Raw genomic sequence first — 110893 nt, forward strand, 5'->3', positions numbered from 1 at the left:
GCGCGAAGCGGCGGAGCTCGAGCTCGCGCGCGCGCACAGCGAGGCCTCGCTCGCGGTCGCGATCGCGCGCGAGCGCCTCGCCGAGGCGGAGCACGGCCTCACGATCGTGCGCGAGCAGATCCTCCCCGCGGCGCGCGATCAGTTCGACGCCGCGAGCGCGGCGCTGGCCGCGGGCCGCGGCGAGTTCGGCGACGCGATCGAAGCCGAGCGCGCGTGGTACGAGGCAGAGCTCGAAGCCGCGGAAGCGCTCGTCGCGCTGAGCCGCAGCGCGGCAGAGCTGAATCGCGCGCTCGGGAAGAGCGGCGCGGAGGACGTGCAATGAGCAGGACCCTAATCACTCTCGCCTGCGCGGCCGCGCTTTGCGCCTGCGCACCGGAGGCTTCCGAGCCCGCGCGAGTGCGCAGCGGCGCGCTCGCGCTCGAGGCGCGCGTCACCCCTGCGGCGCTGCGCGTGGGCGAGAACCAGCTCGAAGTCACGCTGCGCGATGCGAGCGGTGCGCCGGTGAGCGGCGCGCACGTCGAGGCGGACGTGCGCATGCACGCGATGGGCGCGATGCCGGAGATGGGCGGCCCCGAGCGAGTGAGCGATCTCGGCGAGGGGCGCTACCGCGCCGACTTCGGCCTCGAGATGGGCGGGACCTGGCAGGTGGAGATCACCGCACACGCGCCCGGCGGCGAGACGCTGCAGGCGGAGGGCTCCCTCACGGTCGGCAGCCCCGGCCTCCGCCTCGCAGCCGCGGGCGCGAGCGCTGCCGCGTCCCCCACGACTCTTGCGTCCGGCGAATCGCCCGGTGCGTTCTCGTTCCCCGCGGAGCGTCTCCAGCAGATCGGTGTGCGCACGGTTCGCGCCGAAGTGAAGCCGCTCGCGCGCACGCTGCGCGCCACGGCGCGCGTCACGTTCGACGAGAGCGCGCTCGCGGACGTGTCGCCCAAGGTCTCGGGGTGGGCGGAGAGCGTCGCGGTCACGGCAGTGGGCGAGCCGGTCGCGCGCGGCGAGACGCTGCTCACGCTCTACAGCCCCGACCTCTACGCCGCGCAGCGCGAGTACCAGCAGGCGCTCGCGAGCCGCGCGCGGGCCGAGGGCGCGGTGCGCGCCGAGCGCTCGGACGCGCTCGTGCGCGCGGCCGAGCGGCGCCTCGCACAGCTTGGGATCGCGCGCGCGGACGTCGAAGCGATCGCGCAGCGCACGGAGCCGCTGCAGGCCCTGCCCATCCGCGCGCCGGCGAGCGGCTTCGTGCTCGAGAAGAACGTCGTGGCCGGCGGCGCCGTGAGCGCGGGCGAGCGCCTTTACCGCATCGCGCCGAGCGAGCGCGTCTGGCTCGAGGCCGCGATTCCGGAGAGCGATCTCGCGCTCGTGCGCGAAGGCACGCGTGTTCGCATCGCGCTCGCCGGCGACACCAGCGCCGAGCCACGCGCGGGGCGGGTCGCGCGCGTGCTCCCGCAGCTCACGGCGGAGTCGCGCACCGGCGCCGCGCGCATCGCGCTCGCTGCGCCCGCACCGCTGCGGCCCGACGCCTGGGCGAGCGTCGAGATCGACGTCGCGGCGAGCGACGGCCTCGCGGTGCCGAGCAGCGCGGTGCTGCGCGCGGGCGAGCGCAGCTTCGTGTTCGTCGCGAAGGGTGGCGGACGCTTCGAGCCGCGCGCGGTGACACTCGGCTTCGAGACTGCCGACGCGATCGAGATTCGCAGCGGCCTCGCAAGCGGCGAGGAAGTCGTGAGCGAGGGCACCTACCTCGTCGCGTCCGAGAGCCGGCTGCGCGCGGCGCTGGAGACGTGGTGAGCGCGCCGAACGACGGTCTCATCGCGCGCCTGATCGGCGCGTGTGCGCGGCAGCCCGCAGTGACGATCGTGCTCGCGGCAGTCGCTGCGCTGATCGGCGTCGTCAGCGTGGCGCGCACGCCGCTCGACGCGATTCCGGACCTCTCGGACGTGCAGGTGATCGTCACGACGGACTGGCCGGGCCGCAGCCCCGACCTCGTCGAGGATCAGCTCACGTACCCGATCTCGAGCGCGCTCCTCTCGGTTCCGCGCGCGCGCGCGGTGCGCGGGCAGAGCTTCTTCGGCGCGTCGTTCGTGTACGTCATCTTCGAGGACGGCACCGATCTCTACTGGGCGCGCACGCGCGTGCTCGAGCGGCTTTCGGGCATCGGCGCGGCACTGCCCGAAGGCGTGCGCCCGTTGTTGGGGCCGGACGCGACCGGCGTGGGCTGGGTCTACTCCTACGCGCTGATCGACCGCAGCGGCAGCCGAGATCTCGCCGAGTTGCGCGCGCTGCAGGACTTCCGCGTGCGCTACGCGCTCGCGAGCGTGCCGGGCGTGGCCGAGGTCGCCTCGCTCGGCGGCGTGGCGAAGCAGATCGAGGTTCAGCTCGATCCTGCGCGGCTGCGCGCGTTCGGGGTGATGGCCGAAGAGGTGCTCGCCGCGGTGCGCGCGGGCAGCGCCGATGCGGGCGCCGGCAGCATCGAGGCCGCGGGGCATGAAATCCTCGTGCGGACGCGGGGTTACGCGCGCACTCCTGAAGATTTCGGGCAGCTCGCGATTCGCGCGGGCGAGCGCGGCATCCCGGTGCGCGTCGCCGACGTGGCGCGCGTGGTGTGGACGCCTGCGGCGCGCCGCGGCATCGCGGAGCTCGACGGCATGGGCGAGGTGGCGGGCGGCATCGTCGTGATGCGCAGCGGCGAGAACGCGCGCGCGGTGATTCAGCGCGTGAAGGAGCGACTCGCCGCGCTGCGCACGAGCTTGCCCGCGGGCGTCGAGGTCGTGCCGACCTACGACCGCTCGGAGCTGATCGAAGGCGCGGTGGCGACGCTGCGGCGCACGCTGCTCGAGGAGATGGCGATCGTCTCGCTCGTCATCTTCGTCTTCCTCTGGCATGCGCGCAGCGCGCTCGTCCCGATCGTCACGATCCCGATCGGCGTCGCGCTCGCCTTCGTGCCCATGCTCGCGCAAGGCATCACCGCGAACTTGATGTCGCTCGGCGGCATCGCCGTCGCGATCGGCGCGATGGTCGACGCAGCGATCATCGGCGTGGAGAACGTGCACCGCCGGCTCAGCGCGTGGGAGCGTACGGGCGAGGTCGAGCCGCGCGCGACCGTAATCACTCGCGCGCTCCAGGAAGTCGGCCCGAGCCTGTTCTTCGCGCTGCTCGTGATCACCGTGTCGTTCCTGCCGATCTTCGCGCTCGAGGGCGAAGCCGGGCGCTTGTTCAAGCCGCTCGCGTTCACGAAGACCTACGCGATGGCGTGCGCGGCGATCCTCTCGGTGACGCTCGCGCCCGCGCTGGCGGTGCTCGCGATCCGCGGGCGCATCCCGCACGAGGAGGAGCTGCCCGCGCAGCAGCGCCCCGCGGGCGCGTATGCGCGCGTGGTGCGCTTCGTCGTGCGCCGGCGCGCCACGGTGATCGTGGGTGCGCTGCTGCTCATGCTCGCGACGCTGCCCGCATTCCTCGCGCTCGGCCGCGAGTTCATGCCGCCGCTCGACGAGGGCACCCTGCTCTACATGCCCACCGGCACGCCCGGCATGTCTGCGACCGACGCCGCGCGCGTGCTTCAGCAGATGGACCGCGAGCTGAAGGCGTTCCCGGAAGTCGCGAGCGTGTTCGGCAAGGCCGGTCGCGCTGAGACGGCGACCGATCCCGCGCCGCTCGAGATGTTCGAGACGGTCGTTCAGCTGAAGCCCCGGGCGCAGTGGCGCGAGGGCATGACGACGACGCAGCTGATGCGCGAGATGGAGGAGAAGCTCCGCTACCCGGGCATGCCGAACCTGTTCTGGCAGCCGATCCAGACGCGCACGGAGATGCTCGCGACCGGCCTGCGCAGCGAGGTAGGGCTCAAGGTGTTCGGACCCGATGCGGAGGCGATCGAGCGCGCGAGCGTCGCCATCGAGCGCGCACTCGCCGCAGTGCCCGGCACCCGCAGCGCCGTCGCGGAGCGCCTCACCGGCGGCCTCTACCTCGATCTCGCGTGGAAGCGCGAGGCGCTCGCGCGCCACGGGCTCAGCATCGCCGCCGCGAACGAGGCCGCGGAGCTCGCGATCGGCGGCATGCCCGCGGGCCAAGTGCTCGATGGCCGCGCGCGCTACGCGGTCTCGGTGCGCTATGCGCGCGACTTCCGCGAAGACCCCGCGGCCCTCGCGCGCGTGCTCGTGGCGACTCCGCGCGGCGCGCAGATTCCGCTCGGCGAGCTTGCCGACGTGCGCTTCGCGCGCGGCTCGGCGTTCGTGCGCAGCGAGGGCGGCGAGCTGCTCGGCACGATCACGCTCGGCGTCGCGGGGCAGGCGGTCGTCGACTATGTCGAGACCGCACAGCGGGCGATTGCCGGCGTGCAGCTGCCGCCCGGCGTGCGCATCGAGTGGGCGGGCAAGTACCAAGCGTGGGAAACGACGCGCGACCGGCTGCTGCTCGTCGTGCCGTTCACGCTGTTCCTCGTCGCGCTGCTGCTCTTTTGGAACACGGGCTCGGTCGTCGAGACCGGAATCGTTCTGCTCGCGGTGCCGTTCTCGCTGATCGGCGCCGTGTGGTTGTTATGGGCGCTCGACTACCACCTCTCGACGGCGGTCTGGGTCGGCGTGATCGCGCTGCTCGGCCTCGATGCGCAGACCGGCGTCGTGATGCTGCTCTATCTCACCCTCGCGCATGCCGAGCGCAGCGCGCGCGGCGAGATGCGCAGCGAGCACGACCTCGAGGAAGCGATCGTCGAAGGGGCCGCGCGGCGCCTGCGGCCGAAGCTGATGACCGTCGCGGCGATGACCGCGGGCCTGTTGCCGTTGCTCTGGAGCGACGGCGTCGGCGCGGACGTGATGAAGCGCGTCGCTGCGCCGATGGTGGGCGGTCTCGCGAGCTCGTTCGCGCTCGAGCTGCTCGTCTATCCCGCGCTGTTCGCGGCGTGGAAGCGGCGCGCGATCGATTAGGCTCGCGCGCGGAGGAACCGACATGCGCATCACGACACTCGCGCTCGCCCTCGCGGGCGCGCTGCTCGCAGCGTGCGTGGGCGGCGCAGCGAACGAAGGCGACGGCACGGGCGTCGTGCGCGCGATCGCCCCGGATGGAGCGAGGGTCACGCTCGAGCACGGGGACATCCCCGGGCTGATGCAGGCCATGACCATGGACTTCGCCGTGGCGCAGCCGGCGCAGCTCGCGGGCGTCGAAGTGGGCGAGACTGTCGAGTTTCACCTCGTGTACGATGGCGGCGCCTACACGATCACGGAGCTACGCGAAGTCGCGCCCTGACGGAGCCTTGGGCGGGGCGCTGCGTCCCAAATGCGAGCCCTTGCGCGTGCCACTTCCGCCCCCGAGCCCCCACTCCCTTCGTGGAGGGCTCCGCCCATGCGCCACCTCGCACTCGCCCTGCTCGCGACGCTCGGCCTCACTTCATCCGCCGGAGCCGCGACGGTCACGTACAACCTGACGTTCGGCCCCGAAGCGATGGGTGCCACCGGAACGGGCAGCGGCACGGCCGTCTACGACGACGTCGCGCGCACGCTCGCGATCAACGTGACGTGGAGTGGCCTCTCGGCCAACACGAGCGTGGCCCACCTGCACTGCTGCACGGCAGCCGCCGGCACCGGAACCGCGGGAATTGCGGGCGATCCGGGCTCCGCCTTCCCGGGAGGGGTCCAATCAGGGACGTTCTCGATCACCTTCGACCTTACGAACCCTGCGACCTATGGCGCGACGTTCCTCGCCAACAGCGGCGGCACCCCTGCCGGCGCTGAAGCGGCCCTCAAGGCCGGCATGGACGCGGGCAAGGCCTACTTCAACATCCACACCACCGCCTTCCCTGGTGGGGAGATCCGCGCCTTCACGGCGGTGCCCGAGCCCGTGCTCGCGGGCCTGCTCGGCGCCGCGGGACTCGCGCTCTTGGGATGTCGCCGGCGCGCCTAGCCGGCCTCAGCCCCGCGCAGTCGCCGCGTAGAACGAGACGCTCCCGAACGGGGTGAGCGCGCGTCCGCGTTCCTCCGCGTCCGCGAAGCCCGCCTCGCGCATCAGCTCCGGTCAGCGCCCGCCCCAGTTGTCGGCGAGGCGGTCCGCGCCGTCGAACCAGCCGACCACGCGCGAGATCGCTTTCATCGGGAGCGCGTCCTGGGGCCAGAAGTCGAGCACGTGCAGCTCGCCGCCGGGGCGAAGGCAGCGCCGCATCGCTGCGAGTGCGCTGCGCCGCTGGTCGTGCGTGAGGTGATGGAGCATCAGGCTCGTGAGGACGCGATCGAAGCTGGCCGGCTCGAACACCGGCGAATCGTTCGCGAGGCCGTGCACGAGCGTCACGTCGACACCCGCCCGCGCGAGCTTCCGCCGCGCGATCGCGAGCACCGCCGGGTCGCCGTCGAGCCCCGTGACGCGCGCGCCCGGCACGAGCTGCTTCGCGAGCAGCGCGAGCGTGCCGGTGCCGCAGCCGACATCGAGCACGTCGTGGCCCGCGGCGATGCGCGCCTGCTCGATCAGCCGCGTCTTGAGCTTGCGCTCGCGCAACGAGAGGGCGATGAGCGGATCGTAGAAACGGGTGAGCGCGTCGAAGCCGAGAGCGGGGACGTAGTGATCGGGGCGAGCCACAGGAGTTCTCCAGCGCGCAGCTGGAGGTGTACGCGAAGAGTGCTCAGGAAGCGACGCGATTGCGTCCCGCCGCCTTCGCCGCGTAGAGCGCGATGTCGGCGGCATTGAGGAACGCGGGTGGCGTCCCGATATCGGGCGACCAGAACGCCACCCCGATCGAGAGCGTCACCGGGACCGTCTTGCCGTCGAGCTCGAAGCGCATGTGCTAGACCTGGCCGCGCAGCCGCTCCGCGAAGATCTCCGCACCTGGTTTCGTGCTGTCGGTGAGCACCACGGCGAACTCGTCCCCGCCGAAGCGCGCGAGGCAGTCGGTGCGACGCGTCGAGCGCGCGATCAGCGCTGCGACCTCGCGCAGCACGTAGTCGCCGAACACGTGGCCGGCCTCGTCGTTGATGTGTTTGAACTCGTCCACGTCGACGAGCAGCAGGGCGAGCCCGCCCTCGCCACGGTTCTCGCGAGCCACCTCGCGCTCGAGCACGTCCATCAGGAAGCGCCGGTTCTTCACCTGCGTGAGCGCGTCCTCCGTGAGCATGCGGTAAACGGCCTCGTGGTACTCGGCCTCCGCGTCGCCGTGGGTGAGCAGCTTGAAGCTGGCGTCTCCGGTGTGCAGCACCGCGCCGTTCGCGAGCGCCGACGTGACGCCATGCGAGACACGCTCCCCGTGCACCCAAGTCCCATTCTTCGACCCGCAGTCGCGCACGCGCACCGTGCCGCGCTCGACGTGCAGCGTGCAGTGCTGGCGCGAGACGCCGTCCGTGGCCACGACGATGTCGCATTGCGAGCTGCGCCCGAGCGTTTGCGATCCCTCGCACAGCGCGATTCGCCGGCCGAGCTGGGGGCCCCGGATCATCACGAGACAAGGCGCGGGGTCGCTCGAGCGAGCTTCCACCACGAAAGTGCGCGTATGGTCGCCTCGGTCGTCCGCCATTCGCTCTTCATCGGCCTCGCGCACGCCAACTTCAATGCTTCGAGCCAAATAGCCGATACCCTGCGCGCTCTTCATTGGAATCGCCGCGCATGAATCCGAGCCCGGTGGGCGCATCGGCTGAACAGCTCGTGCTGCACCTCCTCCTGCAACTGATCGTGATTCTCGTGGCGACGCGCTTGGTCGCGATGGGCGCACGCCGACTCGGGCAAACCGACGTGTCGGGCGAAATCCTCGCCGGCCTCCTGCTCGGGCCGAGCCTGCTCGGCGACATCGCGCCGGACGCCCTGGCGTGGCTCTTCCCTCCGCTCACTGCGCCCGTCTTCACCGGCCTCTCGCAGCTCGGCCTCGTGCTGCTGATGTTCCAGATCGGGCTCGAGTTCGAGTTCGGTGACGTGCTGCGCACCCAGCGCAGACAGGTCGTCACGATCTCCGTGGTTGGAATCGCCGTGCCGTTCGCGCTCGGCTACGCGACGGCCGACTTCTTCTACGCGCGGATGCCCGAGATCGCGAAGCCCGACCCGTTCGGCTTCCGGCTGTTCTTCGCCGTCGCGATGTCGATCACCGCGATCCCGATCCTCGGCCGCATCTTCATGGAGCTCGGCCTCAGCCACACGCGCCTCGCCGCGCTCACGATCAGCGCAGCGGCCGTGGATGACGTGTGCGGCTGGCTGCTGCTCGGCGTGATCTCGCTGCTGGTCGTCGGGCAGTTCGACGCGAGCTGGATCGGGCTGCGTCTCGCCGGCCTCGTCGCGTACGTCGCGGCGGTGATGTTCTTGGCGCGCCCGCTGCTGAAACGCTTCATCGCGGGGAGCCTCGCCAAGCATGGCGGGCTCGGGCCGAACCTGATCACGGTCATCCTCGTCGCTCTGTTCATCTCCGCGGCGATCACGAGCTCACTGCACGTGTTCGCGATCATCGGCGGCTTCGTGGTCGGCGTGGCGCTGCACGACGACCGCCGCTTCGTGGCGGAGTGGAAGCGCCGCCTGTCGCCGCTCGTGAACGTGCTGCTGCTCCCGATGTTCTTCACGTACACCGGCCTGCGCACCGACGTGGGCTCGCTCGGGAACGCGCACGAGTGGCTCCTGTGCGCGGGGGTCATCGGCATCGCGTTCCTCGGCAAGCTCGGCGGCGTGTTCGTGGGCGCGCGCGCGATGGGGCTCGGGGCGCGGGATTCGCTCGCGATCGCGACGTGCATGAACACGCGCGCGCTGATGGAGTTGGTCGCCCTGAACATCGGGCTCGATCTCGGCGTGCTGCCGCCGTCGATGTTCACGAAGCTCGTGGTGATGGCGATCGTGAGCACGTTCATCGCGACGCCGCTGATCCGCCGGCTCACGCGCGGCGAGGCGCGGCCCGTGTCGGTGACTGGCGAGAGCGTCGCGGCCTGACGAGATGCTGGTGGACCCGCGAGCGCTCTTCTCGGGGACTTGGCGCGGCGCGGGCGAGCTGATCCCGCACGGGCTCGCGCGGCTGGTGCTGAAACGTGAGGCGGTCGCGATCACGGGTACGGGCGAGTGGCTGAGCGGCGCGATCTGGATCGTGCGCGAGCGCTTCGAGATGGGCAGCGGCTGGAGCTTCGAGCGGCGCATGTTCATGGAGCTCGTCGCTCCGGATCGCGTGCGCGCAACCGCCGACGACATCCCGCTCGGCGCGAACGTCACGCTGACGAGCGCTGGGTTCCGCTTCGAGCGCTTTCGGAGCTGGCTCGTCTACCGGGGCGTGCGATTCCGGATGAGTTGCGAGAGCGAGGCACGGCTCGACCCTTCTGGTGCACTCGTTGGGGAAGTGCGGCTGTTCTTCCTGTGGGTGCCTGCGGCGACGATGCGGCTGTCGATTCGAGTCGAGCCTTCATCTCGCTAGGTCGCTGGTGTTTGGGAGGCGCGCGCCGGTGTGGCGCGCCCGCCTGCGGCTCCTGGCGGCCCGCGGCTGCGGCCGCCATCTGTCCGTCCTCGCCGCGGGCCGCCACTCCGCCGCAGGCGGACAGGCTGGGTCCCCCGAGTTCAGGGCTTGGGAGGAGAGCGAAATTCTGGCGGCATCGAGCCGCCAGAATTTCGCTTTCGGAGTCGGACGCGCGTCGAGGACTCGCGCGGGGTCGTGCGTTGCTTGTTGCTTGTTAGGCCGGAGTTTGCTGGGCGAGTTGTTGGTAGCGGTCGGGTTTGAAGTGCTTGTTGCGTTTGCCCGTGAGGTTGGCGAGGCCGATCAGGGCGCGGGCGTAGGTGCGGACGAAGGCGTCGATCAGCTTGTGGAAGCCGCGCAGGGCGTAGAGCTCGGGGATGGTGCGCGGGCAGTAACGGGTGTGGAAGTGGTTGAGGTTGAAGTTGAAGAAGAGGATCGAGACGACGTTGATGAAGAGCGGGTAGTGATCGCGCAGCTTGTGGCCGTACCACAGCACGTCGATCAGCGAGTCGATCGTGTGGATGTGGGCGCTGACTTTGCCTTGGAAGATGCGGCGCCACTTCGGATCGAGCTCGGACGCGTTCGCCTTGAGGCTGCGTTCGAGAATGTCGGTGGCGAGGAAGCCGGTTCGCAGCGCGGTGGTGAAGCCGCTCGACAGAATGCCGTCGACGACGACGAAGGCTTCGCCGACCGCGATCCAGTTCGGGCCGCTCGAGCCCTGCCCCGTGCCGCACTGGAAGACGCACGTCCACATCGGCGTCTCGGGAGTGATCAAGGGAACGAGCCACGCGAGATCGTCGTGTTTGCGCACCTGGTGCAGCAGCACTTCCTGCAGCGTCTTGTAGTGGCGCCGCAGCTTCACGAAGTCGCTCTCGGCGACGACGATGCCGATGTCGGTCACGTCGTCGGAGACGTTGATGTCCCACATCCACGCCGCGGTGCCGAGCGTGTCGTCCGTTCGGATGCGCGTGCCCATGCCGTCGTAGCGGTGATTGAAGCGCGCCCGCACCACCACTTTGCGCGGGCCGATCGGGTCGAAGCCGATGCCGAACTTCTTGCGGAACATCGCGGCGGCGCCGGTCGCATCGACGTAGAACTTGCCGCGCAGCACGCGCCCGTCCTCGAGCCTCACGCCGGCGACGCGCTCGCCCTCGGCCGCCACTGCGCTGACTTTGCCGAGAATGATCTCAGCGCCCGCCTTCCGCGCGTTCTCCATCAAGTCGATGTCGATCAGCTCGCGGTTCGCGTGGAGCGTGGGCGCGCCGCGTCCCACGAGCGTCATCAGGGCCTTGAAGATGGGATGAAAGCCGAGCTCGGCCTCGACGCCCGGCTGCGCCGACGAGGTGCACACCGCGCCCGCCTTCGAGGTGGCCTTGCCTTGCGGCACCCACTGGTCGACGGGGAGCCCGAGGCGCTTCAAGTAGACGGGCGCTTCCCAATCGAGCGACTCGCCCAGGCGGAACTCCGGCGGCGGCTTCTTCTCCACGAGCACGCAGCGGTAGCCGCGCTCCGAGAGCCGCGCGGCGAGCGCCATGCCGCCCACGCCGCCGCCGGCGATCACCACGTCGTAGTCGTTGCGTTCGAGCTGCACGTCGAGCCTCCGCGAGAGGCTTGGCACTGTAGCTACGGCAGCGGCGGGTTCATCGCGAAGCCCCAGCCGTCGTCGATCACGAGAACGGCCGGTGGCTCGAGACCGGCGCGCCCCACGCCCGAGAAGATTTCGTGACGGGTCTTGGGTCAGGCGGCGGTCTTGTCTGCTTCGAGCTCGATTAGGGTCGCGCCCTCGGGCACGCGTTCACCGGCCTGATACTTCACGGTCTTCACCACGCCGTCGTGGGGCGCGCGGATCGCGTGCTCCATCTTCATCGCCTCGACCACCACGAGCGTGTCGCCCGCCTTCACGCGATCGCCCGGCTTCACCGCGACGCGAATCACGACGCCCGGCAGCGGCGTCGCGAGCGAGCCCGCGGCGTGCTGGCCGGCCGTGCTCACCTCGCGCGGATCGTCCACCACGAACGTCGCGCTCTCGGCGCCGCGCCACACCGTGATGCGCCCATGCGAGACGAGCGCGTCGACGGCATCGCGCGCATCGAACGGAGAGAGCCGCAGCAGCTCGCCGTCGCGCGCCGACACGGCAACGTCGACGCGCGCATCCGCGCAGCTCGCGGCGATCTCGCGCGGCGAGAGCGGCATCGCGCTCACGGCGAACGCGTCCTTGCCGCGCTTCAGGTGGAAGCTCACGCGCGCGGGCAGGTTCACGCGGAAGCCATCCGCCGCATCCCAGGGCGAGGCGCGCTCGCTGCGCGGCGCGTGCGAAGCGAGCAGCGCGGCGCCCGCGAAGGCGGCCTGCTCCGCTGCGCTCGGGCCGTCCGCAAGCGCGGCGCCGTGATCGGCAACGAACGCGGTCGTCACCTCGCCCGCGCGAAACGCGGCGTGCGCGACCGCGCGCGCGAGCCACGCGGCGTTCGTCGCGATGCCTGCGATGCGCACGCCCGCAAGGCCGCGGCCGAGCTGCGCGAGCGCCTCGGCGCGCGTCGCGCCAGAGCCAACGACCTTCCCCAACAACGAGTCGTAGTGCGTGGGCACGACGTCGCCGCTCTCGAAGCCCGCGTCCACGCGAATGCCCGCCTCGTTCGCGGGCCACTGCGCGAGGCGCAGCGCACCCGCGCTCGGCACGAAGCCCTTCGCGGGATCCTCGGCGCACACGCGCGCCTCGATCGCGTGGCCGCGCACGTGAATCTCACGCTGCGCGAGCGGCAGCGGCTCGCCAGCCGCGACGCGCAGCTGCCACTCCACGAGATCGAGGCCCGTGACGAGCTCGGTCACGGGGTGCTCCACTTGGAGCCGCGTGTTCATCTCCATGAAGAAGAACTCGCGCTCCGCGTACAGGAACTCGACCGTGCCGGCGCCGCGATAGCCGATCTCACTCGCCACGGTGCACGCCGCCGCGTGCAGCCGCGCCCGCACGTCCGCGGGAATGCCGGGCGCCTGCGCCTCCTCCAGCAGCTTCTGGTGGCGGCGCTGCACGGAGCAGTCGCGGTCGTGGAGATGGACCACGCGGCCATGCGCGTCCGCGAACACCTGCACCTCGACGTGCCGCGGCGCCGGCAGGTAGCGCTCCAACAACAAGTGCGCGTCGCCGAACGAGCGCGCCGCCATGCGCTGCGCGCTCTCGAGCGCGGCGCGCAGCTCGCTCGCTGCGCGCACGATCTGCATGCCCTTCCCGCCGCCACCGCCGCTCGGTTTCACGATCAGCGGGAAACCCATCTCCTCCGCTTCGCTCGCGAGGCGCTCCAGCGATTGATCGTCGCCGTGATACCCGGGCAGCACGGGCACGCCGGCTCTCGCCATGCGCGCCTTCGCCGCCGCCTTCGAGCCCATCGCCGCGATCGCGCTGGCCGGCGGCCCCACGAACGCGAGGCCCGCCTTCTCCACCGCGGCCGCGAACTCCGCGTTCTCCGAGAGAAAGCCGTAACCGGGGTGAATCGCGTCGCAGCCCGCGCGCTGCGCGATCGCCACGATCTTCGCGACGTCGAGATAGCTCTGCGCGGGCGGCGGCGGCCCTAACAGGTACGCCTCGTCCGCCGCGCGCACGTGCGCCGCGTTCGCATCCGCCTCCGAGTACACGGCAACGACCCGCACGCCGAGGCGCTTCGCCGTGCGGGCGATGCGGCACGCGATCTCTGCGCGATTGGCGATGAGGAGCTTCTGAATCACGGGCGGCCTCGAACTTGCGCGCCTGGAAGCGAAGCGACGTCGCAAAGTGGCGACAGGACCTTGGCGACGAAACGCGGGCTGGGTGCGTGCCGCAAGCCGCGAGCGCCCATGCAGGCGGGTGCTCGATGCGTAACGCGGCGCGCAGCGAGCCGTAGTCCGCGGAGGCGAGCGAAGCACAAGGAAGAAACGAAGTGTGAACGTCTCCGCTGCATCGCACTCACATCCGAAACACGCCGAAGCGAGTTTCCTGCGCAGGCGCATTGCGCGCGGTCGCCAGCGCCAGCCCTAGGACCCGCCTCGTCTCCAGCGGATCGATCACGCCATCGTCCCACAAACGTGCGCTCGCGTAGTACGGATGGCCCTGCGTCTCGTACTGATCGCGCAGCGGCGCTTTGAACTTCTCCTCGTCCTCGGTGCTCCAGGCTTTTCCTTGCGCGGCCAGCGCGTCGCGGCGGATCGTCGCGAGCACGCTCGCGGCCTGCTCGCCGCCCATGACGGAGGTGCGCGCGTTCGGCCACTGGAACAGGAAGCGCGGCGAGTAGGCGCGGCCGCACATCGCGTAGTTGCCGGCGCCGTAGCTGCCGCCGAGCGTGATCGTGAACTTCGGCACGTTCGCGCAGGCCACGGCCATCACCATCTTCGCGCCGTCGCTCGCGATGCCGCCCTCTTCCGCGCGGCGGCCCACCATGAAGCCGGTGATGTTCTGCAGGAACACGAGCGGCGTGCCCTCGCGCGCGCACAGCTCGATGAAGTGCGCGCCCTTCTTGGCGCTCTCGCTGAACAGGATCCCGTTGTTGGCGAGAATGCCGACGGGGTAGCCGCAGACGTGCGCCCAGCCGGTGATGAGGGTCGAGCCGTAGAGCGCCTTGAACTCGTCGAGGATCGATTCGTCGACGATGCGCGCGATCACTTCGCGAATGTCGAAGGGTTTCCGCAGGCTCGCGGGCACGACGCCGTACAGCTCCCGCGCGTCGTAGTGCGGATCGCGCGGCGCGCGCGGCGGTGCGCAGTCCGGCGCCGCGCGCAGGCGCGCCACGATCTGCCGCGCGATGCCGAGCGCGTGCGCATCGTTCTCGGCGTAGTGGTCGGTGACGCCCGACTCGCGGCAGTGCACGTCGGCGCCGCCGAGCGACTCCGCGTCGATCTCTTCGCCGGTCGCCGCCTTCACGAGCGGCGGGCCTCCGAGAAAGACGCGGCCCTGGCCTTTCACGATCACGTTCTCGTCGGCCATCGCGGGCACGTAGGCGCCGCCCGCCGTGGAGGAGCCGTGCACGACGGCGATCTGCGCGACGCCCGCCGCCGAGAGCGTGGCCTGGTTGAAGAAGATGCGGCCGAAGTGCTCGCGATCGGGAAACACCTCGTCCTGCGCTGGCAGAAACGCTCCGCCGCTCTCGACGAGGTAGACGCACGGCAGCCGGTTCTCGCGCGCGATCTCCTGTGCGCGCAGGTGCTTCTTCACCGTCATCGGGAAGTACGTGCCGCCCTTCACGGTGGGATCGTTCACCACGACCACGCACGCGCGGCCCGCGATGCGGCCGACGCCCGTGATGATCGAGGCCCCCGGCGCATCTCCCCCGTACATGCCGTGCGCCGCGAGCTGCGAGAGCTCGAGGAACGGCGCGCCCGCATCGAGTAACAAGTCGAGCCGCTCGCGCGCGCTCAGCTTGCCCGCCTTCGCGTGCTTCGCGACTGCGTCTGCCGGCCCGCCCGCCGCGACGCGCTCCACCTGTGCGCGCAGATCCGCCACGAGCGCGCGCATCGCTGCATCGTTGGCGCGGAAGTCCTCGCTGCGCGGGTCGATCTGCGTCTGGATCAGCGGCATCGCCGGACGGTTCAACTTCCACGCGAGGGCCGCAAGGTGGCTCGCATCAGTGCGTCATGGAGCGAGCTGATAGATCGATGGCGTGCCGCCGTAGTCGAGCACGTAGATCTCGCCGTCACGGCCTTGGCCGAAGCTCGAGGGGCTGAGGCCCGACGGCGCCGCGAGCTCGTCGACGCGCGTCGGGTTCGCCTGAAAGCGATAGACGAACACGCGCCCCGTCGCGAAGTCTCCGTACACGTAGCTGTTCGCCAGCGACGGGAGCGCGCTGCCGCGGTAGACGTATCCGCCCGTGATCGAGCGCGCTTCGCTGCGCGGATGCGCGACCTCCGGCTCTACGAATGGCGGCATGCAGTTCGGGTCCGGGTCGAACGACACGTCGCCCTCGCGGCAGTCCCACCCGTAGTTGCCGCCCTTCACGATGCGATCGATCTCCTCGCGCGCGTCCTGCCCGACGTCGCCGAGCCACAGCTCGCCGGTCTGCAGGTCGAAGCTCATCCGCCATGGGTTGCGCAGCCCGTACGCCCAGATCTCGCCCCGATTGGCGGTCCCCGCGAACGGGTTGTCGAGCGGGATCGCGTACGGCGCGGTGGACACGTCGATGCGCAGGACCTTCCCGAGCAGCGTGGAGAGGTTCTGCCCGTCCTCGGGGTCGGGGTCGCCCGCGCCCCCGCCGTCTCCCGTAGCGACGTAGAGGAAACCGTCCGGGCCGAACGCGAGATCGCCCGCGTTGTGGTTGCTCTGCTCCGAGTCGAAGCGGAGCACGCCTGTGTTGCCCGCAACTGGCGCGAACGTGAGCCCGCCGTCTGCGCTCGCGAAGCGCGCGACGACCGAGTCGCTCCCGCCGCCCGCGCGCTGGTCGGTGTAGGCGAAGAACACCTCGCCATTCGCCGCGAAGCTCGGGCTGAACGCCATCCCTAACAAGCCCTCTTCGCCGCCCGTCGAGAGGTCGAAAAGCGCCTCCACGTCGACCGCGAGCGCGCGCGTCCCGGCCGGGTTCGATGCGCGCAATGTGAACACGCGGCCGCGCTGCTCGACGACGTACCAGCGGTCCGCGTCGCTCGGGTGCTGCACGAGCTTCACCGGCGACGCGAACAGCTCGCCGCCGAATGCCGGCACGAAGCGAACGGTCGCTGGCGGGGGAGGAGGACCCGGGGCTCCTCCGCCGTCACTTCCGCCGCCGCAGGCGACGATCAATGCCGCAGCGCCCGTCAGCCCGAACCATCCGGCACCTCGCGCTCGCATTGGCTGGCTCCCGACTCTCGCGAGAGTCACGGCACTCACGCACTCGGCCAGTGACGAGCCTCACTCCGCAACGGAGTGCTGCGCGATCCGGTCGCTCACTCGCGCGTGATCTGCAGCCGCCCGATCGAGACGCCGAGATCCCAGCCGCGCCCAGTGCCGCCGAGCGCGAGCGACACCTCGCCCTTGGTCAGCACCTGCCCGCCCGCGGACTTGACTACGCCTGCCGCGGCCTCGGCGGCTGCGTATCCGCCGAGAATCTCGTCGACGCGCGCAACGCTCGAGAACGTGCCCCTACCGTCCTCGATCACGGACTTGCCCACCGTGAACCCGGCGCCGCGGATGCGGAGCTTCACCGGGAACGTCTCGCCGTTCGAGCACGTGACGGTGCCCGCGCCGTTCGCACTGCGGAAGCCGAACGACCAGCCGCGCAGCGTGAACTTCATCTCGCACTCGATCTTGGGCTCGGCAGTCGTGGGCGACGCGAGCGCGACCAGCAGCGTGAGGATCGCCAGGTTGCGCATGCCTGCTCCTACCCGCGCCGCATCTCCGCCACGCGCGGATCGTTCGGCCACATCCACTCGGGCCCGATCACCTGCGCGACGCGCAGCTCGGGCGGAATGTTCTCGACCCCGATCAGCTGGTCGACTGCCTGGTTCCAGTGATAGATGCGCGCTTCCTGATAACTCAGCGGCACGCCGCGGAAGCCGTTCGACTCGACCGACTTCTGGATCCACACGCCGAACTCGGTGTCTTCGCGCAGCACCTGGGCAAGCCGCTCGCCGCCGTTCTCCGTCCACTGATCGGGCTTCGGGAGGTCGCCCCACTCCGGCGCGAACGTGAACGTTTCGAACAAGCACTTGTTCATGCCGATCGGCCAGAACAGCAGCGGCGGCAGCACGTACTGACTCAGCGGCGAAACCCAATTCGGGAACACGTTGTACGAGTGCGTGCACGTGCGCGCGATTTCGCCGACCGTCTCGATCTCGCGATACGGGATGCGCGTGCTGCGCTGGAAGTAGGACTTCTCCTCGCCCTGCGGCCGCGGCGCGATCATGCGGCCGTGTCCGCCCGGGTAGAGCGTGTTGACGTTGCGCCGGTCGTCGAGGATCGGCGCGACGGTGGTCGGGTGGATGCTGCTGACGTGGTAGACCTCGGTGTTCGCCTCCATCGCGATCTTCCAGTTGCAGTCGAGCACCCATGCATGGCGCGCGGCGAGGCGGCACTGGTCGAACTGGAACTCGCTCCACTCGTCGGCGATGGGACCGAGCCACTCGCGCAGCGTCGGAGCGCACTCGTCGAAGTTCACCCATACGAGATTCCCGAATCGCTCGCAGCGAACCGGCTTCAGGCCGCGGCACGACAGATCGAGCCCGCGGAAATCCTCAGGGTTCTTCACCGCGAGCAGCTCGCCCTTCGTGCTGTACGTCCAGGCGTGGTAGCGGCAGACGAGGCGCGGGTGCTTGCCGGGCCGCTTGCCGCTTTGCTCGGTGACGATCGGCGCGCCGCGGTGAGAGCACGTGTTGTAGAAGGCGCGAATCTCTCCGTCTTCCCCGTGCACGAGCAGCACCGGCTGCCCCGCGTTCTCCCAGAGGCGGAAGCAACCGGGCTCCGGCAGCTCGTCGACGTGGGCCGCAAACAGCCACGACTTGCGCCAGATGTGCTCCTGCTCGAGCGCGAAGAAGCGCGGATCCGTGTACCGCCCCGCCGGCAGGTCCGGCAGCACGGGGAATCCCTCGGGCGGCGCCTTGCGCGCCGCCTCGTACTCCATCAGCTCGCGCAGCGTGCGGATCTCGTCGGGCGTCATGTGCATCTCGCTCGTTCGGAGCAGCGCGGCTCAGCGCGTGAGGATGTTCACCCCGCTGATGCCGGGCGCTCCGTAGACGTGCGTGTATCCCACGCGCGGATTGTTAGGTACCTGGCGCTTGCCAGCGTCGCCGCGCAGCTGCACCACGATGTCGTAGACCTGGCGCAGGCCCGAGGCGCCGATCGGCTCGCCGTTCGCGAGGCAGCCGCCATCGGTGTTCACGGGCAAGCGCCCGCCGATCTCGGTCTCGCCCTTCGCCAGCATGTGCTCCTGCTCGCCGTGCTCGCAGAAGCCGTTCTCCGCCATGTGCATGATCTCGGCGCCGGTCTCGGTGTCCTGCAGCTGCGCCACGTTCACGTCCTTGGGTCCGATGCCGGCGATCTCGAACGCGGCCTTCGAGGCGTCCACCGTCGGCCCCGCGCTCCAGTCGAGCGCGAGCGAAGGCGCGAGCACCTCGAAGCTGCCGAAGCGGCGCGAGCGCACGACCGCGGCCTTCAGGAACACGGGCTTCTTCGTGTGCTTGTGCGCCTGATCGCCGCGCGCGAGCAGCAGCGCCACGCCGCCTTCGCCGGGGTTGCAGAACATGAACTGCGTGAGCGGGTACGAGAGCATCGGCGAGGCCAGAATCTCCTCCTCGCTGAGGGGCTTCCTGCGCCACGCGTTCTCGTTCAGCGCGCCGTTGCGGAACGCCTTCGCGGCCACTTTCGCGAGGGCGTTCTGCGAGACGCCGTACTGCTCCATGTAGCGGTTGATCTTCATGCCGAAGAACTGGGTCGTCAGGGCCAGGCCGCTGCCGCCGTACCAATCGACGCCCTTGCCGCCGCTCTCGACCCGGAACGCACCGCGCTCGTGCTTGTCGAAGCCGATCGCGATGCCGAGATCGAAGGCGCCCGAGCGGATCGTGTTGTACGCGCTGAACAGCGCCGAGCCGCCCGTCGCGCAGCCGTTCGCGACGTTGATGAACTGCAGGCCCGTGAGCCCGAGCTGCGAAACCATCGTGTCCGCTGCGCCCGCCGCGGCGCTGCCGCCGAACGCGAACTGCACGTCCTTCCACTCGATGCCCGCGTCCTTGCAGGCGCTGCGCACCGCGTGCGCGCCCTGCTCCATGCCCGACACGCCCTCGTGCCGGCCGAAGGGGTGAATGCCGACTCCGACGATTGCGACGTCCGTCATCTGTTCTCCTTGTTAGGGGTGCTTCGGCTGCGCGCCGCGGCCCCTAAGAAACTGGCGCGAAGGCGTAAGTGACGATCTCGTTGCCGTCCTTGTCCTTGCGGAGCGGCACCGTGACGAGCTCCATCGGGAGCCCCGTTTGCAGCTTCCGCGGATCCGCTTCCGTGAGCCGCGCTTCGACCTTCACTTGGCCCGGCAGCTCGACGTAGCCCACGCCGTAGGGCCTGAACTTCGTCGGGTCGTCCTCTCCCAGATACGGAGGCGCCTTGGGTGGAAAGCCCTGAATCGTCCACGCCCACAGCTTCCCGCGCGTGCCCAGCACGACGCGCTCCATGTCGGTGCCAGTGCAGCGCGCGCAACCCTTCGTGAACGGGAACACGTGGTTGTCGCACGACTTGCAGCGACTGCCGATCAGCCGCGGGCCCTCGGGCGTGAGCGAGAGGATGTCGTCGCGGATCGAGACTTGCGCCATGGGACCTCCGGTCGCGAGGGCGCGAGCCTACCGCGAAGGAACGCGTTCAAGCGAGGGCGATCGGCGTACTCTCGCGGGCGAACCGCGGAGGCCCGATGCCCTACGAGCTCTTGCAGCAGCCGATCCGCATCAACGCCTGCACGATCCCGAACCGGATCGTGCGCACCGCGCACGCCACCGGCTTCTGCCGCGGCGAGATCTCGCCGCGCGTGATCGCCTACCACGAGGCTCGCGCACGCGGCGGCGTCGGCCTCAGCTTCCTCGAGATCGCCGCGGTTCACCCGAGCTCGCCGAGCGGCATCATCGCCTTCCACGACGGCGTGATCGCCGGCTACCGCAAAGTCGCGGACGCGGTTCACGCCCACGGCATGCGCGTGTTCCAGCAGCTCTGGCACGGCGGCTCGAACGGGAATCCGCTCGATGGCGGCGCGTCGTGGGGGCCGTCGTCAGTTCCCGAAGCGCTCGCGGGGAACACGCCGATCCCGATGACCCACGCGATGATCAACGAAGTCGTCGCGGGCTTCGCCGCGGCGGCGCGGCGCTGTCAGCAGGGCGGCATCGACGGCGTCGAGATTCACGGCGCGCACGGCTACCTGCCCTGCCAATTCCTCTCGCCGCTCACGAATCGCCGCACGGACGGCTACGGCGGCTCGCTCGAAAACCGCACGCGCTTTCTGCGCGAGGCGCTCGCCGCGATCCGCGCCGCGGTCGGCCCCGAGTATCCGGTGGGCGTGCGGTTGTCAGGAAGCGAAGGCATCGCCGGTGGGATTCAGCCCGACGAGGCACGCCAGACTGCGGAGATCCTCGAGGCCGCGGGGCTCGTCGACTTCGTGAACGTCTCGCTCGGAAGTTATTACGCCTTCCACAAGTTCATCGGCGCGATGCACGAGCCGCTCGGCTACGAGCTGCCCACGAGCGAGCCCGTCACGAAAGCGGTGCGCGTGCCCACGATCGTGACCGGGCGCGTGATGGACCTGCACGATGCGGAGCAGATCGTGCGCGCCGGCCAGGCCGATCTCGTCTCGATGGTGCGCGCCACGATCGCGGATCCGGAGATCGTCGCGAAGAGCTTCCGCGGCGAGGCGGCGCGCGTGCGGCCGTGCATCAGCTGCAACCAGGGCTGCGTGGGCGGCTTGTTGGGCGCCGCGGGCAGCGTGGGCTGCCTCGTGAACCCCGATGCCGGCCGCGAGGAGAACGCCGCACTCGCGCCCGCGCGGTCTCCGCGGCGCGTTCTCGTCGTCGGCGGCGGCGTGGCCGGCATGGAGGCCGCGCTCACCGCTGCGAGGCGTGGCCACCGCGTGACGCTGTGCGAGGCGGGCACGCAGCTGGGCGGCGTCGCGCAGCTCGCGCGCCGGGCGCCGCATCGCGAGGACATGGTCGTGATCGCGCGCTGGCTCGCGCAGGAGCTCGCGCTGCACGGCGTCGAGGTTCGCCTCGCGACGCCCGTGCACGCGCACGAGATCGCCCCGAGTGATTATGGAGCCGTGATCGTCGCGACCGGCGGCGAGCCGCGGCGCGACGGCCGTTCGCGCCATCTTCCCACCCTCTCGATTCCAGGCGTCGACCTCGCGCACGTCTGCGTGCCCGAAGACGTACTCGCCGGGCGCCGCGGCGAAGGCGCAAAGCGCGCGGTCGTGTACGACGACTACGGCCACGTCTCGGCCGCGTCGATCGCCGAGCACCTCCTCGCTCAGGGGGCGCACGTCACGTTCGTCACCGGGCAATGGTCGCTCGCTTCGGAGCTCGGGCCCTCGCTTCAGTCCGAGCCGTACAACGCGCGGCTGCGCTCGCACGCGGACTTCGCGCTGCACACGCGCACGATCGTGAGTGCGATCTCGCGGGAGGGCGTCGTGCTGCGCGATCTCGACAGCGCGGCCGAGTGCGAAGTCGCTGCGGACCTCGTCGTGTTCGAGACCGGCTCCGCGCCGCGCCGCTCCCTCTACGACGCGCTGGTTGCGCGCGGCATCGAGGTGCACCTCGCTGGGGACGCGCTCGCTGCGCGCGACATGCAGCACGCATTCGCGTCGGGGCGCCGCGCCGGCGCCGCGGTGTGAAGCGCGACAGTCATTCGTCAAATCGCCTCGCGCTGCGGCACGGCGCCCATCCATCTCGGCCCCAGCGTCAAGCTGCCGCCCCGCTGTCCTGGCACTCGGCTTGCGAGGGGAGGCGGCGGAAGGAGACGCCATGGCCCGCTCGATCGCCCTCGTTGTGGCTTCCGCCCTCGCCCTCGCCTCGTGCGCGAAGGAGGAGCCCGCCGCGCCCGAGCCTGCCGCGAGCTCGGCAGCACCGGTCTCGAACATCCCGCCGCTGGACGCGACGAACATCGTCAGCATCGCGTCGGGTTCGCCCGACCACACGACACTCGTGGCCGCGCTGCAGGCAGCGGACTACGTCACGTCCGTCGCGGCGTCCGGCCCGCTCACGGTGTTCGCGCCCACCAACGCCGCATTCGAGGCACTGCCGGCCGGCGCGCTCGACGACTTGCTGAAGCCCGAGAACGCCGACGCGCTGCGCAACGTGCTGAAGTACCACGTCACCACGTCCTCGCTGGGCGCCGCGAGTCTGCAGAACGGCCAGGTGTTAGGCATGGCGAACGGCGGCAAGACCACGATCGCGCGCGACGGCGACGCGCTCTCGATCAACGGCGCGAAAGTGGTCGCCTCGATCCCGGCGTCGAACGGCATGGTGCACGTGATCGACGCGGTCCTCCTGCCGCCCTCGAAGTGACGCTCAGCGCGCGCCGAACTCGAAGCGCACGCGCAGGCCGCCGAAGTAGTTGCGGTCGGGCGCGGGCTCGTAGTAGCGCGAGGTCGCGTCCTCGATGCGGATCTCCTGGAAGTACCGCTCGTCGAAGAGGTTGCTCACGCCTAAGCTCGGCGTGAGCGTCCACTCGCTCAGTGCGATGTCCCAGCCGAACACGAGGCTCGACAGGTCGTACGCCTTCACGCGCGTCGTGCTCAGGTTGTTGGCGTAGAGCGCACCGACGCGGCTCCAGTCCCACTTCGCGAAGAAGCCCGACTCGTGCTCGTAAGCGAGCTCGAGATAGGCCGCGTGCTTCGGCACGCCCGGGAGTCGGTTGCCCTCGGCGAGCGGCACGTTCGGGAACTTCTCGAACTCGAGATCGCTGTACGTGTACGTCCCCGAGAGCGTGAGCCCCGCGAGCAGCTCCGCCGCAACTCCGAGCTCGACACCCTGGCGATCCGTGTCCGCGTTGTTGAAGAACGCTCGGCCCCCGACGTTCGTGATGGTGGTGACCTCGTCTTCCACCTCGATTCGGTAGTAGGTGAGCTCGTACCGCACGCGGTCCGCGAGAACGCCCCGCGCACCCAGCTCGATGCCCTGCCCGGTCTGCGCTGCGACGTTCGCGAAGCCGCCCGCAGTGCCGTTGTCGGCGGGATTCGCGAACTCGGTGAAGGTCGGCGTCTCGAACGACGTGGAGTAGTTCGCAAACAGCGTGAGCGAATCGAGCGCGTCGAAGCTCGCCGCCACGAACGGGCTCACCTCGTCGAACTTCAGCTTCTCCGACTGATCGCCGTTCGCGCCGAAGTGGTCGTCGACTTCGTAGCGAATGCGGTCGTAGCGCAAGCCGCTCTGGACGCGCAGGCGCTCGCCGAGCGCGAGCTCGTGCTGCAGGTAGATGCCGACGTTGCGCGCGATCTCCTCCTGGTCGAAGGCGAGCGCGCCGGGCGATCCATTCACGTTGGGCCAACGCTGGCGATCGTCGGTCATCGCCTCCACGTCGATGCCGATCGTCACGCGACTCTCGAGTCCGAACAGCGGCGTCGAGTTGCTGTACTGCGCGCCGCCGCCCGCGAACACGCGATCGAAGTGCACGACACCGGTGCCGAGCGCAGGGGTGAGCGGAAGCTTCGCGTCGAAGTCGCGCCAGTTCGCGAAGCTGCGCAGGCGCAGCGCGTGCACGTCCCAGTCCTTCTGCCACGTCAGGCCGAGCTTCTGCTCCTTCACCGCCTCGCCCGCGTCGAGCTGCACGTTGCGCAAACGCGCTTGGCGCCGGTCTCTCTGGACTTCCGCCAACGTGAGCCCACCCGAGTCGTCGGCCGTGGGTGAGTCCGCTCCGCGCACGATCAGCTGGCCGATCGAGCCATCCGAGAACTCGTAGCGGAGCTTGGCGCCCCAGGTGCCGTGCTCGACCCGCGAGTGGCCGCGATAGCCCTGATAGTTGAGGTACGACCCGTTCACGAAGTAGTTGAGCTTGCCCGCCTGCCCGCCCGCCTTCAGCGTGTGCCGCTCGAAGCCGTAGTTGCCGAAGCTCACGCGGGCCTCGGCGAACGGAGTCTCCGCGCCGTCCTCCGTGAAGATGTTGATCACGCCGCCGGCCGAGGCGCCGTAGAGCGCGGACGCCGGACCGCGAATCACCTCGACCCGGGAGACGCTCGCGAGGTCGAGATCGTCGAGCGCGGTCTGACCATCCGCCGCAGTCGACGGGATCCCATCGACGCTCACCTCGATTCCGCGCACGCCGAAATTCGCGCGCGCGCCGAAGCCGCGGATCGCGATGCGCAGGTCGCGCGAGAAGTTGTACCGGTTCGAGAAGTAGAGGCCTGGCACGCGCAGCAGCGACTCGTCGAGCGAGAGCATCTGGCGGCGCTGAATCTGATCGAGCGACACGACCGAGACCGCGAGCGGCACCTCGGAGAGGTTCTGCTCGACACGCGAGGCCGTGACCACGATCTCCTCGACCCCCGCGGCGACCGCGCCGGCGGGAGCGAGCGCGCCCGCAACGAGTGCGGCGCATCCAAGACGAGCGGGTGAGAAGCGCAAGCGGGCCCCTTTGTGCTGTGGGGCGGCCACGTTCGCAGAGCTTCCTGCGTTCCGGCAGGCGGCTCACGCAAACCCTCGCCAGATCGCGCTCCACATGAGGCACACTCGCGGCATGGCCACGCGCCCGCTGGCAGGAATCACGGTCGTCGACCTCGGCGGCACAGTCGCCACAGCCGCCTGCGGGCGCCTCTTCGCCGACTTCGGCGCGCGCGTGATCGACCTCGAGCCGCCCGGCGGCTTCGAGACGCGCCGCCTCGCACCGCTCGCGGGCGGCGAGAGCGCCCTGCACGGGCTGCTCTCGCCGAGCAAGGAGAGCGCGATCGTCGCGAGCGAAGCCGACGCGCTGCGCTGGTGTGCCGGCACCGACATCGTGCTCGACTTCGGCCCGCCGCGCATCCGGCACGCGCGGATCCACGAGGCTTCACCTCGCGCGATCGTGGGCGCGCTCTCGTGGCACGGCCTCACGGGGCCGCTCGCGAGCACGGCCGGGAGCGACGCCACGATCGCCGCGCAGGTCGGCTGGATCAAAGGCTTCGGCAAACCCGGCGACACACCGCGCATACCGGCGGGCTTCCCGCTCTCGTTGCTGGGCGGGGTCACCGCATTCATCGCACTCAGCGCCGAGCTGACCGCACGCGAGCTCGGCCGCGCGCGCGCGAACGCCGTGGTCGACGTGTCCGTGCTCGAGTCCGCGATGTGCCTCACCGAGGTCGCGCCGATCGCGTTCTTCGGCTGGGCCGATCTGTTCCTGCGCCTCGGGCTGAACCGCTTCCCGCCGAACTACCCCGCCACGATCTACGCCACGCGCGAGGGCTGGCTCGGCGTGACGGCACTCACGCCGAAGCAGTGGCGCGACCTGTGCGCGCTCTTGGACCTGCCCGAGGCCGCGCGCGACCCGCGCTTCCGCACGTACAACCAGCGCCTCATCCACGGCGACGCCGTCGACGCCGCGCTCGCCCCGGTCTTCCTCACGCGCAGCGCCGACGAGTGGGTGGAGGCAGGCCAGGCGCGCCGCATTCCGCTCACGCGCGTGCACACGCCCGCGCAGCTGCTCGCGAGCCCGCAGCTCGAAGCGCGCGGCAGCCTGCGCGACGTCGCGCTCGCGAGTGGACGCACGCTCCGCGCACCGAGCCAGCCCTTCCGCCTCACGCGCACGCCCGCGCTCGGCGCCGCGCGCGTCGCGAAGCTCGGCGAGTGCGGCGCGCCGCCGTCGCCGCGCACGAGCCCCGTCGGCGCAGCCGAGCAGCGCGCTCCGCTGCGCGAGCCCACGCTGCGCCCCGACTTGTTACGGGGCGTGCGCATCCTCGATCTCACGATGGGCTGGGCGGGACCGCTCGCAGGGCGCCACCTCGCCGATCTCGGCGCGGAGGTGATCAAGATCGAGTCGCGCCAGCGCATCGACTGGTGGCGCGGACCCGAAGTGAGCGAGCGCTTCCTGCGCGAGCGGCTCTACGAGAAGTCCGTCTCGCACAACATGGTGAACCGCAACAAGCTCGGCATCACGCTCGACTTCACCGTGCCGCGCGGGCGCGCAGTGTTCGAGCGGCTGGTCGCCGAGGCCGACGCCGTGATCGAGAACTTCTCGGCGGGCGTGATGGACAAGCTCGGCCTCGGCGAGCGCGAGCTGCTGATGATCAACCCGCGCCTCGCGATCGTGACGATGCCGCCGTTCGGACGCGGCGGGCCGATGCACGAGTTTCGCGCGTACGGCTCCACGGTCGAGCAGGCCTCGGGGCTGCCGCACCAGAACGGCAACCCGGACGAGCCGCCGACCATGTCGCACATCGCACTCGGCGATCCGGTCGCCGGCGTGCACGGCGCCGCGGCCCTCGCGCTCGCGCTGCTGCACGTGAAGCGCACCGGCGAGGGCCAGCTCGTCGACCTCTCCCAGGCCGAGGCCCTGACCAGCCTCGGCGTTCAGGGCGTGGCGCATCAAGCGCTGCTCGGCGAAGCGCCGCCACGGCTCGGCAACCGGCACGCGAGCTACGCGCCGCAGGGGAACTATCGCTGCGCGGGCGAGGACCAGTGGCTGACGCTCACGGTGACGAGCGATGCGCAGTGGCTCGCGCTGCGCGATGCGGTCGGCGACAGCGCGCTGTTCGATCCCGCGCTCGAGGGCGCAGCCGCGCGCCGCGCGGAGCACGAGCGCATCGATGCGGCGATCTCTGCCTGGGCGCTCGCGCGCGAGCGCGACGACGTCGTCGAGATCCTGCGCGCGCGCGGCATCCCCGCCGCCGGGGTTCACGACGTGAACGAGGTGCTGCTGCATCCCCAGCTCGAAGCGCGCGGCTTCTGGCAGTGGATCGAGCGCGAGGTGGTGGGCACGCAGCCGAGCCCGAGCGCGCCGCACCGCACGAGCGATGCGCCGCACGCGATCGAGCTGCCCGCGCCGCTGCTCGGCGAGCACACGCGCGAAGTGCTCGGGACTCTGCTCGCGCTGAGCGGCGCGGAGATGGATGCGCTCGAAGCGGAAGGCGTGATCGGTACGGAGCCGTCGTTCGCGCTCGCCGACGGAGGCCTGTGATGCTGCGTGGACTGAACGCGCCGGTGTTCGAGGCCGACTACGGCGACGACGAGCCCGCGATGCAGAAGTACCGCGAGGCAGGGACGCAGCGCGCGCTCGCGCTCGGCAACCGCGGGCCGATTCGCTTCGCCGCGAACGGCGGCCTCGCGCCGGAGATTCGCGACGCGTACGCGCGCTGCGGCTTCTTCGTCTTCACCGGAGTGCTCGGCGAGGACGAGCTGACCGACCTCGAGCGCGACGTGAACGAGCTGCTCGAGCGCGCACCGGTCGCGAAGGGCGCGCCGCTCGACAAGCACGGCCGCCCCGCACTGAGCAGCGAGTGCAAGGCGCCGAACCTCAGCTGGGTGAAGCCGCTCTCCGACCCGCTCGGCGGAACCGCGGCCGCGCACGGGCGGCATCCCGTGAAGATGAGCGAGCCCGCGCGGCCGGCCGGCGCGCCGGAGCACGTGCTGCAGCTCGTGCTCGGCTCGCTCCAGTTCTCGGAGGCGTGCCTGCGCGTGTACGCGCACCCGGAGTTGTTAGGGGTTGCCGCCGCGATCAACGGCCCGGACTTCACGCCGTTCAACGAGGCGGTGTGGATCAAGCACGCCGGCCTCGGCGGCTCGGTCGCGTGGCACCAGGACGCGTGGACGCACTGGGAGAGCCCCGCGCTCGACGACGACACGCACGGCTTCAACTTCATGGCGCAGCTGTATGGCTGCGACGCCGCGAACGGCCTGTGGGTCGTGCCTGGCTCGCATCACGCGAGGGCCGACATCGTGGCGCTGGCGCGCGCGGCGGGCAGCGACCGCCTGCCCGCCGCGGTGCCCCTCGTGTGCGAGCCCGGCGACGTCGCGATCTGCAGTCGCCAGGTCATCCACGGCTCCTTCGCGAACGTCAGCCAGAAGCCGCGCGTCACGATCAACTTCGGCTTCCACCGCCGCAGCTCCGTGCTCGGCGTGCGCACCGGCGGCGTGCACAACCCCGTCGCCACCTACGACGAGGCCTACATCGCGAGCCGCTCGCGCGTGATCGGCTACGCGATCGACGCGCGCCGCCAGCGCTTCCCGCACGAGCGCGCGTTCGCGTACGCGCCGCACGCGGGGCGCGATAGCGAGTACCGCTGGACGCCCGAGGCGAGGGCGGGCCTGCGCGACTACAACCTGCAGGATCTGGGGATCTGAGGCGCCGGCCCGACGAGGCCTCGCATCAGGGACGTTCCGCAAGAAAGTAAAGAAAGTGTTGCTTTACTTGCTTGCGGAACGTCCCCCCTCTGGGGATCCCGCAGGTCAGTGCCAGACCGTCCCGCCGTCCACGTTGATCGCCTGGCCGGTGATCCAGGCGCCGCGCGGCGAGGCGAGGAAGAGCGTCATTTCGGCGATCTCCCAGCCGTCGCCCGGCGCCCCGAGCGGGATCATCTGCTTCACCATCTGCTGCCACGCCTCGCCGCGGCCCACGTCGTCCATGCGGTAGGTGTCGATCACGCCGGGGCACACCGCGTTCACGCGAATCCTGTGCGGCGCGAGCTCCATCGCGAGCGCGTGGCTGAGCGCGTTGATGCCCGCCTTCGAGGCGGCGTACGCAGCGGTGTTCGCGGGCGCGAGCTTCGAGGCGATCGAGGAGATGTTCACGATGCTGCCGCCCTGCCCCTGTTTGATGAGCTGCCGCGCGGCGGCGCGCGAGAGCAAGAACGTGCCGTCGAGGTTGGTCACGACGACCTGCTTCCACGCCGCGTACGGGAGATCGACGCACGCCACGCGGTCTTCGCCGCGCGCGGCGCCGGCGTTGTTCACCACGATGTCGAGCCGCCCGAGCTCGCGCGCGGTGCGCGCCACGAGCGCGTCGACCGCCGCCTCGTCGCGCACGTCCGACACGAGCGCGAGGCAGCGCGCGCCTTCCGCCCGCACCTCCTCCGCGACGCTCTCGATGTCGCGCCAGCCCGCCTTCTTCTCGTCCTCGGGGTAGCGCTCGGGCGAGCGGCCCGTGCCCGTCACCACGATGTCGGCGCCCGCGCGCGCAAGCAGCCGCGCGATCGGCCGCCCGATGCTGCGCATCCGCCCCGCCCCCGTGACGATCGCCACCTTGCCCGCGAGCTCTCTCTCCATCGCGACGCTCCCTTCATGAAGCGCGGCACGATACGCGAGCGGGTTAGCGTGTTGCGCCATGGCGAACGCGATCAAGTCCGCATGGAAGCAAGGCAACCCGACCCACGGCGCGTGGCTCTCGATCCCGAGCAGCGTCTCCGCCGAGGTCGTGGCGCGCGCGGGCTTCGACTACGTGTGCATCGACATGCAGCACGGCCTCGTCGACTACCGCGACGCCGTGGGGATGCTGCAAGCGATCAACCTCGGCGCGAGCTCGCCGGTGGTGCGCGTGCCGTGGAACGAGCCCGGCATCATCGGCAAGATGCTCGACGCCGGCGCGATGAGCGTGATCGTGCCGATGGTGAATTCGCCCGCCGAGGCGCGCGCGGCCGTCGCGGCCTGCCGCTACGCGCCGCAGGGCGCGCGCTCGTTCGGGCCGCTGCGCGCGTTCATGCAGGAAGGCGGGAGTTATTACGCCACCGCCAACGCGGAGGTCGCCTGCATCCCGATGATCGAGACGAAGCAGGCCGTCGAGAACATCGACGCGATCCTGGACGTGCCCGGAATCGATGCCGTGTACGTCGGCCCCGCGGACCTCTCGATCACGCTCGGCCTCCCGCCCGGCAACAACGACGACCGCCCCGAGTTCGTCGCGGCACTGACTCGCATCGTCGCCGCATGCACCGCGCGCGGCATCGTGCCGGGCATCCACGCGAGCGCGGCGCTCGCCGCGCGCCGGCGCGAGCTGGGCTTCCGCCTGATCACCGTGTCCGCCGACCAGCAGGCGCTCGGCGACGGCGTGCGCGCGGAGCTGAAGCAGGTGCGCGCGGGAGCAGCGAGCGGAGACACGAAGCGCGTCTACTGAGGCGCTGCGCAGCTAGCCGGGCGTCGCCGCCTTCGTGAAGCGCAGCTTCAACGCGAGCGTGCCGAGCATGATCCCCGGCTGATGCTTGATCTCGACGTCGGGCGCGTACTCGAGCGTGTCGATCCGCGCGAACAAGCGCCGCCACGCGATCACCTGCTCGAGGCGCGAGATGCCGGCGCCCGGGCACACGCGCGGGCCCGCGGAGAACGTGAGGTGCTTCGTCACCGCCTTGCGGTCGAGCTGAAGCTCGTTCGCGTTCTCCCATTCCTCGGGGTCGATGTTCGCCGCCGCCCAGCGCAGATGGAGCAGCGAGCCCTTCGGCACCGTCACGCCCTGGAACACCTCGTCCTGCGTCGTGATGCGCGTCGAGAGGCCCTGCGTCGGAGCGCGCAGCCGCATCGCTTCCTCGGTGAAGCCGCGAATCTTCTCGCGGTCGGCCTTCAGCGCACGCCACACGTTCGGCTGCTCGCAGAGCAGCTGCGCCTGCTCCTCGATCGCGTACTGCGTCGTCTCGAGCCCGCCCAGCACCATCGCGTAGACGATGCCGTTGATCTCGATGTCGCTGAGCTTCCGGCCGAGCGCCTGATAAGTCACCTGCGTGAGAAAGCTGATCATGTCGTTCTGCGGATTCGCGCGCTTCTGCTCGACCGCGCGCTGCACGTACTCCTTGAAGCCGTCGAGCCAGGTGAACTGCTCGCGCATCTGCTCGGGCGTGACCTGGTTGCGATGGCTCTTGCCCCAGACGAACGAGGCGACCTGCGCGGTGCCCCACTCGGCGAGCTTCGGGATGTCGGACTCGGGGAAGCCGAGCACGCGCGCCATCACCATCTGCGGCAGCGGGCGTGCGAACTCCGAGATGAACTCGACCTCGCCGCGATCGATGAACTTGTCGATCAGCCGATCCGCGCACTCCGTGACCATCGCCGTGTGCCGCGTCGCGCCCGGCCCGACCCACGGATCCGTGAGCTCCTGCCGGTGCGAGCGCCACAGCTCGATCGACGGCCGCAGCGTCGCCATCGATTCCATCATCGCGTTCGTCATGTCGGGCGTGCGACCGGCCGCGAGGATGCCTTCCACGGCGAACGTGAGCGTCGGCTTGTACCGCACCGGATCGCGCACGACGCGCGCGACATCGTCGTACTTCGTCAGCACGTAGCCGTCGGTGCCAGGTGTGAAGCCATCATCCGGGAGGCGCTGTACCGGCGCCTCCCGGTGAAGGATGTCGTACGCGGCGTACCAGTGTTCCTGCGCGCCGTAGGCGAACAGGTCGACCTCCGTGAGGCGCTCGGGGCGCTTCGCGGGGTGCGACATGTCTACCCAGTGATCGAACGCTCCCATCGCGCGCCTATTCGCCCCCGAACTCGACGCCGACTTCGAAGCCGTACGAGCGCGGGCGCCCGTACATCGTGAAGTTCCAGAGGCCGGCAACCGAGTTCGCCGCGAGCCGCGTGCGCTCGTCGGTGAGGTTCTTCCCCCAAATGGTGAAGAAGTACCGGTCGCCTTCGGGCCGGAACGTGACGTTGGCGTCGATCGTGTCCCACTGACTCATCTGCGTCTTCGGTGAGTTGAAGACCGACATCTGCGCCTTGTGTTGATGGCTGTAGATCAGGTTGTAAGCGAGCGAGCCCCACGGAATCTCGTGCTCGTACGTGCCGGTGATGCCCCACTTGAACTTGGGCGAGAACGGCACGTCGAGATCCGAGAGGTCGTTCCCGTTGAGAACGAACTTCTCGTACTCGTGGTGCAGGTACGCGAAGTTGCCCGAGAACGAGAGCCCGTCGGTCGCCAGCCACGTGCCTTCGAGCTCGATGCCGGTCGCCTGCGACACGCCGGCGTTCACGTTGATCGTCTCCTGGGTCGTCAGGCCGAACGGATCGGTGAAGGGCACCACCTGCGAGCGAATCAGATCCTTGTACTGCGTGAAGAAGACCGCGGCGTTGGTCTGAAGCGTGTTCTCGAGGAACTGCCCCTTGAAGCCGACCTCGACGTTCCAGTTCGTCTCGGAGTCGAACGGGTTGCACGTCGTGAGACTCGAGCACGTCTCCGTGAAGCCGCCGGGGATGAAGCCCGTGGCGAAGCTGACGTAAGCCATGCTCGCGTCCGTCAGGTCGTAATCGAGAACGAAGCGGTACGTCACCTCGCTCCACGAGTCGTCGAAGCGGCTGTTGATGCCGAACGCCGAGTTGGGCAGCGGGATGTCAAACGGCTTCAGGTCCTTGCTGCTGAACCCCACTCCGACGCGCGAGACCGCGTTCGAGCGCGCGTCGAGGCACACGGGCGGCGTGAGCGGGTTGGAATCCGTATCCACGTCCACCGCGTCTTTGGACTGCGTCAGCGCCGTGCACGGGCCGCCCGAGTTCGCGCGGCGGAAGAAGTCCTTCTTGTCCTTCGTCCAGCGCATGCCAGCCGTGATCGACCAGCGCTCGAGGAACTCGAACGTGCCGTCCGCGTAGAACGCGGTCGTCTTGCGATCTTGCGCGGCGCCGCCCATGCCCGGGTCCGTCTGGTAGCTCGTGTCCAGATTGAGGAAGCCATTCGAGTCCACGAGTGGCGCGGGGATGCCGTCGTTTCGGTCGTTGTCGACGAACGTCACGAGGCTCAGCAACCCGACCGTCGCGTACGCGAGCATGTCGGTCTGCTCCCGCGTCCACGAGAAGCCGCCCACCATCGTGAACGGGCCCTCGAAGTTCGTGCTCGCGCGAAGCTCGATCTGCGTGTTGCGCTTCGTGGTGTTGCGCGTCGCGTCGAAGAGCGAAGCGTAGGCCTCACCGGTGTACGTGCTGGCGAGGATCTCCTCCTGATTTCGCCACCCCGTGATCGCCAAGAGCGTGACTTTGTCGAGGTTCAGCGTCTGATGGAGCATGTAGCCCTCGACACTCGTCCGATGGCCGTCCTTGACGCACAGGGCGTCCGAGTTCCCCTCGAAGCACTGGTTGCTGATGCCGGTGCTGAGCACGTCCTTGTGGCCCGCGTCTTGAATCGAGGGGAAGCCGAGCAGCGGGAGCAGCATCGTCGGCTCGCTCTCGTTCACGCCCGGCGGTGAGCCCGAGTCGTCGTCGAGGAAGTCGGCGATGAAGTAGGCCTCGTACATCTCCGAGGGCTGCCAGAGCAGCTTCACCTTGCCGGCGAGGACGTCCGTGTTGTTGAGCTTTTCGCCCGAGCCCACGGTTCGTGTGCTGAAGCCGGGCGGGACCGGAGCAAAGCCGAGCAGCCAAGACGTCGGGAACGTCGAGGTGTCCTTGTCGTTCGTGTAGTAGCCCTCGTCCTTGTCGACGATGCCGGTGACGCGCAGTGCGAGCGTGTCCGTGATCGGGACGTTCACCGCCGCGCGGTACTTCTTGATCGTGGAGCTGCTCGGGCCATCCGAGCCGTTGAACGTGCCGTACTGCAGCTCGAAGTCGGCGCTGAACTCCTCGAGCACGGGGCGCTTCGTCACGATCGAGATCGCGCCGCCGGTCGCGCTCTTGCCGAACAGCGTGCCTTGCGGCCCGCGGTAGATCTCGACGCGCTCGACGTCGAAGAGCTCGACGAACTGCGCCTGCACGTTCGAGAGCGCGAACTCGTCGACGAGCAGCACGACGGAAGAGTCCTGCGTCACGAGGATCGAGTTCTGGCCGGTGCCGCGCACGCCGCCGGCGATCGCGCGGAAGCCGGCGACCTGACCGAGCGCCACGCCGGGGGTCATCTCGCCGAGCGCGAGCACGTCGGTGCGGAACTGGTTGTCGATCATCGCTTCGCTGATCGCGGTGATCGCGATCGGCACGTCCTGCGACACCTGCTGGCGCTTGGTGCCCGTGACGATGATCTCCTCGATCCCCTCGCGCGCGGGCTCAGCCGGCGCGGGCGCGGGAGGCGGAGTCGCCGCCGTGTCTTGCGCGCGTGCGCCCTGCGCGACTCCCGTCGCGAGCAGTGCAGCCAGAACGAGTCGTGATGTCCTCGAAGCCATCGGTCCCCTCGACCAGCTCGGAGCTGTTAGGTCGCTCGCGAGCCTCGATCTCGAGCCGCGTTCTGCACCCGTGCGAACCTCGCGAGGGTCGAGCGCGCGCTTCTTTGCATGCGTTCAAGCGCGTGTACTTTGCAAAAACCGGGAGTCATTTAGCAGGAAAAATCCACAGCAAGTCTAGAAAAGTTCGGATCCCCGGCGCCGCTTGGCAGACCGCGGGGATCGCGTTGACCGCGTGCATCGCGGTTCCGAGCAGGCCGTCCGAGCAGAAGTCGTGCTTCAGCTCGAGGTGCAGGCGGGGCTTGCCTTCGAGCGTGATGGTGTGGTTTCCGCGCGGCCACTCGGGGGCGACCGAGTCGTGCATGCGCCACACCGTCTCGCTGAGCAGCCGCTCCTCGCCGCCCGCGCGGCCGGTCCAGCGGTAGCGCTGCCCAGCGACCGTCCCGCGCTTCACGACGCCGGCCGCGGTCTTCAGATCCTCGCTCGCGAGCGCGGTCTCGAGCGTGCCCTCGACGCGCTCGACGCCGAGGCCGATGCCGTCCGAGACCATCCGCGCGGACTCGCCGAACAGGCCGTCGAGCCAGAACTTCCGCCGCCGGTTCGAGCCCTCGAACTTCTCCGGCGCGGAGCCGAAGCCCATCGCGTCGAACATGATCTCGGGCGAGGGGTAGTACTGGAAGTTCGAGACCTCGCGCAGCTCCACGCGCTCGACGCGCGCCGAGAGCGAGCTCATCAGCAAGGGCAGGAGGTCGCCCATGAAGCCGGGATTGAGCCCGGTCGAGTGGAACGTGCTCTTGCCCGCGCGGCACGCGGCTTCGAGGCGCTCCACGAGCTTCGGCCCGTGGTGCTTCGGGTAGAGGTACCCGACCGCGGTGATCACGTTCTTGCCGCCGGCGAGCAGGCGGCAGATGTCGTCCACGTCCTGCTCGGGGTTGTCGCCGTACACGAGCGACGCGAGCGGCGTGTGAATCACGACCTCCGCGTTCGAGGCGAGCACGGCATCGATGGAGCCGGTGACCTTCACGCCCGTGGGCGCGCGGCCGAGCAGCTCGCCCACGTCCTTGCCGATCTTCGCCGGCGAGTACGCGTGCAGGCCGACGAGCTCGAGCGAGCCGCGGTCGAGACAGGCGTTCGCGGCGTGCTTGCCCACGGTTCCGCTCGCCCATTGGAAGACTCGGTACGTCATGACTCTCTCCTCAATTGTCAGGGGAAGCCGCGCTCAGAACGGCTCGATCAGCGCGCGCATCGCGCTGACGGCTGCGGGATCCGCCTCGCCGCGGTAGCTCGCGTCGACGGCGCGATTGCGCTGGCCCACCAGCTCGCGGAACTCGGCGTGGCTCGAGACGAAGAAGCGGTTCGCGAGGACCGCATCCATCACCTGCGCCGCGAACTGCGCGGGCGTCATGAGCTGCGGCGCCGCCGCGCTCGCAGGCGCAGGCGCGGACGCGGCGCCGCCGCCCAGCGCCGCGGGGCGATTGCGCGCACTCGTCGGGAGTGCGGTCGCGATCACGCCGGGGCAGAGCACCGAGACGCCGACGCCGTGCGGCTTCATGTCCGCGCGCAGCGCTTCGCTGAGGCCGACCACTGCGAACTTCGAGGCGTTGTAGATGCCGAGGTTGCGCATGCCGACGAGCCCGCCGACCGACGCGGTGTTCGCGACGTGCGCCTCGCGGCCGTGGCGCTTCAGCTCGGGGAGGAACGTGGTCAGCCCGTTCACGACGCCGCCGAGATTCACGCCGAGCACCCAATCCCAGTCCTGGTAGGTCACGCGATCGAGCGGGCCGTCGGCGTTCACGCCCGCGTTGTTGAACAGGAGATGCACGGCGCCGAAGCGCGCGAGCGCGGCGTCGCTGGCAGCGGCGAAGGCGGCGCGATCCGTCACGTCGAGGCGCAGCGCCAGCACTTCGGCGCCGCCGCGCGCAACCTGCGCGCGTGCGCGATCGAGCGCAGCGGCCTCGATGTCCGCGATGACGACGCGCGCGCCGCGCTGCGCGAGCGCCTCGGCGAGGCCGAGCCCGATGCCGCTCGCGCCGCCCGTCACGAACGCGACCTTGCCGGCGATGCTCGTCATCGTGCCTCCGCTGCGAGACGCGCGAGGTTGCCGCACTCTCTCGCGCAGCGCGGGACGAATTCGATGAACGCAGAACCCAAAGCGGACTGGACGCACTCGCTCGGGGCGTGGATCGCGCGCGATGTGCTGCTGCTCGCGGCGTTCGTCGCGCTCTGGAGCTTGCTGCGGAGCTGGCACGCCGCGAGCGCGTCGTGGCCGAGCGCAATCGTGCTCGGCGTCGCGAGCTTCGTGTTCGCGTACGCAGCTTGTTACGTCGCGCACGAGTGGGGCCACGAGCTGGGCGCCCGCGCGCTCGGTGCGAGCCCGCCGCGCGGCTCGGCTCGCGGCGTCGTGATGCCACTGTTCGATCCGCGCACGCACACGCGCGCGCAGTTCTTCGGCCTCGCGTTCGGCGGCCAGCTCGGATACGTCGCGATGGCGCTGCTGCTCCTCGCGCTGCTCCAGCCCGAGCTCGGCCTGCGGGTCGCCGCGCTCGCCGGCGTCGCGTTCGTGGTGCAGTCGCTCTACGTCGACAGCGCCGCGCTCATCCCCGCACTGCGCGGCGTCGCGCCCGCCGAAGCGCTGAAGAACGTCACGCCCCAGCTGATCCTGCGGCGCACGGGGATCGCGTGGAGCCTGCTCGCTGCGGTACTCGTGGGCGTTCACTTCACGAGGGGCCTGCCATGAGCTTCGATCCGCTCGCGCGGGAGACCCTCGCCGACCCCGGCCCGCACTGGACGCCGCTGCTGCGCGACGAGCCGGTTCACCACTACGCCAAGTTCGACCCGCCCTTCTACACACTCTCGCGCCACGCCGACGTGAAGGCCGCGCTGCTCGACATCGAGACGTTCTCCAGCGAGTGGGGCCAGGGCCCGCGCTTCACGCCGCCCGGCGGCCTGCTCTCGAATCCGCCCGAGCACACGCGCTTCCGCCGCATCGTGCAGCGCGCGTTCAAGCCGGGACGCATCGAGGCGCTGCGCCCGCGCGCGCAGGAGATCGCGCGCGAGCTGTTAGGGAGCGTGCGCAGCGACGTGCTCGAGCTGCACGACGACTTCGCCTGCCCGCTGCCCGTGATCATGATCAGCGAGATGCTGGGCGTGCCGGCGAGCGAGCGCGAGCAGTTCAAGCGCTGGTCGGACTGCTCGGTCGAGGCGATGGGCATGCCGGACCCGACGCCCCTCGTGGCCGAGCTCGAGGCGCTGCGCCGGTACCTCTACGACGCGATCGTCGATCATCGCGCGCGGCCGCGCGGCGGCGACCTGATCGACACGCTCGTCGAGGCGGTCGAGAACGACGACGGCCTGAACGACGCGCAGATCACCGGCGTCGTCTCTCAGCTGCTCGTCGGCGGCAACGAGACCACGACCTCGCTGATCACGAACATGGTGTGGCGGCTGCTCGAGCGGCCCGCGCTGTGGCGAGCGGTCGTCGCGAATCCGGAGCTCGTGCCCATCGCGCTGGAGGAGAGCCTGCGCTTCGATCCGCCCGTGCTCGGGCTCTGGCGCTCGACCACGCGCGACATCGCGCTGCACGGCGTCACGATTCCGAAGGGCGCGAAGGTGCTGCTCTCCTACGCGGCTGCGAATCGCGACCCGCGCGTGTTCGCGGACCCCGACACGTTCCGCCTCGATCGCTCGCGCAGCGAGCTGGCGGAGCACCTCGCATTCGGCCTCGGCATCCACTTCTGCCTCGGCTCCGCGCTCGCGCGCCTCGAAGCCGAGACCGCGCTGCAGGCGCTCGTCGCGCACTTCCCGAAGCTGTCGCTGATCGACTCAGGCGAGCGCATCACGCCCTTCTTCCTGTGGGGCCGCCGCCACCTCCCCGTGCGGATCGAGCGCTAGCGCGATGTACAAGACCTTCTACTTCCTCGAAGCCGCGGGCGATCCGTTCCGCCCGGACGCTGCGCGCGTCGCAGACGCGAGCACGCCGCGCGCCGCAGGCGTGACGCTCACGCGCGCGCTCGCCGAGCAGATCGACCCGGCCGCGCGCGCGACGTTCGCGGGCGCGCTCGAGCTCTGGCACTTCCGCGCTGCGGACGCGCTCGCACACGCCGAGCGGGGCGCGCTCGAAACGCTGCTCACGCCCGGTGCGCGCCTCGCGGCGGTCGTGACGGGGCTCGCGCGCACCGTGATGCGCACGGCCGACCACTACGGCTCGCGAGGCGTGAAGTGCGTGTTCCCGTTTCAGCGCAAAGAGGGCATGAGCGTCGAGGCGTTCCAGCGCCGCTGGTGGCACGGCCACGGCCCGATCGCGGCGCGCACGGAGAACGCCCTCTTCTACCTGCAGACGCACCCGTTGCCGGAGACGTACGCGATCGCGGCCCCGCGTTTCGACGGCGTGACGGAGCTGCACTGGCACGATCTCGCGACGGCGCGCGCGGCGATGGCCTCCCGCCAGATGCGCGAGGACCAGGGAAATGACGCGCCTCACTTCGCACGGGCCGGGAGCGTTCTAATGTTCGCGGCCAGGGAAGAGACCGTTCGCGAGCCCTAACAGGTCGCGCAAGCACGAGGAGACGTGATGACGAAGAGACCGCGCCCGCTCGACCCGAACACGATGACGCGCTCGCCGGGCGTCACCTACCAGCAGCTGCTCGACGCCGACACGCACCCGGTTCCGCCGGTGCTGCGCCTCCAGTCGCCGATGGACTTCGGCGACGAGGACGTCTCGATCGAGCGCTTCATCTCGCGCGATTGGTTCGACAAAGAGGTGAAGTACCTCTGGAAGCGCGTGTGGCAGTACACCTGCCGCGAGGAAGAGATCCCGGTGCCGGGCGACTACTACAAGTACGACATCGCCGGCATGTCGTTCCTCGTGGTGCGCACGCAGTCCGGCGACGTGAAGGCGTTCCCGAACGCGTGCCTCCACCGCGGGCGCATGCTGAAGGAGTACGACGGCCGCGCCTCCGAGCTGCGCTGCGCGTTCCACGGCTTCTGCTGGGACCTCGATGGGAAGCTGAAGGACATCCCGGCGCGCTGGGACTTCAAGCACCTCGAAGACCGCGAGTTCGGGCTGCCTTCGCTGCCCGTCGGGCGCTGGGGCGGCTTCATCTTCATCAACCCCGACCGCGAGTGCGAGCCGTTCGACGAGTTCATCGCCGACATGCGCTCGCAGTTCGAGCGCTGGAAGCCCGAGACGCTCTACGTCGAGTCGCACACGGCGAAGATCGCGCCGGCGAACTGGAAGATCGCGCAGGAGGCGTTCTGCGAGGCGTACCACGTGAACGGCACGCACCCGCAGATCCTGATGAGCCTCGGCGACACGAATTCGCAGGTGGACGTGTGGCGCAACTGCGCGCGCGTGATCACGCCAGGCGGCACGTTCTCGCCGCTGCTGCTCGACAACCCGCCCACGCAGGAGCAGCAGCTCCGCTACGGCCTCGATCTGCGCGAGGGCGACGAGGTGCCGAAGATTCCGGAGGGCATGAGCGTGCGCGCGTTCCGCGCCGAGCGCGTGCGCGAGATGATTCGACCGCGCGCGGGCAAGCGCGCCGACGAGTACTGCGATGCGGAGCTCGTCGACAGCATCGACTACACGGTGTTCCCGAACTTCCATCCGTGGGGCGCGTTCAACGGCATCGTCTACCGCTTCCGCCCGAACGGCACCGACCACCGCACCTCGATCATGGAGTGCATCATGCTCGCCCCGTTCGAGGGCAAGCGGCCGCCGCCGGCGAAGATCTACTGGCTCGCGCCGGACGAGCCGTGGTCGTCGCGTCTCGGCTTCCTCGGCAAGGTGTTCGAGCAGGACTTCTTCAACATGCCGAAGGTGCAGCTCGGCCTCGAGAGCACGTACAAGCCGGGCGTGTCGCTCGCGAGCTATCAGGAATCGAAGGTGCGCTGGCTCCACCACCGCCTCGGCGAGTTCGTCGAGGAGGGCGAGAAGAAGGAGCGCGCGCGCAAGGAGCAGGCGCGATGAGCGGCGGACTGAAGCACCCGTTCAACGGGGCGCTGTACCTCGCGATGCCCGACGGCAGCGTGCGCGTCGAGCACGACGGGAAGTGGGGGCTGTTCCAGCACGACGGCCAGTGGATCGAAGGCGAGATCCGCGAGGCCGACCCGCAGTTCTGCGGCTGGGTCGCCGCACCGCAGGCGCAGCGGCGCGAGTGGGCCACGCTGAGCTCGGTGCCGCAGGCCGCGAGGCCGCGCTGAGCGAAGGCGCTCCGCCTAACGCACCAAGATCGACTCCTCGCCCCACGGCGCAATGCGCTGGCTGTGGTCTTGGAAGCGCTCGGGCAGCTCATCGACCATGTCGAGCGTCGCGGCGAGGCGACCGAAGCCGACGAAGAACGCGATCGTCATGCCGAGCTCGATGATCTGCGGCTCGCTGAAGTGCTTGCGCAGGCGATCGAACGTGGCGTCGTTCACCGCGAGGTGGTCAGTCGCGAACGCGTCGGCGTAGGCGAGCGCCGCCTTCTCGGCGTCCGTCAGGTCGGGCGCGTCGTACGGCTTCTCGAGCGAGCACACGAGATCTTCCGTGACGCCGTCGGCCACCGCGTCGCGGTAGCGGATCGCCATGCAGCTGCGGCACTGGTTGTGGAACGCGACGCGCAGCCGCACCAGCTCCACGAGCCGCTCGCCGAGCGTGCGATTCAGCTTCAGCGCGCCCGCGAACTGCATCATCCCCTTCGCGAGCGCGGGCCGGTGCGCGAACATGCGCATCAGCCCCTGCTCCAGCGGCGTCGCCGTCTCCGGCCGCGCCATCGCGCGGATCTCGGGATCCCAGTCCTTCGGGTCGAGCTTCGAGATGCGGGTCATCGGGTGCCTCCTCTCCGGCCTGGCCATCGGTGCCTGGCACCGATGGCCAGGCCCCGATTGGCTCAACGCGGTTAGCTAGCGCCGCACGATCGGGTTGTCCGTGGGCTTGTGCTTCAGGTGCGCGTCGCGCCAGCCCTTGAAGCTCTGCAGGATGTGCGGCGGGTCGCCGTGCAGCTCGGTGAAGCCGCCGTTCACGCTGCGCGTGTCGAAGTAGGCGGCGTTAACGTTGTCGGCCCACAGCTCGCACGCATTCACGAAGCCCATGTCGGTCATGCGCTTGCACTCGTCTTCCCAGTCGTGGACGAGGATGCCGCTGTGGTGGAAGCCTTCTTCGCCGCGCTTGTACATGTCGCGGTAGATCGACGGCGTCTCGTCGTGCTGCTGGATGAACTGGATCATGATGTCGCCCGAGTAGCCGAACGCGTACGAGACGTCGGCCTCCTGCTTCGTGCCGCGGTACTGGAAGCGGTCGGTCTTGTGGTGCGGCGCGATCACGAACGGGCCCGCGCAGTAGAGCTTGTGCCACTTCCAGATCGACTCTTCGATGTCGTTCACCAGATAGGCGACTTGGAACGTGGAGTATTTGCCGAACGTGGCCATGCGATCTCCTCGATTGTTAGGACTTCAGCGCGCCGTACACGAGCGCGGCGCTCATGATCGAGATCAGCAGGAACGTGCCTTGCGCTCCGACGAGGCGCGGATAGTTCGCGCCCTCGTAGCTGCCGAGGCCCCACGCGTGCAACACGCGGCACGCGACCAGGCCCACGCCGAACGCGTGCAGAGCGGCGACGCTCGCTCCCTGCAGCTCGAGCAGCAGCAGCAGCACGAGGGCGAGCGGCACGTTCTCGACGAAGTTCGCCTGCACGCGCAGCGCAGCGTCGGGCTTCCATTTCGGCTGCGTCGCCGCGCGCAGGCGCACGAACAGCACGTTGTTCGCGAGCAGCACGGCGAGCAGCCCCAACAAGCCCGCGTAGCACGCGCTGATCGCGCCGTTCATCGCAGCAGCCCCGCGATCGCGGCGAGTGCGCCGCCCACGGCGAGCGTGAGCCCGATGAAGCCGTACTGGTCGATCCAGAACAGACCGAACGCCTCGGGCGTTCCCTTCGGCGCCGTCGGCTGCACCACGCGCCTCAGCGCGCGCGGCGGGCGTCCCACCACGACGATCTGCACGCCGAGCCAGAGCGCGCCGAAGCCGCATGCGACGAGCCAGTCGTTCACTCCGAAGCCCGCCATCTCAGCGCCCCTTGAACTCGGGCTTGCGCTTCTCGACGAACGCGCGCATCGCCTCTTTCGAATCCTCGGTCTGCGCGAGCTGGCCCGTCATCGTCTGCTCGAAGCGGTAGCCGTCGCGCAGGCTCAGCTCTTCGATCGTGTTGAGCGCGTGCTTCGCGAGCTTGATCGCGACGGGACTCTTCGCCGCCACCTCGCGCGCGAGCGCGAGCGCGGTGGGCATCAGCTCCTCCGCCTTCACGTACGCCTCGACCACGCCGAGGCGATACAGCTCGGGCCCGAACACGCGGTGCCCGGTGAGCATCATGCGCCGCAGCCGCGAGTGCGCGAACAAGCGCTGCGCGTGGCGCCCGCCACCTAACAAGCCCACGTCGATCTCCGGCAGGCCGAGGCACGCCGACTCCGCGGCGACGAGCATGTCGCACGACGCCGCGATCGCGAGGCCGCCGCCGAGCGCGGCGCCGTTCAGCGCGCCGATCACCGGCTTCACGCACTCGCGCACGCTGTGATACGCCTCGCGCGCGGCGCGGCTCGTCTGCCAGTGATCGCCCGGCTGCGGCGCGCGCCCGCTGCGGGTCTTGATGTCGGCGCCGGCGCAGAACACCTTGCCCGCGCCCGTCAGCACCGCGACCCGCACGTCGTCGCGATCGGCGATCGCGTCGAACGTCTGCGCCATCTCGAGGAGCACCTGCGCGCTGTGCGCGTTCACGGGGGGATTGTCGATCGTGACGAGCGCGATGAACGGCTCGACGATCTCGCTGCGCACGACACTCGCCATGCTCCCGACTCCTCGCGGCGGACGAGTGTTGCGCAGCACCACCCCGTTTTGCGCGCCGCCTCGCGCGAATCGCATGGCGAGCGGTGTACGGTCGCGCGCGAAGGAGCCCGCGTGCCCGAGTCTTCGCCCGCATTCCGTCGCGGCGCAGCCCTGCGCAGCGCACTGATCGCCGCCGCCGCTGCGCTGGCCGCTTGCAGCACGAGCACCCCTGTCACGGAAGGCGCCGCTCAGCCCGCCGCCCGAGCCGCGGGCGCCGATGGGATGCAGGCGATCGTCGCAGTGCAACAAGCGCGCGAAACGCTCCCCGGCAAGGCGCTCTACGACCAGCACTGCGCGAGCTGCCACAACGGTGCGGTCGCGAAGGCGCCGCATCGCGACATGCTCGGCCTGATGACTCCGGGCAGCGTGCTGCACGCGCTCGACGCGGGCGTCATGAGCGCGCAGGCCTCGATGCTCTCGCCCGCGCAGCGCGCCGAGCTTGCGGAGTACGTGACGGGTCGCTCGCTCGCGGAGGCGGGCCCGAAGCCACTTCCGCGCTGCGGTCCAGAGCGCAGCGGCTTCGACCTCGCGCGGCCGCCCCTCGCTGCGGGCTGGGGCCAAGACCTCGCGAACACGCGCAACATCTCCGCCGCAGCGGGCGCGATCACGCGCGCGAACGCTCCCTCGCTTCGCTTGAAGTGGTCGCTCGCGATTCCGGGCGCGAATCGCATGCGCTCGCAGCCGACGTTCGCGGGCGGCGCGCTGCTCGTCGGCGGCCACGACGGGCGCGTGTATGCGCTCGACGCCGAGACGGGCTGCGTGCGCTGGGAGTTCGTCGCGAGCGGCGAGGTGCGCAGCGGCATCGCCGTCTCACCCTGGCGCGCCGGCGACGCTTCGGCCCAGCCGCGCGCCTACTTCGGCGACGTGCTCGGCAACGTCTACGCGATCGACGCGAAGAGCGGCGCACTCGTGTGGCGCCAGCGCACCGACGACCACCCCAACGCGACGATCACCGGCACGCCCGCGCTGCACGGGGACCGCGTCTACGTGCCGGTGTCTTCGCTCGAGGTCGCGCTCGCGGTGGACCCGAAGTACGAGTGCTGCAAGGCGACAGGCGCGGTGGTCGCCTACGACGCAGCGAGCGGCGCGTTCGCATGGCGCACGCCCACGATCGCCGAGCCCGCCGTCGTGCAGAGCCAGAACAGATCGGGCACGGACATGTACGGCCCCTCGGGCGCCACGATCTGGAACACGCCCACGATCGACGCCGCGCGCGGCCAGCTCACGATCGGCACCGGCGAGAACATGTCCTCGCCGGCGACGCTGACGAGCGACGCGATCATGGCGCTCGACCTCGCGAGCGGCGCGGTGCGCTGGAGTTATCAGGGCACCGCGAACGACGTGTGGAACACGGCCTGCGACACCGCGACGCCCGACAGCTGCCCCCCCGAGAAGGGACCGGACTTCGACTTCGGCGCGGGCTCGCTGCTCTTCACCGCGGCGAGCGGGAAACAGCTCGTCGTCGCCGGCCAGAAGTCCGGCGACGTCCACGCGCTCGACCCGGACACCGGCGCCCTCGTGTGGAAGACCAAAGTCGGCCGCGGCGGGATCCAAGGCGGCGTGCACTTTGGGCTCGCCGCGGATGGGAGCACGATCTACGTGCCGATCACGGACATGGCCGACGGCCGCGTCTACGACTCGCCCTCGCGCCCCGGCCTGCACGCGCTCGACGCGCTCACCGGCCAGCCGCGCTGGTACTCGCCGGCGCCGACCGACGTGTGCGGCGAGCGCAAGTTCTGCCACCCCGGCGTGTCGCAGGCGATCACGGTGCTCGGCGACGTCGTCGCCGCAGGCGCGATGGATGGCGTGATTCGCCTGCACGACGCGAACACCGGTGAAGTCGTGTGGAGCTACGACACCACGGCCGAGCACACCACGCTGAGCGGCGACAGCGCGCGCGGCGGCTCGCTCGGCGGCGGCGCCGCCCCGGTCGCGCAGGGCGGCGTGCTCGTCGTTTCGTCGGGCTACGGCATCTACAACCACATGCCCGGCAACCTGCTGCTCGCGTTCACGGTCGCCCCCTAACAACCGGCGAAGGAGTCGCGCGTGGGCATCCTCGACAACTTCCGCCTCGACGGAAAGGTCGCTGTCGTCACCGGCGCGGGAAAAGGCATCGGCCGCGGCATCGCGATCGCGCTGGCGGAGTGCGGCGCCGACGTGGCGCTCGCAGCGCGCCGCAAAGCCGATCTCGAGGAAGTCGCGAAGCAGATCGAACAGCGCGGCCGGCGCGCCGCCGTCATCCCGACCGACGTGCTCGACTTCCCGGCCATCGATCGACTGGCCGACGAGGCGGAGAAACGGCTCGGCGCGCTCTCGATCTGGGTGAACAACGCGGGCGGCAACCTCGATCGCCAGGTGCACGCGCTCGCCGAGACGACCGAAGCGAACTGGGACACGCTGATCGACCTCAACCTGAAGACGCTCTGGTGGGGCACGAAGGCGGCAGCGCGCAAGTTCGGCACGCGCGGCGGGCGCGTCATCAACATCGCGTCGGTCGCGGGCCTCGGGCCGTCGCCCGGCTTCGGGCCCTACGGCGCGGCGCGTGCGGGCGTGATGCAGATGACCCGTACGCTCGCGGTCGAGCTCGCGCCGCGCGGCATCCGCGTCAACGCGATCGCACCGGGCGTGGTCGTGACGGAGATGCTGCTCGAGACGATGCACGTCGACGCAGCGACCGCGCAGAAGATGGGCGCGCAGATTCCGGCGGGCCGCACCGGCGTGCCCGAAGACATCGCGGCGGCGGCGGTCTTTCTCGCCGCGCCGGCGAGCGAGTGGACGACGGGCCAAACCATCGTCGTGAGTGGAGGACAGTGATGGCATTCCTCGAAGGCAAGGTCGCACTGGTTACGGGCGCTGCGGTCGGGATCGGCAACGCGATCGCGCGCGCGCTGCACGCCGAGGGCGCGCGGCTCTCCTTGTGCGACGTGCGCGACGAAGTGATGGACCTCGCGAAGGAGCTCGGAGCGCTCGGCACGAAGGCGAACGTCTCGCAGCCCGCCGACGTGAAGCGCGTGGTCGACGCGACGCTGCGCAAGCTCGGCGGCATCGACGTGCTCGTGAACAACGCCGGCGTGTGGGCGGGCTCGCTGCCCACGGACGACCTCGAGAAGACGAAGCGCGACTACGACTACCTCGTGGGCGTGAACCTGAAGGGCTCGTTCCTGTTCGGCCGCGCGGTGATCCCGCACCTGATCGCGCGCGGCGGCGGCGACATCATCAACGTGTGCACGGACCACGTGCAGACCTGCGGCTCGCCGTTCGAGCTGACGCACGACGACGCGCCCGCCTGCCCGTTCAAGGACATCGCGCCGCGCCCGACCGGCGGCGGTCCGGGCATGGACCTCTACGACGCGAGCAAGTGGGGCCAGCTCGGGCTCACCTTCGCGTGGGCGCAAGCGCTGGCGCCGCACCACATCCGCGTCAACGCGCTCTGCATGGGCGCGACCGACTCGTACATGCTGCGCGGCTTCCACAACCACAACCCCGCGCCCGAAGAAGTCGCGCGCTGGATGAAGGCTTCGGACATCGCGCGGCTGATGCTCGACCTGATGCGCGACGGCCGAACCGGCGACTACATCGGCGCCGCGGTGGGGCACCCCATCGTGCTGCCCGCGCGCCGCGCCAACCCCTACGTGATCTCGGGAGCGCACTGATGTCGCTCAAAGGACGCAGCGCAATCGTTACGGGCGCCGCGCAAGGCCTCGGCCGCGCCTTCGCCGCGGCGCTGGCGCGCGCGGGCGCGAACGTGCTCGCGTGCGACGTGCAGCGCGAGGTGCTCGGGGTCGCGGCGGGGCTGAAGGGTGCGGGCAAGGCGGTGGGCCTCGTCGCGGACGTGTCGAAGGAAGCCGGCGTGCTGCGCATCGTCGATACGGCGCGCACGAGCTTCGGGCGCATCGACACGCTCGTGAACAACGCGGGCGTGTGGCGCCGCACGCCGGTCACCGACTCGCTCGAAAAAGCGCTCGACGACTGGGACTTCGTGATGGACACGAACCTGCGCGGCGTGCTGCTGCTCTCGCGCGCGTGCGTGCCGCACATCGTCGCCGCGGGAGGCGGCGACATCGTGCACATCAGCACGTACTACGTGCTGCCCGCGAAGGGACCCGGCACGAACTCGCCGGAGACCGACCTCTACAACGCTTCGAAGTGGGCGCTGAACGGCTTCACGCAGGCGTGGGCGCGCGTGCTCGAGCCGAAGAAGGTGCGCGTGAACGCGCTCTGCATGGGCGCGACCGACACGGCGATGCTGCGCGGCCTCTGGGACGGGAGCCCGCCCGCGGAGCTCGCGCGCACGTGGATGAAGCCCGCACAGATCGCGCAGCATCTGATCGATTTGCTCGAAGAAGGGCCGAGTGGGCGCACGGGCGAGAACATCGGCGCGTGGGTCGGGCACCCGGTCGAGCTCGGGCCGCGCAAGCCTGCGCATCGCAGCGTGACCGGGTGAGGCGACCCTAACAAGCCGAGGCTCCGATGACGCGTTACGTGATCGGCCCGGACGTCGCGCTGCTCCTCGCAGAACGCGAGGCGAAGCTCTCCGCGAGCCAGCGGCTGCTCGCGCCGACGCTGCTGCGCTCCGAGGTGCTGGCGCGACTCTACGAGTCGGTTCAGCGCGGAAAGCTGTCGCGCAAGGACGCCGAGCGCCGCCTCGATCACCTGCGCGGGCTCCGCATCCGCCTGCTCGGCGACCGCGTGCTGCAGCGCGTGGCGTGGGAGATCGCCGAGACGCTCCGGTGGAAGGACACGCTCGCGGCCGAGTACCTCGCGCTCACGCGGCTGCAAGCCGACGCGTTCGTCACGCTCGATGCGAAGCTCGCGAAGACTGCCGCGCGCGTGGTGAGGGTCGCGTCTGCCGAGGAGCTGTTGGGTCGCGTCAAGCGTCCGGAGTCAGCGTGACGTCGAGAGCCATCCTCACCGCCCGGAGCGACGATCCGTTAGATCTCGCTGCCGCTCAGCGCGCGCTCGTCACCGAGCGCACCGCCGCCGCGATCTTCTCCGGGTCGGGATAGAGCACGTGCTCGAGCGCGGGGCTGTACGGGATCTGCACGTCGGGCGTGCACACGCGCCGGATCGGCGCCTTCAGCGCGTCGAAGCACTCCTCGGCGACGAGCGCCGCGATCTCCGCGGCAAAGCTCCCGGTCTTGTGCCCGGGGTCCGCGATCACGAGGCGCCCGGTCTTCGCGACGGAGCGGAACACCGCGTCGCGATCGAACGGCACGAGCGTGCGCGGGTCGATCAGCTCCGCGCTGACGCCCTCGCCCGCCAGCTTCTCCGCCGCGCGCAGCGCATGCCCGACACACGCAGCGAGTGCCACGATCGTGACGTCGCGCCCCTCGCGCCGAATCGCCGCGCGGCCGAGTGGCACGGGGGCGTCGCCCCCGGGCACCGGCCCGCGCTCCGCGAACAAGTTGCGGTCTTCGAAGATCAGCACCGGATCGTCGTCGCGCACCGCGCTCAGCAACAAGCCCTTCGCATCTGCTGGCGTCGCAGGGAGCGCGACCTTGAGGCCCGGCGTGTTGGTGAACAGCGCGTAGGGCCGGTCCGAGTGGTGCGCCGCCATGTTTTGCGCGTACCACATGCCCGCGCGGAACACGACCGGCACGCGCCGCTGCCAGCCGAACATGCCGGCAGCCTTGCCTGCCTGATTGATGATCTGATCGAACGCGACGTAGGCGAAGCTCGAGATCACGAGGTCGACGATCGGTCTGAGCCCGGTGAGCGCGGCACCGACCGACATGCCCACGAAGCCGCTCTCGGAGATCGGCGTGCTCCAGATGCGGTTCTTCGCGTACGCCGCATACGGCGCGCCGGGCGTCGCCATCAGCCCGAGGTCTTCGCCGATCAGGATCACGCGCGGGTCGCTCGCGAGCGCGATCAGCTGCGCTTCGTGAATCGCCTCGACGTAGCCGACTTCGCGGGTGCTCATCGCGCCGCCTCGCTCGCGAACGCGGGCCGCGTCGCCTCGCCGATGTCGGGGAACGCGCTCGCCTCCGCGAAGCGCACCGCGTCCTCGACCTCGCGTTCCACCTCGGCTTCGAGCCTCGCGAGCGCGGCTTCGCTCGCCGCGCCATCCCGTAACAAGCGCGCGCGAGACAGCGCGACCGGATCGCGCTCGCGCCAGCGCGCGATCTCCTCTCGTGCGCGGTAGTGCCCGGGCATGCCCGCGCCCTCGGCGTGCTCGCAGTAGCGGTACGTCTTCGCCTCCACGAGCGACGGCCCATCGCCGCGCCGCGCGCGCGCTACCGCGTGCTGCACGACCTCGGCGACCGCGATCACGTCCTGCCCGTCCACGACGACGCCGGGGATGCCGTAGCCCGCCGCGCGCGCCGAGATGTCCGCCACCGAGGTCGTGGCCGCGGCGGACGTCGTGGCGGCGTAGCCGTTGTTCTCGCAGAAGAAGATCGCGGGCAGCTTCCAGATCGCGGCGAGGTTGAGCGACTCGTGGAACGTGCCGTGGTTGCTCGCGCCGTCGCCGAAGAACGTGAGCGCGACCTGATCCGTGCCGCGCACGCGCGACGAGAGCGCCGCGCCCACCGCGATCGGCAGGCCCGCGCCGACGATGCCGGATTCGCCGAGGCTGCCCACCGAGAAGTCGGCGAGATGCATCGAGCCGCCGCGCCCGCCGCACACACCCGTCTTCTTCCCGAGCAGCTCGGCGAACAGCGGCGCAAGCGCGGCGCCTTTCGCGATGGGATGCCCGTGCGAGCGGTGGTTGCCCGTCATCCAATCGTCGTCGCGCAGCGGAGCGCACGCGCCCACGCACGCCGCCTCGTGCCCGATGCTCGGGTGCAGCGGCCCGGGAATCGCGCCGGCTTTCTGCAACTCGAGCGCGCGCTCCTCGAAGCGCCGGATCCGCAGCACCCGGCGGTGCAACTCCATCACGTCGAAGCGCGCCATCACTCCTCCACCAGCGCGAGCGCCTGCGACGGGCACACCTCGATTGCTTGCTCCGCCTCGAGTTTCTGCTGCGGCGTCGCGATCTCGGTCGCCAGGACGCGCGGGAAGCCGTCATCCCCTGCAGCGAGGATGTCGGGGTGGTTGTAGTAACACTCGCCCGCCTTGTAACAGCGGCGCGTGTCGACTCTCAGACGCAAGGCCATGACGCGCTCCGCTGGTTAGGCGTCGTACTCGATCCACAGCTCGCGCGGCGAACGGAAGCCGCCCGAGTCGATCGAGGGCGCGACGATGCCTTCATGCTGCGCGTGCTTCGGACGCGGGCTCTTCAGCGCCTCGGCGAGCTTCGTGCACGCGATCACCGTCTCCTGCCGCGCCATCGCGTAGCCCATGCAGAAGTGTTGGCCGATGCCGAAGCCGAGGTGGCCGTTCTTGCCGTCGAGGTACTTGCCCGAGCGGTTCTCGCGGCCCATGTGCAGATCGTCGCGGTGGATGTCGAACGTGTCGGGCGCCTTGAACGCGCGCTCGTCGCGATTCCCGGCGCCGAGATAGAGCGTGATGCTCGCGCGTTCAGGAATGACCTTGCCGTGCAGCTCGATCTCGCGCGTCGTGCGGCGGAACTGCATGTGCACGACGGGGTCGTACCGCATCATCTCGCTGAACACGTTGCTCCAGAGCGACGGATCCTTCTTCACGTCCTCGAACTGGTCCGGCCGCGTGTAGAGCATGTGGAACCACATGTTCGCGATCGCCTTGTCCGTGGTGTCGCCGCCCGCGGCCAAGAGCAACGCGACGAACCCCTTGATCTCGGCGTCGCTCATGCGCACGCCGTTCTGGTCCGCGGCGATGATGCGCGAGAGCAGGTCCTCGCCGGGCCGCGCGCGGCGTTCCTCGATCAGCGGCGTCAGGTACTCCCACATCTCGTTGCGCGCCTGGATGCCGCGCGCGAGGTGAATGCCGCCGAAGCCGAGGCCGGCGATCAGCGCCTGATACCAGCCGACGAAGCGGTCCTCGTCTTGGCGCGGCAGGCCGAGCATGTTCGAGATCACGCGGATCGGGAACTGGTGCGTGAACTCCTCCACCAGCTCCACCTCGCCGCGACCCAACAGTTTGTCGATCAGCTCGCCGGCGATCTTCTCGATCACCGGGATGAACACGTCGAGCCGATTCCCGACGAACTGGCCCGCCACGACGTTGCGCAGGAAGCGGTGCTGTGGGCTGTTGCCGTACTCGAGGATGTTCGGCCCGAACACGTGCTCGGCGCCGAACTTGTAGGGGCCACCCGGCTTGTGGATCGCGCGGTCGTAGCCGTCGTTGTCCTGGAACGCGGCGACCACGTCGTGGTAGCGGCTGATGATCCAGCGGTTGTGGAAGCGGTCGTGATAGGCGGGATGGTCGTCGCGCAGCCGCTTGTAGATCGGGAACGGATCGCGCTGGAACGCCGCCGAGTCGAACTCGCGCGGGTCGATCGCCTTCGCGAGGAACTCTTCCATCGAGCCCATGGCTGCCTCCTTGTTAGGCGCGGAACGTCACCGGCAGATGCCAGCACGTGTGCATCTCGCCGAGACCGAGGGACTGCAGGCGCGGCGCGGCGCCCGGCGCGAGGCGCAGCTCGCGCAGCGCGTCGAGCAGCACGTTGCTCGCGGTGACCGCGGCGTCGCGCGTGAGCGCGTAGCGCGAGCGCGGGCGGTCTTCGGGGAGCGCGGGATGCTTCGAGGGCGGCCCGAGCGCGAACGCGATGCCCGACGCGAGGCCGTCGGCGCGGTACATGCCGCGCGGCTCGCGCTGGGTGAGGTCCTTGCGTCCCACGACGAACGAGTCGGGGTCGCTGAACACGCGCGGGTCGCGATTGCCTGCGGCTGCGACGCACACGATCAGCGCGCCCTCCGGAAACACCTGCCCGAAGCGCTCCACCTCGTGCTTCGCGAAGCGCTTCGCGCTGAGCACCGGCGCCGAGTGCCGCATCGCCTCCAGCACCGCGAGCTTCAGCAGGCGCGCCTCCGGGCGGCGATTGCCCTCGACGCGCGCGAGCTGCTCGGGATGCGTGAGCAAGAGGAACCACAGATTCGCGAGCGTGCCGTGGAGCGTCTCGTGATCGCACTCGAGCAGCGTGGCAGTGAGGTCCTCCGCGGTCGCCGGCCCCTCTGCGAGCTCGAGCTGCGCCGCGACCGAGATGAAGTCGTCGCCGGGATTGCTGCGGCGCTTCGCGAGCAGCGGAGCGAAGTACGCCGTCAGCTCCGCGAACGCCTGCTTGCCCGCGAGATCACTCACCGCGCTCGCGTGAACGCCGCGCTGCATGCGCACGCTGCGCTCCACGAACGCGCCGCGATCCGCCTCGTGGATGCCCCACGCGCGCACGAGCAGCTCGAGCGGAAGCCGCGCGGCGAGCTCGCGCGCGAGGTCGGCGCTGCCGCGCGCTGCGAACGCCGACACGAGCTCGCGCACGATGCGCGGCGTCTCCTCGTCGAGTACGCGCGCCTCGTGCTGCAGCCACGCGAGCTCGCCGCGCAGATCGCGCCCGACCTGATCGAGTCCGTAGAACCAGCGCTTCGGGCGCGTCTCGTAGTTCGCGTCGTCGACGAAGATCGAGGTCGCGTCGTCGTAGCGCGTGATCCAGTACGCGTTGCCGACCCAATCGCGATAGCACGGGTAGTTCTCGCGCAGCGTCGTGAACGGCGTGTACGGGTCGACGAGAAAGTCGGGCGAGATCAGCGCGCCCGGCCGCAGCTTCGCGGTCGACTCGCCAACGCGGCGGCGCTGGTGGATCTCGTACGTGCGAAACACCTGCGCACCCGGCTTTCGGCGCGTGATCGCGACGCCGTTGCGGCCGACCGTCGTGTCCGTTTGCTGCTCGCTCATCGCTCGCTCACGCGCGGTCGTAGTCGAGCCATAGCTCGCGGATCGCGCCGAGCCCGATCGGCGCGAGGCTCACGCCGTCGATGTCCTTGGGCATGCGCGCGGTGTTGATGCGCACGTTCTTCAGCGTCGGCAGCAGAATCTGCGAGCCCGTCACCGACTCTTGGTGCGAGATCCACGCGCCGGGGCAGAGATGCGGCCCCACGCCGAACGCCATGTGATTCGAGCGCCCGTCCTTGCGGTAGCCGCTGCGCAGGATCTTGCCCGTGTAGAGGTCGCGTCGCGCGATGTCGAAGCGCTCGGGGTCGGCGAACACGCGATCGTCGTGATTCGCGGAGACATCGACCATGTTCACGAGCGAGCCGGCCGGGATGCGCACGCCATGCATCTCGACGTCGAACGTGTTGTGCCGGGGCTGGCCGCCGATCGAGGTCGAGTGGCGCAGGGTCTCGTGGAAGGCGGCGTCCCAGAGCGACTCGTCCGCGCGCAGCCGCGCGAACTGATCGGGGTGCTGCAGCAGCAAGTACCACATGTTGAGGATCGCCCCGCGCGTGGTCTCGCCGCCGCCGCCCACGATCAGCGCGATGTTCGAGGTGATCTCCTCGGTCGAGAGGTAATCGCCATCGAGCTGCGACTCGCACAGCTTCGAGATGATGTCCTTGCCGAGCGGGTTGCCCGCCTCGTCGTACAGGTACGTCGGCTTCACGCGGCGCTGCTCGACGATGCCCTCGACGTAGTCCTCGAGGTGCTGACGCGCTTCGAGGCCCTTCTGCTGCGTCTCGGAGCCGCCGAGCCCGAGCATCATCGAGTTGTACCAGTAGAAGAACGCGTCGCTGGCTTCTTCCGGGAAACCGAGCACCTGGCACACCACGCGGATCGGGAACTCGTTCGCGAACGCGCGGCCGAGCTCCACCGTGCGGGTTCCGTCCGCGTGGTCGATCACGTGATCGGCCTTCGCAGCGTCCCAGGCCGCGATCATCTTCTGCGCGAGGCTGCGAATCGCCGGGATTCTGTTCTGCAGCGACTGGCCGACGAGGTGCTGGCCGTAGAGATTCCGCCGCCGGCGATGCTCGACGCCCGAGAGCTCGAGCTGGGTGTTCCCGAGCACGCCGCTCGAGCTGCCCTTCGGGATCGTGTTCCAGCCCTCGTCGTCGAAATAACAACTCGTGATGTCGTCGTAGCGCGTGACGTAATAACAGTTGTGCAGCTTGTCGTAGTAGACGGGGTAATGGTCGCGCAGGATCCGGTAGTACGGGTACGGGTTCCGCGCGAATTCGGGCGTGTCGAAGATGCGCGGGTCGACGAGCGGCGTGCCGTCCGGCGCGTGCCCCATGTCCACGGCTTGGCCGAGGGGCATCAGCGGAAAGCGGCGCGGCGCGGGCGGGCTCGCCGCGACCGCGCGCGACTGCTCGGCGAGGAACGAGTCGATCGAAGTGGCCATGCGCGACCTCCCACGCGTTGCGAACGAAGCGTACCGCGCGCGATGCTGCGTTAAACCGCGTGCAAACGCATGGGGAGAGACGCATGACCCTCGACCAACTGCTCGAGATCGAAGAAATCCGCCAGCTGCGCGTGCTCTACTCGCACTACTTCGACGGCAAGCAATTGGCGGGCCTCGTCGACCTGTTCACCGACGACGCCGTGTGCGAGTTCGGCCCCGACTACGGCGGCGACTGGGTCGGCAAGCCGCAGATTCGCGAGAACTACGCCAAGTACCTCGCGAGCGAAGGTCCCGAGCACGGCGTGATGCACGCCGTCACGAACCACAGCGTGCGTGTCGTGGACGCGACGACCGCGCTCGGGCGCTCGTACCTGCTCGACCTGCGCACGACGGAAGGCGTGGAGAACCCGCTGATTCTGTTCGGCGTGTACGACGACCTCTACAAGAAGGTCGGCGGCGCCTGGAAGATCCACCGCACGCGCATCGACTTCCTGTGGCCGAAGCGCAGCTACGTCGGGCCGCGCAAGATCTGAAACGAGGGCGAGCGGGGTTCGAAGAGTGGCCTCGGTGCAGCGGGACTCTGAGATGGAGCGCAGCAGATGACGTTCGTGATCGCCTCCGCGTGCGTGGACGTGAAGGACAAGTCCTGCATCGAGGTATGCCCGGTGAACTGCATCTACACGGACCCGGACGACCGCATGTGCTTCATCCACCCGACCGAGTGCATCGACTGCGGCGTGTGCGAGTCCGCTTGCCCGGTGCAGGCAATCTTCCCGGGGAACGCGGTGCCGAGCGAAAGCAGCGAGTACACCGCGCTGAACGCGCTCTGGTTCGAGGACAAGAGCGCCGCGCGCGCAACGGTGAACAAGCTGAAGCCCAGCACCTAACAGCTCGGAGAGAACCGTGGCCAGCCTCGAAGATCGCGTGCGCGTGCTCGAAGACGTCGAGGCGATCCGCAAGCTGAAGGCGCGCTACTGCGCCGCCTGCGACGACAACCACAACGCGGAAACGCTCGGCACGCTGTTCGCGGAAGACGCGACCTGGGAAGCGTCGAGCATGGGGCTCGCGTCCGGGCGCAAGGCGATTCAGGAAAAGCTCGGCGCGGTGGGCGCGAGCGGACGCATCCGCAACTCCGCGCACCATGCGATCAATCCCATCATCGAGGTCGATGGCGACCGAGCGACGGGCCACTGGCGTCTGATCATGCTCTACACCGCGAACGAGGCGAACGGCACAACGCAGTGGCTGCGCATCATCGGCTGGTATCGCGAGCGCTACGTGCGCGTGCGCGGTGAGTGGCAGTTCCAGAGCCTCTACTGCCAGGTCGAGGAGCACGCGCCCTACGCGCTCGCGCCCGACCAGAGCGGAATCGGGGGCTGAGCGTGCGCAAGCTCCACGGCCCGGCGACGTCGCCGTTCGTGCGCAAAGCCTGGATCTTTCTGCGCGAGAAGGGCCTCGACTTCGATCACCGCCAGCTCGATCCGCTCGCGAAGACGCCGCGCTTCCTCGCGATGAACCCGCTCGGGCGCGTGCCGATCCTCGAGGAGAGCGACGGCCACCTGATCTCCGACTCGAGCGTGATCTGCGACTACGTCGAGCGCATCCACCCGGCGCCCGCGCTCTATCCCGCGCAGCCTCGCGAGCGGGCGCGCGCGCTCTGGCTCGAGGAGTACGGCGACACGGCGCTGGTCGCGGTGTGCGCGCGCGTGTTCTGGATGCACGTGATCATTCCCGTGCGCACGGGCAAGCCCGTCGACCTCGCGGAGGTCGCGAAGTTCGTGCACGAGGCGTTCCCCGGTGCGCTCGACTACCTGGAGACGATCGCGCCCGAGCGCGGCTGGTTGTTAGGCGACGCGTTCGGCATCGCGGACATCGCCCTGCTCTCGCCCGTGCGTCTGCTCGACCTCGCCGGCGCGCCGCTCGACGCCGCGCGCTGGCCCAAGTTCGCAGCGTGGTACCGCCGCGCGATCGCGCGGCCGTCGGCGCTCAGCATCGTGGAAGCCGAGGTCGCGGCGACCGAAGTGTTCCGCACGACGGGGAACGCGCCTACCTGAGCACCGGCTAGCTCGCGTCGAACTCCGCGAGCAGCGCGTCGGGGCGCTCCGTGAACTCGAGCTGCGTGCCGAGCATGCGCCCCGCTCCCGCCGCCCGCTTCGGCTGCTGCGTGAAGCAGCGATTCGTCGGCTGGCCGTCGAGCGCGCCGGCGTTCGGCACCGAGTCGAGCACGAACAACCTGCAGCGCGCGATCATGCACGCGCGCCGTAACAACACGGCCGCCTCGAACAGCTCGGGTGAGAGGTTCGCCTCGGCCCAGCCGAGGAACTTCCCGACGAGCGGCACGCCTGAGAAAGGCGCCGGCCCGCGAATCGCGCCGTCGGCGATGTCCCAGGCGAGGAGCGGCACGCCGTCCTTCGCGAGCGTGACGCGCGTCGGGCCGCGGATCGGCTCCGGCACCGCGATGTCGTACCGAGCGCTTGCTTCGCCGCGCGCCGCGTAGGCCATCGCGATACCCGCGAGGTCGTAGAGATCGGTGCAGTGCTGGCGCGGGCCGCCGAGCGCGCCGACTGCGGTGATGCGCGGCTCGAGCTTCGCGCCGACCAGCGCGCTCAGCTCCGCGGGCGCATCGCTGCACGTGCTCCACGGGAACCGCACGCCGCGTCCCTCGATCGCGCTGACGCGCGCGCCGTCGTGGCGGATGCGCACCTCGAAGTGATGCGGGTCGCCCTCGAGCGCAGCGCGCGCGGAATCTCCGCGCGCCTCCACGCGAATGCGCCGCCGATAGACGCCTGCCATCAGCTCGCGTGGTGCTCGAGGATCTCGATCGGGTAGCCGTCGGGATCCTTCACGAACGCAGCGGTCACGGGCCAGCGATCGAGCCGCTGCGGTGCCGAGACGGGCTCGGCGCCGCCCGCGAGCGCGCGCTCGTAGAGGGCGCGGCAGTCGTCGGTCGCGAGATAGAGCTTCCAGAGCGCGTCGCCGTGTTGAATCGCGCCGCGCTGATCGTGCCGCCACGCGAGCTGGATGCGGTTGCCGCTCGCGCCCGCGAGCACGACCTCGCTCACGTTCGGGATCTCGATGCGATGCGTGACCGCGAGGCCGAGGCCGTTCTCTTAGAAACGCACCGAGCGCTCGAGGTCGCTCACGTGGATGCAGAACTGGTCGACGCTCGTCTTCACGCGCGCGCCCCTTCCCAGAAGCCGTGGAAGCCATACGGCTGGAGCGGCAGCGGAACCGCGGCGACCGGACCCTTCGCGAGCTGCTTCGGCTCGAACACGCACAGCTTCGACTCGCGCCGCTCGCCGTCGTAGACAAGTGCGACGACCCAGCCGTCTTCGAGGTCGGCTCCGCCCGGGCGCGGTGCGAACACCGGCTCGCCGACGAACTTGCCGGGACCTGGCGTCCACACGTCGGCCGGACGCTGCGCGTCCACCGCGTCTACGCGCGCCACCGAGTCGAACGGGTCCGAGAAGCGCACGTCGCTGCGCGCCGAAGCATAGATCGCGGGCGCGGAGCGGCCCTCGCGCTCGGGGTGCACGCGCGGGAAGTCCATGCCGAGCGGCGCGAGCTGCTCCCACTTCGCGTCGTCCGTGTCGTCGCGCACCGTGGCGCGATACAGGCGCTGAATCGAAGCTCGCCGATCCGGCGCTTCGGGATCGAGCGGCCGCTTCGCGCCCTGGAAGCCGAACTCCTCGCCGAACTCGAACGACTCGAAGGCGCACAGCTCGACGGCACAGGTGCGGTCGTCCAGGTCGTGCGCGTTCGCGAAGTGGATCACGAACGCGCGCTGCGGCAGGCGGATCGTGCGCACCGGCCCTGGCCGCCCGCGCGGCACGAGGTAGAGCGCGCCGGGCTTCGAGGGGTCGGTGGCGATCGCCTCGATCAGCGTGCCGAGGCCGAGCGCGGCCTTGGCGAACTTCGCGAGCTTCGCCTTCATCGGGTTCGAGGCGACCACGTACCAGCGCGGCGTCACGACGAAGTCGTGCGTGAACGGCATGCCGGGCACGCTGGCTTCGCGCGTCTCGACCTGCACGCCGCTCGAGTCGAACTCGCGGAACGTGAAGCGCGCGGGGACGCTGCGCTGCATGTTAAGCCCGACGAGGCGGCTCGCGCCGGTGTCGATGCGCACGTGCGCGAGGAACGTGCCGTCGGGCAGCGCGCCGCGATAGGTCTCTTCGCCGATGGTCTCGAGCGAGTCGGGGTCGAGCGCGTACGGCCGCCCGCCCTCCCAGCCTGATAACAAGCGGTCGGCCCACGGCTGAATCGTCGTGTTCGAGACGTTGCGCGGCCCCGGCGCGCGGAAGTTCGCGAGCGGCGAATCGCTCACGGGCGTGCCGAGGCCCTTGTACACGAGCTTCCCTGCCGCGCGCTCGGCGACGTAGGCGGGCGTGCGCACGAAGCGCGACTTGAAGCGCGCGCCGCCGCTCTTGGTGAGCTCGAGCGCGCGCACGAAGCCGTGGCCGTCGAACGGGTGAGCGAGGCGCCCGCCGATCTTCGTCCAGCCCGGCCCGTTCTGAAGATGTCTCCCGCCTGCGAGGTCTGCGGGGATGCGCCCCTCGATCGCCGACGCCGGAATCTCGAGATCGAGCTCGCCGGGCTCCGCCGTCATCACCGTGTTCCACGCAGCCGCTCGTCCGCTCATCGTGTCTGCACTCCATTGGGCCCGACGCGCACTGGCGCCGGCCGTTCTTCGCTTGGCGGACGCACCTTAGGCGTGTGCGTGCCCCGAGTCTTTGGCTGCGTGAAGGGCATGCGGCCCCCCGCGCTCAGACCGCGTTCGCCTTCCAATCCGCGACGAGCAGCTCGATCGTGGTGTTCACGATCAGCGCGCCCTGCTCGTCTCGAATCTCGTACAGCACGCCGTCGCTCGCGTGGTTGCCGAAGAACACGAGGCCGCCCTCCGGCCCGCCGCACTCGAGGTGCGCATGCGCGTCGCCGGTGCTGAGCGCGTAATCGCCTGCGCGGCGCACGCGATGCCCGCCGCGCGTCCCGTCGGGGAGCACGTCCCACAGGTGCTGCTCGCCGGCGAGCACGAGGATCGTCGTGGTCGCGACGTGGCGGTGGATCGGGCAGTGCCCGCCGTCGCCGCGCCAGCGCACGACCATGTCGAGCGTTCCCGCGGCCACGTCGTAACCGAGGATCGCGTAGTCGTGGCGCACCTTGATCGCGCCGTTGGGATCGCCTGTCACTTCGCGCCACTTGTGCTTGCGCTCGTCGAATCCGATCTGCGCCATCGCGCGCTCCTTCCGTTCGGTCAACTCAGCGTGAGGCCCGCAAGCGTTCCCTCGCGGCGCCACGCATCGAGCAGCTCTTCGAACTCGGTGGGCGCTCCCATGTAGAACCCATCCTGCCGACTCCGCTCCGAGGGCTGCCCCTCGTTGTTGTAGTACCCCGGCGTGCAGTTCTGCGCGAACTCGAGCGTGCTGCGCGCCTTCGCGAGCACTGCATCGACCCAGGCTTGCTCGGCCTCCGCGCTCGCTTCGAGCCGCTTCGCGCCGCGTCCGAGCGCAGCGCCCACGACGTAACCGATGTGCTTCGCTTGCAGGTCGATGATGTACGGGAAGTTCACCGTGAAAGCGGACTGCGCGATGCTCATCATGAAGCAGTTCGGGAAGCCGTGGATGTGGATGCCGTGGAGCGTGCGGATGCCATCGCGCCACTTCTCGCTGAGCGTGCGCCCGCCCTCCCCCACGACCGGGAAGCCGGAGCGGCGCGAGTAATCGGTCCCGACTTCGAAGCCGGTCGCGAAGATCAAGCAGTCGAGCGCGATCTCGCGTCCGTTCGCGACGACGCCGCGAGGCGTGACGCGCTCGACGCCGCGTCCGTCCGTGTCGACGAGCGTGACGTTCGGTCGGTTGAACGTCGGCAGGTACTCGTCGTGAAAGCACGGGCGCTTGCAGAACTGCCGGTACCACGGCTTCAGCTTCGCCGCGGTCGCCGGGTCGCGAACGCTCGCGTCCACGCGCGCGCGCACCTCTTCCATCTTCTCGAAGTCCGCGAGCTCGACCGTGCGCGCGATCGCCTCGGGGGAGAGCTCGGCCGGCGTGGTCGACAGCATCTTGCTGAGCAGCTTGCGCGTGATGTCGGTCCAGCCGTCCGCAACGAGATCCTCAGGCTGGAAGCCGCCCGCGGTGAGGATCTGGAAGTTGGCGACGCGCTGCTGGTGCCAGCCGGGCGCAAGGGCCGCTGCCCACGCGGGATCGGTCGGTCGGTTGGCGCGCACGTCCACCGAAGACGGCGTGCGTTGGAAGACGAAGAGGTGCTGCGCGCTCGCGCCGAGATGCGGGATGCACTGCACGGCGGTCGCGCCGGTGCCGACGATGCCGACGCGCTTGTCGCGCAGCCCTTCGAGATTCCCGCTCGCGTCGCCGCCGGTGTACGCGTAGTCCCAGCGGCTGGTGTGGAAGCAGTGGCCCGCAAACTCTTCGAGCCCCGGAATGCCGGGCAGCTTCGGCTTCTGCAGGTAGCCGTTCGAGAGCACCACGAAGCGCGCGCGCATCGCGTCGCCGCGGTTCGTGCGCACCACCCAGCGCGCGTCCGCGGCGTCCCAGCGCAGCTCGGTGACCTCCGTCTGCAGGCAGATGTCGCGATACAAGTCGAACTTGCGGGCGATCGCCTGGCAGTGCGCATAGATCTCTTCGCCGCGGCTGTACTTCTCCTTCGGGACGTAGCCGAGCTCTTCGAGGAGCGGGAGATATACGTAGGACTCGATGTCGCAGGCCACGCCGGGGTAGCGGTTCCAGTACCACGTGCCGCCGACATCGCCGCCCTTCTCGATGAGTCGCAGGCGCTGAACGCCGCGCTGCCGCAGCCGCACTCCGGCGAGGAGCCCGCCGAAGCCGCCGCCGATCAGCGCGACGTCGATCTCGTCCGTCAGCGGCGCGCGCGTGATCGGCGCGCTGAACGGATCCTCTTCGAAGCGCGCGAATCGCCCCTTCGCCTCGACGTACTGCGCGATGCCGTCCGCGCGCAGCCGCTTCTCGCGCTCGGCGCGGTACTTCGCGCGCAGCGCCTCGGCGTCGAAACCCAGCCGCGATCCCGAGTCGCTCACTTCTCCCTCCCCCGCCTAGCGACTCGCCGCGGGCGCTGCTTCGCCGTTCGCGCGCGCGTCGAGCTTCGCGCGGATCTCGCGGTGGAGCTGCTCGGTGATCGGGTAGTTCCACACGATCAGCGCGCCGGCGATGAAGAACAGCGACGGGAACGTGGAGAACAGGAAGCGCAACCCGGTCATCGCCGATTCGGAGTTGCGCGAGCCGAGCGTCGCGTCGAAGCCGAACAAACCGAGGCCGAACATCGCGAGCACACCGCCGAGCGATGCGGTGACCTTCGTCGCGAACGACCACGCGGAGAAGAAGAACGCGGCGCGATTCTCGCCGCTCTCGAGCGTGTCGAGGTCGATCACGTCGGCCTTCATCGCGTTCGGCAACAGCGCCGAGAAGCCGCCGCCCGCGAAGCCGGTAGCGAGGGTGATCGGGAGCATCCACCAGAAGTCGCCGGGGCCGAGCAGGAAATAGAACGGATGGGCGCACGCGATCAACAGGAACGCGGCGATGTAGGCGCGGTGCTTGCCGAGTCGCGCGGCGAGCGGAACCCACAGCGGAACGCTCGCGAGGCTGCTGAGGAAGAAGAACGTCAGCATGATCGGCGTTTGCGCGGTCGCGCCCAGCACGTCGGCAACGAAGAACGCGTAGAGCGGCGTCGTGATGTTCAGCCCGATCGAGCCGATCATGAACGCGATCACGAGGCGCAAGAAGGGCTTGTTCTGCCACATCAGCTTCAGCCCGGGAACGAGCGGGACGTAAGAGGGCGCGTCGTTCGGCGGATCGGGAGTCTTCCACACGGTGAGCGCAACGCAGACCGGGATCAGCACGAGCGCGGTGGTGCCGACTACGGCCAGCACGCTGCGGTCGCCCCCGATGCCGAGCAGGACGAGCGCGCCGATCGGAGCGAGCTGCGCCGACAAGCTGCCGAGAATGCCGGCCATCGCGCGAGCGCCCGCGACGCGCGAACGCTCGTTGTAGTCGGGTGAGAGCTCGGCGCCCCACGCGTAGTACGGGATGTGCATCATCGTCACGCTGAGCCCGAGCACGAGGCCCCAGCCGAACAGATGCGACGCGCCCGCGCCCTCGGGCGGGAAGAAGAGCTGGTAGATGCCCAGCAGCATCAGCGGCGTCGAAACGGCGACCCAGGGCTTGCGGCGCCCGAAGCGCGAGCGCGTGCGGTCGCTGACGAGACCCATCACCGGGTCGGCGACGAGATCGATGAGGCGCTGCGCAAGCATCACCGATCCCAGCACGGTGACCGGGATCGCGAGCTCGGTGCTGTAGAAGCGCGGCACGAAGACGAGCACCGGAAACAGCGCCATCGTGATGGGGAGCTCGGCGCAGGCGTAGAAGAAGAGCGCGGACTTCGAGAGCTTCTGCACGGCGCGCCCCTCTCGCGCCGGTTGTTAGGGCGCTCGCCCAGAGGGCAGCGCGGATCGCGGGCGGCGTCAACCCACGCGGGAAGCTCAGCTCACCGCGCGAATCACGGGCCGCACGTGGCGGCCCACGAGCAGCGCCTCGAACGCGAGCGCGGCTGCACTGGGCGTGCGGCCCGCGGCGTGGGCGACGCTCAGATGATGCGGGGGAAGCGCGAGCACGTCGCGCGCGAGGAAGAAGTCTGCAGCGAGCCCGCCGAAGCTCGGGCTGAGGTGCATGACCGGGAAGAACGCGTCGCTGCTGCGCACGAGCCGGCACGCGAGGTCGAAGTCGCTTGCGACGTAGCGGGGGCGCAGCGCAGGCATGCCGAGCTCGGCGTAGCGCTGCGCGAGGTCCGAGTACGACGCCTCGATCGACTCGGGAAGGATCACGGGCTGCTCGAGCACATCGCGCTCGCTGAGATGCTTGCGCTCGGCGAGCGGGTGGTCCTTGCGGAACATGCACGCGAAGTAGAGCGGCGCGAGCAGCGTGACCTCGAGCTCGCGCCAGCGACGCAAGTAGCTCGACGTGCCCACGATCAGATCGAGCTCGCCGTGCAGGAGCTGCGGGCAAAGCGCTTGCGGCGAGCCGTTCACCGCCTCGACCGCGACGGCCGAGTGAGCCCGCGCGAACGCGCCGAACGCCCACGCGGCAAGCGCGCCGGTCGAGATCACGCCGATGCGCAGCCGCCCCGCGACGTGGGCCGCGCCGCTGCGCACGCCGCTCACCAGCCCGTCGACCTCGGCGAACACGCGGCGCGCGCGCTCGACGAACTCGAGACCCGCTGCAGTCGGGTGCAACCCGCGCGGCGCGCGCTCGAACAGCCGGACCCCGAGCGCTTGCTCGATCTCGGCGATTTCACGCGAGACCGCGGACTGCGTGAGACCGAGCGTCTCGGCCGCGCCGGTGATGGACTGCGCGCGCGCAACTTCCACCACCGCGCGCATGCGCTTCAGGTCGATCGTCGCCGCGCTGTCGAGAGGCATTCGGATTCCTCATGCTCCAATCCCGAAAGCTCATTTGACTTCATGTCCGCATCCCGCGCAAGCTCCCCCGAATTGCGCGCTCTCTCGCGCCAGAGAAGGGAACTAGATGCGTCGAGTCTCGGGTTTCGTGTGTGTACCGTTCACCGTGCTGCTCGCGAGCGCCGCCCTCGCGCAGGCGCCGGCGGCAGCGCCGACTCCTCCTCCTGCGGAGGAACGCGGCGGCATCGAAGAGATCATCGTGACCGCGCAAAAGCGCGAGCAGTCCGCGCAAGAGGTGCCGATCGCGATCACGGCGATCTCGGCAGAGCTCGCGACGAGCGCGATCCGCGACTTGCGCGACCTGAACGGATTCTCGCCGAATGTGCGCATCGATCGAGATCCCGGCCGTGCCAACGGCGCCGCGATCACCATCCGCGGGATCAGCCCGACGCGCACGGACGACAACTCGTTCGACGCGCCGATCGCGGTGATGATCGACGACATCTATCTCGGGATCCTGTCCGGGCAGGTGCTCGAGAACTTCGACATCCAGCAGGTCGAGATTCTGCGCGGGCCGCAGGGCACGCTCTTCGGCAAGAACACCGTGGGCGGCGTGATCAACGTGAAGCGCACGGTGCCGACCGGTGATTGGGGTGCGCGGCTCAAGTTCACGGCTGGCAGCTTCGGCCAGCGCGAGTACCGAGCCGTGATCAACGCACCGGTCGTCGACGAGAAGCTCGCCGCGAAACTCTTCTTCACGAAGATCAGCGACGACGGCTGGATCAAGAACACCACGCTCGACCGCGGCATCGCGCGCAAGGACTACATGAACTACGGGGTCACGTTCCTGGCGACTCCGACGGATCGAATGCGCGCGCTGCTCACGATCGAGCGCTTCGACGACGACACGGAGGGCGGCGGCGCGCTCACCAACTACAACCTCGCCCCCGGTGTCGCGGCGCCGCCGACGGACCCGCGCGAGCCCAACCTTTCGGGGGGGTTCCTGTCCTGCACGTTGTTCAACAGCGGGCTGATCCCCGAGTGGACGAATGCAGGCGTTCCTTGCCGGACGAGCCTCGCGCGTCCCAAGAAGGTGTCTGCCGACCTCGCGAATCCGGCGTCCCTGACGACCGACGCGTACACCCTCGACTTCGGTTTCGAGCTGACCGAGAACTTCCGATTCGCCTCGGTCACCGGCTATCGCAAGGTCAACGAGGATCGGATCCTCGACTTCGACGGCAGCTCGGTCGACCACATCACGCTCGAGCGGCTGAACGACTACGACCAGTTCAGCCAAGAAGCGCGCGTTCACGCCGACTTTGATCGGATCAAGGGCGTCGTGGGCTTCTACTACTGGAACTCCGAGTTCACTCAGGACTGGGTGACCGGCGGCGACTTCTGGACGCTCGTCGGCACGCTCTCCGGCGCGAACTTCGCCAACAACACCTGGACACTCCCGGCCCGGGGCCTCGCGACGGCGTTCCCAAGCCTCGGCGCCAGCGTCGGGCCGCTGCAGGTCTGCCAGCACCCGGGCGTTCCTGGTTTCCCCTTCGGTGCGACGCGCTGCGACACCGGGGTGACCGCGTCCGGAAACGGCATCACGCCTGGCGTCGGACTCGGCCCGAAGCTGACGCAACGCCTCTTCGAGACACAGGAGACCACGTCGTTCGCGGTCTTCGGCCAAGCGGACATCGAGATCGTCGAGGACTTGACGCTCACGCTGGGTCTGCGCTGGACCAAGGAGACGAAGGACTTCAGCGCTGGTCAGGCGTACTTGTCGAGCGTGGCGCGCAACCGCGTCCGCAATTTCCCAGCGTTCGCGAACCTCGAGCGGACGTGGGACGACATCTCGCCGAAGGTTGCCCTGGCCTGGCAGCCCATCGAGGACGTCCTGCTCTTCGCGTCGTTCTCGGAGGGCTTCCACTCGGGCGGATTCTTCGGGGTGAATCAGAACATCGCCGACTTCGTGCGCGACCAATACGACCCGGAGTACGCGCGTTCGTATGAGCTCGGCGCGAAGACGCGTTGGTTCGACAACAGGGTCCAGCTGAACGGCTCGTACTTCTACAACCAGTTCCGGAACAAGCAGGAATCGGCGGTTCAGTTCGACCCGACCACGAACACGGTCGCGACAGTGTTCGCAAACGTCGCGGACGCGGTCTATCAGGGCATCGACCTCGAGTTGCAGGTCGCCCCGATCGAGCAGCTCGACCTGTTCCTCTCGTTCGGCTGGCTCGACGCCGAATACCGCGACTTCTTCACCGACATCAACCCGAACGACACTGGCAACCAGGCGAACTGTCCGGTGCCCCTGCAGTCCGGTCAGTGCATCCAGGACGCCTCGTTCCTGCGCCCGCGCAATGCACCGGAGTTCACGGTGGGCGCCGGCGGCACCGTGCGCCTCGAGATCGGAAGCGGCGTTGCGGAAACCTCGCTCAAGTACAACTGGCTCGGGCCGGTGGAGACGAGCCTGATCAACCTGCAGGTCGGGCGCCTCAAGGCGCGCGGCGACCTCCAGCTGACCACGGGCTATCGGTACAAGAACGTGGCGGTGAGCTTCTTCGCGAGGAACCTCACAAACGAGGGCTTCGAGATTCCGTTCCTGATCCAGCCGCTGTTCGCGTCAGGCAACATCGTGCCCGGCCGCACCTACGGCGTGGACGTCACGGTCGAGCTCGGAGGCGACTGAGTTCGCAGAGAACCAGCGCCGCCCGCGTCTCGCGACGCGGGCGGCGCTTCGTTTCAGCCCGCCTGCACGCGCGTTCCGCGCGACACGAGCTTGTGTCGCGCGATCTTCCACTCGCCGCCGATGCGCTTCATCTCCGTCTCGTACGTCGCCCACAGCGTGAGCGTCGTGTCGGGCTGAGCCTTCAGGTAGTGCAGCGCCTGCACGTCGGTGCGGCACTGCGCGACGTCGCCGTTCACCGTCGCGAGCTGCGGCCCGAGCATGTGCTGCGTCGCGCCGTAGCGCTCGAGCGCCTTCGTCACGAATTCAGTCCACGCCGCAGCGCCGCGCACCGTCTCGGGGCCGAAGCCCTCGACGAGCACGTCGTCGGCGAAGACCGAGCGGTACAAGGCGAGGTCGCGTTCATCGACGCCCTTCGCGTACTTGCACATCACGTCCATCAGGGCGATGCGGTCGGCGACGTACTGCGTGAGGTCAGCCATGAGCGGTCTCCTTCGAGTCGCGCGACGTTGGAGGCGCGCGGCGACCGAGTCAACCGCGCGCCACCGAGCCGCTGCGAGAGGCGCAGAAGCCACGCCGCGCAGTCTCTTGGGGACCCTGCGACTCGAGCCGCCCTCTGCTCGTCTGCGCGGTCGAAGGCAGGCGTCAACGGCGATACCGTCGGCCGGCATGAGCAAGCCCAACCTCTCCGGACAAGTCGCCATCGTCACGGGTGCCACCCAAGGGCTCGGCAAGGCGTTCGCCGCCGGCCTTCGCCAGGCGGGGGCCACCGTCGCCACGTGCGACGTGCAGGCCGGCTGCGACGTGGTCGCCGACGTCTCGAAGGCCGACCAGCTCAAGGCCTTCATCGACGGGGTGATCGCCAAGCACGGTCGGCTCGACATCGTCGTCGCCAACGCCGCAGTGTGTCGCTTCACCGACCCGCTGCGCGGCTGGCAAACCGCGGTCGACGACTTCGACTTCCATGTGAACACGAACCTGCGCGGCCTGTTCCTCACCGGTCGCGCCGCGATCCCCGCCTTGGTCGAGAGCGGCCGCGGGCATCTCGTGCTGATCGGCACCGACCACACCTGTCGGCCCTCGGACTGGCCCTACAACGGCGGCGCCCTCGACGCCTACGACGCATCGAAGTGGGGCGTGATCGGCTTGGCGGTCGCGTGGGCCTGTGCGCTCAAGCCGAAGGGCGTGCGCGTCAACGCCATCTCGATGGGCGCGACCGACACCGAGATGCTGCGCGGCTTCACGCGCGTGGCGACGGGCAAGGAACCGACCCCAGCGGACATCGCCAGCTGGATGCGGCCCGAGCAGTTGGCCGACCTGCTGCTCGACCTCATCGCCGAGGGCCCGTCCGGGCGCACCGGTCAGAACATTCCGGTGATCATGGGCCGCCCGGTCATGCTGCCCGGCAAACCGGTGCCGGTCACCACCAACGTCGTCTGAGTTGCACCGGGTCGCCGGTACCACCCAGAAGCGGTCAGCAGCGAACTCACCTGCGTAGGCGCAGATCTTTGCGCCGATTCGAACTGCTGGGCGCGGGATGGTTCTAGGCCTCATGGGCCTTCGCCCTGGTGAGGCGGTCGCCGCCGCACGTCGTTCGCGACGGGTGGCTAACGATCACGCGGGCGCGAAAGGGCAACACGCTCGACGCGCCGATTCGCGGAGCGAAGACCGGTCGCGCGAAGCGGCTGCCGATTCCCGCGGCACTCGAGGCTTGGATCGACGCTCATCCACTGCTCGCCCTTGGGGGCTCCGCTCTTCCCAAACCCGCGCACTCGCGCCGCTTGGACGCCGACATCGTTGCGTCGCGCATGGATCGACGCGTGCAGGTCTGTTGGCGCCTCCATCTCACTCCTACGAGGGACCGCAGCCCACCTGCGCGACGGATGCGGCGTTGCGCGGAGTGCCCGAGCGTTCGCTGCAGGCGTTCCTCGATCATGCTGAAACCCGATCGACGCGGAAGTACGCGCGGCTCGCCGATGGTGCGCTCATCGACGTGCTTCATCGCATCCGCTGACGAACCAACTCCGCATCGAGTTGTTGGGCACCGACGGACAAGCTCGACTCCGGGAAATGTTGGGCGGACGCCGAGCGGACGCTGCATTGGGCGGTCCGCAACGATCTGATCTTGATCGCGAGTTTGGTGGAGGCGCCGGGAATCGAACCCGGGTCCGCGTGACGTCCAGCGCCCGCGTCTACGCGCGTAGCGTCCGCTCGATCTCGGGGCGGCCAGTCGCGAACGCCGGAGCAGCCATCCCCTTGGCAGACATCGATCTCGCCATTCGGTAGCGGCCTGCCAGCGGCCGATGGCCAGCCTTCTGATGGCGCCCGCTCCCCCCTAGAAGGCGTCGAGGACGGGCGTCGCTATCTAGGGATTAGCTAGGCAGCGAGTGCGTAGTTGTCGTCGGCAGTTGTTACTACCAACTGCAGCAGGATTAACGAGGTCGCTACCCCCTCGGCGCGCAGCGTTCGCCTTCGACCACCCGTCGAAGCCGATCGCCCCCACGAAGCGCTGCAACGTACGCCGCAAACCCGCGCGCGCCAAGCGAGGCGCGCCATCGGACGCGCTGTCTTATGTTGCGCGACCGCTGGAGAACGCGATGACCTCTTTCCACGAGCTCGACCTGCTCTCGCCCGACATGTACGTCGCACACGGCTACCCGCACGAGAAGTGGACGCGCCTGCGCCGCGAAGCGCCGGTGCGCTTCATCGAGAACGCGGTGATGCCGTACTGGGCCGTCACCAAGCACGCCGACATCTCGTTCGTCGGGAAGCACCCCGAGCTTTTCCTGAACGCGCCGCTGCTCGTGCTTCCGACCGAGCCGCGCGATCTCGTGCGCGAGTTCGAGCCGCCGCCCACGCTGATCCAGATGGACGGCCACAAGCACACCGCCTATCGCAAGCTGATCTCGAAACGCTTCACACCCGGCGCGCTGAAGAAGATTCACGCCGACATCGAGGCGATCGCGAAGGAGATCGTCGAGAGCCTGCTCGCGAAGGGCGACGAAGGGCGCTGCGATTTCGTCGCGCAGGTCGCGGCGCCGCTGCCGATCGCGGTGATCGCGTGGCTGCTGGGCGTGCCGAAGTCCGACTGGAACCTGCTGTTCGACTGGACCAACCGCACCATCGGCGCGGGCGATCCCGAGTATCAGGTGCCCGGCCAGACGCCCGCGCAGACCGCGCAGAAGGCGATGACCGAGCTGTTCATGTACTTCGCCAAGATGGTGGAGGAGAAGCGCAAGAACCCCGGCGACGACCTGGTGAGCATGTTCGTGCACGCCGAGGTCGACGGCGCGCCGCTACCGCCGATGGACGTGCTCTCGTACTGCATGATCGTCGTGGTCGCGGGCAACGAGACGACGCGCAACGGCACGAGCGGCGGCATGCTCACGCTGATCGAGCACCCCGCCGAGCTCGCGAAGATCCAGCGCAACCCGGCGCTTCTGCGGGGCGCGATCGAAGAGATGCTGCGCTGGTCGAGCCCGATCATTCACTTCGCGCGAACTGCCGCGGAGGACACCGAGCTGCGCGGCCACAAGATCCGCAAGGGCGAGCGCCTCGGCCTCTTCTACCCATCCGCCAATCGCGACGAGGAGATCTTCGACGCGCCCTTCACCTTCGACGTCGAGCGCGAGCAGAATCGTCACCTCGCGTTCGGCATCGGCGAGCACTTCTGCGCGGGCGCGCACGTGGCGCGACTCGAGCTCGAGATGGCGTTCAAGTACCTGCTGCCTCGCATCGAGAGCATCGAGCTCGACGGCAAGGTGGAGCGTCTGCGCTCCTCGCTGGTCGGCGGCGTGAAGCACCTGCCGATCCACTACAAGCTGAAGAGCTCGTAGCCGCCGTCAGCGCTTGCGCTTCAGCGCGTTGCTCAGCGCGCGGTCGACCGCGCGCTCGTCCTCGCGCTGCTTGATCGTCTGGCGCTTGTCGTGCGTCTTCTTGCCGCGCGCGAGGGCGAGCTCGATCTTCGCGCGGCCAGCCTTCCAGTAGAGCGAGAGCGGCACGAGCGTGAAGCCGCGCTCGCCGATCTTCCCGGAGATGCGCGCGATCTCGCTCTTGTGCAGCAGCAGCCGGCGTTCGCGCAGCGGATCGGAGTTCTCGCGACTCGCCTGCGCGTAGTGCGCGATCTGACAGCCGACGAGCCACACCTCGCCGCGGCGCACCACCGCAAACGCGCCGTTCAGGTTGCCGCTGCCGCCGCGCAGCGACTTCACCTCTGGCCCGCGCAGCTCGAGCCCCGCCTCGAACACGTCGACGACTTCGTAGTCGAAGCGCGCGCGGCGATTCACGGCGATCTGCTTGATCTCCGCACCGCCGCTCTGCTCGCTGCCGCTCGGCTTCGCCATGGTCGAGCGAGCCTAACAGGTCCGTCAGTGCACCTGCCGGTTCGCGCGGTCCACGAACACGCGCCTCGCGTGCCAGTCGCGGCACTCGGCGTCGTCCGCCTGCACGTAGGTCGCGATGATCACGACGTCGTGCGGCTTCACGAGGTGGGCCGCGGCGCCGTTGATGCAGATCTCGCCGCTGCCGGGCTCGCCCGGAATCGCGTACGTGCGCAGGCGGCTCCCGTTCGTGCAGTCGTAAATCTCGACGCTCTCGTACGGCAGGATGTCCGCCGCTTCGAGCAAGAGGCTGTCGATCGTGACGCTGCCTTCGTACTCGAGGTTGGCCTCGGTCACGGTGGCGCGGTGGATCTTCGACTTCAGCATCGTTCGAGTCACGTCTCAGTTCTCCTTGGGTACGTGCAACACGGCGTTGTCGATCAGGCGCACGACGTCTCCCCCGGCCTTCGGGAAGAACACGGCGAGCGCGAGCAAGGTGTCAGTCGTCAGGCGCTCCGGCGCTAACGCGAGCGACTCCGGATCGCGCAGCTCGGCGTAGTCGATCTTCGCGAGCGGTGACCGCGCGATCTCGCTTGCGACGCGAGCCTCGAGCGCGGTGCGCGAACGCTCGCCGGCGTCGATCGCGCGCTGCGCGGCGCCGAGGGCGCGCGAGAGCGCGAGCGCCTGCACGCGCGTCTCGGACGTGAGGTGCACGTTGCGACTCGACATTGCGAGGCCATCGCGCTCGCGCACGGTCTCGTGGCCGACGATCTCGACGTCGAGGCCGAGATCGCGCGTGAGGCGCCGAATCAACGCGAGCTGCTGGAAGTCCTTCGCGCCGAATACCGCGAAGTGCGGCTTCGCGGCAACGAGCAGCTTCGCGACGACGGTCGCTACGCCGCGGAAGTGCCCCGGCCTCGATGCGCCGCAGAGCGGCTTCGCGAGCTCCGTCACCTCGACCCACGTCTGGTAGCCCGTGGGATAGAGCTCGTCCGCGGTCGGCAGGAACACCGCGTCGACGCCGCGCGCCACGCAGGCCGCGAGATCGGCTTCGAGCGGGCGCGGGTAGGCCGCGAGATCGGTAGTCGAGTTGAACTGCGCAGGGTTCACGAAGATCGACACGACCACGAACTGCGCGCGCCGGCGAGCCTCGTCCACGAGGGCGAGGTGACCCGCGTGCAGCGCGCCCATCGTGGGCACGAGCGCGATGCGCCGGCCCGCGAGCCGCTCCGCGTCCGCGCGCTGCTGAAGCGCGCGCACTGTCGTGATCCGCTCCACCCCGACGTCTCGATTCGGTCAGCGGTAGGAGTGCTCGGTGCCGGGGAACTTGCGGTGGCGCACGTCGTCCGCGAACGCACGCGCCGCCTGCGATGCGAGCTGGCCGAGGCTCGCGTACTGCTTCGCAAAGCTCGGCGTCCAGTCCGAGAGCCCGAGCAAGTCGTGCAGCACGAGCACCTGGCCGTCGCAAGCGACCCCCGCGCCGATGCCGATCGTCGGAATCGCGAGCAGGCCGGTGATCTCCGCCGCGAGCTCCGCGGGTACGCCCTCGAGCACGACGGCGAACGCGCCAGCTTCCTGCACCGCGAGCGCGTCAGCGATCACGGCCTCGCGCGCGCTGCCGCGCCCCTGCACGCGGTAGCCGCCCAGCTTGTGCACGCTCTGCGGCGTGAGGCCGACGTGCGCCATCACCGGAATCTCGGCGTCTACGATGCGCGCGATGGTGGCGCGCATGCGCTCGCCGCCTTCGAGCTTCACCGCCGCCGCGCCGCCGTCCTTGATGAATCGAATCGCGCTGCGCACCGCATCTTCCGGCGAGACCTGATAGCTCCCGAACGGCATGTCGCCGACGACGAGCGCGCGCCGCGCGGTCCGCGCCACGAGGCGCGTGTGGTAGATCATCTCGTCGAGCGTGACGGGCAGCGTGGTCTCGCCGCCCTGCACGGTGTTTCCCACCGAGTCGCCGACGAGCAGCACGTCGATCCCCGCTTCGTCGAAGATGCGCGCGAAGGTGGCGTCGTACGCCGTGAGCATCGAGAAGGGCTCGCCCTTCCCTTTGCGCAGTTGCAGCGAGCGCGCGGTGACGCGCTGCTCGCGGCGCGATGCAGCCGTGATCGTGGACATGGCTGTGTGCCTCGCCCGGAATGTCCGCGAGGACTTCACCTGCCCGAGGTGGAGCGTCTTGCCGCCGAGCTGCGCAGCGCAGAAGACACGTCGAGTTTGCGCTGCGTGACCCGCCAGCCTCCGCTCCCGTCTCGCTCCCGAAGGATGCGAGCGATCTCGAGCGTCTGTGGCGTCGTCCTGTTTGCGGGCCGTGCCCGGGTGCTGGGGAGCGTTCGATGGAGATCGCACCTTGCGATTCCCCTCGGCTCGCCCGTGTTTGTACTCGGAGTCAGACGAAAGTGTCAACGCGAATTATTCGCCTCGGCTCGGTCCAGCGCCTCTCGCACAGCGGGCGGCAGGAAGCGCGCATCCAGGTCCGCCCTCTTGAAGCGCACGAGCGCCGCAGCAAGCGCGCCGACCTGCGCTGCCGGCGGGTCGCTGGCCACCAGCACGACCCAGGCCGCGCCGCGCACGAGCGCCGGCCCGCTCGCGAGCCCCGGCGCATCGGTGGCGCCACGCAGCACCCGCACGGAGATGCCCAGCTCTCGCGCCAGCTCGATCAGGGCATCGCGCAGCGCGGTCGGCTCCATGACTCGTCAGCGCCGCCGGTTCGTGGGCTGATTCGCGAACTCCGACAGCGCCGCGCTCGCGGCAGGCTCGAGGTCGAGGAGATGCACGCCCGTCTCGAACAGTGCAGCGCCCAGGTCGCCGGCGTTGCTCGTCCAGACGACCTTGCCGTGCGCACGAATCTCCGGCCCGTTCGGCGGCAGCGTGAACGCGACCTCGACGCGCTCACCGATCTCGATCGCGCGGCGCAGATGCACGCACAGGCCGCGCGGCGAGAGGTTCACCGCGCGCGCGCGCTCGAGGCCGCCGTCCTCGCGCCGCAGCTCGACCTCGATCGTCGCGACGAAATCGCGGCGCGGATCGTCGCCCCTCACGCGAGCGCCTCGCGCGCGAGCGCGAGCCACTGCGCGGGTGCGAGCGCCTCGGCGCGCGTGCGCTCATCGAGCCCGCTGCGCGCGAGCCACGCGGCGACGGGCACAGGATCGATCCCGCTGCTCTGGCGGAGCGAGTTCACGAGGGTCTTTCTCCGGTGCGCGAAGGCGGCGCGTACGAGCCGTTCGACGCGTTCGAGCTCGCCCGGCCGGAGCGCATACTCTGCGTGCGGCGTGAGCAGCACGAAGCTCGAGGTGACGCCGGGCGCAGGGTAGAAGCACTGCGGATGCAGAGCGAGGCCGATGCGCACACGCGCCACGAGCTGATGCAGCACCGCGAACGAGCCGTAGTCGCGCGAGCCCGGCTGCGCGCCGATCCGGAGCGCCACTTCGCGCTGGATCATCACCGCCCAGCCCGCGAGGCGCGGCGCGAGATCGAGGAAGCGGCGCATCAGCGGAGTGGCGACCGAGTACGGCAGGTTCGCGACGACGCGTACGCGCGCGCCATCCGCAGCCAGCGCGGCAATCTCGGCGCCGAGGTCGACCGCAAGCGCGTCGGCGTGAAGCAGCCGCGCGTTCGCGGGCAGCACGCTCTCCGCCCTGAGCGCGCGCACCAGGCCGGCGTCGATCTCGATCGTGGTGACCGCGCGCGCCTGCTCCGCGAGCGCGCGCGTGAGAATGCCGAGGCCCGTGCCGATCTCGAGCACCGCGTCGCCGGCGCCCACTTCGGCGAGGCGAACGAGCTTGTCCGCCTGCGCCTCGTCGCACAGAAAGTTCTGCCCGAGCTCTTTGCTCGCGGCGAGGCCGTGGCGCTCCAAGAGCTCGCGCGCGGCTCTCGCACTCATCTCCGATCGCCTTCGGCTCGCGCGCGGCGACTCGCCGCTTGCCGGGCCCTCAAGCGCGCGCGTCCGCCCACGGGCGTGCGGCGAGCTCGACGCGCGAGAACGCGCTCAGTGCCAGCGAGTCGCGCGCGCCTCGCGCGAGCAGCTGCGCGCCGGCGGCGGCGATCATCGCCGCGTTGTCGGTGCACAGCGCGAGCGGCGGCAGGAACAGCGCGAAGCCGTCGCGCTGCGCAGCCACCGCGAGCTCTTGGCGCAGGCGCGAGTTCGCGGCGACACCGCCGACCACCGCCACGCGCGCGAGCCCTTCGTCGCGCGCCGCGCGCCGCGCTTTCGCGACGAGCACGTCGGTCGCGGCGGCCTCGAACGACGCAGCGAGATCCGCGGCGCGCTCGGGATGCTTCTCCGCTGCGAGCAGCACCGCCGTCTTGAGCCCGCTGTACGAGAAGTCGTAGCCGGACTCGTCCAGCATCGGCCGCGGAAACGCGAACGCCGTGGCGTCCCCCTGCTGCGCGAGCTTCGAGAGCGCGGGGCCGCCCGGATACGGGAGACCTAACAGCTTCGCGACTTTGTCGAAGGCCTCGCCGACCGCGTCGTCGCGCGTCTCGCCGAGCAGCACGGGCGCGGCGTTCTCCTCGATGCGGTAGAGCGCGGTGTGCCCGCCCGAGACGACGAGGCCGAGATACGGCGGCACGAGCGCGGCGTCCGCGATCTCCGCTGCAGCGAGATGACCCGCGAGGTGGTGCACGCCGACGCACGGCACGCCGAGGCGATACGCGTAGGCCTTCGCGAACGAAAGCCCCACGAGCAGCGAGCCGAGCAGGCCCGGGCCGGCCGTCACGGCGACACCCGTCAGGGCGCTCTCTGCGACGCCCGCCTCCGCAAGCGCCGCCCGCACGACCTGCGACACGACGCGCACGTGGTCGCGCGAGGCGAGCTCCGGCACGACGCCGCCGTACGGGGCGTGCACCGCGGTCTGGCTGCGCACCGTGCTCGCGAGTACCTCGCGCCCGCCGCGCACGATCGCAGCTGCCATCTCGTCGCAGCTGCTCTCGATGCCGAGTACCAGGCTCTCAGGGGATCGATCGTCCACGGGTTGCCTCGCCGAAGCGGCCGCAAGCGTTGCCGTTCCTCGGCAACGCGCGCAGCGAGGCGCCGCCGAGCGAAGCCCAGCAGGTCAGGCTTGATGTCGCTCCATGCGCTCTTGCTCCGACTTGCAGTCGATGCAGAGCTCCGCGACCGGGCGCGCCTCGAGACGCTTGACGCCGATCTCCTCGCCGCAGCTCTCGCACTCGCCGTAGACGCCCTGCTCGATCTTCTGCAGCGCCTCCTCGATCTTCGCGAGCAGCCCGCGCTCGCGTTCGCGCAAGCGGCCCTGGAACGCGAGGCTCATCTCGGACGACGCGGCGTCGATCTCGTCCGGAAAGTCGTCGGGGTCGAGATGGATCTCGCCAGCCACGGCTTTCTTCGCGTTCCCGACGAGCTGCGCACGCTGCTCGGTGAGGATCTTCTTGAACTTGTCGAGATCGCGCTTTCGCACCGATCGTTCCTTTCAGGCTCCCGCTGCCGCTACCGCGCGGCCAGCGCATGACTTTGTTCGTTCGCTCGACTTCGAGGCCACTGTTCGAACCTCGCTCGCGTTCGGCTCGCTGCTCAGCCAGCGATGATCTTGAGTCGCTCGCGCGCGTCGTTCGCTCGCTTGTGGCTCGGGTAACTATCGATCACGCGCTGGAAGGCCTTTTGCGCCGCCTTCGAGTACTGCGGACCGAGCTGGAGAAGCGCCTCGCCCTGACGGAACAGCGCCTCGGGCGCCTTGTCGCTCTCCGGGTAGCGCTGCGCGACCTCGTCGAAGCGCAGCACCGAAGTCTTGAGATCTCCCTGCCGGTAGTGGCAATCCGCGAGCCAGAACGCTGCGTCGTCCGCGTATTTCGAGGACTGGAAAGATTGCAGGAAGCGTCCGAAGCGGTCAACGCAGCTCGCGTGATCATTCGTCCGCCACGCGTCGTACGCCTCTCGGTAGAGCGCGAGCTCCTCTGACGCGGGCCCTTCCGGCGGCGCTTCCTCGGGCGAAGGCTGCACGGCCTGCTTCGCGCTCGCCTCGCGCGCAGCGCGCGCGTCCGTGCCCGCCTGCTCGGCGGCGCGCTCCGCCAGCTCGACGCGCCCGCGCAGCTCGGCGACTTCGGCGCACAACGCTTCGAGCTCGGTCGTGAGGTCCGCGATGCGCTTGCCGTGGTCGGCCGGCTGCGTCCCCGAGCGCATCTTGTTCACTTCGTACTCGAGCTTGCGCTGCTCCGCGACGGTCGCGCAGCCCGTGAGTGCGAGCGCGCCGGCGAGCGCAGCGACCGCGAGCAGCGGCGTGCGTTGAATCGTCTTCATCGTGCCCCCCTAATCACTCGTTCACTTTCCGCGACGCGGGCCCCAGGCCGGATGCGTCGAGTTGCCTTGCTTGGTGATGCGGCGCGCGGGCAGCTCGCGCACGTCGCCCACCTCGCCGCTCGCCACGAAGATCTCCGGCCGCCCAAAGCGCGTCGAGCTGAACGCAATCAGCCGGCCGTCTGGAGACCAGTGCGGATGCTCGTCGCTGCGCGGGTTCGACACGACGGGGATCGGCTGCCCGCCTTCGGGGCGGATCTTCCAGATGTCGAACTGGCTGTTGATGCGCGTCTCGAACGCGATCCACTCGCCGTCGGGCGACCAGTTCGGCGAGGTGTTGTACGCGCCGTCGTAAGTGAGTCGCCGCACGTTCGAGCCGTCTGCGTCCATCACGTAGATCTGCGGTGCGCCAGTACGGTCCGAGACGAACGCGATCTGGCGGCCGTCCGGCGACCAGGCGGGGCCGACGTCGATGTAGCGGTCCTTGGTGAGCCGCTTGAGCCCGCCGCCCGCCGTGCTCGCGACGAAGATCTCACTCACGCCGTCGACGCTGCCGACGATCGCGAGGCGCGTGCCGCTCGGGTCGTAGACGCCGCGGTAGAGGCGCGTCGAATCCGGCAGCGACTGGAACAGGCGCCCCGACGGCTGCGGCGCGCGACGCATCACGTAGAGCCACGGGCGGCTGCGGTAGCGATAGCTCGTCATCACGAGCCCGGTCGCGTCGGGGTCCCAGCTCGGGAACGTGCTGATCGTCCCGAAGCGCGTGACGGCGCGCTGGTTGTCGCCGTTCGCGTCCATCACCGAGATCTCTTTCGCGCCGGGGCGGCTCGACACGAACGCGACCTCCGTGTCCGCGACGCCGGGCACGCCCGTCAGCGCGCCGACGATCTCGTCCGCGATCGACTTGCCGAGCCGGCGCGCGGATTCCGGGCGCCCCGTGCGCTGTTTCGAGGCGACCTTCGCGGTGCAGCGCACGACATCGTGCACGCGGTACGTGACGCGCATCGCCTCGGGCGTGACGACGACCATGCCCTGCACGAGGTAGTCCGCGCCGATCTGCTTCCAGTTGTTGCAGCGCGGCGCCGGCGCGGAGTCGACCGCGGGACTCGTCACGGGGTCGAGGAAGGCGCTCTCGGGGACGAGCGCGTAGCGCATCGAGAACTCGAGGCCGCCGCCGAGCGCCGCGCTGAGCTCGCTCGCGAGCGCGCTCGCTTCCGGCGTGCGCGCGTAGAAGCGCTGCACCGCGACGCGGTCGAGCGCGAACTTTCCGCCGCCGACGACCGTGTCGGGGCGCTCCTCCGCGGAAACCCCCGACGCGAGCACGACACAAACGAGCCAACACAACTTGCGCATCGCTCAGAGGTCTCCGTCGATGATGAGGGGCCAATCGCCGTTGTTCGGAGGAGGCGGCAGCGAGGATTCCTTCGCGAGGTACTGCTCGACTTGCTCGTCGAACCACGGATTGCCCGACTCGCGGTCGACCTCGTAGCCGAGCAGATCTCCGCTCGAGGTGAGCGTCACGACGACGCGCATCTTGAGGCCCTTGCCGCGGAACCCCGGCGGCAGGCCCATCTTGCGCCGCACGTGCGCGCGCACGCGGTTCTGCCAAGCCGCGATCTCTGGGCTGACGGGATCACCCGTGCCGCCGGCTCCGGGGCGCGCAGTCGCCTGTCGCGTCGGGCCCGTCGGCATGCTGCCCTGCTCGATGCGCGTCTCGGCGAGCAAGTCGTCCAGATCGACCTGCGCTTGCGAATCGTTCCGCGGCTTCGGAGGCGTTTCGGTGCGCTCGGTCTCGACCTCGGGCTTCTTCCTCACCGGCTTTCGCGCCGCATCCTCGGGAATGATCACTTCCTCGGTCTTCGGCGTGGGCGGCTCGGGTTCGGGCTGGACTGCGGGCTCGGGCTTCGGCTGCGCGGGCTTGGGCGCGGCGGCCGGACGTTCGGGCGACATCATCGCGGCGAGCTCTTGCGGTGTGACGAGCACGAACGGGTCGCCCGCCGGTGGCTCGCGGTCGTGCGGAAAGAACTCGAACGCGACCGTCGAGCCCAATAACAACGCGACGTGCAGCGCCGCCGAGATCGCGACCCAGCGGCGCCACTCGCGCTCGCGGTTCGCAAGGATCGTCAGCACCTCGCTCATGCGCCGCTACTCGCGCTCCGTGACGAGGCCGAGCTTCTCGACGCCTGCGGCGCGCGCCTTCGCCATCACTTTCGCGACGATGCCGTACTCCACCTTGGCATCGCCGCGCACGAACACTTCCTGGCTCGCGTTGCCGTCGAGAATCGCCGCGAGCTTCGCCTCGAGCTCTTCGAGCGGGAACTTCTGATCCGCGAGGTGAATCGTGCCGTCCTTCTGAATCGTGATGACGAGCGGGGGCTCCTTCAGCCGGATGTTCTCGGTGTTGGTCTTCGGGAGATCGACATCGATGCCGCCCTGCATCATCGGCGCAGTGACCATGAAGATGATCAGCAGCACGAGCATCACGTCCACGAAGGGCGTGACGTTGATCTCGCTCATCGCGCGGTGCGTCTTGCCTTGTTGCCCGGCGGCCACGGTTCAGCGCTCCACTGCGCGCGGGCCCGCGGCGGCGCGGCCGGCGCTGGCGGAGAGATGGGCGATGTCGTCCTGTAGTTCCACCGTGAACAGATCGATCGCGGCGGTGAGGTCCCGCAGGCGGGCGACGAAGGCGTTGTAGGCCACGGTCGCGGGGATCGCGGCGAAGAGGCCGATCGCGGTGGCGACCAGCGCCTCCGCGATGCCGGGGCCCACGGTCTCGAGCCCTGCATTGCCTGTGATGCCGATCTCCGCGAATGCGTTGATGATTCCGATCACCGTGCCGAACAAGCCGACGAACGGCGTGGCGCTGCCGACCGTGGCCAGGAACGAGAGCCGATTCTCGAGGCGCAGCGCCTCCTGCGAGCCGGCCCAGTTGATCGCCTTGTTCACCGCGCGCAGCTGGCTCGCGTCGAAGCCCTCTTCGCCCTTGCCGCGGTAGCGCGCGATCCGCTTCAGCTCGTTCACGCCCGCCGCCATCACGGCCGAGAGCGGGCTCTGCGGGTGGTCCTTCGCCGCCTTCTCCCAGTCCTCGAACGCGCCTTGGTGATAGGACGCGAGGAAACCCGCCGTGTCGTTCTCGGCGGCGCTGAACTCGCGCCACTTGGAGAAGATCGCGCCCCACGAGAAGACGGAGGCCGCGACCATCAGCGCGATCACGGCCTTCACGGGCCACGACGCCTGAAAGATGAGCGCGAATACGTCGAGATCCATGCGAGACGTCCCCCCAAAGACCGTCCCAGCACTGCGAAGCAGAAGGCCAGGAAAAAAGCCGCGCGAGTCTAGGTAGTGACCTTTGACCGTCAACCAATTCGTGGGCGACAACCGGCGGTTCTTGGGCATCTTGCGTGCCCGGCCGAAGTAGCTCGGCGCACTCCAAGGAGACTCTTGCGATGCAGATCACCGTTCAGTCCGCGGCGCTCGAAACGCTCAGCGCCGATGTGCTCGCCGTGCCGCTCGCGGAGCTCGATCCGGCGAAGGCGAAGCTGCCGGCGCAGCTTGCCGCGCTCGACCACGCGCTCGGCGGGCGCATCGCAGACGCAGTGCGCAGCGGAGACTTCACCGGCAAGAAGGGCGAGTCGCTCACGCTGCACGCGCCCGAGCGCGCGAAGGCGAAGCGCGTGCTGCTCGTGGGCGTCGGCGCTGAATCGAAGCTCGGGCTCGCCGCGCTGCGCGACCTCGCGGCGAGCGCGGTGCGCGAATGCGCAGCGCGCAAGGGCACGACGGTGGCGGTGCTCGCGCCGAATACGCGCCGCCACAAGCCGCCGGCGGCGTTTCAGGCGCTTGCGGAAGGCGCGCTGCTCGGGAGCTACCGCTTCGATCGCTACCTCGCAGCGAAGAAAGACAAGAAGGCCGTCGACAGCGTCGTGCTCGTGGTGCAGCGCGCCGCCGACAAGCGCGCCGCCGCAGCGGGCGCTGCGACGGGCGTGATTCTCGGTGAGAGCCAGAACCTCGCGCGCGCGCTCTCGAACGAGCCGCCGAACAAGCTGCCGCCGGCGGAGCTCGCGAAGGAAGCGGAGCGCGTCGCCAAGGAAGTCGGCCTCGAGTGCAAGGTGTTAGGGCGCGCGGAGCTCGAGAAGCGCGGCTTCGGCGCGATGCTCGCGGTGGCGCAGGGCAGCGCGAACGAGCCGCGCCTGATCGTGCTCGAGCACGGCGCGCCGCCGAAGAACGCGAAGAAAGGCGCGCGCAAGAAGCCGACGCTGTGCGTGATCGGCAAAGGCGTGTGCTTCGACTCCGGCGGGCTCTCGCTGAAGCCCGCCGCGAGCATGGAGAAGATGAAGCACGACATGTCGGGCGGCGCGGCCGTGATCGGCGCACTGCGCGCCGCGGCGCTGCTGAAGCTGCCGCTCCACGTCGTGGGCCTGATCGGCGCGGTGGAGAACATGCCGAGCGGCACGGCCTACCGGCCCGACGACATCGTCACGACGCTGTCCGGCCAGACGATCGCGATCGCCAACACCGACGCCGAGGGCCGCCTCGTGCTCGCCGACGTACTGCACCACGCGCGCACGACCTACGAGCCTGCCGCGATGATCGACCTCGCGACGCTCACCGGCGCGTGCGGCGTCGCAGTCGGCACGTGGTGCGCCGCGGTGCTCGGCAACGACCAGCGCCTGGTCGGGAAGATCCTCGCCGCGGGCGAGACCACGGGGGAGCGCTACTGGCAGCTGCCGCTCTGGGACGTGCACAAGGAGCACATGCGCGGCCAGATCGCCGACGTGAAGCAGACCGGCGGCCCGCACGGCGGCACGATCACCGCCGCCGCGATGCTGTGGCACTTCGTCGGGGAGACGCCGTGGGCGCACCTCGACATCGCGCCGGTCAGCGACACCGACAAGACCACGTCGCTGCAGCCGCTCGGCGCCACGGGCTTCGGCGTGCGCTCGGTGGTGGAGGTGCTGCGCGGCTGGAAGTGAGAGTCGTTCCGCTCGGGGTCTCACCCCGGGAGGCGAATTCCGGCGCGGCGCATCGCCTCGCCCAGAACCGGCAGCTCTCGCGCAAGTCGTACACCGCATCTCGGGTCGACTTGGTCGAATAACTCCTTATCGTGCGCGTCCGATCTCGCGCCGGGCCATGGGGGGCCGGCGTCGCGCGGGATGGCCCGCGAGCAGGAACTCCCTCCACTTCCACATGCGCCACCCGACTCGCAGCGCGAGCGGGAACTGGCAGGAGAAATCGAAGCGATGCGTTTCTGGATGACTGGCCTGGCACTCGTTCTCAGCGGCGGCTTCGCCGCCTCGGCGATCGCGGGCGACGCCGCCGCTGGCAAGCTCGTGTACACGGGCAAGGGCACGTGCTGGACGTGTCACGGCCAGACGGGCAAGGGCGACGGCCCGGCCGGCAAGGCGCTGAACCCGCCGCCGCGCGACTTCTCGGTCGGCGCGTTCCGATTTGACGCCGACAAGAACGGCAAGCCCGGCGAGGACGCCGACCTGCGGCTCGTGGTCCAGAAGGGTGCGGCCCCGTTCGGCGGCAACCCGGCGATGGCGCCGTGGGGCCACCTCTCGGCGAAGGAAATCGACGACGTGGTCGCCTTCGTCCGCTCGCTGCACAAGTAAGCGGACCGCGCCGCCTGCACCGCGGGCGAGCGCAACGCTGACGCGGGGCCGGGTCGCGAGACCCGGCCCCGTTTGTTTTGGTTTCTTGCGAGCGCGCGATTAGGTTGCGAAAGCGATGGCGGACGACGAGCTCGAACGCGAAGTGACGATGCTGCCGGTGCCGGCCGCGCCCGCTCTGCCGGCGCCGGTCGACGAGGCCGGGCTCGGCCGCGTCGACTCGCTCACGCGCTACATGGCGCAGCTGCGCGCCTACCCGCCGATCTCGCGCGAGGAAGAGCAAGAGCTCGCGCTGCGCTGGGTCTCGACGCACGACCCCGAGGCGGGCCGCCGCCTCGTGCTCGCGAACCTGCGCCTCGTGGTGAAGATCGCGATGGAGTACCGGCGCGCGTGGACGAACACGCTCGACCTCATTCAAGAGGGCAACCTCGGCCTGCTTCAGGCGGTGCAGCGCTTCGACCCTTATCAGGAGGTGAAGCTCGCCACCTACGCCGCGTACTGGATCCGCGCGTTCATCCTCAAGTACCTGATCGACAACATTCGCCTCGTGCGGCTCGGCTCGACGCGCGCGGAGCGCAAGCTCTTCTTCCGCCTCAACAAGGAGAAGCGCGAGCTACAGCGGCTCGGCTTCGAGCCGACGTCGAAGCTGATCGCCGAGCGCCTCGACGTGACCGAGGGCGACGTCGAGTCGATGGAGCAGCGCCTCGGCGGGAGCGACCTCTCGATGGAGGCGCCGATCGGCGACGACGAGGGCGGCGCGCGCTTCGGCGACCTCGTCGCTTCTCCCGAGCCGAGCGTCGAGGCGCAGGTCGCGGACGAGGACTTGCGCGAGACGTTCCGGGGCCACGTGAAGGCGTTCGCGGACAACTTGAAGCCGCGCGAGCAGCGCGTCATGCAGGCGCGCATCCTCGCCGAGGAGCCGCTCACGCTGCAGGCGCTCGGCGACGAGATGGGCCTCACGCGCGAGCGCATCCGGCAGATCGAGAAGAGCCTCGTCGACGACCTGCGCGACTACCTGAAGGAGAAGGTCGTCGACTTCGACTACTACGCGCCGAGCGACGACTGATGCCCAGCGTCCGCAAGCGCGTGGTTGTTACGGGCCGCGTCCAGGGCGTCGCGTTCCGCGCCTCGACGCACGCCCAGGCGACGCGCCTCGGCGTCGCGGGCTGGGTGAAGAACCGCGCGGACGGCGCCGTCGAAGCCGCGCTCGAGGGAGACGCCGCCGCCGTGGAAGCGCTGATCGCATTCTGCCGCCGCGGCCCGCGCTTCGCGGAGGTGCGCAGCGTGGACGTGGTGGACGAGCCCGCGGAAGGCCTCACGGAGTTCGCGATTCGATGACCGCACTCGTGCGCCGTGCGCTCGCCGCCCTGCTCGCGCTCCACCTCGGCGCCGCCGCAGTCGCGGCCGAAAAACGCCCCGAGGTCGTGCTCGACGAGCGCATCCGTGTCGCGGTCGACGTGGTCGAAACGCCCGCGCTGCGCGAACGCGGGCTGTCGGGCCGCGCCGACCTCGGCGAGCACGAGGGCATGCTCTTCCTCTTCCCGACGCAGAAGATCCAATCCTTCTGGATGAAGGAGATGAACTTCGCGATCGACATCCTCTGGGTCCGCGATGGCCAGATCGTGGGCATGTCCGAGAACCTTCCGCCGCCGCCGCGCATGTTGATGGTGCTGCCGCGCTACGCCTCGCCGGTGCCGTGCGACATCGTGCTCGAAGTGCGCGCGGGGCAGGCCAAGCGCTGGGGCCTCGCGATCGGGGATTCGGTGCGCATCGAGCGGTAAGCCGCTCTCAACCCGCGCCGCGCGCGCGCCGAAAACCGAGGCATGGCCGCCGACGCCCCGATGCTCTTCGTCCCCCCGCAGCTTCCGCTGCGGCTCGAGCCCGGTCGTGAAGTCGTGATCGGCCGCAGCGTCGAGTGCGAGCTGCGGGTTCCCGCCGTCGCCGCCTCGCGGCGGCACGCCGCCGTGATCTGGCGCGATGGCGCGGTGCTGGTGCGCGATCTCGGCAGCACGAACGGCACGCTGGTGAACGGCGCCAAGATCGAGGGCGAGCGCTCGCTCGATCCCGGCGATCGCATCGAGGTCGGCGGCATCAGCGTCACGTTCTGCCGCATCGACGCGAGCTACGCGCAGACCAGCGCGCCCGCGGACCGCACGGTCGTCTCCTTCGATCCTGCGCCCGCACCGCAGGCGTCCGCGCTGCGCGGCGATCTCGCGAAGATTCCGCTCTTTGCCGTGCTGCAAATGCTGGAGATGGGTGGCCAGAGCGGCTGTCTTGCAGTGGAGAGCGCGGCCGGCGAGTGCGCGATGTGGCTGGTGAGCGGCCGGGTCGTGCACGCCGAGGCCTCGAAGCAGCGCGGCATCGAGGCCGCCTTCGAGCTCGCCCAGATCGAAGCGGGCCGTTTCGAGTTCACGCCGGGCAGCCCGCCGCCGGAGCAGAGCTTCGAGATGTCCGTCACCGAGATCATTCTCGAAGCGTCGCGCCTGCTCGACGAGGCGAACGCGGCTCAGTGAGCCTTCGCGGCTGCGACGCGGCCGGCCGTCAGCTCGCGGCGCACCGCCGCGTCCACGCCGTCCGTGTCGTGACCGCACGCTTCGCGCAGCGCTGCGTCGATGCCCACGCCGCGGCCGAGGCTCCGTAACAACTCGGCGCGCGCCGGCGCGCTGGTGTGGCGCACGAGCCAGTCCGCCGTCGCGGTCGAGATCGCGTAGGCGAGCCGCGCCTCGCGGTCGCTGAGCCCGCTGAAGCTCGGCGCGATGCGGCGCAGCGAGAGCCACGCGTCGTCTGCGATCGCGCTGCGCAGCTGTGTCTCTTCCGCGCGCGAGAGCGCGGGGCGCTTCAGCGCAGTGCGCTCGAGCCACTCCGCGAGCCCCTCGTTGAGCCAGTACGGCCCGTCGCCGCCGGTTTGAAGCTTGAACAGCGCGTGCGTGTACTCGTGCACGAGCAGTCCGCGAAGCTCTCCGCCGGGGTGCGCCGCCGAGACGACGTGAATCCGGCCATCGAAGAAGCCCACGGTCTGGAACGAGAAGCGATGCGCGTGCGCGCGCGCGTAGTTCGCACGGCCGTAGAGCACGACGCCGAGCGGATCCGCTGGAGCGAGCCCGAGCGCGGCGCCGACGTGCGCGCGCGTGTCGTCGAGGATGCGCGCGACGGTGGCGCCGTACGCGGCGCCGCCCGCCTCGAGCAGCGACGTGTCGGCGTCGATCGCGAAGTCGGGATGCCTCAGCGCGACGAAGCGCGGCTCGCGCTCGCCCTGCAGCGCCTGTAGGCGGCGCTCGTCGTCGAGCTGCGCCAAGCGCCGGCGCGCAGACGCGCGCCACGCGTCGTAGTCCTCGCCCGCGACGGAGAGGAACGCGCGCAGATGCGCCTCGGCGGCGTCGAGATGCCCGCGGCGGCTCTGGATCAGGGCGAGGTAAAAGTGCGCCTCGGGGCGACCCGCGTCGCGCCGTAACACCTCGTGCAGGCGCGCCACCGCAAGCTGCGTGTCGCCCCGCCGGAGATCGACGAGCGCCTCGCGCACTGCTCGGTAGGCGCGGTCGTCCTCGGAGCTGCTCGCGCCGCGCTCGGGCGGAAGCGGCGGCGCAGCGCGCGTCCCCGCCCACAGCTCGCGGGCTTCGCTGACCGCGCGTGCACTCGCGGGCGCGTTGTCGTTCGTGGCGTGCATGACGCCCCGCTCGTCCACCCACACGCGAATCTCCGCAGGCGTGAGGCACACGAGTGCCGCAAGCGCGCAGACGCCGTGGGCGGTAGAGCGCAGCGCAGACGAGAAGCGACGCCGCGAGACAGTCACGCGTGTAGGTGCCGCTGCGTGCCGCGGAAGCGACGTGTAGCCGGCGCGCAGCGGGGCAGCAGATCGACGGCACTCGTCGCGGAAGTCGCGCAGCGTCCGTGCAGAATTCGCCGCGTGCGGCGCGCCGTGGATTCAGTGCTTGTGCGCGTGTTGCCCCATGCGCTTCGTCGCCTCGCCGACCAGATGACCGAGCTCCGGCAGTGCGAGGCGCTCCATGGCGAGTCGAATCGCCGCGGGCGACCCCGGGAGCCCGAACACGACCTTGCCGCTGCGCGAGCCCGCAAACGCGCGCGACAGCATCGCCGCGGGGCCGATCTCCTGGAACGAGAGCATGCGGAACAGCTCGCCGAAGCCCGGCAGCTCGCGCTCGAGCAGCGGGCGCACGGCCTCGGGCGTGACGTCGCGCGGCGAAGTCCCGGTGCCGCCGGTGAGCATCACGGCGCGGCACGCCTCGGTCGCGAGCGCGCGCTGGAGCGCGCCGCGAATCGCCTCGACGTCGTCGCGCACGATCTCGCGCGACACGACGGCGTGCCCCGCGCCGGCGATCAGCTGCGCGAGCAGATCGCCCCCGCTGTCGGTCTCCGGCGTGCGCGTATCGCTCACCGTAATCACTGCGCAGCCGACGCTCTTCGGCGCGCTCGCGTGATGCTGCGCCGCGGCGGGCGAGTGCTTGGGAGCCGTGCTCAGGCGTGATCCTCGACCCAGTACTCACCGCTCTCCGCGAACTCTTTCTTCCAGATCGGCACGCGCTGCTTCAGCACGTCGATCGTGTAGCGGCATGCGGCGAACGCCTCGGCGCGGTGTTTCGCCGCGGCGGCGACCACCACCGCGATTTCTCCGATCGGCAAGTGGCCGACGCGGTGCGCGACCGCGACGCGCGCGCCCCACTGCTGCGCGGCCTCGTCGCAGATCTTCTCCATCTCGCGCTCGGCCATCTCGGGGTAGGCCTCGTACTCGAGGTGACGGATCGAGTGGCCGCGCGAGGCGTCGCGCACGGTGCCGACGAACGTGACGATGCCGCCGGTGTCGGGGCCGAGCACACGGTTCACGACCGCGCCGGTATCGAGCGGCTGGTCGGAGATCCAGCAGCGCTTGGGCTCGCTCCCGCCCGAAACCGGGGGCAAGAACGCGACCTCGTCCCCGTCCGCGAGCGCGTGCTCGAAGCCTACCACGTTCTGGTTCACCGCAACGCGCAGCTTCGCACCGAGCTTCTCGAACGCCGCGTGGTCGGCGGCGAGCAGCGCAAACAGCTCGGCCACGCGCGCGCCGGCGTCGAGCGAGACCGCGAGCTCCTTCGCGCCCGTGGCTTCTCGCAGCGACCCGAAGAGGCGAACCATGACCTGCATGGCGCGGCAACGTACCCAGGCCGCGAGTCGGCGGCGAGCGCGCTCAAGCCCCCGCGCGCGGCGGCCGAAGCGCGGTCATGACCTCCGAGTTCGTGCGACCCCTGCGCAGCAAGATCGAGCTTGCGCTCGACCGCCTGCGGCCGGCGCTGATCGCCGATGGCGGCAACGTCGAGCTGCTCGAAGTCTCGGAGGAAGGCACCGCGCGCATCGAGTTTCAGGGCGCCTGCGCGACCTGCCCCGCGCAGGCCGCGACGCTGCGGCTGGCGCTCGAGCCGTACGTGAAGGCCGAGGTCCCGGAGGTCGCCGCGCTCGTACCGGTGACGACCATCGCGCGACCCGAGGCGTGACCTCGTAGACTGCGCCCCGTTTCGGGGGGAGCGATGGCGGCGCGCAAGAAGACTCGGCGCAAGCCTGCGCGGCGCGCGAAGGCGAAGTCGGCCGCGCGCCCTAACAAACGCGCGCGCAAGGGATCTTCGAAGCGCCGCGCCAAGAAGAAGCCCGCGAAGCCGACGCGGGCGCAATCTCCGCAAAAGCGCACCACGCTCGCCGCGCCCACTCCGAGGGCGCAGACGCATGCCGCGAAGCCGTCACTCGCGACCGCGCCCGCCGCGCCCTCCCCGTCACGCGGCTTCGCGCAGTCGCTCGCGCTGCTCGCGAGCGAGGCCGTGCGCGTCGGCGTCGTCGCGCACTGGTTCTCGCGCGGTGGAGTGGCGCAGCTCACGCTCGAAGCGCCGCTCGAGGCTGGCGAACGCCTGCACGTGCGCGGCGCGACGAGCGACTTCCTCGCGATCGCTACCTCGCTGCGCGTGAACCGCGCGGGAGTCGCCCGCGCTGAGCCCGGCGCCGCGAGCCTCGCGCTGCCACAACGCGCGCGCCCGGGCGACGTCGTCTACGCCCTGCGAGCGCCCGCGTGACCTCGCTGCCGTGCCCGCACTGCGGCGGCGCGAGCCCGCTCGCGAGCTGGCTCGATCGCGCCGACGCGAAGCTCGCACCCGCGAACAGCGTGCGCGCGGAGTGCCCGCGCTGCGACGCCGAGGCGTACCTCGCGCTGCGCGCCGGCGAAGCCGCGATCGGCTCGCTCTCCCCCGCGCCCGCGCTGTTCCGCCCCGAGCGCCGCGCACAGATCGCGGGCCTCGACGTGCGCGAGCGCTTCGACCACGTCGCGGTCGCGCTCGAAGCGCGCAGCTGGCGGTTCGAGCCCTAGCGAGCGCGACATTCCGGCCGGGCCGAAATGTCTCACGCGTGATGCAATTCGGCCCGGCCGGATCGCATCACGACGGCCACTGGCGCTCGCGTCAGCCGATCGGCGGCTTCGGCGGCTGCGGGCTCGCGGCGGACGTGAGGCTCGCCTTCTTGTCCGACATCTTCAGCTGCCCGTTCAGCACGGCGCCGTCTTCCATCACCAGACTCGGCGTCGACACGTTGCCGTCCACCCGGCCGGTCTTGTGCATCACGATCTTCTTGCCCGCGACAATGTCGCCCGCCACGGTGCCGCTGATGATCACGATCTGAGAGCGCACGTTCGCCTCGATGATCCCGGTCTCGCCGACCACGAGCGTGTTCTCGCTCGAGATCTCCCCCGCGAAGTGGCCGTCGATCCGCACCGTGTCCTTGAACGAGAGCTTGCCCTCGAACGAAGAGCCCTGATCGATGAACGCGGTGAGCGCGCCGAGATCAGCGCCCGTGGACGTTTGCGGTTGCGAGTCAGTCGTACGGCGGCCAAAGGCCATGGGTGCCTCCGAGATTCGGCACGAATCGGCCTCGCCGTCGGCGGACTTGAGGCAGGTGGGCCGCCTGCGCGCGTGGAATTCGAGAGATCGCTCCGTAGACTGCCGCGCCACCATGGATGCCCGCGAAAAACTGCTATCCGCGCTACGCGCGGGCCGCGTGCACGGGGCCTACCTGTTCGCGGGCCCCGGCGAGGCGCCGCGCCGCGCGGCCGAGTGGTTCGTCCGCGCGCTCGCGTGCGCGGGCGACGCCGCCGGTGAGCTGCCGTGCGAAGCCTGCCCCGCGTGCCGGCGTTCGCGCGGCAGCGAGCCGCCGGTCGCGCTCGACGGCGACGGCAAGAGCGGCCCGCTCTATCGCCACGTCGGCGACCACCCCGACTTGTTATGGGTCGAGCGCGGGGAAGAGAAGACGCGCGTCACGATCAAACAGGTGCGCGAGCTCCAGCATGTGTTTCGCCTGAAGGGCACGAGCGGCGGGCGGCGCGCCGCCGTGATCGCAGACGCGGAGTGGCTGAACCAAGAAGCGCAGAACGGCCTGCTGCGCACGATCGAGGAGCCGCCGCCGCGCACGACCTTCGTGCTGGTGTGCGCGAGCCCGGCCGGGCTGCTCGCGACCGTGCGCTCGCGCTGCCTGCGCGTCGACTTTCCCTTCGAGCGCGCGCCCAGCCCCGCGAGCCCGGAGGCGCCCGAGGAAGTGCGCGAGCTCGCGGCGCGGCTCGCGGACGCGGGCCGCATGCCGCTGCCCGCGCTGCTCGACTGGGCGGAGGAGTTCCGCGGCCCGCGCGCGATCGCGGCCGCGAAGGTGGGCGAGCTGTTGGGCGTGGGCGCGGCGTGGCTGCACGAGGAGATCGCGCGCGGCGCCGGCGAAGGCCGCGACGTGCGCGGCGCGCTCGGCGCGTTCGGCGAGCTGTCGGAGTGCCGCAAGGCGCTGGCGCAGCGCAACGCGAACCCGCAGATGGTCGCCGAGCGCGCGCTGCTCTCGCTGCGGGAGGCCCTCTCGTGAGCGGCCACTACTTCGTCACCGCGCCGATCTATTACGCCAACGGCGCGCCGCACATCGGCCACACCTACACGACGATCCTCGCCGACACGCTCGTGCGCTGGCACCGCCTGCACGGCCGCACCGCGTTCTCCGTGTCGGGCACGGACGAGCACGGCGAGAAGATGGTCGAGGTCGCCGCCAAGAACGGCGAGACGCCGCGCCAACTCGTCGATCGCATCTCGCCGCTGTTCGTCGCGGCCTGGAACGATCTCGGCATCCACCCCAGCGCGTTCGTGCGCACCACCAGCGAGCGCCACGTGCGCAACGTGCAGGCGCTCCTCCAGCGCGTCCACGATGCGGGCTGGATCGAGCTGCGCACGTACGCGGGCGACTACTGCGTCGGCTGCGAGCGCTTCGTGACCGAGCGCGACCTCGTGAATGGCGTTTGCCCCGATCACGAGCGCAAGCCCGAGCGCCGCAACGAGACGAACTACTTCTTCCTGATGAGCCGCGCCTTCGACTGGCTGCGCGCGCACATCGACGCACACCCGGACTTCATTCGCCCCGAGCGCTACCGCAACGAAGTGCTCGGCATGCTGCGCGACGCGAGCGGCCTCGGCGATCTCTCGATCTCGCGCCCGAAGACGCGGCTCGACTGGGGCATCGAGCTGCCCTTCGATCGCGACCACGTGTGTTACGTGTGGTTCGACGCCCTGATCACCTACTTGACCGGCGCGGGCTTCGACGGCGAGAAGGCGATCGACGCGCAATCCGGCGAGTTCGACGCGCGCTGGGCCGCGGCCGAGCACTTGATCGCGAAGGACATCTTGAAGCCGCACGCGATCTTCTGGCCGATCATGCTGCGAGCCATCGGCCTCGCGCCGCCGAAGCACCTGAACGTGCACGGCTATTGGAACGTCGATGCGCGCAAGGTCTCGAAGAGCCTCGGCAACATGATCGCGCCTAAGCTGTTACGGGACCGCTACGGCTTCGAGCAGGCGCGTTACTTCCTCTTGCGCGAGATGAGCTTCGGCAACGACGCGAACTTCACGGAAGAAGCGCTGGTCGAGCGCGTGAACGCAGACCTCGCGAACAACCTCGGCAACCTGCTGAGCCGCACGCTGAATCTGGTGGAGAAGAACTGCGCAGCGAAAGTGCCAGAGCCCGACTCGCGGGTCGAACCGGCCGCTCTCGACTCCGCATGGCGGAAAGCGCTCGGCGTGCTCGCCGCGTGGGACGGCGATGTCCGATTCCACCTCGCCCTCGAAGCGATCGTGGAGCTCTCGACGGCAGCAAACCGATACATCGACGAATGCGCTCCCTGGAAGGCGGCAAGGGTGCCGGGCTCGGAGGGTGCGGTACGGACCTGTCTCTACTGGTCGTGCCAGGCGCTGCATCGACTCGGGCGGCTGCTTGCTCCATTCCTGCCGAATGCGTCGCGGGAGATCCTCTCGCGCCTCGGGGCTTCGGAGCCCACGGATTACCCAAGCCTGAGCGAGCTCCTCCCCGAGCACGTGCGCGCAGTCGCGCCCGGCACGCCCATCGCCAAGGGCGCCCCGCTCTTCCCGCGCCTTGCGCCGCCCGCGCCCGCGGCCTGACAAGAAGTTGGCGCGGCGATGTGGATCGACTCGCACTGTCACGTGACCGCCGACGAGTTCGGCGGCGACCAGGCCGGCGTGATCGCGCGCGCGGCAGCGGGCAGCGTCGACACCCTCATCGCGATCGGCGCGGGCTACGGCGTCGCGCACAATGCGCGCGCGGTCGAGCTTGCGGCGCGCGACGCGCGCGTGTTCGCGACGGTGGGCGTGCACCCGCACGATGCGCGGCAGCTCGACGACGCGGGCAAACAGCAGCTGCGCGCGTGGCTCACCGCGCCGCGCGTCGTCGCGGTCGGCGAGTGCGGGCTCGACTACTGGTACGAGCACTCGCCGCGCGCCGAGCAGCGCGAGGTGTTCGCATGGCACGTCGCGCTCGCGCGCGAGCTGCGGCTCCCGGTCTCGATCCACGTGCGCGACCGCACGAGTGACGCCTATGAGGAGCTGCTCGACATCTGGCGGGCCGAAGGTCGCGGCGAAGTGCGCGGTGTCCTGCACTGCTACACGCACGATCTCGCTTTCGCGCGCCGCGCGATCGACGCGAACCTGCTGATCTCGTTCTCCGGGATTCTCACGTTCAAGAAAGACCGCGGGCTGCGCGACGTCGCGGCGGCGTTGCCGCTCGACCACGTGCTGGTCGAGACCGACGCGCCGCTGCTCGCGCCCGAGGGCCTGCGCGGGCGCCGCAACGAGCCGGCGAACGTGGCGCGCGTGGGCGCCGCGCTCGCGCTCGCACAGCAGCGGCCGCTCGAGGAGATCGCGCACGCGACCGCGGCGAATGCGCGCGCGCTGTTCGGGCTCCCGTCGTGAGCGCGGCGAGCGAGCTCGAGCGCTTGTTGGGGCTCGCGACGCGCCTCGCGCGCGAGGCGGGCGCGATTCAGCGCGCGAGCTACGAGGCCGTTCGCACGATCGACTCCAAGAGCCAGCCGAACGATCTCGTCACCGAGGTCGACCGCGCCTGCGAGGCGCATCTCGTCGCCGCGCTCGCCGAGGAGCGCCCCCACGACTCGGTGCTCGCGGAGGAAGGCGGCGGCACGGAGAAGCCGGGCGCGACGTATCGCTGGGTGATCGATCCGCTCGACGGCACCACGAACTACGCGCACGGCTACCCGCGCTTCGCCGTCTCGATCGGCGTCGAGCGCGAGGGTGCGCAGGCGTGTGGGGTCGTCTACGACCCGCTGCTCGACGAGCTCTATCACGCCGTTCGCAGCGGCGGCGCCTTCCGCAACGGGCGACGCATTTCGGTGTCGCGCGAGGCCGACCTGCGGCGCGCGCTCGTCTCCACGGGCTTCGCCTACGACAAGGCCATCACCGAGGACGACAACACGCGCGAGTTCCGCGCGCTCCTGAAGAACGCGCGCGAGGTGCGGCGCGACGGCAGCGCCGCGCTCGACCTCTGCTACGTCGCCGGGGGACGCTTCGACGCCTACTGGGAGTTCAAGCTGAAACCTTGGGACGTGGCGGCGGGGACGCTGATCGTCACCGAGGCGGGCGGGCGGGTCACAGATACGGTGGGCGGAGGCGAGTTCCGCAGCGGAGCGAGTGTGCTGGCGTCGAACGGCGCGCTGCACGCCGCAATGCTGGCGGGGCTCGCGGCGGCCAAGACCTGACAACGAGGACTCGGCGATGCGCGGCCTGATCACTTCGCTCTGCGGGCTCGGCATCGCGGCGGCAGCGGCGGCGCAATCCCCCGGCGCCGCACCGGGCAGCGCGACGCCTCAGCCGCCGCTGCAGATCCTCGTCTACACGCCCCAGGGCCAGCCGATGGCGCTGACGCCCTACCCGGCGCCGCCCACGGTGCAGATGCACCCGCTGCGCCAGATGATCGAGCACACGCCCGACCGCGTCGTCGTGGTGCGCCACGCGGCGCAGCCCCCGATCCCGTTCGTGGGCGGCGGCGCGCTCGAGATCGAGTCGCTCGGCGTGTTCGAGCCGGGCTTCGAGGAGAAGCGCCTGTTCGGCATTCGCCTCACCGTGAATCGGCCGGAGATCCCGGAGAAGGAGCGCAGGTTCTATCTCGAGCCGCGCGACGTCGACGGACTCACGCGCACGATCAGCGTGATCGAGGAAGTGATCGCCTCGGGCGCGCGCAACGCCACCGACGTCGAGTACTTCACGCCCGACGGCTTCGGCTTCGGCTACCGCACGCGCGCGGGCAAAGGCGAGCGCTACCTGCGTGCGAGCCGCGGCGAGATCTTCCGCGCGCCGCTCGGCGCAGACGGGCTCACGCGACTGCGCGACGCCCTCGAAGCCGCGCGCGCCGGCATCTTCGGCGGCTGAGCCGCGCGAGCGACTCGTTCCGCGCGCTCATTCGGGAGGCGCCGGCTCCACCTTTTCCGCGAAGCTCGCGCGGAATTGCGCGGCGCTCTGCGGCAGCGCGCTCGCGCGCGATTCGGCGACCCAGTAGACGACGCTGCGATCTGCGCGCATCGCCGCCAGCCCGGAGCCGGCGCGCAGCACGCCGAGGCGCACGTCGGCGAGCACGGGCGCCACATCGCCCTCCCCTTCGCCGCGCACGACGAGCTGCGCGCGCGCGGGCGCGAGGCCGAACGCGGCGAGCTCCGCTTCGCCTAACGACTCGGCAGCGATGCTCTCCCCGCTGAGCGACGCGATCTCCGCGACGAGCGCGCTCGCGGCGCCCGGAGCCATCGGCGGCGTGGCCTTCCAACCGTCCGCGCCGTTCGTGCCTGTCACGACGAGCGACTCCTCGCCGCTGAACTTCAGCGTGAAAGCCTTCGCGTCGCCCGTCGCGAAGAAGCCGAGCGTCTTGTCGCGCAGCGCGGTCACGCTCTTCGGGAGCCGCTCGAGAACGGAGCCTTCGACTTCCACCGCGCCGCTCGCACCGCTGCGCGCGGCGACGCGCGAGCCCTCGCGCGCGGCGCCGAGCGTGAGCGCATAGCTCGCGCCGCCTTCGAGGGTCAGCTCGGCGCGGTACTGCGGCGCCGCGAAGCCGAGCTCGGCGTCGGGCGGCGGCGCGTCGAGGAACTCCTCCGCGCGGAGACCCTGGAGGTCGCTGATCAGCGACTGCACCGCGATGTCGTCCGCGGCGTCCTCGAGCGGCGCCGCGAGGCGCCAGTCGTCGCCCTTCTTCTCGAGCGTCGCGGCGCCGCCCGCCCACGTGAGCGCGATCTTCGTCACCTTCTCGCGCTCGAAGTCGAAGAGCCGCGTCTCGCGCAGCTCCTGCAGCGTCTTGGTGAGCGAATTCGTCTGCCACTGCGGCACCACGAACACGCGCGCGTCGCCCTCCGCAGCGACGTAGGTGTTGCCCGCGACGGGGGTTGGGTCGCCGAGGCGCAGCGCGTAAGTCTTCCCGCCCGCGGCGAAGCGCACGCGCGGCTCGCGCGTGAGGCCGTAGCTGCCCAGCGGCTCGGGGTGCAGCGCGGCGTCCTCGGCCGCGGGATCGAACACGGTGCTGCTCGCGAGATCGGCGAGAGCGGAGGCGATGCCGCCCGCGGCGAACTCGTCGGCCGCGAAGTCGATCGGCTTCGCGATGCGCCACTTCTCGCCGCGCTTCTCGAGCCGCACGACGCCGCCGTCCGGCTGCGCGAGCTCGACCCACTCGATCGCGTCCTGCTCGACGCCGGGGAACACCTCGGTCTGCGCGGCATCGCCCTCGGGCTTCGCGTCTTCCCGCAGCTCGAACCACCAGAGCGCGCTGCCCGCCAGCGCGACGAGCAGAGCCAGTAACAACGTGCGGGAAGGCTTCATGGCGGAACCTACGACGTCAGCGTCCCGGCGCGCGGCGCCGGCGCCACCACGCGATCACGCCGAGCACGGCGATCCCTTCGGGCACCACGAACAGCGCCGCGGTGCGGATGCTGCGCAGTGTGTCGTCGGTGACCGCGAGCTGGCTCGCCCCGGGCCGGCGCGGGCGAATCGTGATGCCCTCGGGCTCGCCGAGCAGCCAGTTCACGCTGTTGAGGAAGATGTCGCGGTTGCGGAACTGCCCGATCCACTGATTCGTCGCGAAGTCCGAGTCGCCGAACACGACGAGCTTGCCGCGCTGTTTGCCTTCCGCGGGAGTTACGACGGCTTCTCCGGCGACTGCGATCGGAACCGTGCCGACGATCTCCTTCTCCGGATCCGGCCGTGGGTCCTGGCTCTGCAGGCTCGCGAAGTCGGTCTCGGCCCAGCTCTGCTCGCCCGTCGTCACGATCGTCTCGAGCCCGTTGCCTTCGCTCGCGGGCTTCACGCTGCTGACGGCGGCGTAGAGCGTGAAGTCGCCGAGCACGCGCGTGATCGGGTGGTCGCCGTACTGCGCCGCGAACGGCGTGTACGGGCTGCCCGAGAGCGCCTGCACGATGTCGACCACCACGTCGTCGCCGACCGTGACGCCCCACTTCGCGAGATCGCCGCGCAGGTCGGTCTGCGCGCGCGGGTCCATCAGCACGAGCAGCGAGCCGCCGCGCTCGAGGTAGCGCTGCAGCGTGGCGTGCTCCGCCTCGATGTACGGACGCGTCGGGCCCGCGAGCACGAGCACATGCGCGTCCTCGGGCACCTCGGCGCCCGACGCGAGCAAGAGCGGCTTCACCTCGAACGCCTCGTTCGTGAGCGCCTCCACGGCTTGGCTCATGCCCGCGCCGTCCTTCGCAGCGTCGCCCTCGATCGCGCGCTCGTTGTGCCCGACCGAGAAGTAGACCTTCTTCGCGCTGCGGCGCGTGAGCTTCACGATCGCGTTGGTGAGCGCCTCTTCCGTCGGCTCCGTGACCTCGGTCGTCTCCGTGCCGAGCTTCACGTGGATCAGCCCGCTCGCGAGCCGCTCGTTCGAGATGCCGAGCTCGCGCAGCCGGCCCGGCTTGTTGTTGGGATCGAACACCTCGATCGAGACGCGATCCGGCGCCAGTTCCTGGTACTTCGCGAGGAGCTCGTTCAGCCGCGCGTGCTCGAACGAGTTGTAGAGCGCGGTGAGCGCGAGCGGCTGCTTCAGCCCGGTGATCGTGGTGACGGTCTGCTCCGAGAGCGAGTGCAGCTTCGCCTCGGTGAAGTCCCACTTCGTCTCGTTCTGCGTGACGAAGTATGCGCCGATGCCGAGCAGCGCGATCGTGAACAGCATCCCGAGGATCGCGCTGGTGCCGTACTTGCTCGCGCGCCGCGCCTCGCCCGAGCGCAGCCGCGCGCGCACGCCGTCGAGATTCGCGCCGATCGAGACGAGCACGAGCACGAGGCCGACGACGAAGTTGCCGATGCTCCACGCAAACTGCTCGAGCACCGCGTCGAGCACGATCACGCCACTGGAAAGCGTCTCGACCAGCGCCGACACGAAGGCGAACACGATCAGGACCGCGCCGATCCATCCGAACAGGCTCGCGAAGCGCTTCATGGCTAGCGCCACCTCACGGATTCGATCGCGGTCTTGGTGACGACGAGGAACGCGCCGATCACGAACGCGAAGTACGCGAGCGCGCGCGTGTTCACGAGCCCGCCGAGCAGCTCCTCGAAGTGCTGCGCCGAGGAGAGCCACTTCACCGCGGCCATGCCGTGCTCGACGAAGGCGTTGCTCCCGGCGGCGGCGGCGGAGGCTTGGCCCGCGATGTCGCCCACCAGGAACAGGATCAACAGCACGACGAAGGTGAGGATGAAGGCGATCACCTGGCTGCGCGTGAGCGAGGAGAAGAACGCGCCGACCGCGGCGTAGCTGAGTCCGACCGCCCAGAAGCCGCCGATCGCGACGGCGGTCTGGGCGCGCTCGGGGCCGGGGTTCCCGTAGTAGAAGAGCAGCCCCACGTAGCCGCAGAGCACCGCGATCAAGAGCGTCACCATCGCGGCGGTCGCGAGGTACTTCCCTAACACCAGCTCCCAGATCGTGATCGGGCTGGTGAGGTAGAGCTCCTGCGTGCCGTTGGTCTTCTCGTTGGCGAACAGGCCCATCGTGAGCGCCGGCACCACGAACAGCATCACGATCCACATCGTCTGGAGCAGCGGCGCGAGGATCTGCTCGTGCAGGTTGAGGCGCTCCAGCACCTGCGGGTCGGGGTAGCTCTGCGCCTGCGCGTAGAACGCGATCAGCGCGACGAAGAAGAAGCCCGCGATCACCGCCCACAGCGAGAGCACCGCGTACGCGACGGGCGACACGAAGTACGAGCGCAGCTCGCGGCCGGCGATGGCGAGGGTGTGTCTCACGGCGTCGCCTCGGCCTGCGGCGGTTCGCTCGGCGGCGCGGCCGGCGCGGGCTCCTCGCGCTGCGTGGCGCGCGTGAACGCCTCCATGAGGCTCGCGCCGCCTGCGGTGATTTCTGCGATCGGCTGATCGAGTGCGACGCGCCCGTTGTTGATGAGAATCACGCGCCGACAGATCGCCTCGACCTCCGCGAGGATGTGCGTCGAGAGCACGATCGTGTGCTTGCCCTCGGCGTCGGTCGCGAGCGAGGCGAGCAGAGCGCGAATCTCTTGGATCTGGATCGGATCGAGGCCGACGGTGGGCTCGTCGAGGATCAGCACCTTCGGCTCGTGCACGATGGCCTGCGCGATGCCGACGCGCTGGCGGTAGCCCTTCGAGAGCGCGCCGATCACGCGGCGCCGCACGTCCGCTAGCCCGCAGCGCTCCATCGCGCGCTCGACCGCCAGCTTGCGCCCCGCGCGCGGCACGTCCTTCAGCTTCGCGACGAACGTGAGGTAGCCCTGCACGTCCATCTCGGGATAGAGCGGCGGCGTCTCGGGCAAGTATCCGATCGCGCGGCGCGCAGCGAGCGGCTCGTGGAAGATGTCGTGGCCGTCGATCAGCGCGGTGCCGTCGCTCGCCGGGAGGAAGCCCGTGAGGATGCGCATCGTCGTGGTCTTGCCCGCGCCGTTCGGGCCGAGGAAGCCGACCACTTCGCCCGCGCCGATCTCGAAAGAGACGCCGCCCACCGCGACGAAATCCCCGTACCGCTTGACGATGCCCTTCGCCTGGATCACGCGAGCCTCATTCCACGATTGCGCCGCGACCGAAACCGAGCCCGCGCGTGCAGTTCCGCCGCGCGCGAGAATATCTCACTTGAGCCTGCGCAGCTTGACCCACTGGTAGTAAGAGGAAGAGCCCGGCACCGAGCCGCCCTGCCCCATTCCGTACTGGAGCTGGAAGCCCGACTCCGCGCTGTCCACGATCTTCTTGAAGGCCTCGATCTTGCGGCCGGGGTCGTCGGGGTTCAGGCCGTGGAAGACGAGGTCGACCTGCGCGCGCGACGACAGCACGTTCAGCACCGTGACCGCGAGCGTGAAGACTTTGCCGATGCCCTCGACCGCCTCCACCGAGAAGCGCGGCACCTCGACCTGATCGAGCGCGAACGAGTATTCGAGCCGCATCGCGAGCCCCCCGGACTTGTTGGGCGCGCAAGTTGCCCAGCGCTCGCGCGCGCTGCAAGGCAAATCGCTTCAGCGCGCCTCGGGTGTGTCCGTGTCGCTCCCGCCGCGGGAGAGCTCCACGCGTGCCCGGCGCGCGAGCCCGACGTAGGCCGCGCGAATCTGTTCCAGCTCGTGCTCCTCGAGCTCCTCCAGGTCGAGCAGCGCGTTGTGCGCGCCGCGCGTCGCGCGCAGCAGCTCGTCGAGCTTGATCTGGATCGCCTCGGAGTCGCGGTTCTGCGTCGCCTGAATCAAGAACACCATCAGGAACGTGACGATCGTGGTGCCCGTGTTGATCGCGAGCTGCCAGGTGTCGCTGTACGCGAACAGCGGGCCGGTCACGAGCCAGAGCGCGATCACGCTGACCGCGAGGCTGAACGCGAGCGGACGCCCCGTCGCGCGCGAAGTCGCTTTCGCGATGCGGGTGAAGAGCGAAGTGGACTTGGTGGGACGCATGAAAACCTCCGACGACGAGAGCTTGCCTGAGGCCCGCGTTGACTCATGCGGGATTCGCGCCTTCACTTCCGCCCGTGACCGAGCCCGCCGAGCGCCGCCTCGCCGCGATTCTCTCCGCCGACGTCGCAGAAGCGCGCGGTTCGCGAGAGAAGAGATCACTCCGAGCAAGCCTCCTGCAATCCGCCTCCTGCGATTGCGCCGCAGCGCCGCTCGCCTCCTAGCAACCAACACGCGCGCAGCGTTGCGGATCGGTCGGCTCAACGCCGACCGATCCGCACTCTCCCCGTAAGGGGCACGAGCGAACGCAGAAGCAAGAGCAGGCGCGGCGGTGCCCCGAACGAGCGACGCGACCCCCCCCCAACAACTCAGGTCCGCGCCAGCCGCTCCGCCTCGAGCTGCTTCACTCGATCCCGTATCTCCGCCGCCCGCTCGTACTCGAGCTTCCCAGCCGCTTCCTTCATCTCCCGCTTCAGCGCCGCGATCACCAGCGGCAACTCGTGCCACGGCACATCCGCTTCGCGCTTCTTCTTCTCCGCGCGCGTCGGCACCGTCACGTAGTCCTGCTCCCAGATCGAGTCGCGCAGGCTCGCGATCTTCTTCACCACGCTCTTCGGCGTGATGCCGTGCTCCGCGTTGTAGGCGAGCTGCGCGTCGCGCCGGCGATTCGTCTCCGCGAGGGTCTCACGGATCGAGTCGGTCTCCTTGTCGGCGTACAGGATCACGGTGCCGTTCACGTTGCGCGCGGCGCGGCCGATCGTCTGGATCAGGGAGCGCGTCGAGCGCAGGAAGCCCTCTTTGTCCGCGTCGAGGATCGCCACGAGCGACACCTCGGGGATGTCGAGGCCTTCCCGTAACAAGTTGATCCCCACCAGCACGTCGAACACGCCCTCGCGCAGCTCGCGGATGATCTCGGTGCGCTCGATCGTCTGGATGTCGCTATGCAGGTAGCGGACCTTCACGCCGTGCTCGGCGTAGTACTCGGTCAGCTGCTCGGCCATGCGCTTGGTCAGCGTCGTCACGAGCACGCGGTCGCCGCGCGCCACGCGCGCGCGAATCTCGCCCAACAAGTCGTCGACCTGCCCGGTCGCTTTGCGGATCTCCACCTGCGGATCGACGAGGCCCGTGGGGCGGATGATCTGCTCGACCACCACGCCGTGGCACTTCGTGAGCTCGTATTCGGCGGGCGTCGCACTCACGTAGATGCGCGTCTTCGCGCGCGCCTCCCACTCGTCGAAGCGCAAGGGGCGATTGTCGAGCGCGCTGGGCAGGCGGAAGCCGTACTCCACGAGCGTCTCCTTGCGCGCGCGGTCGCCGCGGAACATCGCGCCGATCTGCGGCACCGAGACGTGGCACTCGTCGAGGAACACGAGCCCTTCGCTGGAGAAGTAGTCGTAGAGCGTGTACGGCGTCTCGCCGGCGCTGCGGCCGTCGAGCCAGCGCGAGTAGTTCTCGACGCCGGGGCAGAAGCCCATCTCCTCGAGCGACTCGAGGTCGAACATCGTGCGCTGCTCGAGGCGCTGCGCTTCGAGGAGCTTGCCCTGCTCGCGGAATTGGCGGAGCCGCTCAGCGAGCTCGTCGCGGATCCCCGCGACCGCCTTCTTGATGCGCTCTTGCGTCGAGACGTAGTGGCTCGCGGGGTAGATCACGGTGCGCTTCGGTCGGCCTAACACCTTGCCGCGCAGCGGGTCGATCTCGGCGATCGACTCCACCTCGTTGCCGAACAGCTCGATGCGCACGCCGCGCTCGCTCTCGTACTGCGGGATGACCTCGATCACGTCGCCGCGCACGCGGAAGCTGCCGCGCTGGAAGTCGTGGTCGTTGCGCGTGTAGAGCATGTCGACCAGGCGGCGCAGCAGGTCGTCGCGCTCGATGCGCTGCCCCACTTCCACGAATGCCAGCATCGAGCCGTAGGTCTCGGGCGAGCCGAGGCCGTAGATGCACGAGACGCTCGCCACCACGAGCACGTCTTTGCGCGTCAGCAACGAGTGCGTCGCGCTGTGGCGCAGCTTGTCGATCTCGTCGTTGATCGACGAGTCCTTCTCGATGTAGGTGTCGCTCGAGGGGATGTACGCCTCGGGCTGGTAGTAGTCGTAATACGAGACGAAGTACTCGACGGCGTTGTTGGGGAAGAGCTCCTTGAACTCGGCGTAGAGCTGCGCCGCGAGTGTCTTGTTGGGCGCCATCACGAGCGCGGGGCGGTTCAGCGCCTCGACCACGCACGCCATCGTGAAGGACTTCCCGCTGCCCGTGACGCCGAGCAGCGTTTGGTGCTGCGCGCCGCGCTGCACGCCTTCGACGAGCTCCGCGATCGCGCGCGGCTGATCGCCCTGCGGCTTGAACTCGCTCACGATCTGGAAGCGCTCGGAGGACATCGGCGCACCTTAACTCCGCGCGCGACTTCGCGGCGGCGCGTGGCACAGTCCCGCGCGGAGGGACTCCGCATGCAGCGACTCGCTCTCGCGTCGTCGGCTGCGCTCGTCCTTGCGTGCGGCGTCCCCGATCCTGGGAAGCAGCCGTGGGTGCCGGACTCGCAGCCTGCGCAGAAGCGCGCAGCGGCGCCGCGCGAGGCGTGCGCGCAGCGCGATCCGCTGCGGCGCGCGCTGTTCGGCGACCTGCACGTGCACACAGGGGTCTCGATGGACGCCTGGGCCGAGGGCACGATCGCGACGCCGGACGACGCCTACCGCTTCGCGCGCGGCCACGCGCTCGGAATCCCGCCGTTCGACGCCGAGGGAAGGCCCGCGGCCGTGGCGCAGCTCGAGCGGCCGCTCGACTTCGCGGCCGTCACCGATCATGCGGAGTGGATGGGAGAGACCTCGCTCTGCAGCGACCCGAGCTCGGACGTGTACGACACCGATTCGTGCAGGATCGGCCGCGGCGAGGAGCGCTCGTGGGTCGCACGCGTGCTGCGCCTCAAGGGCTTCCGCGCGCGCATCGCGGGGCTCGTCGCGTTCGTCGGCCGCAACGAGGAGATCTGCGGCGAAGGCGCCGCGCGCTGCCGCGCGCGCACGCGCACCGTGTGGGAGGAGAATCAAGCCGCGACCGAGCGCTGGACCGACCGCAGCGCCGCGTGCGAGTTCACCACGCTGCACGGCTTCGAGTACAGCCGCTCGCCCGCGTCCACGAAGATTCACCGCAACGTGATCTTCCGAAACGAGATCGTGCCCGAGCTGCCGATCTCATGGATCGACACGCCAGAGGAGCCGGAGTTCTGGCGCAAGCTGCGCGCGCAGTGCGTCGACACCGATTCGGGCTGCGACGCGATCGCGATTCCGCACAACCCGAATCTATCGAACGGGCAGCTGTTCGCGATCTGGTACCGCGACCTGCCGCTCGAGGAGCAGCGCGAGCAGGCGAAGCTACGCGCCGGGCTCGAGCCGCTCGTCGAGATGGTGCAGAACAAGGGCGAATCGGAGTGCCGTAACAACTTCGCGGGGGTCGTCGGCGGGCCCGACGAGCTGTGCGGCTTCGAGAAGACGCGCGACATGGCAGCCGATCTCGAGGACTGCGGCGAGGGCACCGGCGAAGGCGCGCAGGCCGGGCGCGGCTGCACCTCGCGCCTCGACTACGCGCGCTACGCGCTGATCGAGGGTCTCAGAGAGCGCGAACGAATCGGCGTGAATCCGTACGAGGTGGGCTTCATCGGCTCCACCGACACGCACCTCGGCAACCCCGGCGACGTCGCCGAGCGCAGCCACGTCGGCAGCTTCGGCGAGACGCCGGAGGAGGCGCTCACGGTGGGGAAGAACCTGCGCGCGACCGCGTACACGAGCGCGGGCGGGCTCGCGGGCGTGTGGGCGGAGGAGAACTCGCGCGACGCGATCTTCGACGCGCTCGCGCGGCGCGAAGCGTTCGCGACGAGCGGCACGCGCATCCAGCCGCGCCTGTTCGCGGGCTGGGACCTGCCCGCCGGTGTGTGCGGGAGCGGCGAGCTCGTCGCGACGGGCTACGCGCGCGGCGTGCCGATGGGCGGCAGCGTGCCCGCGCGCCCGTCGGCGGACGCCAAGCTCACGTTCTACGTCGCCGCGCAAGGCGACCCGCTGAGCGCGCCGCTGCAGCGTCTGCAAATTGTGAAGGCGTGGCACGGGGAAGACGGCGCGTTCCACGAAGCCATCTACGACGTGGCGGCCGCGCAGGGCGATGCGGCGCTCGACGAGAACACCTGCGAGGTGCGCGGCACGGGGCCCGCCGCGCTGTGCGCGACGTGGAGCGACCCCGAGCTCGATGCCACGCGCGCTGCGGTCTACTACGCGCGCGTGGTCGAGGCGCCGACCTGCCGCTGGACCACGTGGAAGTGCAACGCGCTGCCCGAGGGCCAGCGCCCCGACGGCTGCTCGCACCCGCGCATCCAGCGCACGATCCAGGAGCGCGCGTGGACCTCGCCGGTGTGGTTCACGCCGTAGCGGCGCGGTCATTTCGGCCGGGCCGAAATGACCGGTCAAATCGGCCCGGCCGAAACGTCCGCCTGCCGCGCCGGGGCCGCGCGCGCTCGCCTAGCGAAACGCGTTCGTGTGCACGTGCTGCGGGATCTCGGCGGGGCCGAGCGGCACCGAGATTTGCTCGGGCGTGGGGCCGCAGCGCGCGACGATCGGCGCGAGCTTCGCGAGGTCGAACTTGTAGAGCTTGGCGGCGTTCTCGCCGAGGATCATGCGGCGCTCGGCGTCGGGCAGGTCGTGCATCGTGTGCCGCAGCGACTTCAAGTTGTTGGGGTACGTGCCCTCGTAGTGCGGATAGTCGTTGCCCCAGCACAGGTGATCGAGCCCGATCTCGTGTCGGCCCGCGAGCTCGCCACGCGAAGGCGCGGAGGCGCCGTAATAACAATTCCGCTTCGCGTAGTAGCTCGGCGGATTCGGTGGCATCGCGCCGTCGGCGAACTGGAACTCACCGACCGCGCCGCTGCGCACGCGCTCCCAGATCCCGTCGAGGTTCTTCAGCGTCGCCGGCACCCACGCGCAGCCGCTCTCGGTCACGATGTACTTCAGCTTCGGGAAGCGCTCGAAGATGCCGCTCAGCAGCATGTGCGCGTAGCTGCGCGTCGAGAACCACGGCGTCTCGAGCAGGCGGATCGGCAGCGAGATCTTCCACGGGCCGTAGTCGGGCGAGCCGGTGCCGCCGTGGTGGTTGAGCACGACGTCGTGGTCCTGGCACACGGCCCAGAAGCGATCCATGTCGGGCGAGTACAGCGGCGCGATGTGCGTGCAGTCGGGTGGCACGTGGGGCAGCAGAATGCCGCCGCGCAGACCGGCCTTCGCGGCCCACTTCACTTCCTCGATCGCGGCATCGATGTCGTTCAGGTAGATCACCGCGATGCCCGCGCGCTGATCCGGGAACTCCGCGCACCAATCCAGCAGCCACCGGTTGTGGGCCTTCACGCCTTCCCAGCGCAGCGGGTAGTCCTCGCGCGAGGGATTGCCGCAGATCAGCACGCTCGTCTTGAAGAAAGGCGGCACGGTGTTCGGAAAGATGATCTCGCCCGCGACGCCCTCGGCCTCGAGGTCGCGCATGCGCTCCGTGTCGTCCCAGTTCTTGTGCTTCTTGGAGCCGATGTGCTGCTTCTGCGGATTGCGATACGTGCCGCGCCATTCGTCGAAGAGCGCCTGATGCTTCGCGTCGAGGTAGGGCTTGTACCCCTCGACGCTCGCGCCGGCGTGCGTGTCCGACGAGATCAGCGTGTACGGCGTGTTGTTCGCGGTCATGGCGACTCCTTGGGGCGCGTTCCGACCCGTAGGGTTCGGACGCAGCGTCCGAACGTACGCCGCCTCGTCAGACTGCGCAGGGGGGAAAGTCAGACGGCCGGCAGCCAGGAAGCCGAGCGGGCGCGGATCGACCGGGGACGTTCCGCAAGAAAGTAAAGAAAAGGGGGGAGTTTCTTTACTTACTTGCGGAACGTCCCCGAAAACCGCGCATCACGGGTTACTTCGGCCCCCGCCTCCACTTCGCGCCCTGAGGCGTGTCCACGATCGTGACGCCCTCGGCGGCGAGCGCGTCGCGGATGCGGTCGCTCGTCGCGAAGTCGCGCCGCTTGCGGGCGGCCTCGCGCTCGGCGACGAGTGCGTCGATGCGCGGGTCGCTCTCTTCCGCGGGCGCGGGCGGCAGCTCGGCGGTGAGCAGATCGAGGCCGAGCCAGGCGTCGAACTCGGCGAGCAGCGCGCGCTGGTCGGCAGGTGTTAGGTCGGGCGCGCGCAGCATGAGGGTCGTCTCGGCGAGCGCGCGCGGCGCGTTCAGGTCGTCGCGCACCGCGTCGTGGAAGCGAGCGCGCCACGGGGCGATGCGCGCGGCGTCGGCGGCGCCGGTCGCCGCGCGCGCGGCGGCGGTGCTGGCGAGCAGACGCCGGTAGCCGCGGTCGGCGCTCGTCATCGCGTCGTCGCTGAAGGACTGCTGCTTGCGGTAGTGCGCCTGCAAGAAGAAGAAGCGGAACGACAGCGCGAGGTGGCCCTGATCGATCAGGTCCTGCAGGACGTAAACGTTGCCCTTCGACTTCGACATCTTCTCGCCCTGCAGGTCGAGAAAGTCGTTGTGCATCCAGACCGAAACCCAAGGATGCAAGCCGAGCGCCACTTCGCTCTGCGCCACTTCATTCGTGTGATGCACGGTGAAGTGATCGACCCCGCCGGTGTGAATGTCGAAGTTCGCGCCGAGATACTTCGTGCTCATCGCGGAGCACTCGATGTGCCAGCCGGGGAAACCGCGGCCCCACGGCGCGTCCCACTCCTGCTGCCGCTTCACTCCCGCCGATGCGAACTTCCAGAGCGCGAAGTCGGCGGGATTCCGCTTGCCGGGCACGTCCGCGATGCGGCTCGCGCCGTGCTGACCCGCGAGATCGAGCTGCGCGAACTCGGCGTAACGCGGGAACTTCGCGACGTCGAAGTAGATCCCGTCGTCGATCCGGTAGGTGACGCCGCGCGCCTCGAGCTTGCGGATCATCTCGATCTGCTCGGCGACGTGCTCGCTCGCCTTGCACAGCACATCCGGGTCCGCGCAGTTGAGGCGCCGCCTGTCCTTCAGCCACTGCGCAGTGTACTCCGCCGCGATGTCGAGAGCGCGACGCCCGGTCTTGCGCGCCGCCGCCTCCATCTTGTCCTCACCGGCGTCGGCGTCGTCCGTGAGGTGGCCCACATCGGTGATGTTGATGACGTGCGTCACGCGCAGCCCCTCGGCCAGGAGCGCGCGCCGCAACAAGTCGGCGAACAGATACGCCCGCATGTTCCCGATGTGCTGCGGCGAGTACACCGTCGGGCCGCACGAGTAGACGCGCGCGTGGCCGGGCTCGATCGGGACGAACGGCTCCTTGCGCCGCGTGCGCGAGTTGAACAGCTGAAGGCGCGCCTCGCTCACGTCGCCTCCGCAGGCACGAGCAACACCACGGCCTGCGCGGCGATGCCTTCGCCGCGCCCGATCGCGCCGAGCGCGTCGGTGCTCGTCACCTTCACGTTCACGTCGGCCTCGCTCGCGCCCAACAACTCGGCCACGTGCCTGCGCATCGCGGGCTGATGCGGCGCGAGGCGCGGGCGTTCGGCGATCACGGTCGCGTCGAGATTGCCGAGCGCGTAGCCGCGCTCGCGCGCGAGGCGGAGCGCGTGGCGCACGAACTCGGCGCTCGCGGCGCCCTTCCAGCGCGGGTCGCTGCTCGGGAAGTGCGCGCCGAGGTCGCCGAGGCCGAGCGCGCCGAGCAGCGCGCTCGCGATGGCGTGCAGCAGCACGTCGCCATCGCTGTGCCCGGCGAGCCCGCGCGCGTACGGGATCTGCACGCCGCCGAGCACGAGCTCGTAGCCTTCCGCGAGCTGATGTGCGTCGAAGCCGTGGCCGATGCGCGCATGCTTCACGGGCGCACCGCGAGCAGCCGCTCGGCAATCGCGAGGTCCGCGGCGGTGGTGATCTTCAGGTTGTCCGCACTGCTCATCACCACTCGCACTGCAACTCCGAGCCGCGCAACGAGTGCCGCGTCGTCGGTCGCGACGATGCCGTCGCGTTCGGCTTTGTCGAGCGCCTCGCGCAGCAAGCTCACGCGAAACACTTGCGGCGTCTGCGCGGCGACGTGCTCCTCGCGCGCCGGCGTCGCGGCGATCGCACCGTTCGCGATGCGGTGGATCGTGTCGCGCAGCGGCGCCGCGAGGAGTGCCGCGCCGTGCTCGCGCGCAGTCGCGATCACGCGCGCAACGTCCGCGGGCGCGACCAGCGGGCGCGCGGCGTCGTGCACCGCCACGAGCAGGACGTGGGCTGGCAGCGCCGCGAGCCCCGCGCGCGCGGAAGCCTGGCGCGTCGCGCCGCCTACGACTGGCGCGGCGACCCGCGCTGCATCTGCGAGCTCGCGTGCAATCTCGGGCCAACGCGCGAGATCGTCTGCCGGGAGCACGGGCTGCACGAGGTCGACCGCGCCCGAAGCGAGCAGCGCGTCGATCGAGCGTGCGAGCAGCGTCTGGCCGCCGAGCCGAACGAACGCCTTCGGGGGCAGAAGCGCGCCCGCGCTCTCGCGCAGCCGCGCGCCACTGCCAGCTCCGAGCACGAGCGCCGCCGTCGTCATGGGCGCATCGTAGGAATGAGGCCCTCGCCTTTCACCCGCGCTGTCCCGTTTCGCGCCTCGCTGCGCTCCCGCGATGCCGGTACCGTGCCCCGCTCGCGCCTGAGAGCTCGATCTGGGGGAACTGCCGATGCGTTCTGCACTTGTGTTGGCGTGCGCCATGAGCGCGGCGTTGGGGCTGTCGTCCGCGGGGGTTGCGCAGGAGGAAGCCGCGCCCGCGGCCGATGCTTCCGGCGCAGACCCGAGCGCTGCGACCGATCTGTCTCTCCCGCCGCCGCCTACGGGCCAGCTGCCGCTCACGCTGCGCGACGCGATCGCGCGCGCGCTCGAGCGCAACACCGACGTCGAGCTGTTCCGCTACGACCCCGCGATCGCGGACTATCAGCGCCGCGCAGCGTGGGGCGTGCACGAGCCGACCTTCTACGGAAGCGCCGATCACCGCGACAGCAGCCTGCCGATCGCTTCGATCTTCCAGGGCTTCGGCTTCCTGCTCGAGGAAGACACGCGCGGCTCGACCGGCGTGAGCGGCGTCCTGCCGATGATCGGCTGGCAGTACGACTTCGGATACAGCGGGTCGCGGCTCGAAACGAGCTCGGGCATCGCGAGCCTCAACCCCGAGTACCGCGCGAACGTGACCTTCGCGCTGAGCGCCCCGCTCTTGCGCGGCTTCCTCTTCGGCCAGCCCTGGGTGGGCGTGCGCCTCGCCGCGAAGGGCAGCGAGATCGCGCACGAGAGCTTCCGCAAGAACCTGATGGACGTGGTGCGCGGGACGGAAGACGCGTACTGGACCCTGTCCGCGGCCTCGCGAAATCTCGAGGTCGCCAAGAAGAGCCTCGAGACCTCGCGTGCGCTCTTGAAGCAGACGCAGGCGCAGTTCCAGGTGGGCGTCGTTTCGAAGGTCGAGGTGACCGAGGCCGAGGCGGGCGTCGCGCAGCGCGAGTTCCAGCTGATCGCCGCGGAGAATCTCTACCGGTCCTCGCAAGACCGCGTGATCGACATCGTGTTCGGGCCCGCGCTCTCGCCCACCTCGAGCCTCGAGATCGTCGTCGCCGACTCGCCCGAGAACTATCAGAAGCTCGACGTGGACCCGACCGTCGCCACCGAGAAGGCGCTCCGGAACCGCCCCGAGCTGCTCGTGGCCGAGCGTCAAGTCGAAGTGCAGCGGATCCGCACCAAGTTCGCGAAAAATCAGCGCTTGCCGCAGGTCGATCTGGTGGGCAGCTACGGCACCCACGGCCTCTCGGGCGTGGGGCAAACGGTGAACCTCGGCACGATCGTGTTCCCCCCGATCGCGGGCCCGGATCAGTACGGCGACACGCACGACGACTTCTTCCAGGGCGATGACAGCCGCACCTGGACCGCGGGCGCGCGCGTGTCGGTGCCGATCGGCAACACGACCGCGCGCTCGAACGTGCGCATCGCCGAGATCGAGCTGCACAAGGCGGAGACGTTCGTCGACCGCACGCGGCAGGCGATCGTGGCCGAAGTGCGCGACGCCGTCCGCAACCTGCAGAGCGCCATCCAGGGCATCGAGGCCGCGGAGCGGCGCCGCGTCGCGGCGGCGGAGCAGCACCGCGCAGAGCAGATTCGCCTCGAGCACGGCGAGTCGACGCCGTTCGACGTGCTGCTGCGCGAGTCGCAGTTGGTCGAGGCCGAAAGCCAGAAGATCGCGGCGCTGCGCGTCTATCACGCCTCGGTGGTCGCACTCGATCGCGCGCAGGGGACGCTGCTCGAAGACCGCGGCATCGCGGTCGAGAGCGTGAAGCGCTCGCGGCTCGAGTAGCCCTGCGCACACGTGATGCAGCGCACGGCGACCGAATGCGTCGCACGTCACGCTTTGCGCCGTTAACGTGCCGAGCTTGCTGAAGACGGAGATCCCCCTGTGAGCTTGTTCGGTAAACGCGACGGTGACGCCCCGACCCCGCCGCAAACCGGCGCGCGTCCCGCGAGCGCGCCTCGGGGCCACGCCACTGCGCCTTCGCCCGAACCGACCGTGTCGTTCTTTCGGTCCGAGCCGGCGCGCACGCAAAGGGAAGTCATGGCCAACATCGGCAAGTCGATCTCGATCAAGGGCGATCTCACCGGCGACGAGGACATCCAGGTCGAGGGCACGGTCGAAGGCCGCGTCGACCTGCCGAACAACCAGCTCACGGTCGGCGCGGAGGGCCGCGTGCGCGCCGAGGTGCACGCCAAGCTCGTGGTCGTGATCGGCCAGGTGAACGGCAACATCGTCGCCGCCGAGCGCCTCGAGGTGCAGGCGACCGGCGTGATTCACGGCGACGTGAAGGCGCCGCGCCTGATCGTGCACGAGGGCGCGGTGATCAACGGCTCGATCGAGATGAGCAAGGCGCCGACGCCGGCGAAGATCGCGCTCGCCACGGGCTGAGGATCCTCGCCGCCGCGCTCGCGTTCGCGTTGACGAAACGCGCGGGCGGCGAGCGGCGCCGCGCTAGCGCTTCTTGGCCGCGACCTTCTTCACTGGCGCGTTCTCGCGCTCGAGGCGGCGCTGCTCCAGCAGCAGGGCGATCGGCGACGCGATGTAGATCGACGAGTAGGTGCCGACCACGATGCCGATCGTCATCGTGAGCGAGAAGTTGCGCACCACCGGACCGCCGAGCACGAGCAGCGCGATCACGGACAGCATCGTGACGCCGGACGTGATCAGCGTGCGCGAGAGCGTGTGGTTCACCGACTCGTTGATGACCGCGGCCATGTCGCCGTGGCCGTGCACTTCGATCGTCTCTCGGATGCGGTCGTAGACGATGATCGTGTCGTTCAGGCTGTAGCCGACCAGCGCGAGCATCGCGGCGAGCACGGTCAGGTCGAACTCGCGGCCGAGCACGACGAGGATCGCGGAGGTGACGAGCACGTCGTGCACGAGCGCGATCACCGCGCCGGGTGCGAACGCCAGCGAGAAGCGGAACCAGATGTAGACGAGGATCAGGCCGAAGGAGATGAAGAGCGCCTTCAGGCCCGCGTTGCGCAGCTCGGCGCCGGCCTTGGGGCCGACGAACTCGACGCGCTCGACCTCGAGGCCTCCGACCTTGCTGGCGAGCGCCTCC

The 110893-nt window shown here is 69.9% G+C and carries 112 protein-coding genes and 1 other RNA gene (1 of these 113 cut by a window edge); 46 read left to right on the forward strand and 67 right to left on the reverse strand.

The features are described from left to right. From FJ091_04530 to FJ091_04550, 5 genes are all read left to right on the forward strand, one after another. Positions 1 to 322 (forward strand): TolC family protein (locus FJ091_04530; protein MBM4382616.1); only part of this gene is annotated, 322 nt, incomplete at its 5' end. Then, entirely contained in the window at positions 319 to 1779 is a 1461-nt protein-coding gene (locus tag FJ091_04535; protein ID MBM4382617.1) for an efflux RND transporter periplasmic adaptor subunit, read from the forward strand. The genes FJ091_04530 and FJ091_04535, both read left to right, overlap by 4 nt. Continuing rightward, positions 1773 to 4907, forward strand: a complete 3135-nt coding sequence (locus FJ091_04540) for an efflux RND transporter permease subunit (GenBank protein ID MBM4382618.1) — start codon at positions 1773 to 1775, stop codon at positions 4905 to 4907. The genes FJ091_04535 and FJ091_04540 overlap by 7 nt, the downstream gene beginning before the upstream one ends. A 22-nt stretch (positions 4908 to 4929) precedes the next feature. Beyond that, on the forward strand, positions 4930 to 5226 hold the full coding sequence (locus tag FJ091_04545; GenBank protein MBM4382619.1) for a copper-binding protein: 297 nt from the start codon (positions 4930 to 4932) through the stop codon (positions 5224 to 5226). 96 nt (positions 5227 to 5322) lie between these two features. Beyond that, on the forward strand, positions 5323 to 5880 hold the full coding sequence (locus FJ091_04550; GenBank protein MBM4382620.1) for a CHRD domain-containing protein: 558 nt from the start codon (positions 5323 to 5325) through the stop codon (positions 5878 to 5880). Between the two features lie 111 nt (positions 5881 to 5991). On the opposite strand, the gene FJ091_04555 is transcribed toward FJ091_04550, so the two are convergent. Genes FJ091_04555 through FJ091_04565 form a run of 3 tightly spaced genes read right to left on the reverse strand, consistent with a single transcriptional unit; the run spans position 5992 to position 7396 of the window. After that, positions 5992 to 6546, reverse strand: coding sequence for a methyltransferase domain-containing protein (locus tag FJ091_04555; GenBank protein ID MBM4382621.1), 555 nt, complete (start codon positions 6544 to 6546; stop codon positions 5992 to 5994). A 43-nt stretch (positions 6547 to 6589) separates the two neighbouring features. Continuing rightward, complete coding sequence (locus FJ091_04560; protein MBM4382622.1) at positions 6590 to 6748, reverse strand: diguanylate cyclase; 159 nt, start codon at positions 6746 to 6748, stop codon at positions 6590 to 6592. 3 nt (positions 6749 to 6751) lie between these two features. Next, on the reverse strand, positions 6752 to 7396 hold the full coding sequence (locus FJ091_04565) for a diguanylate cyclase (protein MBM4382623.1): 645 nt from the start codon (positions 7394 to 7396) through the stop codon (positions 6752 to 6754). A 167-nt stretch (positions 7397 to 7563) separates the two neighbouring features. On the opposite strand from FJ091_04565, the gene FJ091_04570 reads away from it, so the two are divergent. Together FJ091_04570 and FJ091_04575 are read left to right on the forward strand one after the other, a co-directional pair. Further along, positions 7564 to 8862: a cation:proton antiporter gene (locus FJ091_04570; GenBank protein MBM4382624.1), complete on the forward strand. Its 1299-nt coding sequence runs from the start codon at positions 7564 to 7566 to the stop codon at positions 8860 to 8862. Between the two features lie 10 nt (positions 8863 to 8872). Next, the gene (locus tag FJ091_04575) at positions 8873 to 9334 is read left to right on the forward strand and encodes a hypothetical protein (GenBank protein ID MBM4382625.1); all 462 of its coding nucleotides are present in this window, start codon (positions 8873 to 8875) and stop codon (positions 9332 to 9334) included. A 253-nt stretch (positions 9335 to 9587) separates the two neighbouring features. On the opposite strand, the gene FJ091_04580 is transcribed toward FJ091_04575, so the two are convergent. The 8 genes from FJ091_04580 to FJ091_04615 all read right to left on the reverse strand — a co-directional run bounded on the left by FJ091_04580 (position 9588) and on the right by FJ091_04615 (position 19597). Then, positions 9588 to 10961: a tryptophan 7-halogenase gene (locus tag FJ091_04580; GenBank protein ID MBM4382626.1), complete on the reverse strand. Its 1374-nt coding sequence runs from the start codon at positions 10959 to 10961 to the stop codon at positions 9588 to 9590. 146 nt (positions 10962 to 11107) lie between these two features. Then, the gene (locus tag FJ091_04585; GenBank protein MBM4382627.1) at positions 11108 to 13348 is read right to left on the reverse strand and encodes a biotin/lipoyl-binding protein; all 2241 of its coding nucleotides are present in this window, start codon (positions 13346 to 13348) and stop codon (positions 11108 to 11110) included. Then, positions 13305 to 14909, reverse strand: coding sequence for a methylcrotonoyl-CoA carboxylase (locus FJ091_04590; protein MBM4382628.1), 1605 nt, complete (start codon positions 14907 to 14909; stop codon positions 13305 to 13307). Before FJ091_04590 ends, FJ091_04585 begins: the two co-directional genes overlap by 44 nt. A gap of 54 nt (positions 14910 to 14963) precedes the next feature. Then, on the reverse strand, positions 14964 to 16025 hold the full coding sequence (locus FJ091_04595) for a PQQ-dependent sugar dehydrogenase (protein ID MBM4382629.1): 1062 nt from the start codon (positions 16023 to 16025) through the stop codon (positions 14964 to 14966). A gap of 221 nt (positions 16026 to 16246) precedes the next feature. Next, positions 16247 to 16672 (reverse strand): hypothetical protein, encoded by a 426-nt coding sequence (locus FJ091_04600; GenBank protein MBM4382630.1) that lies wholly within the window; start codon positions 16670 to 16672, stop codon positions 16247 to 16249. Positions 16673 to 16680: 8 nt separating this feature from the next. Continuing rightward, a complete protein-coding gene (locus tag FJ091_04605) occupies positions 16681 to 17955 on the reverse strand; it encodes an aromatic ring-hydroxylating dioxygenase subunit alpha (GenBank protein MBM4382631.1) in 1275 nt (424 codons plus the stop codon). Between the two features lie 30 nt (positions 17956 to 17985). Continuing rightward, positions 17986 to 19128, reverse strand: a complete 1143-nt coding sequence (locus FJ091_04610; GenBank protein ID MBM4382632.1) for a thiolase family protein — start codon at positions 19126 to 19128, stop codon at positions 17986 to 17988. Positions 19129 to 19171: 43 nt separating this feature from the next. Continuing rightward, on the reverse strand, positions 19172 to 19597 hold the full coding sequence (locus FJ091_04615) for an OB-fold domain-containing protein (protein MBM4382633.1): 426 nt from the start codon (positions 19595 to 19597) through the stop codon (positions 19172 to 19174). Between the two features lie 95 nt (positions 19598 to 19692). Here FJ091_04615 and FJ091_04620 point away from each other — a divergent pair, with 95 nt between their 5' ends. Then, positions 19693 to 21651, forward strand: coding sequence for an FAD-dependent oxidoreductase (locus tag FJ091_04620; protein ID MBM4382634.1), 1959 nt, complete (start codon positions 19693 to 19695; stop codon positions 21649 to 21651). A 130-nt stretch (positions 21652 to 21781) separates the two neighbouring features. Then, on the forward strand, positions 21782 to 22324 hold the full coding sequence (locus tag FJ091_04625; GenBank protein MBM4382635.1) for a fasciclin domain-containing protein: 543 nt from the start codon (positions 21782 to 21784) through the stop codon (positions 22322 to 22324). Between the two features lie 3 nt (positions 22325 to 22327). On the opposite strand, the gene FJ091_04630 is transcribed toward FJ091_04625, so the two are convergent. Then, on the reverse strand, positions 22328 to 24379 hold the full coding sequence (locus tag FJ091_04630) for a TonB-dependent receptor (protein MBM4382636.1): 2052 nt from the start codon (positions 24377 to 24379) through the stop codon (positions 22328 to 22330). A gap of 112 nt (positions 24380 to 24491) precedes the next feature. Here FJ091_04630 and FJ091_04635 point away from each other — a divergent pair, with 112 nt between their 5' ends. Both FJ091_04635 and FJ091_04640 read left to right on the forward strand, forming a co-directional pair. Then, positions 24492 to 26903, forward strand: coding sequence for a CoA transferase (locus tag FJ091_04635; protein ID MBM4382637.1), 2412 nt, complete (start codon positions 24492 to 24494; stop codon positions 26901 to 26903). Beyond that, entirely contained in the window at positions 26903 to 28066 is a 1164-nt protein-coding gene (locus tag FJ091_04640) for a phytanoyl-CoA dioxygenase family protein (protein ID MBM4382638.1), read from the forward strand. The genes FJ091_04635 and FJ091_04640 overlap by 1 nt, the downstream gene beginning before the upstream one ends. 105 nt (positions 28067 to 28171) lie before the next feature. On the opposite strand, the gene FJ091_04645 is transcribed toward FJ091_04640, so the two are convergent. Next, entirely contained in the window at positions 28172 to 28987 is an 816-nt protein-coding gene (locus FJ091_04645; GenBank protein ID MBM4382639.1) for an SDR family oxidoreductase, read from the reverse strand. A gap of 58 nt (positions 28988 to 29045) precedes the next feature. On the opposite strand from FJ091_04645, the gene FJ091_04650 reads away from it, so the two are divergent. Further along, complete coding sequence (locus FJ091_04650; protein ID MBM4382640.1) at positions 29046 to 29831, forward strand: hypothetical protein; 786 nt, start codon at positions 29046 to 29048, stop codon at positions 29829 to 29831. Between the two features lie 12 nt (positions 29832 to 29843). On the opposite strand, the gene FJ091_04655 is transcribed toward FJ091_04650, so the two are convergent. The 4 genes from FJ091_04655 to FJ091_04670 all read right to left on the reverse strand — a co-directional run bounded on the left by FJ091_04655 (position 29844) and on the right by FJ091_04670 (position 35845). Continuing rightward, on the reverse strand, positions 29844 to 31142 hold the full coding sequence (locus FJ091_04655; GenBank protein ID MBM4382641.1) for a cytochrome P450: 1299 nt from the start codon (positions 31140 to 31142) through the stop codon (positions 29844 to 29846). A gap of 34 nt (positions 31143 to 31176) precedes the next feature. Then, the gene (locus FJ091_04660) at positions 31177 to 33777 is read right to left on the reverse strand and encodes a TonB-dependent receptor (GenBank protein ID MBM4382642.1); all 2601 of its coding nucleotides are present in this window, start codon (positions 33775 to 33777) and stop codon (positions 31177 to 31179) included. A gap of 145 nt (positions 33778 to 33922) precedes the next feature. Continuing rightward, the gene (locus FJ091_04665; GenBank protein MBM4382643.1) at positions 33923 to 34960 is read right to left on the reverse strand and encodes a dihydrodipicolinate reductase; all 1038 of its coding nucleotides are present in this window, start codon (positions 34958 to 34960) and stop codon (positions 33923 to 33925) included. 33 nt (positions 34961 to 34993) lie between these two features. After that, positions 34994 to 35845, reverse strand: a complete 852-nt coding sequence (locus FJ091_04670; GenBank protein MBM4382644.1) for an SDR family NAD(P)-dependent oxidoreductase — start codon at positions 35843 to 35845, stop codon at positions 34994 to 34996. Between the two features lie 63 nt (positions 35846 to 35908). Between FJ091_04670 and FJ091_04675 the strand changes: the two genes are divergently transcribed. From FJ091_04675 to FJ091_04695, 5 genes are all read left to right on the forward strand, one after another. Further along, positions 35909 to 36511 (forward strand): hypothetical protein, encoded by a 603-nt coding sequence (locus tag FJ091_04675; protein MBM4382645.1) that lies wholly within the window; start codon positions 35909 to 35911, stop codon positions 36509 to 36511. Then, on the forward strand, positions 36508 to 37665 hold the full coding sequence (locus FJ091_04680) for a cytochrome P450 (GenBank protein ID MBM4382646.1): 1158 nt from the start codon (positions 36508 to 36510) through the stop codon (positions 37663 to 37665). The genes FJ091_04675 and FJ091_04680 overlap by 4 nt, the downstream gene beginning before the upstream one ends. 4 nt (positions 37666 to 37669) lie before the next feature. Further along, positions 37670 to 38317, forward strand: a complete 648-nt coding sequence (locus FJ091_04685) for an EthD domain-containing protein (protein ID MBM4382647.1) — start codon at positions 37670 to 37672, stop codon at positions 38315 to 38317. Between the two features lie 63 nt (positions 38318 to 38380). Continuing rightward, positions 38381 to 39742 (forward strand): aromatic ring-hydroxylating dioxygenase subunit alpha, encoded by a 1362-nt coding sequence (locus FJ091_04690; protein MBM4382648.1) that lies wholly within the window; start codon positions 38381 to 38383, stop codon positions 39740 to 39742. After that, complete coding sequence (locus FJ091_04695) at positions 39739 to 39975, forward strand: hypothetical protein (GenBank protein MBM4382649.1); 237 nt, start codon at positions 39739 to 39741, stop codon at positions 39973 to 39975. The genes FJ091_04690 and FJ091_04695 overlap by 4 nt, the downstream gene beginning before the upstream one ends. Before the next feature lie 15 nt (positions 39976 to 39990). Here the strand turns inward: FJ091_04695 and FJ091_04700 are convergent, their stop codons facing one another. From FJ091_04700 to FJ091_04720, 5 genes are all read right to left on the reverse strand, one after another. After that, positions 39991 to 40581 carry a carboxymuconolactone decarboxylase family protein gene (locus tag FJ091_04700; protein ID MBM4382650.1) on the reverse strand — a complete coding sequence of 197 codons (591 nt, stop codon included), beginning with the start codon at positions 40579 to 40581 and terminating at the stop codon, positions 39991 to 39993. A 75-nt stretch (positions 40582 to 40656) separates the two neighbouring features. Beyond that, positions 40657 to 41181: a VOC family protein gene (locus tag FJ091_04705; protein MBM4382651.1), complete on the reverse strand. Its 525-nt coding sequence runs from the start codon at positions 41179 to 41181 to the stop codon at positions 40657 to 40659. Positions 41182 to 41197: 16 nt separating this feature from the next. Continuing rightward, entirely contained in the window at positions 41198 to 41578 is a 381-nt protein-coding gene (locus FJ091_04710; GenBank protein MBM4382652.1) for an MAPEG family protein, read from the reverse strand. Beyond that, positions 41575 to 41814, reverse strand: coding sequence for a hypothetical protein (locus FJ091_04715; protein ID MBM4382653.1), 240 nt, complete (start codon positions 41812 to 41814; stop codon positions 41575 to 41577). Before FJ091_04715 ends, FJ091_04710 begins: the two co-directional genes overlap by 4 nt. 1 nt (position 41815) lies before the next feature. Further along, complete coding sequence (locus FJ091_04720; GenBank protein MBM4382654.1) at positions 41816 to 42589, reverse strand: enoyl-CoA hydratase/isomerase family protein; 774 nt, start codon at positions 42587 to 42589, stop codon at positions 41816 to 41818. A 111-nt stretch (positions 42590 to 42700) separates the two neighbouring features. Here FJ091_04720 and FJ091_04725 point away from each other — a divergent pair, with 111 nt between their 5' ends. Genes FJ091_04725 through FJ091_04745 form a run of 5 tightly spaced genes read left to right on the forward strand, consistent with a single transcriptional unit; the run spans position 42701 to position 47521 of the window. Then, positions 42701 to 44653: a PQQ-binding-like beta-propeller repeat protein gene (locus tag FJ091_04725; protein MBM4382655.1), complete on the forward strand. Its 1953-nt coding sequence runs from the start codon at positions 42701 to 42703 to the stop codon at positions 44651 to 44653. 21 nt (positions 44654 to 44674) lie between these two features. Next, positions 44675 to 45442 (forward strand): SDR family oxidoreductase, encoded by a 768-nt coding sequence (locus tag FJ091_04730; protein MBM4382656.1) that lies wholly within the window; start codon positions 44675 to 44677, stop codon positions 45440 to 45442. Beyond that, entirely contained in the window at positions 45442 to 46281 is an 840-nt protein-coding gene (locus tag FJ091_04735) for an SDR family oxidoreductase (protein ID MBM4382657.1), read from the forward strand. Before FJ091_04730 ends, FJ091_04735 begins: the two co-directional genes overlap by 1 nt. Then, positions 46281 to 47072 carry an SDR family oxidoreductase gene (locus tag FJ091_04740; GenBank protein MBM4382658.1) on the forward strand — a complete coding sequence of 264 codons (792 nt, stop codon included), beginning with the start codon at positions 46281 to 46283 and terminating at the stop codon, positions 47070 to 47072. The genes FJ091_04735 and FJ091_04740 overlap by 1 nt, the downstream gene beginning before the upstream one ends. A 26-nt stretch (positions 47073 to 47098) precedes the next feature. After that, positions 47099 to 47521, forward strand: a complete 423-nt coding sequence (locus tag FJ091_04745; GenBank protein ID MBM4382659.1) for a hypothetical protein — start codon at positions 47099 to 47101, stop codon at positions 47519 to 47521. Positions 47522 to 47576: 55 nt separating this feature from the next. Here the strand turns inward: FJ091_04745 and FJ091_04750 are convergent, their stop codons facing one another. Genes FJ091_04750 through FJ091_04775 form a run of 6 tightly spaced genes read right to left on the reverse strand, consistent with a single transcriptional unit; the run spans position 47577 to position 53816 of the window. After that, the gene (locus FJ091_04750) at positions 47577 to 48551 is read right to left on the reverse strand and encodes an alpha-ketoacid dehydrogenase subunit beta (GenBank protein MBM4382660.1); all 975 of its coding nucleotides are present in this window, start codon (positions 48549 to 48551) and stop codon (positions 47577 to 47579) included. Next, positions 48548 to 49522, reverse strand: a complete 975-nt coding sequence (locus FJ091_04755; GenBank protein MBM4382661.1) for a thiamine pyrophosphate-dependent dehydrogenase E1 component subunit alpha — start codon at positions 49520 to 49522, stop codon at positions 48548 to 48550. The genes FJ091_04750 and FJ091_04755 overlap by 4 nt, the downstream gene beginning before the upstream one ends. Beyond that, the gene (locus FJ091_04760; GenBank protein ID MBM4382662.1) at positions 49522 to 49725 is read right to left on the reverse strand and encodes a ferredoxin; all 204 of its coding nucleotides are present in this window, start codon (positions 49723 to 49725) and stop codon (positions 49522 to 49524) included. The genes FJ091_04755 and FJ091_04760 overlap by 1 nt, the downstream gene beginning before the upstream one ends. Before the next feature lie 15 nt (positions 49726 to 49740). Next, positions 49741 to 51021: a cytochrome P450 gene (locus FJ091_04765; protein ID MBM4382663.1), complete on the reverse strand. Its 1281-nt coding sequence runs from the start codon at positions 51019 to 51021 to the stop codon at positions 49741 to 49743. Positions 51022 to 51034: 13 nt separating this feature from the next. Continuing rightward, positions 51035 to 52378 carry a cytochrome P450 gene (locus FJ091_04770; GenBank protein MBM4382664.1) on the reverse strand — a complete coding sequence of 448 codons (1344 nt, stop codon included), beginning with the start codon at positions 52376 to 52378 and terminating at the stop codon, positions 51035 to 51037. A 7-nt stretch (positions 52379 to 52385) separates the two neighbouring features. Then, entirely contained in the window at positions 52386 to 53816 is a 1431-nt protein-coding gene (locus FJ091_04775; protein MBM4382665.1) for a cytochrome P450, read from the reverse strand. An 83-nt stretch (positions 53817 to 53899) separates the two neighbouring features. Here FJ091_04775 and FJ091_04780 point away from each other — a divergent pair, with 83 nt between their 5' ends. The 4 genes from FJ091_04780 to FJ091_04795 all read left to right on the forward strand — a co-directional run bounded on the left by FJ091_04780 (position 53900) and on the right by FJ091_04795 (position 55870). After that, the gene (locus tag FJ091_04780; GenBank protein ID MBM4382666.1) at positions 53900 to 54349 is read left to right on the forward strand and encodes a nuclear transport factor 2 family protein; all 450 of its coding nucleotides are present in this window, start codon (positions 53900 to 53902) and stop codon (positions 54347 to 54349) included. Positions 54350 to 54415: 66 nt separating this feature from the next. Beyond that, the gene (locus tag FJ091_04785; protein ID MBM4382667.1) at positions 54416 to 54703 is read left to right on the forward strand and encodes a ferredoxin family protein; all 288 of its coding nucleotides are present in this window, start codon (positions 54416 to 54418) and stop codon (positions 54701 to 54703) included. 16 nt (positions 54704 to 54719) lie between these two features. After that, complete coding sequence (locus FJ091_04790) at positions 54720 to 55196, forward strand: nuclear transport factor 2 family protein (protein ID MBM4382668.1); 477 nt, start codon at positions 54720 to 54722, stop codon at positions 55194 to 55196. A 2-nt stretch (positions 55197 to 55198) separates the two neighbouring features. After that, positions 55199 to 55870, forward strand: coding sequence for a glutathione S-transferase family protein (locus FJ091_04795; GenBank protein ID MBM4382669.1), 672 nt, complete (start codon positions 55199 to 55201; stop codon positions 55868 to 55870). Between the two features lie 7 nt (positions 55871 to 55877). On the opposite strand, the gene FJ091_04800 is transcribed toward FJ091_04795, so the two are convergent. The 7 genes from FJ091_04800 to FJ091_04830 all read right to left on the reverse strand — a co-directional run bounded on the left by FJ091_04800 (position 55878) and on the right by FJ091_04830 (position 63258). Beyond that, positions 55878 to 56609: a DUF2889 domain-containing protein gene (locus FJ091_04800; GenBank protein MBM4382670.1), complete on the reverse strand. Its 732-nt coding sequence runs from the start codon at positions 56607 to 56609 to the stop codon at positions 55878 to 55880. After that, a complete protein-coding gene (locus FJ091_04805; GenBank protein MBM4382671.1) occupies positions 56609 to 56878 on the reverse strand; it encodes a VOC family protein in 270 nt (89 codons plus the stop codon). The genes FJ091_04800 and FJ091_04805 overlap by 1 nt, the downstream gene beginning before the upstream one ends. 110 nt (positions 56879 to 56988) lie before the next feature. Continuing rightward, entirely contained in the window at positions 56989 to 58455 is a 1467-nt protein-coding gene (locus tag FJ091_04810) for a carotenoid oxygenase family protein (GenBank protein MBM4382672.1), read from the reverse strand. 124 nt (positions 58456 to 58579) lie between these two features. Continuing rightward, the gene (locus FJ091_04815; GenBank protein MBM4382673.1) at positions 58580 to 59047 is read right to left on the reverse strand and encodes a hypothetical protein; all 468 of its coding nucleotides are present in this window, start codon (positions 59045 to 59047) and stop codon (positions 58580 to 58582) included. 20 nt (positions 59048 to 59067) lie between these two features. Next, positions 59068 to 60843: an NAD(P)/FAD-dependent oxidoreductase gene (locus FJ091_04820; GenBank protein MBM4382674.1), complete on the reverse strand. Its 1776-nt coding sequence runs from the start codon at positions 60841 to 60843 to the stop codon at positions 59068 to 59070. A gap of 36 nt (positions 60844 to 60879) precedes the next feature. After that, positions 60880 to 62238 carry an MFS transporter gene (locus FJ091_04825; GenBank protein MBM4382675.1) on the reverse strand — a complete coding sequence of 453 codons (1359 nt, stop codon included), beginning with the start codon at positions 62236 to 62238 and terminating at the stop codon, positions 60880 to 60882. A gap of 84 nt (positions 62239 to 62322) precedes the next feature. Then, positions 62323 to 63258: a LysR family transcriptional regulator gene (locus tag FJ091_04830; GenBank protein ID MBM4382676.1), complete on the reverse strand. Its 936-nt coding sequence runs from the start codon at positions 63256 to 63258 to the stop codon at positions 62323 to 62325. 106 nt (positions 63259 to 63364) lie between these two features. On the opposite strand from FJ091_04830, the gene FJ091_04835 reads away from it, so the two are divergent. After that, positions 63365 to 65926 (forward strand): TonB-dependent receptor, encoded by a 2562-nt coding sequence (locus FJ091_04835; protein MBM4382677.1) that lies wholly within the window; start codon positions 63365 to 63367, stop codon positions 65924 to 65926. Between the two features lie 53 nt (positions 65927 to 65979). Here the strand turns inward: FJ091_04835 and FJ091_04840 are convergent, their stop codons facing one another. Then, positions 65980 to 66405 carry a nuclear transport factor 2 family protein gene (locus FJ091_04840; protein ID MBM4382678.1) on the reverse strand — a complete coding sequence of 142 codons (426 nt, stop codon included), beginning with the start codon at positions 66403 to 66405 and terminating at the stop codon, positions 65980 to 65982. Between the two features lie 187 nt (positions 66406 to 66592). Here FJ091_04840 and FJ091_04845 point away from each other — a divergent pair, with 187 nt between their 5' ends. After that, entirely contained in the window at positions 66593 to 67363 is a 771-nt protein-coding gene (locus tag FJ091_04845; protein MBM4382679.1) for an SDR family oxidoreductase, read from the forward strand. Positions 67364 to 68061: 698 nt separating this feature from the next. Here the strand turns inward: FJ091_04845 and ssrA are convergent. Beyond that, positions 68062 to 68424, reverse strand: a transfer-messenger RNA (tmRNA) gene (gene ssrA, locus FJ091_04850). A gap of 96 nt (positions 68425 to 68520) precedes the next feature. Between ssrA and FJ091_04855 the strand changes: the two genes are divergently transcribed. Beyond that, on the forward strand, positions 68521 to 69759 hold the full coding sequence (locus FJ091_04855) for a cytochrome P450 (protein ID MBM4382680.1): 1239 nt from the start codon (positions 68521 to 68523) through the stop codon (positions 69757 to 69759). Positions 69760 to 69765: 6 nt separating this feature from the next. Here the strand turns inward: FJ091_04855 and smpB are convergent, their stop codons facing one another. The 14 genes from smpB to FJ091_04925 form a co-directional block, all read right to left on the reverse strand. Further along, positions 69766 to 70266 carry an SsrA-binding protein SmpB gene (gene smpB / locus FJ091_04860; GenBank protein ID MBM4382681.1) on the reverse strand — a complete coding sequence of 167 codons (501 nt, stop codon included), beginning with the start codon at positions 70264 to 70266 and terminating at the stop codon, positions 69766 to 69768. 24 nt (positions 70267 to 70290) lie between these two features. Further along, on the reverse strand, positions 70291 to 70629 hold the full coding sequence (locus FJ091_04865) for an aspartate 1-decarboxylase (protein MBM4382682.1): 339 nt from the start codon (positions 70627 to 70629) through the stop codon (positions 70291 to 70293). 15 nt (positions 70630 to 70644) lie between these two features. Further along, entirely contained in the window at positions 70645 to 71520 is an 876-nt protein-coding gene (locus tag FJ091_04870) for a pantoate--beta-alanine ligase (GenBank protein ID MBM4382683.1), read from the reverse strand. A gap of 18 nt (positions 71521 to 71538) precedes the next feature. Continuing rightward, on the reverse strand, positions 71539 to 72363 hold the full coding sequence (panB, locus tag FJ091_04875; GenBank protein MBM4382684.1) for a 3-methyl-2-oxobutanoate hydroxymethyltransferase: 825 nt from the start codon (positions 72361 to 72363) through the stop codon (positions 71539 to 71541). A gap of 281 nt (positions 72364 to 72644) precedes the next feature. Then, positions 72645 to 72932 (reverse strand): hypothetical protein, encoded by a 288-nt coding sequence (locus FJ091_04880; GenBank protein ID MBM4382685.1) that lies wholly within the window; start codon positions 72930 to 72932, stop codon positions 72645 to 72647. A 6-nt stretch (positions 72933 to 72938) separates the two neighbouring features. After that, complete coding sequence (locus tag FJ091_04885; GenBank protein MBM4382686.1) at positions 72939 to 73283, reverse strand: PilZ domain-containing protein; 345 nt, start codon at positions 73281 to 73283, stop codon at positions 72939 to 72941. Continuing rightward, positions 73280 to 74125: a ribosomal RNA small subunit methyltransferase A gene (gene rsmA / locus FJ091_04890; GenBank protein ID MBM4382687.1), complete on the reverse strand. Its 846-nt coding sequence runs from the start codon at positions 74123 to 74125 to the stop codon at positions 73280 to 73282. Before rsmA ends, FJ091_04885 begins: the two co-directional genes overlap by 4 nt. Positions 74126 to 74174: 49 nt before the next feature. Beyond that, positions 74175 to 75155 carry a tRNA (adenosine(37)-N6)-threonylcarbamoyltransferase complex transferase subunit TsaD gene (tsaD, locus tag FJ091_04895; GenBank protein ID MBM4382688.1) on the reverse strand — a complete coding sequence of 327 codons (981 nt, stop codon included), beginning with the start codon at positions 75153 to 75155 and terminating at the stop codon, positions 74175 to 74177. Between the two features lie 141 nt (positions 75156 to 75296). Next, positions 75297 to 75659, reverse strand: coding sequence for an RNA polymerase-binding protein DksA (gene dksA / locus FJ091_04900; GenBank protein MBM4382689.1), 363 nt, complete (start codon positions 75657 to 75659; stop codon positions 75297 to 75299). 113 nt (positions 75660 to 75772) lie between these two features. Beyond that, positions 75773 to 76495 (reverse strand): tetratricopeptide repeat protein, encoded by a 723-nt coding sequence (locus FJ091_04905; GenBank protein MBM4382690.1) that lies wholly within the window; start codon positions 76493 to 76495, stop codon positions 75773 to 75775. A gap of 21 nt (positions 76496 to 76516) precedes the next feature. After that, a complete protein-coding gene (locus FJ091_04910) occupies positions 76517 to 77845 on the reverse strand; it encodes a PD40 domain-containing protein (protein ID MBM4382691.1) in 1329 nt (442 codons plus the stop codon). Positions 77846 to 77848: 3 nt separating this feature from the next. After that, complete coding sequence (locus FJ091_04915) at positions 77849 to 78631, reverse strand: TonB C-terminal domain-containing protein (protein ID MBM4382692.1); 783 nt, start codon at positions 78629 to 78631, stop codon at positions 77849 to 77851. A gap of 6 nt (positions 78632 to 78637) precedes the next feature. Beyond that, positions 78638 to 79009 carry a protein TolR gene (gene tolR / locus FJ091_04920; GenBank protein MBM4382693.1) on the reverse strand — a complete coding sequence of 124 codons (372 nt, stop codon included), beginning with the start codon at positions 79007 to 79009 and terminating at the stop codon, positions 78638 to 78640. A gap of 39 nt (positions 79010 to 79048) precedes the next feature. Beyond that, the gene (locus tag FJ091_04925; GenBank protein MBM4382694.1) at positions 79049 to 79759 is read right to left on the reverse strand and encodes a MotA/TolQ/ExbB proton channel family protein; all 711 of its coding nucleotides are present in this window, start codon (positions 79757 to 79759) and stop codon (positions 79049 to 79051) included. A 179-nt stretch (positions 79760 to 79938) separates the two neighbouring features. Here FJ091_04925 and FJ091_04930 point away from each other — a divergent pair, with 179 nt between their 5' ends. The 6 genes from FJ091_04930 to FJ091_04955 all read left to right on the forward strand — a co-directional run bounded on the left by FJ091_04930 (position 79939) and on the right by FJ091_04955 (position 84614). Then, positions 79939 to 81462 carry a leucyl aminopeptidase gene (locus tag FJ091_04930; GenBank protein ID MBM4382695.1) on the forward strand — a complete coding sequence of 508 codons (1524 nt, stop codon included), beginning with the start codon at positions 79939 to 79941 and terminating at the stop codon, positions 81460 to 81462. Positions 81463 to 81729: 267 nt separating this feature from the next. Then, the gene (locus tag FJ091_04935; protein MBM4382696.1) at positions 81730 to 82104 is read left to right on the forward strand and encodes a cytochrome c; all 375 of its coding nucleotides are present in this window, start codon (positions 81730 to 81732) and stop codon (positions 82102 to 82104) included. Between the two features lie 115 nt (positions 82105 to 82219). Further along, positions 82220 to 83167 (forward strand): RNA polymerase factor sigma-32, encoded by a 948-nt coding sequence (locus FJ091_04940; GenBank protein MBM4382697.1) that lies wholly within the window; start codon positions 82220 to 82222, stop codon positions 83165 to 83167. Continuing rightward, positions 83167 to 83439, forward strand: a complete 273-nt coding sequence (locus FJ091_04945) for an acylphosphatase (GenBank protein MBM4382698.1) — start codon at positions 83167 to 83169, stop codon at positions 83437 to 83439. The genes FJ091_04940 and FJ091_04945 overlap by 1 nt, the downstream gene beginning before the upstream one ends. Next, a complete protein-coding gene (locus tag FJ091_04950; GenBank protein MBM4382699.1) occupies positions 83436 to 83882 on the forward strand; it encodes a DUF192 domain-containing protein in 447 nt (148 codons plus the stop codon). Before FJ091_04945 ends, FJ091_04950 begins: the two co-directional genes overlap by 4 nt. A 42-nt stretch (positions 83883 to 83924) precedes the next feature. Next, the gene (locus FJ091_04955; protein MBM4382700.1) at positions 83925 to 84614 is read left to right on the forward strand and encodes a DUF4388 domain-containing protein; all 690 of its coding nucleotides are present in this window, start codon (positions 83925 to 83927) and stop codon (positions 84612 to 84614) included. Here FJ091_04955 and FJ091_04960 read toward each other — a convergent pair. The 3 genes from FJ091_04960 to moaD all read right to left on the reverse strand — a co-directional run bounded on the left by FJ091_04960 (position 84608) and on the right by moaD (position 87228). Continuing rightward, positions 84608 to 85816 carry a hypothetical protein gene (locus FJ091_04960; GenBank protein MBM4382701.1) on the reverse strand — a complete coding sequence of 403 codons (1209 nt, stop codon included), beginning with the start codon at positions 85814 to 85816 and terminating at the stop codon, positions 84608 to 84610. The genes FJ091_04955 and FJ091_04960 overlap by 7 nt on opposite strands. Positions 85817 to 86023: 207 nt before the next feature. Beyond that, a complete protein-coding gene (locus FJ091_04965; GenBank protein MBM4382702.1) occupies positions 86024 to 86578 on the reverse strand; it encodes a MogA/MoaB family molybdenum cofactor biosynthesis protein in 555 nt (184 codons plus the stop codon). Continuing rightward, complete coding sequence (gene moaD, locus FJ091_04970) at positions 86575 to 87228, reverse strand: molybdopterin converting factor subunit 1 (GenBank protein MBM4382703.1); 654 nt, start codon at positions 87226 to 87228, stop codon at positions 86575 to 86577. Before moaD ends, FJ091_04965 begins: the two co-directional genes overlap by 4 nt. Positions 87229 to 87338: 110 nt before the next feature. Here moaD and FJ091_04975 point away from each other — a divergent pair, with 110 nt between their 5' ends. From FJ091_04975 to FJ091_04985, 3 genes are read left to right on the forward strand one after another with little or no spacing between them, the layout of a single operon-like run. Then, a complete protein-coding gene (locus FJ091_04975; GenBank protein MBM4382704.1) occupies positions 87339 to 87584 on the forward strand; it encodes a NifU family protein in 246 nt (81 codons plus the stop codon). Positions 87585 to 87617: 33 nt separating this feature from the next. Continuing rightward, a complete protein-coding gene (locus FJ091_04980; protein MBM4382705.1) occupies positions 87618 to 88151 on the forward strand; it encodes a hypothetical protein in 534 nt (177 codons plus the stop codon). Continuing rightward, positions 88148 to 88441: a hypothetical protein gene (locus FJ091_04985; protein MBM4382706.1), complete on the forward strand. Its 294-nt coding sequence runs from the start codon at positions 88148 to 88150 to the stop codon at positions 88439 to 88441. Before FJ091_04980 ends, FJ091_04985 begins: the two co-directional genes overlap by 4 nt. 91 nt (positions 88442 to 88532) lie before the next feature. Here FJ091_04985 and FJ091_04990 read toward each other — a convergent pair whose 3' ends face one another. Further along, positions 88533 to 88967 carry a polymer-forming cytoskeletal protein gene (locus FJ091_04990; protein MBM4382707.1) on the reverse strand — a complete coding sequence of 145 codons (435 nt, stop codon included), beginning with the start codon at positions 88965 to 88967 and terminating at the stop codon, positions 88533 to 88535. Between the two features lie 112 nt (positions 88968 to 89079). Between FJ091_04990 and FJ091_04995 the strand changes: the two genes are divergently transcribed. The 5 genes from FJ091_04995 to FJ091_05015 are packed head-to-tail and all read left to right on the forward strand — an operon-like array spanning position 89080 to position 93821. After that, the gene (locus FJ091_04995) at positions 89080 to 89967 is read left to right on the forward strand and encodes a hypothetical protein (GenBank protein ID MBM4382708.1); all 888 of its coding nucleotides are present in this window, start codon (positions 89080 to 89082) and stop codon (positions 89965 to 89967) included. Further along, on the forward strand, positions 89964 to 91544 hold the full coding sequence (locus tag FJ091_05000) for a methionine--tRNA ligase (GenBank protein MBM4382709.1): 1581 nt from the start codon (positions 89964 to 89966) through the stop codon (positions 91542 to 91544). The genes FJ091_04995 and FJ091_05000 overlap by 4 nt, the downstream gene beginning before the upstream one ends. 18 nt (positions 91545 to 91562) lie before the next feature. Further along, positions 91563 to 92351: a TatD family hydrolase gene (locus FJ091_05005; GenBank protein MBM4382710.1), complete on the forward strand. Its 789-nt coding sequence runs from the start codon at positions 91563 to 91565 to the stop codon at positions 92349 to 92351. Further along, a complete protein-coding gene (locus FJ091_05010) occupies positions 92348 to 93151 on the forward strand; it encodes an inositol monophosphatase (GenBank protein ID MBM4382711.1) in 804 nt (267 codons plus the stop codon). Before FJ091_05005 ends, FJ091_05010 begins: the two co-directional genes overlap by 4 nt. Positions 93152 to 93167: 16 nt before the next feature. Then, on the forward strand, positions 93168 to 93821 hold the full coding sequence (locus tag FJ091_05015; GenBank protein MBM4382712.1) for a hypothetical protein: 654 nt from the start codon (positions 93168 to 93170) through the stop codon (positions 93819 to 93821). A 27-nt stretch (positions 93822 to 93848) separates the two neighbouring features. Here FJ091_05015 and FJ091_05020 read toward each other — a convergent pair whose 3' ends face one another. From FJ091_05020 to uvrB, 7 genes are all read right to left on the reverse strand, one after another. Next, positions 93849 to 95249 (reverse strand): DUF4340 domain-containing protein, encoded by a 1401-nt coding sequence (locus FJ091_05020; GenBank protein MBM4382713.1) that lies wholly within the window; start codon positions 95247 to 95249, stop codon positions 93849 to 93851. Between the two features lie 16 nt (positions 95250 to 95265). Continuing rightward, positions 95266 to 96861 carry a GldG family protein gene (locus FJ091_05025; GenBank protein ID MBM4382714.1) on the reverse strand — a complete coding sequence of 532 codons (1596 nt, stop codon included), beginning with the start codon at positions 96859 to 96861 and terminating at the stop codon, positions 95266 to 95268. Between the two features lie 2 nt (positions 96862 to 96863). Beyond that, the gene (locus FJ091_05030) at positions 96864 to 97661 is read right to left on the reverse strand and encodes an ABC transporter permease subunit (GenBank protein ID MBM4382715.1); all 798 of its coding nucleotides are present in this window, start codon (positions 97659 to 97661) and stop codon (positions 96864 to 96866) included. Further along, positions 97658 to 98434, reverse strand: coding sequence for an ABC transporter ATP-binding protein (locus tag FJ091_05035; protein MBM4382716.1), 777 nt, complete (start codon positions 98432 to 98434; stop codon positions 97658 to 97660). The genes FJ091_05030 and FJ091_05035 overlap by 4 nt, the downstream gene beginning before the upstream one ends. Positions 98435 to 98509: 75 nt before the next feature. Continuing rightward, positions 98510 to 98821 carry a hypothetical protein gene (locus FJ091_05040; protein ID MBM4382717.1) on the reverse strand — a complete coding sequence of 104 codons (312 nt, stop codon included), beginning with the start codon at positions 98819 to 98821 and terminating at the stop codon, positions 98510 to 98512. 69 nt (positions 98822 to 98890) lie between these two features. Next, positions 98891 to 99313 carry a low affinity iron permease family protein gene (locus tag FJ091_05045; protein MBM4382718.1) on the reverse strand — a complete coding sequence of 141 codons (423 nt, stop codon included), beginning with the start codon at positions 99311 to 99313 and terminating at the stop codon, positions 98891 to 98893. Positions 99314 to 99678: 365 nt separating this feature from the next. Next, a complete protein-coding gene (uvrB, locus tag FJ091_05050) occupies positions 99679 to 101685 on the reverse strand; it encodes an excinuclease ABC subunit UvrB (GenBank protein ID MBM4382719.1) in 2007 nt (668 codons plus the stop codon). Between the two features lie 69 nt (positions 101686 to 101754). Here uvrB and FJ091_05055 point away from each other — a divergent pair, with 69 nt between their 5' ends. Further along, complete coding sequence (locus FJ091_05055) at positions 101755 to 103716, forward strand: DUF3604 domain-containing protein (protein MBM4382720.1); 1962 nt, start codon at positions 101755 to 101757, stop codon at positions 103714 to 103716. 90 nt (positions 103717 to 103806) lie between these two features. On the opposite strand, the gene FJ091_05060 is transcribed toward FJ091_05055, so the two are convergent. The 4 genes from FJ091_05060 to ispD form a co-directional block, all read right to left on the reverse strand. Then, entirely contained in the window at positions 103807 to 105009 is a 1203-nt protein-coding gene (locus tag FJ091_05060; GenBank protein MBM4382721.1) for an amidohydrolase, read from the reverse strand. Positions 105010 to 105226: 217 nt separating this feature from the next. Next, positions 105227 to 106648: a cysteine--tRNA ligase gene (locus tag FJ091_05065; protein MBM4382722.1), complete on the reverse strand. Its 1422-nt coding sequence runs from the start codon at positions 106646 to 106648 to the stop codon at positions 105227 to 105229. Further along, on the reverse strand, positions 106645 to 107136 hold the full coding sequence (locus FJ091_05070; protein ID MBM4382723.1) for a 2-C-methyl-D-erythritol 2,4-cyclodiphosphate synthase: 492 nt from the start codon (positions 107134 to 107136) through the stop codon (positions 106645 to 106647). The genes FJ091_05065 and FJ091_05070 overlap by 4 nt, the downstream gene beginning before the upstream one ends. Then, entirely contained in the window at positions 107133 to 107834 is a 702-nt protein-coding gene (gene ispD, locus FJ091_05075) for a 2-C-methyl-D-erythritol 4-phosphate cytidylyltransferase (GenBank protein ID MBM4382724.1), read from the reverse strand. Before ispD ends, FJ091_05070 begins: the two co-directional genes overlap by 4 nt. Before the next feature lie 157 nt (positions 107835 to 107991). Between ispD and FJ091_05080 the strand changes: the two genes are divergently transcribed. Beyond that, positions 107992 to 109614: a TolC family protein gene (locus FJ091_05080; protein ID MBM4382725.1), complete on the forward strand. Its 1623-nt coding sequence runs from the start codon at positions 107992 to 107994 to the stop codon at positions 109612 to 109614. Positions 109615 to 109869: 255 nt separating this feature from the next. After that, positions 109870 to 110217 (forward strand): polymer-forming cytoskeletal protein, encoded by a 348-nt coding sequence (locus FJ091_05085; protein MBM4382726.1) that lies wholly within the window; start codon positions 109870 to 109872, stop codon positions 110215 to 110217. A gap of 63 nt (positions 110218 to 110280) precedes the next feature. Here FJ091_05085 and secF read toward each other — a convergent pair whose 3' ends face one another. Further along, on the reverse strand, positions 110281 to 110893 hold the 3' portion of the coding sequence (secF, locus tag FJ091_05090) for a protein translocase subunit SecF (protein ID MBM4382727.1). The gene runs 362 nt beyond the window's last position; 613 of the gene's 975 nt are visible here — the last part of the coding sequence; its start codon lies beyond the right edge, outside the window; it ends in the stop codon at positions 110281 to 110283.

Source organism: Deltaproteobacteria bacterium (assembly GCA_016875395.1).
Taxonomy (GTDB): domain Bacteria; phylum Myxococcota_A; class UBA9160; order UBA9160; family UBA6930; genus VGRF01.

What these genes read in the sequence shown, in the direction of transcription:
- FJ091_04535 (MBM4382617.1), top strand. Translation starts at nt 319, where the DNA reads ATGAGCAGGACCCTAATCACTCTCGCCTGCGCGGCCGCGCTTTGCGCC.
- FJ091_04545 (MBM4382619.1), top strand. Translation starts at nt 4,930, where the DNA reads ATGCGCATCACGACACTCGCGCTCGCCCTCGCGGGCGCGCTGCTCGCA.
- FJ091_04550 (MBM4382620.1), top strand. Translation starts at nt 5,323, where the DNA reads ATGCGCCACCTCGCACTCGCCCTGCTCGCGACGCTCGGCCTCACTTCA.
- FJ091_04560 (MBM4382622.1), bottom strand. Translation starts at nt 6,748, where the DNA reads ATGCGCTTCGAGCTCGACGGCAAGACGGTCCCGGTGACGCTCTCGATC.
- FJ091_04565 (MBM4382623.1), bottom strand. Translation starts at nt 7,396, where the DNA reads ATGATCCGGGGCCCCCAGCTCGGCCGGCGAATCGCGCTGTGCGAGGGA.
- FJ091_04570 (MBM4382624.1), top strand. Translation starts at nt 7,564, where the DNA reads ATGAATCCGAGCCCGGTGGGCGCATCGGCTGAACAGCTCGTGCTGCAC.
- FJ091_04585 (MBM4382627.1), bottom strand. Translation starts at nt 13,348, where the DNA reads ATGCGCCTGCGCAGGAAACTCGCTTCGGCGTGTTTCGGATGTGAGTGC.
- FJ091_04590 (MBM4382628.1), bottom strand. Translation starts at nt 14,909, where the DNA reads ATGCCGCTGATCCAGACGCAGATCGACCCGCGCAGCGAGGACTTCCGC.
- FJ091_04600 (MBM4382630.1), bottom strand. Translation starts at nt 16,672, where the DNA reads ATGCGCAACCTGGCGATCCTCACGCTGCTGGTCGCGCTCGCGTCGCCC.
- FJ091_04605 (MBM4382631.1), bottom strand. Translation starts at nt 17,955, where the DNA reads ATGACGCCCGACGAGATCCGCACGCTGCGCGAGCTGATGGAGTACGAG.
- FJ091_04610 (MBM4382632.1), bottom strand. Translation starts at nt 19,128, where the DNA reads ATGACGGACGTCGCAATCGTCGGAGTCGGCATTCACCCCTTCGGCCGG.
- FJ091_04615 (MBM4382633.1), bottom strand. Translation starts at nt 19,597, where the DNA reads ATGGCGCAAGTCTCGATCCGCGACGACATCCTCTCGCTCACGCCCGAG.
- FJ091_04620 (MBM4382634.1), top strand. Translation starts at nt 19,693, where the DNA reads ATGCCCTACGAGCTCTTGCAGCAGCCGATCCGCATCAACGCCTGCACG.
- FJ091_04625 (MBM4382635.1), top strand. Translation starts at nt 21,782, where the DNA reads ATGGCCCGCTCGATCGCCCTCGTTGTGGCTTCCGCCCTCGCCCTCGCC.
- FJ091_04635 (MBM4382637.1), top strand. Translation starts at nt 24,492, where the DNA reads ATGGCCACGCGCCCGCTGGCAGGAATCACGGTCGTCGACCTCGGCGGC.
- FJ091_04640 (MBM4382638.1), top strand. Translation starts at nt 26,903, where the DNA reads ATGCTGCGTGGACTGAACGCGCCGGTGTTCGAGGCCGACTACGGCGAC.
- FJ091_04645 (MBM4382639.1), bottom strand. Translation starts at nt 28,987, where the DNA reads ATGGAGAGAGAGCTCGCGGGCAAGGTGGCGATCGTCACGGGGGCGGGG.
- FJ091_04650 (MBM4382640.1), top strand. Translation starts at nt 29,046, where the DNA reads ATGGCGAACGCGATCAAGTCCGCATGGAAGCAAGGCAACCCGACCCAC.
- FJ091_04655 (MBM4382641.1), bottom strand. Translation starts at nt 31,142, where the DNA reads ATGTCGCACCCCGCGAAGCGCCCCGAGCGCCTCACGGAGGTCGACCTG.
- FJ091_04660 (MBM4382642.1), bottom strand. Translation starts at nt 33,777, where the DNA reads ATGGCTTCGAGGACATCACGACTCGTTCTGGCTGCACTGCTCGCGACG.
- FJ091_04665 (MBM4382643.1), bottom strand. Translation starts at nt 34,960, where the DNA reads ATGACGTACCGAGTCTTCCAATGGGCGAGCGGAACCGTGGGCAAGCAC.
- FJ091_04670 (MBM4382644.1), bottom strand. Translation starts at nt 35,845, where the DNA reads ATGACGAGCATCGCCGGCAAGGTCGCGTTCGTGACGGGCGGCGCGAGC.
- FJ091_04675 (MBM4382645.1), top strand. Translation starts at nt 35,909, where the DNA reads ATGAACGCAGAACCCAAAGCGGACTGGACGCACTCGCTCGGGGCGTGG.
- FJ091_04680 (MBM4382646.1), top strand. Translation starts at nt 36,508, where the DNA reads ATGAGCTTCGATCCGCTCGCGCGGGAGACCCTCGCCGACCCCGGCCCG.
- FJ091_04685 (MBM4382647.1), top strand. Translation starts at nt 37,670, where the DNA reads ATGTACAAGACCTTCTACTTCCTCGAAGCCGCGGGCGATCCGTTCCGC.
- FJ091_04690 (MBM4382648.1), top strand. Translation starts at nt 38,381, where the DNA reads ATGACGCGCTCGCCGGGCGTCACCTACCAGCAGCTGCTCGACGCCGAC.
- FJ091_04695 (MBM4382649.1), top strand. Translation starts at nt 39,739, where the DNA reads ATGAGCGGCGGACTGAAGCACCCGTTCAACGGGGCGCTGTACCTCGCG.
- FJ091_04700 (MBM4382650.1), bottom strand. Translation starts at nt 40,581, where the DNA reads ATGACCCGCATCTCGAAGCTCGACCCGAAGGACTGGGATCCCGAGATC.
- FJ091_04705 (MBM4382651.1), bottom strand. Translation starts at nt 41,181, where the DNA reads ATGGCCACGTTCGGCAAATACTCCACGTTCCAAGTCGCCTATCTGGTG.
- FJ091_04710 (MBM4382652.1), bottom strand. Translation starts at nt 41,578, where the DNA reads ATGAACGGCGCGATCAGCGCGTGCTACGCGGGCTTGTTGGGGCTGCTC.
- FJ091_04715 (MBM4382653.1), bottom strand. Translation starts at nt 41,814, where the DNA reads ATGGCGGGCTTCGGAGTGAACGACTGGCTCGTCGCATGCGGCTTCGGC.
- FJ091_04720 (MBM4382654.1), bottom strand. Translation starts at nt 42,589, where the DNA reads ATGGCGAGTGTCGTGCGCAGCGAGATCGTCGAGCCGTTCATCGCGCTC.
- FJ091_04735 (MBM4382657.1), top strand. Translation starts at nt 45,442, where the DNA reads ATGGCATTCCTCGAAGGCAAGGTCGCACTGGTTACGGGCGCTGCGGTC.
- FJ091_04740 (MBM4382658.1), top strand. Translation starts at nt 46,281, where the DNA reads ATGTCGCTCAAAGGACGCAGCGCAATCGTTACGGGCGCCGCGCAAGGC.
- FJ091_04745 (MBM4382659.1), top strand. Translation starts at nt 47,099, where the DNA reads ATGACGCGTTACGTGATCGGCCCGGACGTCGCGCTGCTCCTCGCAGAA.
- FJ091_04750 (MBM4382660.1), bottom strand. Translation starts at nt 48,551, where the DNA reads ATGAGCACCCGCGAAGTCGGCTACGTCGAGGCGATTCACGAAGCGCAG.
- FJ091_04755 (MBM4382661.1), bottom strand. Translation starts at nt 49,522, where the DNA reads ATGGCGCGCTTCGACGTGATGGAGTTGCACCGCCGGGTGCTGCGGATC.
- FJ091_04760 (MBM4382662.1), bottom strand. Translation starts at nt 49,725, where the DNA reads ATGGCCTTGCGTCTGAGAGTCGACACGCGCCGCTGTTACAAGGCGGGC.
- FJ091_04765 (MBM4382663.1), bottom strand. Translation starts at nt 51,021, where the DNA reads ATGGGCTCGATGGAAGAGTTCCTCGCGAAGGCGATCGACCCGCGCGAG.
- FJ091_04770 (MBM4382664.1), bottom strand. Translation starts at nt 52,378, where the DNA reads ATGAGCGAGCAGCAAACGGACACGACGGTCGGCCGCAACGGCGTCGCG.
- FJ091_04775 (MBM4382665.1), bottom strand. Translation starts at nt 53,816, where the DNA reads ATGGCCACTTCGATCGACTCGTTCCTCGCCGAGCAGTCGCGCGCGGTC.
- FJ091_04780 (MBM4382666.1), top strand. Translation starts at nt 53,900, where the DNA reads ATGACCCTCGACCAACTGCTCGAGATCGAAGAAATCCGCCAGCTGCGC.
- FJ091_04785 (MBM4382667.1), top strand. Translation starts at nt 54,416, where the DNA reads ATGACGTTCGTGATCGCCTCCGCGTGCGTGGACGTGAAGGACAAGTCC.
- FJ091_04800 (MBM4382670.1), bottom strand. Translation starts at nt 56,609, where the DNA reads ATGGCAGGCGTCTATCGGCGGCGCATTCGCGTGGAGGCGCGCGGAGAT.
- FJ091_04810 (MBM4382672.1), bottom strand. Translation starts at nt 58,455, where the DNA reads ATGAGCGGACGAGCGGCTGCGTGGAACACGGTGATGACGGCGGAGCCC.
- FJ091_04815 (MBM4382673.1), bottom strand. Translation starts at nt 59,047, where the DNA reads ATGGCGCAGATCGGATTCGACGAGCGCAAGCACAAGTGGCGCGAAGTG.
- FJ091_04830 (MBM4382676.1), bottom strand. Translation starts at nt 63,258, where the DNA reads ATGCCTCTCGACAGCGCGGCGACGATCGACCTGAAGCGCATGCGCGCG.
- FJ091_04835 (MBM4382677.1), top strand. Translation starts at nt 63,365, where the DNA reads ATGCGTCGAGTCTCGGGTTTCGTGTGTGTACCGTTCACCGTGCTGCTC.
- FJ091_04840 (MBM4382678.1), bottom strand. Translation starts at nt 66,405, where the DNA reads ATGGCTGACCTCACGCAGTACGTCGCCGACCGCATCGCCCTGATGGAC.
- FJ091_04845 (MBM4382679.1), top strand. Translation starts at nt 66,593, where the DNA reads ATGAGCAAGCCCAACCTCTCCGGACAAGTCGCCATCGTCACGGGTGCC.
- FJ091_04855 (MBM4382680.1), top strand. Translation starts at nt 68,521, where the DNA reads ATGACCTCTTTCCACGAGCTCGACCTGCTCTCGCCCGACATGTACGTC.
- smpB (MBM4382681.1), bottom strand. Translation starts at nt 70,266, where the DNA reads ATGGCGAAGCCGAGCGGCAGCGAGCAGAGCGGCGGTGCGGAGATCAAG.
- FJ091_04865 (MBM4382682.1), bottom strand. Translation starts at nt 70,629, where the DNA reads ATGCTGAAGTCGAAGATCCACCGCGCCACCGTGACCGAGGCCAACCTC.
- panB (MBM4382684.1), bottom strand. Translation starts at nt 72,363, where the DNA reads ATGTCCACGATCACGGCTGCATCGCGCCGCGAGCAGCGCGTCACCGCG.
- FJ091_04880 (MBM4382685.1), bottom strand. Translation starts at nt 72,932, where the DNA reads ATGGAGCCGACCGCGCTGCGCGATGCCCTGATCGAGCTGGCGCGAGAG.
- rsmA (MBM4382687.1), bottom strand. Translation starts at nt 74,125, where the DNA reads ATGAGTGCGAGAGCCGCGCGCGAGCTCTTGGAGCGCCACGGCCTCGCC.
- tsaD (MBM4382688.1), bottom strand. Translation starts at nt 75,155, where the DNA reads ATGGCAGCTGCGATCGTGCGCGGCGGGCGCGAGGTACTCGCGAGCACG.
- FJ091_04905 (MBM4382690.1), bottom strand. Translation starts at nt 76,495, where the DNA reads ATGAAGACGATTCAACGCACGCCGCTGCTCGCGGTCGCTGCGCTCGCC.
- FJ091_04910 (MBM4382691.1), bottom strand. Translation starts at nt 77,845, where the DNA reads ATGCGCAAGTTGTGTTGGCTCGTTTGTGTCGTGCTCGCGTCGGGGGTT.
- FJ091_04915 (MBM4382692.1), bottom strand. Translation starts at nt 78,631, where the DNA reads ATGAGCGAGGTGCTGACGATCCTTGCGAACCGCGAGCGCGAGTGGCGC.
- tolR (MBM4382693.1), bottom strand. Translation starts at nt 79,009, where the DNA reads ATGAGCGAGATCAACGTCACGCCCTTCGTGGACGTGATGCTCGTGCTG.
- FJ091_04925 (MBM4382694.1), bottom strand. Translation starts at nt 79,759, where the DNA reads ATGGATCTCGACGTATTCGCGCTCATCTTTCAGGCGTCGTGGCCCGTG.
- FJ091_04930 (MBM4382695.1), top strand. Translation starts at nt 79,939, where the DNA reads ATGCAGATCACCGTTCAGTCCGCGGCGCTCGAAACGCTCAGCGCCGAT.
- FJ091_04935 (MBM4382696.1), top strand. Translation starts at nt 81,730, where the DNA reads ATGCGTTTCTGGATGACTGGCCTGGCACTCGTTCTCAGCGGCGGCTTC.
- FJ091_04940 (MBM4382697.1), top strand. Translation starts at nt 82,220, where the DNA reads ATGGCGGACGACGAGCTCGAACGCGAAGTGACGATGCTGCCGGTGCCG.
- FJ091_04945 (MBM4382698.1), top strand. Translation starts at nt 83,167, where the DNA reads ATGCCCAGCGTCCGCAAGCGCGTGGTTGTTACGGGCCGCGTCCAGGGC.
- FJ091_04950 (MBM4382699.1), top strand. Translation starts at nt 83,436, where the DNA reads ATGACCGCACTCGTGCGCCGTGCGCTCGCCGCCCTGCTCGCGCTCCAC.
- FJ091_04955 (MBM4382700.1), top strand. Translation starts at nt 83,925, where the DNA reads ATGGCCGCCGACGCCCCGATGCTCTTCGTCCCCCCGCAGCTTCCGCTG.
- moaD (MBM4382703.1), bottom strand. Translation starts at nt 87,228, where the DNA reads ATGGTTCGCCTCTTCGGGTCGCTGCGAGAAGCCACGGGCGCGAAGGAG.
- FJ091_04980 (MBM4382705.1), top strand. Translation starts at nt 87,618, where the DNA reads ATGGCGGCGCGCAAGAAGACTCGGCGCAAGCCTGCGCGGCGCGCGAAG.
- FJ091_04990 (MBM4382707.1), bottom strand. Translation starts at nt 88,967, where the DNA reads ATGGCCTTTGGCCGCCGTACGACTGACTCGCAACCGCAAACGTCCACG.
- FJ091_04995 (MBM4382708.1), top strand. Translation starts at nt 89,080, where the DNA reads ATGGATGCCCGCGAAAAACTGCTATCCGCGCTACGCGCGGGCCGCGTG.
- FJ091_05005 (MBM4382710.1), top strand. Translation starts at nt 91,563, where the DNA reads ATGTGGATCGACTCGCACTGTCACGTGACCGCCGACGAGTTCGGCGGC.
- FJ091_05015 (MBM4382712.1), top strand. Translation starts at nt 93,168, where the DNA reads ATGCGCGGCCTGATCACTTCGCTCTGCGGGCTCGGCATCGCGGCGGCA.
- FJ091_05020 (MBM4382713.1), bottom strand. Translation starts at nt 95,249, where the DNA reads ATGAAGCCTTCCCGCACGTTGTTACTGGCTCTGCTCGTCGCGCTGGCG.
- FJ091_05025 (MBM4382714.1), bottom strand. Translation starts at nt 96,861, where the DNA reads ATGAAGCGCTTCGCGAGCCTGTTCGGATGGATCGGCGCGGTCCTGATC.
- FJ091_05040 (MBM4382717.1), bottom strand. Translation starts at nt 98,821, where the DNA reads ATGCGGCTCGAATACTCGTTCGCGCTCGATCAGGTCGAGGTGCCGCGC.
- FJ091_05045 (MBM4382718.1), bottom strand. Translation starts at nt 99,313, where the DNA reads ATGCGTCCCACCAAGTCCACTTCGCTCTTCACCCGCATCGCGAAAGCG.
- uvrB (MBM4382719.1), bottom strand. Translation starts at nt 101,685, where the DNA reads ATGTCCTCCGAGCGCTTCCAGATCGTGAGCGAGTTCAAGCCGCAGGGC.
- FJ091_05055 (MBM4382720.1), top strand. Translation starts at nt 101,755, where the DNA reads ATGCAGCGACTCGCTCTCGCGTCGTCGGCTGCGCTCGTCCTTGCGTGC.
- FJ091_05060 (MBM4382721.1), bottom strand. Translation starts at nt 105,009, where the DNA reads ATGACCGCGAACAACACGCCGTACACGCTGATCTCGTCGGACACGCAC.
- ispD (MBM4382724.1), bottom strand. Translation starts at nt 107,834, where the DNA reads ATGACGACGGCGGCGCTCGTGCTCGGAGCTGGCAGTGGCGCGCGGCTG.
- FJ091_05080 (MBM4382725.1), top strand. Translation starts at nt 107,992, where the DNA reads ATGAGCGCGGCGTTGGGGCTGTCGTCCGCGGGGGTTGCGCAGGAGGAA.
- FJ091_05085 (MBM4382726.1), top strand. Translation starts at nt 109,870, where the DNA reads ATGGCCAACATCGGCAAGTCGATCTCGATCAAGGGCGATCTCACCGGC.